The following is a 115343-nucleotide window of genomic DNA, read 5'->3' as shown; positions in this document are numbered from 1 at the left end:
CCAGCATCTTGTAATTGGTCACCTCAATAACCTGATCCCACAAGTAAGGCAGCAACGAAAGCGTCAGATAGCCGTGTGCAATGGTACCACCAAAGGCACCTTCATTTTTGGCCCGCTCCGGGTCCGTATGAATCCATTGATGATCGAGCGTTGCATCCGCAAATTGATCGATCTGCTCCTGCGTAACAGTATGATAATCTGAAACACCCAACTTCTGCCCCAGGTAACTTTCAAATTCCTGATGGCTTTGAATTAACAGTTTACTCATTAGAAGGTTCCTTTATATTTTATGAATAAGATTATTTGCTTGAATCGTAGGCCCATTTCAAATAGACCGATCCCCAAGTAAAACCTGCGCCAAAAGCAGCCAGAATAATGTTATCGCCCTTTTTCAGCTGGCTTTCAAAATCATACAAACACAATGGAATCGTAGCGGCCGTGGTGTTTCCATACTTTTGAATGTTAATCATCACCTGCTTGGGACTAATCTTCATACGACGAGCCACTGCATCAATAATCCGCATATTGGCCTGATGAGGAACAAGCCAAGCCAGTTTTTCTGGCGTGATGTTATTCTTATCCATAATTTCAACTGCCACATCGGCCATGCGCGAAACAGCGTATTTAAACACCGTTTGTCCATCCTGGTGGACATAGTGCATCCGATTCTGAACAGTCTCCATCGATGCCGGCATCTTAGAACCTCCGGCTTTCATATGCAGGTAGTGACGTCCTTTCCCGTCGGTATGGTTGATGTGATCAATAATGCCCACATCTTCCGTGGTTGGCTCAAGCAAAACAGCGGCAGCGCCATCACCAAACAATGGGCAGGTCGTACGATCCGTGTAATCCGTAATTGCAGACATCATGTCGGCTCCTACGACAATTACTTTTTTATACTGACCACTTTCCACAAATTTCGACCCGGTAGTTAAAGCAAATACAAAGCCTGAACAGGCTGCATTAATATCAAAGCTCCAGGCGTTAACCAGCCGCGTTTTACGGCTAATTACGTTGGCCGCAGCGGGCAAGGGACGATCAGGAGTAATGGTGGCACAAATCACCAAATCAATTTCATCAGGATGCGTATTGGTTTTTCTTAACAGCTCTTTAACGGCTTCTGCCCCCATATCTGAAGTCGCTTTCCCTTTTTCTTTCAGAATACGTCTTTCCTTAATACCGATGCGTTGCATAATCCATTCATCGGTCGTATCAACCATGGTGCTTAGTTCTTCATTGTTAAGCCTATACTCAGGCAGAAAAGCACCAATGCCCGTAATCGCGGCACGAATATTTTGCATAATTTAATCTTTATATCAATCAAAAAAGCGCTTTCAATCCCTGACTGAAAGGCTACTGGAAATGGAGAAACAAAACGTTGTTAATTTGGTTGCGAAAGATAGGGTGAAAAATTCGAACAGCAAAGAAAAGCGGGCAAAAGAATAACCCTAAGTCATTTTAAAACAACTAATTAAATCGTTCGAAAAGTTTACAATGGGGTAAAAAAAAGATCAGAAGAGTGGCTCTTCTGATCATGATATGAAAGTTAAACAGTAACGTCTTTTTCGATTGCAAGCTTGCCTTTGTAGTATCCACATTCCGGACAAACGGTGTGGTATTTTACAGTCGAGCCGCAGTTAGAACACGTAGCCAATGTTGATGGCGTTGCTTTATAGTGTGTTCTTCTCTTATCCCTTCTGGATTTTGATGTTTTGTGTTTTGGATGTGCCATTTTAAAAAGTCTTTATTTGTTATTCTAATAATTTTTTCAACTCGTCCCATCGTGAATCTGTCTCAGGTTCTTCCTCTTGTTCAACGTCCTGCACAGACAATAGGTTCAGTTTTTCCAACATTTCCGGATTACAAAGGCTTTCTCCATTCGCATCATCCGGATGTACATGTTTTATTGGAATCGACAAAATGATAAAGTCATAAATCAGCTTCGCCACGTTGATGTGAGATTCATCCGGTGCAACCCAAACCACATCATCGCCTTCTTCAAATTTTTCTTCACCATACTTTACGAAAACCTTGTTTTGACTGTCAACCGGCTGGTCAAACAAGTCCAAACAGCGATCGCACTGTATTTTCACCGTTCCACGGACATGAAACCAAAGAACTATCAATGCACTTTGTTTCTCCAGCTCCAGCGTAATGTCAACATTCCCGTCATCGGCGATTCCTCCGTCGAAGTACTTAAAGAACGCTGATCCTACCTGATAGTCAAACCGATGCTTGCCTAATCCAAGTCCTTTAAGTGCAACGTTATATGCTTTCAAATTTGCCATTGCCTAGAAAAAAGTGTTGCAAAAGTATAAAAAATAAACAAACAGAGAAAATTATCTGATTTTTTTAACATCGATTCCCGGCTTTTCTACAAAATTCTTTTGCTCAACGAATTATGCAGCCCAAAAATGTTGAAAAATCAGGCGTTCGGCAACACAATCCGAAAGGTCGTTCCCCGGCCTATTTCGGAGTGTTTAAGGGCAATTTTACCTTGATGGTAATTTTCAATAATTCGTCGGGCCAATGAAAGTCCCAACCCCCAGCCCCGCTTCTTGGTCGTGTACCCGGGTTCAAAAACCGTTTTATACTGCGATTTGGGAATACCTTTTCCATTGTCCGAAATATCCAGAATCGTCTGTTTACTATTTTTCGATAGCTGCAAGCGAATAATACCATCCGATTCAATGGCGTCAACCGCATTTTTACACAAGTTCTCGATCACCCAACTAAAAAGAGCCGCATTGTGAGGCACATCATAGCTCTGCTCGTTATCCACCTCCAGTTGAAAGCGAACTTTCTGAGAGGATCGGTTCTGCAGGTAACTGACCGTCGTTTGCAGCACATGCTTCAAATCAGCCACCACCAACTCCGGCGCTGAGCCAATCTTGGAGAAACGCTCGGTAATCTTTTCCAGCCGGGAAACATCTTTTTCAATCTCAGCGATTAGCTCCTGATCAATCTGTTTCATTTTCAAAAGCTCGACCCAAGCCATCAAGGATGAAATGGGCGTTCCCAACTGGTGCGCCGTTTCCTTCGACATTCCTACCCAAACCTGGTTCTGCTCAGCTTTACGCGAAGAGCTAAAGGCAAAGTAGGAAACAATGATGAATAGCATAATGACTCCGAACTGAGCCAGGGGAAAGTAACGCAAGTTCTGAAGCAAGTTGGAATCCCGATAGTATAAATATTGCTTCATTTCCTCGGAAAGAACGACCTCGATGGGAGCCTTTTGCCCTTTCATCTTTTCCAGTTCATGCTGCAACACAATAGCTTTTCGCTTTTCGGTATAACTGATATTCCGATCGCCTAAAATGGTGCCCGCTTCATCGGTATAAATAATAGGAATAGTGGTATTATCCTCCATGATATCCTGCAAAAAAGTCAGGTCTTGATTGCTGCCATTTCCAACATCCACCAGTCTTTTCATGGCTTCCGCCCACAGTTCAACACTCTTGCGCTCCTGCTTGGACATTTGTCCGATCAACCAGTTGGTATAAATAAGAGAACTGGCGCCAATAAGCATTGCAATTAGTAAAAGAAGTAGTTTCCAGCGCCGTTTTTTGAAATAGAGTTCCAATGGTATTCAGTTTTGATTTCCTTTCTAAACGAATCATCTGACTATAAAGTATAACCGTCCCCTCTTTTCTTCGTCAATCCAGACTCACCTCAGACTACGAGCACCTGCCTCCTAACGAACTAAAACCAACACAGACACTCCTTGCCTTATTGCTCAAGCAAGTCGATACAAGCCTGGTAGATTCCCTTCTGATCGAAGCCACAATCATGCTGCAGCTCTTCCGGCGTACCATGTTCAATAAACTGATCAGGTACTCCCAAGCGAACCAGTTGCGCCTGATAATGATGGTCATTCATAAATTCAAGCACAGTCGAGCCAAAACCGCCCTGAATCACCCCATCTTCGACCGTAATCACACGGGTGTATTTTTGAAAGATCTGGTGAAGCAATTCTTCATCCAACGGCTTAACAAAACGCATATCGTAATGCGCCACCGAAAAATCTTTGTTATTCAGCGACTTTACTGCCCTTGAGGCGTTAACTCCAGTTGTACCAATGGTTAGCACCGCCAAATCTTCGCCTTCAGTCAGCAATCGTCCTTTACCAATTTCAACAAGCTCAAAAGGCTGCTTCCAATCAACTTTGCATCCACAACCGCGAGGATAACGAATGGAAAAAGGCCCCATATTATCCTGCTGAGCCGTATACATCAGGTTGCGCAATTCAATTTCATCCATCGGTGCAGAAACAGTCATGTTCGGGATACTCCGCATATAAGTCAGGTCGAACACTCCATGGTGTGTGGCCCCGTCGGCTCCAACCAAACCGCCACGATCCAGGCAGAAAACCACATTCAGCTTCTGAATGGCCACATCGTGAATAATCTGATCATAGGCCCGCTGCATAAAAGAGGAGTAAATATTGCAAAAAGGAATCAAGCCCTGAATAGCCATTCCGGCCGAAAAGGTAACGGCATGCGGTTCAGCAATACCAACGTCAAATGCCCGGTCCGGCATTTTTTCCATCATAATATTCAGAGAGCAGCCCGTTGGCATGGCAGGTGTCACTCCTACTATTTTGGGATTATTTTCAGCCAGCTCCACCAAGGTGTTGCCAAATACATTCTGAAATTTGGGAGGCTTGTTCAAATCGCACTCGCAGCCAATGATTTCTCCCGTTTCTTTATTGAATTTACCAGGAGCATGATAAACCGTCTGATTCATCTCAGCCAGCTTAAACCCTTTCCCCTTCTTGGTTATTACATGAAGTAACTTGGGCCCGGGAATATCGCGAAGGTCACGCAAAACATTGCTCAGGTATTCTACATCGTGTCCATCAACCGGTCCAAAATAACGAATACCTAAACTTTCAAAGAGGTTTGATTCCTTCAGAAGATAGGACTTTAAGGCGCCCTCCATTTTTTGAACCAACCGCCGGGCTTTAGGCCCAAAACCATTGAGTTTTCCAAGGACTTCCCATATTTCGTTCTTCAGCTTATTATAAGATTTCGACTTGGAGATATTTAACAGGTAATTACTTACTCCGCCAACATTCGGATCAATGGCCATTTGATTATCATTCAACACAATCAGCACATCTGAATTATTGAAACCTGCATTGTTTAGCCCTTCAAAAGCCATACCTCCGGTCATTGAGCCATCACCAATAACAGCCACAACTTTCCGGTTCTTCTCCTTCTTAACTGAAGCAGCCTGAGCCATGCCCAAGGCAGCAGAAATCGAGGTACTGGCATGCCCTACACCAAAAGCATCGTATTCACTTTCCGAAGGTTTCGGGAAACCACTCAGGCCATTGTATTTCCGGTTGGTATGAAACTGGGTTCTGCGCCCCGTGAGTATTTTATGTCCGTAAGCTTGATGACCCACATCCCAAATCAGCTGGTCATAGGGGGTATTATAAGCGTAATGCAAGGCTACGGTAAGCTCTACCACTCCAAGACTTGCCCCCAAATGCCCCGGATTGTTAGATACCTCATCAATGATAAACTGCCTAAGCTCGTCGCAAAGCGTGATTAAGTCCTCCTGCTTTAACTGACGAAGATCGGCGGGCGTATTTATTGTTTCAAGTATGCTTCCCACAGGTTCTTCCATCTCAAAAAATTAGGGCTCAAATATACAACTTCTATTAGTTACAGGCTGAATGATTAAGCGATTAAAATCATCCGGCCGAAAGACTAACGAGCCGCCGAGCCGATTAGTATCAGATCCGCATCGCTTTACGATGGCGTCCATCAAAAGTAGCTATTTCTTCAAAGCCAACCCGCTTCATCAGGTTAAGTGCCGACTCATAATGACGAGCAATCTGATCAGCGCCGTGTGCATCAGACGACAAGGTCATTGGAATATGATGATGATAACAGCGCGTCACAATCTCCGGGCTTGGCGTAAATTCGGCACACGGACGATCAAGTCCTCCCGTATTCAGCTCAACAACCAGGTCGTGTTCCTTAATCACACTTAAGGTGTCCTCAATCAATTCCGATTGGTCGGACTCCGGATAAATCTGAAACTTTTTAATAATATCCAAATGTCCGATTGTATCAAACAAACCCGATTTTGCCGCTTGCTGAATTAAGTCGTAGTAAATATGATAAAGCTCGTCGTTGGACCACTTTCCATACAACGATTTGTCCGTATCAAAATTCCAGTCACCGATGAAGTGAACCGAGCCAATTACATAATCAAGGGGGAGCTGGCTGATGATCTCCTGAATCTCAGCTTCCCGCCCGGGGAAGTAGTCCATTTCAATTCCATAGCGGACTTTAATTTGAGAACGATACTTCTCACGAAGCTCCAGAATCTGCTCGGTCATCACCGGAATATCTACCGGACTAACGGCCCAATCAACTGCTTTAAGTCCCACATGATCGCTAAAGCCAATCTCGTCCAGCCCAATAGCAATAGCCCTTTCAATCATCTCCTCATAGGTGTTCTTTCCGTCAGAGAGGACGGTATGCATATGATAATCAACTAATCCTACCATGGTGTTTATTTAATCTTTTGTTTTAACTGAAACCACATCGCACCACGTATCGGCACTGATGCTAATTTGAATCTAAAATTAATGAAAGGGCGGGAATATAAAAATGTGTTTGAAAGATTGGCTCAGCTTGTATTCATCCACACAACAAATGAGCCATGACCGACAATGATGTAACCTTTTAAAGACCGAACAATCCCAAAAAAAAGGACAAAAAAAAGGCAGCTTCAACAAGCTGCCTCAAAGCCATGAAAACAATTAAACAATGTTCAGAAAACAGAAAACTAGAAACAATTATATCGTTAAAATCTCTTGATTTTTCTCTTCAAGCAGGCCATCAACTTCTTTACCAAAGCGATCGGTCATTTCTTGCACATCGGATTCTGCATTCTTCTGCAGATCCTCAGACAAGCCATCTTTCAATAGTTTCTTCAACCCTTCGTTGGCTTCCTTTCGTGCGCTACGAATACTGATACGTGCCTTTTCGCCCTCCTGACTAACTTGCTTCGTCAGGTTTCGACGACGCTCTTCGGTTAGAGGAGGAACACTGATACGAATCATCTCACCATTATTTTCTGGATTGAAACCCAGGTTGGCGTTCATAATCGCTTTTTCAATCGGAGCAATCATTGGTTTTTCCCAAGGCTGGACAGCAATGGTACGAGCATCAGGTGTACTGACATTTGAAACCTGATTCAGCGGAGTCATACTCCCGTAGTAATCAACTAATACTCCATCCAACATCCTTGTAGAAGCCTTTCCGGCACGAATATGAACTAATTCATCTTCCAGGTGCCTGATGGCTGACTCCATCTTCTCTTTACAAACTTCGAGTATCAATTCTAATTCTTCTTCCATATTCAATTTAAAATGGTCAGTATCGTTGTGCTGTGAGCAAATATAGAAAAAATTAAAGAATTTTGAAATTCCTTAACTTTTTTAATCAATTTTAGTATAAAAATTTCGTTCAGACGTGTACCAACGTCCCAATATTCGCGCCAGACAAGACTTTCAGCAGGTTGCCTTTCTCGTCCATATTAAACACAACGATGGGTAAATTATTTTCTTTACACATGGTTGTTGCCGTCAAATCCATCACTTTCAAACCCCGGTTGTAAATCTCATCAAAAGATATTTTATCAAACTTAGTGGCCGAAGCATCCTTTTCCGGATCGGCAGTATAAATACCATCTACACGCGTTCCCTTTAACATGGCATCCGCTTCAATTTCTATTCCGCGTAATGATGAGCCCGTGTCTGTCGTAAAGTAAGGGTTTCCGGTTCCGGCGGAGAAAATGGCAACTTCGCCCTTTTCCAAGGTCTCAATGGCTTTGTCTTTGGAGTAAAACTCGCCAACCGGCTCCATGCGAATCGCAGTTAGCACCCGCGACTTCACCCCATGGGCGGTCAAGGCCGAATTCAAAGCCAGGCTGTTGATCACCGTAGCCATCATGCCCATCTGATCACCCTTTACCCGGTCAAATCCTTTGGCAGCACCGCTAAGTCCTCTGAAAATATTGCCGCCGCCAATCACGATTCCGATTTGGACACCCAAAGCAACCGCTTCTTTAATTTGGATAGCATAATCACTCAGCCTTTCCTGATCAATACCATAAGCTTGTTCTCCCATCAGAGATTCACCGCTTAATTTTAACAGAACGCGTTTGTATGTGGTCATTTTTTTCTTTTTCCTGCAAAGGTAGAAATATTCTAAAAATTCCGATAAATCAATTCTATCTCCAAATTTCAATAATTGAGCGAATCAAATTCCCAATTCATAATATAATTGCTAATTTTACGGCCGCTGATTTTCAAGAGATATGGAACAATTAAATGTGATTTTATTTTTGGTAGGATTTTTTAGAACATTATTTGTCTTCGTGGTCATTTACTATCTGATCAAGTTGCTTACAAAGTATGTTCTCCCCTTATTTATAAGTCAGCCAAAACAACATCGGGATTTCAGGGAACCCCGCCCCTCAAAACCAGAAGGCGAAGTAACCATTGAGAAAAACCAATACAACAATGGACGCATTCCCAAAGACGAAGGCGAGTATGTTGATTTTGAAGAAGTCGATTAATTTCAAACGGATATTTTAATAACGATTATTATGGCTCAGGAAGATATTTTCAAGAAGCTGATTGCGCATTGTAAAGAGTATGGGTTTGTATTTCAGTCAAGCGAAATTTACGATGGGCTTGGAGCGGTGTATGATTACGGTCAGAATGGCGTAGAACTTAAAAACAACATCAAAAAATATTGGTGGGACAGCATGGTGATGCTGCACGAAAATGTAGTTGGCCTGGACTCGGCCATCTTTATGCACCCCACTATCTGGAAAGCTTCAGGTCACGTAGATGCCTTTAACGATCCGTTGATTGACAACAAGGACTCGAAGAAGCGTTACCGTGCCGATGTTTTAATTGAAGAGCAACTGGCTAAGTTCGAAGAAAAAATGAACAAGGAAGTTGCCAAAGCTCAAAAACGTTTTGGCGATGCGTTTGACGAAAAACAATTCCGCGAAACCAACCCACGTGTGCTGGCCAACCAGCAGAAATGGAATGAGCTGCATGCCCGTTTTGCAAAAGCCCTTAACGACAATGACCTGGCTGAGCTCAAACAAATCATTGTTGACCAGGAGATCGCCTGCCCGATCAGCGGCACACGCAACTGGACCGATGTCCGTCAATTCAACCTGATGTTTGGAACCGAAATGGGCTCGACAGCCGACGGTGCCTTAAAAGTGTACCTGCGCCCTGAAACAGCCCAGGGAATCTTTGTAAACTACCTGAACGTTCAAAAGACCGGACGCATGAAAATTCCGTTTGGAATTGCGCAGATTGGTAAAGCATTCCGGAACGAGATTGTGGCCCGCCAGTTTATTTTCCGCATGCGCGAATTCGAACAAATGGAGATGCAATTCTTCGTTCGCCCAGGATCAGAGCTTGACTGGTTTGAAAAGTGGAAGGAAACCCGCATGAAATGGCACCGCGCATTGGGCTTTGGCGATGACAACTACCGCTTTCACGAGCACGAAAAGCTGGCTCACTACGCCAATGCTGCTGTGGATGTAGAATACAAATTCCCCTTTGGTTTCAAAGAAGTAGAGGGAATTCACTCCCGCACCGACTTTGACCTGTCTCAACACCAGGAATTCTCCGGTAAGAAAATTCAATATTACGATCCGGAATTAGGAGAGTCCTACGTTCCTTATGTCGTAGAAACTTCTATCGGGCTTGACCGCATGTTCCTGCAAATCATGTCAGCCTCTTATTTTGAGGAAGAGCTGGAATCCGCAAATGGCAAAAAAGATACCCGTGTAGTCTTGAAACTGCCTGCACCGCTTGCGCCTGTAAAACTGGCTGTAATGCCTTTGGTGAAGAAAGACGGACTGCCTGAAAAGGCCCGCGAAATTATTGATGACCTGAAGTTTGACTTCAACTGTCAGTATGACGAGAAAGACTCCATCGGAAAACGCTACCGTCGTCAGGACGCTGTAGGAACCCCATTTTGCGCTACGGTAGACCACCAAAGCCTGGAGGATCAAACGGTCACTATTCGCTACCGCGACACAATGAAACAAGAGCGCGTAGCAATCAGCGAACTAAAAGAAATCATTGCTTCGCAGGTGAATTTTAAAGCGCTTTTTGCTAAGTTAAGCTAAGCAATAACACATACTACCATTAAAGGCCGTTTCGAGAGATCCGGCCTTTTTTTGTTCATACAATGAGGCACCAAGGAAAACGAAGAAGGAGGACCGGTGACAAACAGCAGTTAGCTGGCAAATGGAGCCCCCGTATCCCCTACCCTCACTGGATCTTTGGCGTTTTTTGCTTTAAGGGTAGGATCATCATCTTCCATAAGATAGCCATTATCTTATGGAAGATGATGGCTATCTGACGGGGTAGCGTCTTGATCTTCTATAAGAGAAGCTTCCTCTGATGGAAGATAGCCTCCATCGGGCGGGGTAGCATGATCCTCTGATGGAAGATGGTCTTAATCTTATGCCAGAGAGAGGCTATCGGGCGGGGTAGCATCATGATCTTCTGTAAGATTGTTCTCATCTTATAAAAGATGGTCGTTGTCGGGCGGGGTAGCATCATTCTCTGACGCAAGATGGCTGCTCTCGTCGAAGCCTCCTAACGAAGAAACCCAATAAACTTTATTTCCCATTCAACCTTATTCAGGCATTGATACAGAGCATGCAAAAGAAAAAACAAGTTAGAATGCACACTTGCGCCAGTGGTTAGACTTCCTTCCACTCTCGAAGGGAAGGTGCCCCGGGAACCGGGTCGGATGGCTTAAGAGAAGCAAGAGCCAAAGTTAAAGGAGAAAGAAAGTAGTCAGTCGTGAGCATCTGGAAGTCCATGCCCCTGCCCCTATGTACTCAGAAACTTTTCCTCAAACACAAGGCATAAAAAAAGGGCTAACCATTTTGGTTAGCCCTGCTATGTATAGAGATATAAGCTCTTATTCTGCTAGTGTTGTACGAACAAACTCAGTAACCGTCAACCCTTTATCAGCTGATTGCAGGTATTCTTTTACTGTTTGTTTGTTGTCTTTCACAAAGGCTTGATTCAACAATGTGTTTTCTTTGAAGAATTTATTCAAAGCACCTTGAGCGATTTTGTCAAGCATTGCTTCTGGCTTGCCTTCCTGACGGAATTTTTCCTTGGCAATTTCCAATTCTTTCTCAACAACCTCAGGAGCAACATTATCTTTATCAACAGCTACCGGGCTCATTGCAGCCACTTGCATCGCTACATCCTTCAGAATTTGCACATCAGCTACTCCTTGGTTGAAACCAACCAACGTGGCTAATTTATTTCCTGGGTGAATGTAAGGAACAACAGCTTCGGCTTCCACTTTAGCGTAGAAAGACAATTCAATTTTCTCACCAATCACACCAGATTGCTCTGCAACGTGTGATTCAATTGTACGTCCATCAACTTCCAGTGCTTTCAATGCTTCCAAGTCAGCTGCTTTGTTAGCAATTGCCGCATCCAAAAAGGATTTGGTTTTATTAACAAAGTCTTCATTTTTGGCCACGAAGTCTGTTTCACAGTTCAAAACAACGATTGCTCCGAATTTATTATCATCACTAACACCAGCAAGCGCAACACCTTCTGAAGCTTCGCGGTCAGAACGCTTGTTTGCTACCAGTTTACCTTTTTCGCGGATTATCTGAACGGCGGCATCAAAATCACCGTTTGCATCGGCAAGGGCGTTTTTACAGTCCATCATGCCGGCGCCTGTTGCTTTACGCAACTTCATTACATCTGCAGCAGTAATTGCCATAATTGTTTGTGTTTTTAGTTGTTAAAAGAGCAATTATTCTTCGTTGTTTTTCTCTACTTCAACATCTCCTTCAGCCTTAGCTTCTGCTTTCACTTCAGCTTTAGCAGCTGATTTTTTGCTTCTGGCTTTTTTGGGTTTGTCTTCGTCACCTTCGTTTTCACGCTCTACTTTGCGCTCGTTCAAACCTTCGCCAATAGCATCGCACATCAGGCGAACAATCAAACGAACCGATTGAGAAGCATCATCGTTAGCAGGAATGACAAAATCCAATCCCTCTGGATTTGAATTGGTATCAACCATTGCGAATACAGGAATACCCAATTTCTGAGCTTCGCGAACAGCGATCTTTTCTTTCAATACGTCAACAACAAACAAGGCTGCTGGAAGACGCGTTAAGTCGGCGATACTTCCCAGAACTTTTTCCAGTTTAGCACGCTGACGTGTAATTTGCAACTTTTCGCGTTTTGACAAGTTATCCCAACTTCCGTCATTCGCCATTTTGTCGATAGCGATCATTTTTTTCACCGCTTTACGGATGGTTGGGAAGTTGGTTAGCATACCCCCTGGCCAACGCTCAACTACGTAAGGCATATTCACACCCCCTACGGCATCGGCAACGATTTCTTTAGCTTGTTTTTTCGTTGCAACGAATAAAATTTTGCGTCCCGATTTGGCAATTTGTTTCAAGGCGGCAGCGGCCTCATCGATTTTCACAACAGTTTTCTGTAAATCGATGATGTGAATTCCGTTTTTCTCCATGAAAATGTATGGAGCCATGTTTGGATTCCACTTTCTTTTCAGGTGACCAAAGTGTACACCTGCATCCAATAATTCTTGAAAATTTGTTCTTGGCATCTTTTTACTTTTTTAAATAATTTGTTGAAAAGCAACCGCTGAGTAGCTCCTAACCAAAAGTTGGAAGTCTCAGTGATTTCAGATCCACAGTCATATTTAGATTGATAATCGTTCTTAACGTTTTGAGAATTGGAAACGTTTCCGTGCTTTTGGTTGACCTGGTTTTTTACGTTCCACTTCACGTGGGTCACGCGTCAAAAAGCCGGCTTGTTTCAATACTGGTCTTGCTTCCGGATCGATTTCGATCAAAGCTCTGGAGATTGCTAAACGCAAAGCCTCAGCTTGTCCTTTAATACCACCTCCGTCAAGATTTACTTTTACATCATATTGATCAGCTACACCAACAAGGTTTAAGGGTTGCATAACAATATACTGCAGTGTTCCATTGGGGAAATACTCTTTCAAATCCCTTTTATTAATGGTAACATTTCCTTTGCCCTCGCTGATGTAAACACGAGCAACAGCAGATTTTCTACGTCCTAGGGTATTTACGACTTCCATTGTTATAGTTTAATCTTGTTTAAATCAATTACTTTTGGATTTTGAGCCTCTTGTTTGTGCTCAGCACCAACGTATACTTTCATGTTGCCATAAACCTTGCGGCCCAAACGATTTTTGGGTAGCATACCTTTTACAGCTTTCTCCACTAAACGTTCCGGATATTTAGCTAAAATATCGGCTGGAGTTTGCTTGCGCTGTCCACCTGGGTATCCAGTGTGGCGCAGGTAAATTTTATCACTCAGTTTGTTACCTGTTAAACGCACTTTTTCAGCGTTGATAACAACTACATTGTCCCCACAGTCAGCGTGAGGTGTAAAGTTAGGTTTGTGTTTGCCTCTCAGAATCTTGGCTACTGCTGTGGCCAAACGACCAAGCACCATGTCTGTTGCGTCAATCACAACCCATTCCTTATTTGCCGTGGCACTGTTGGCCGAAACGGTCTTGTAAGATAAAGTATCCACTTGCCTTTAATTTTTTAAATTAACACTAAAAGTTGCAAAAACTTACAATCCAATTGGTTGAGAGGCTTCCGACTTATCAACATCGGGCATGTTAATAAGATTTCTACCAACAACATTATCAATCATTTATAAGAACTGCAAGTACGGACAATAATCGGGACTGCAAAAGTATTTCTTTTTTCTGAAAAACCAAACAGAAAAGTGCAGCTAAAATAAAATTAACCCAAAGATTTACAAGCAAGAAGCTGCAAATACCCTCCTGCACTCAAATAGCCGATAGCAAGGGATATCCGGAATAACAGCCACCTTTTACCTGTGCTCAGGGCCTGCGGGGGAAATATTAATTTCCGGCACCTGTTTAAAACGCCACGGCTTACTCACCCAAGGCTCCCCGGCATACTGAATTCCGATACGCGGCAAAGCGGTTACGGTTACTTCATGAGGGGCATCTTCCACCCACAACCGCGCGGAAGTATCCAGGTCCTCCCCATAAAATGACCGGTCAAGTTGCAACTCACGCCCCACCCTTCCCGGCCCATCAAATCCTTCCAGCCCACGAATCAGCACGGCCGAGCCCTGTCCTTCCTGATCGGTGACCACATTCAACAGCCAATACAGGCCGTATATCAAATACACATACACCAGCCCACCCGGCTGAAACATCACTTCAGTTCGCCGGGTACGTCCCTTGCTGGTGTGACACGCTAAATCTTCCTGCCCACAATAGGCCTCGGTTTCCGTAATTCGGTACCGGCAAACCGCTCCATCACCAAACGCGCGAACAAGGGTTTTACCCACCAGCTCGCGGGCTACCTGAGGGGTGTCACGCTGAAAAAAACCGGCCGGGAGCCTTTTTGAAGTTGCATCCATACCACAAAGATAGCCTTTTAAAAAAGCGGTATCTTCTTCTTTAACGAAGACAAACACAGGCGCACGAAGTTTGCTATCGTCAAAATTCAACTTGAAAGTGTAATGCCAATTAAGATTATTTAACTAATTAGCTGAAAATGACAACCGCTTTTAAACAAAGCTTTATTATTTTTGTCGTCTGCATTAAAAACAGTTCACCATGAAACAAAACAGGAAAACAAAAATAGGATTAACCCTTACCGCCGTCCTTCTCTCTGGACTACTGGTATTCACAAGCTTCAACCGCGATGAAAAGTTATTCCTAATCGACAAGAATCTGGATATTTTTTACACCCTGGTTCGCGAACTCAACCTGTTCTATGTTGACGACATCAACCCGACGGACCTGGTCAAAACCAGCATTGACGACATGCTTGAATCGCTCGATCCGTACACCACTTATATTCCCGAATCAGAAATGGAAGATTTCAAGTTTATGACCACGGGAGAATATGCCGGCATTGGAGCCGTCATAAGCAAGCACGACAAACAGGTTGTTATTGCTGAGCCTTACGAAGGGTTTCCAGCCCAAAAGGCGGGCCTAAAAGCCGGTGACATTCTGCTGGAAGTAGCGGGAAAGGAAACCCAGAACCTGTCGGTTGAAGATGTAAGCAACCTGCTTAAGGGCCCTGCCAATAAAGTGGTTTCAATTAAGATTGAACGCCCGGGACAAAAGAAAAAGCTGGACATTGACATCGTCCGTGAAAAAATACAGATTGATGCGGTTCCCTACTATGGCATGCTCGACGACGAAACAGCCTACATTCGCCTTTCCAACTTCACCCAGAACTGTGCCAATGAAGTCAAAAAAGCCTTTGTAGAACTGAAAGAGCAGCATCAGGCCCAATCACTGATTCTTGATTTGCGCTCCAACCCGGGCGGCCTGCTCATGGAATCAGTTAAAATTGTCAACCTTTTTGTTCCGAAAGGATCGGAAGTGGTCAGCACCAAGGGCAAAGTCAAACAATGGGATAAAGTGTATCATGCTACCGAAAACCCCATCGATACGGTAATGCCTATTGCGGTGCTGGTAAACCGGGGGTCTGCCTCAGCATCTGAGATTGTGTCGGGCGCCCTTCAGGACCTGGACCGCGCGGTAATCATTGGCAACCGCACCTTCGGAAAAGGCTTGGTACAAACCACACGCGACCTGAGCTACAACGCCAAACTGAAAGTTACCACAGCTAAATATTACATTCCCAGCGGGCGGTGCATTCAGGCACTCGACTATTCACATCGCAACGAGGATGGCAGCGTAGGCGTTGTTCCGGACTCGCTGATCAGTGAATTCACCACCAAAAAGGGACGTAAGGTATACGACGGCGGCGGCATTGTTCCGGACATTAAAATTGACCTGGACCGAATCAGCAGCCTATCCATCAACCTTATGCGCGACTTCCTTTTCTTCGACTATGCCACCAAATTTGCCAGCGAACACGAGTCAATCGCCACTCCCGAAGAATTTGAGTTGACCAACGAGATTTTCAACGATTTTAAAGCTTTTGTGAAAGCGCGCAAATTCTCCTACCAATCGGAAACGGAAGAGGCGTTCAACGAGCTGCTAAAAACAGCCAAAGAAGAAAAATACTATGAGATCGCCCAAGCTGAATTTGAACAGCTGAAAATCAAGATTGGCCATGAGCTGGACAAAGACCTGGAGGCCTTTAAGGAGGAGCTGAAAGAAATCCTGACTGATGAAATTGTAACGCGTTATTACTACCAAAAGGGAGCCATCAAATCGGCTATCAAAGAAGACAAAGGCATTGATAAAGCCAAAGAAACCCTAAAGAGCCCGGCAGCGTTCAGCAACATCTTTAGCAAAGGGAAAATCATTTCGATGAATACCAACCCAAGGCCTGTTTATCCTGGAGAATATGCGCTGACCGCGGGAGTCTATGAGGCTTAGCTAACGCTAGGCTTTAGACCTTATATTTTAGACAATAGAAAGTTAGAAGGGAGTAGGGAGAACGTACGAAGTCACAAGCCCACGAACGCACGAGCCGACAACTGAAACTGAAAACAAACAACCGACCATAGAGGATGAGAGGGAGAGAAGATGAGAGAGGAAGAACGCACGAGCGCACGAAGGAACGCAGGCACAATGTCAAATGAAAATGGCGAAAATCGAGCATCCAAGGAATGCCTCCTATTGACAACCAATGACTAATAATGACAAGTTCTCAATTTCAACCACAGAGGGACACAGAGGCTTACACGGAGGAAAGCAAAACGTACGAGCCGGGACAACTGACAACTGAAAACCAAAAACACTCTTCTTAACTGCAAAGGCGCCAAGAGAACGCGAAGAAAGAATACACGAACGCACGAAGGCACGAACTCAAGACCCCTCGAACGTTGTAAAATCCCTCAATCCGACGATCTGAGTATCTGAAAATCTAAACATCTGACAACAGAAAATAGACATTAGATAATAGACACTAGATAGGCAGTAGGCAGAACGCACGAATGCGCTTTGTCTTTTGCTCTCCGAACCATACCCTTTCCCCGCCTGACAAGGAGGGGTGGACCCGGTACTCCGGGGACGGGGTGGTTAAAACCAGCAAGCAGAACGCACGAACTTGAAGCATCCGTCAATCCCTCAATCCGTCAATCTGAGAATCTGAACATCTGACAACAGACATTAGACAATAGACGTTAGACAGGCAGTAGGCAGTAGGCAGAACGTACGAACGCATGAACTTATGTACCTATGCCCTCACGAACTTGAAGCATCCATCAATCCGAAAATCTGAGTATCCGAAAATCTGACAACGGTGTTGCTCTATGCCCATGCGCTCTGCTCTTCGCCCTATGTACTTATGCACTCATATACTTCCCTGCTATTTTTTTATTGCTTTCTCATCGCCATAAACTTCATTTTGAGGGATGAACTCCGGAACCAGCTCACGCATGCGTTTGACCAATTCCCCGCAGGATTCATACTGACAGGCCCGCACAAGCCCACTAATGGCTAAAGCAACCTTGGCAAACTCATGCTGACGAACTTTCGCCGCCATAATTTTGGGATGGTGGGTCGCGATCGTGTTTTCTTCATCGGCCAGCAGCTCTTCATACAATTTCTCGCCCGGCCGCAAGCCCGAGAAGGTGATGTCGATATCCTTTCCAGGCTTCAGCCCGGTCAGCGAAATCATCTTCACTGCCAGGTCATAAATCTTCACCGGCTCACCCATGTCGAACACATAGATCTCGCCTCCACGCCCCATAAAGCCGGCCTCGAGCACCAGCTGACAAGCCTCAGGAATGGTCATGAAGTAGCGGATAATGTCGGGGTGAGTCACTGTTACCGGGCCTCCCGATTCAATCTGCTTGCGAAAGAGCGGCACCACCGAGCCGTTCGAGCCCAGCACATTCCCAAAACGGGTAGTAATAAACTGCGTATCGCACTGCCTCGACTGGGTCAGCGCCTGGATATAGATCTCACAAATCCGTTTCGACGTTCCCATCACATTGGTTGGGTTCACCGCCTTATCGGTCGACACCATCACAAATTTCTTCACCCCAAACTCTACCGACAGGTTGGCCACCAAACGAGTCCCTCCAATATTGACCTGAATGGCCTCGGTTGGATGCTCCTCCATCAGGGGCACATGCTTATAAGCCGATGCATGAAACACATACTGAGGGTGGAAACGCTCAAACACCTGACGCATCCGGCTTGGATTGGTTACACTGGCCACCACCACCTCAAAGGGAACCCCGGGAAACCGATGCTGAAGTTCGTTTTGCAAGTCGTACAAGGCCGACTCTGCCTGGTCAAGCAAGATTACCCGCTCCAGCTCAAAGCCCATCAGTTGGCGAACAATCTCCGAACCGATCGAGCCAGCCGCCCCGGTAACCAGCACCACCTTGCCTTTCAGTCCGGTAGCTACCGTTTGCTGATCGAGCCAGATGGGGTCGCGCCCCAACAGATCCTCAATGCGAACCTCCCGGATCTGTTTCAGGCTCAGCTTCCCGTTAATCCAATCATCCACCGGAGGAACCTCCCTGATGTTCACCTTATACTTCAGGCAACGGTCGAGCACCTCCTTCTTACGCGCTTTGGTAATCTGGCTTCGGTTTATGGCAAAGATGATTTCCTCAACCTCCCCTTTCTTAATCAGCTTTTTAAACGCTTTCTTCTCCGAATAAATCAGCTTACCCCCCAGCAGCTTGCCTTGCAGCGCTTGGTGATCATCGATAAAGCCAACCACCTCCGAGCGTGACAAACGATCACTCTCAAAAATCCGCTGCGCTACCTTCCCCATCTCGCCAGCCCCAAAGATCAACACCTTTTTGAAGTTCTTGCGCGGATGCACATACACTTCATAGAGCGCACGAACCAACATGCGGCCCCCCATCAGCGTAACCGAAATAAGCAAGGCATGAATCAGAATGACTGAATAAGGCAACACCATATTCGGGAAAACCGGAAAATACCGCATGCCTGCTACTACCACAAAGGTTAATACCGTTGCCAAAAGGACCGCCCCGGCCAGGCGCGAAGCATCCTGGATAGACGAGTGGCGGATAACACCCCGATAGGAGCCCGTCCCGATAAAAGCCAGCGCATAGATAGGTAGAATAATCAGCAACTGCTGACCCAAAAGGCCTGATGAATCGATCAGGCTCGAATCAAAATTAAACCGCAGCAGGTAGGCAGGCATCAAGGCCAGCATCGTCATAAACAGGTCAGTAATCAGCACCAGCTTGCGGGGCAAGTTGCGCTTGTGAATTTGTGATCGGATATACGTATTCATCTGTTTAGTTATTAGAAGTTGTGTTTATTGTTTAACCGCTACGCGGTAATTGAGAAACATGTTAATTTCTTGCTACAATACCCAAACCGCTATGCGGTAGGGTCGTTCGTACGTTCTATTGTCGGATGTTCAGATTCTCGGATACTCAGACACTCACTACTCACTTTAACCTTGCCTTCCGTCATTGCGAGGACGTAGGACGAAGCAATCTGTTGTCAGATGCTCGGATGTCAGTCCTATGAAATACGCACTTCGTGCATTTCACAGGATAAATTGTCAGTTTTAGGTCTCGCGACTCACTACTACCTTCAATCCCAAACTCCTTCTAACCTTCCCTTTAACCTTGTCTTCCGTCATTGCGAATGGAGCGTAGCGGAATGAAGCAATCTGTTGGCAGACGTTTAGATTCTCAGATATTCGGATTCTCGGATTGTCAGTCACTCACTACTCACTTTAACCTTGTTCCTTCTCCCTTTAACCTTTATCCTTGTTCCTTCTCCCTTCTCCCTTCTAATCTTCCTTTAACCTTCCCGCTTACACCCCTTGGTGCACGGCACAAAATTCAAGAATGGTCTTCACCACCCGTTCCACATCGGCATCGGTTAATACCGGGCCCGAAGGCAGGCAAAGGCCCAGCTCAAACAGTTGCTCCGATACCCCCCGCTCATAGACGGGAGCTCCGGCAAATACCGGTTGCAGGTGCATGGGTTTCCACAGCGGACGCGATTCAATCTGTTGAGCGTCCAGCACCAGCCGCAAGTCTTCGCGCGAAAAACCCGCTTGCTCCGGATCAATCGTCAGGCAGCTCAGCCAAAAGTTCGAGTCAAAAGCCTCAGAAGGCCGATCCATCACCTGCAAGCCGGGAATACCCGTAAGCCATTGCTGATACTGTTTGTGAATGGCCTGACGCCGGGCAATGTTATCCTTCAAGATAAACATCTGACCACGCCCTACACCCGCACAAATATTGCTCATGCGGTAGTTATAGCCAATTTGCGAATGCTCGTAGTGCGCAGCCTGATCGCGTGCCTGGGTGGCATAAAACTTGGCCTTTTCGGCTTGCGCCTTGGTGCGGCAAATCAGTGCGCCGCCGCCCGAAGTGGTGATCATCTTGTTGCCATTGAATGACAGTACGCCCAGATCACCCAAGGTGCCACAAGCCTGCCCGTTCAAGGTCGAGCCCAAGGCTTCGGCAGCATCTTCCAGCACGGGAATGTTGTAGCGCGAGGCTACTTCCATAATCTCCTCCATCTGCGTTGGCATACCATACAGGTGTACCGGGATAATCGCCTTGGGATACTTGCCCGTCTTAGCCTTCCGATCGCAGATAGCCGCTTCCAACAAGGCCGGATCCATGTTCCAGGTGTCGGCCTCACTATCCACAAACACCGGCTTAGCCCCCAGGTAACTGATGGGGTTGGCCGAAGCGGCAAAGGTAAACGACTGGCAAATAACCTCATCACCCGCTTCCACGCCCAGTAAGAGCAGCCCCAGGTGCAAGGCCGCCGTGCCCGAGCTCAAAGCCACCACCTGCCGGTCTTCCCCTAAGAAGCTTTCCAAATCTTTTTCAAAGCCATCCACATTGGGGCCTAAAGGAACCACCCAATTGGTGTCAAAAGCTTCCTGTACAAATGCTTGTTCGTGACCCCCCATGCGGGCCAATGATAACCAAATTCTTTCTTTCATGTATCTATTGTGTTTTTTTGTTATTCTATTTTGTGATTGCTTGCTTCAACCCGTCATTGCGATCCCGAGCCATCGGGAGAAGCAATCAGTCAGTCATTATAACTCGCCGTCATTGCGAATGAAGCGAAGCGGAATGAAGCAATCTGTAAGCTGTCTTACTCCGTTGTGACAAACACGTCATTGCCACTTGTCAACAGTTTGCTTCGTCGGCTCCGTTGCACTGCGCCTCCTCGCAATGACGAGGGTGTTGTTCGCAACAGATTGCCGCGTCCTCCTTTCGTCGTCCTCGCAATGACGCTACTCAATTGCTCCGGTCAAGTCTTTCCACTCTGGGTTAAAGCGGTTAATCATATCGAGCTTCTTTTGTCTGTTCCCGGCTTTGATTTGCTTTTCTCTTGCAATGGCTTCTTCAATCCGGGTGAAACCTTCGAAATACACCAGTTTGCTTACATTGTATTTACTGGTAAACGCATTTTTATAAAAATCCGTGCGATGCTCATACATGCGTTTCGACAAGTTACTCGTTACGCCGGTGTATAATACCGTATGGTTCTTGTTTGTCATGATGTAGATATAACCACCTCGTTCCATTGGTGTGTTGTTGTTTCGGTTTGTTGTCCGTGTCAGCTTCAACCCGTCATTGCGATCCCGAGCAATCGGGAGAAGCAATCTGTAAGCTCGCAGAGGGATTGCTTCGGTAGCCTTCATTTCATTACGGCTACCTCGCAATGACGGAGGGTGTTGTTCGCAACAGATTGCTTCAGTCGTTTCCGCTGCGCTCCAACTCCTTCGCAATGACGCTATTCGCTTGCTTCAACCCGTCATTGCGAGGACGAAGGACGACGCAATCTGTCTGCTATTATAACTCGCCGTCATCACGAGCGCAGCGAAGTGATCTGTCAGCTTCATGATTGTCCGCCAGCTGGCGGATCGTCCTCGCCATGACGCTACTCAAAAACCTGCTACCCGCGCACCCGTGCCGGATTGCCAACCACGGTGGCGTTATCGGGGACATCGCGGATAACGACCAGCTCAACGGACTATTCAACGGGGATTAAAATATCGCACTTGGCAAATGTCTGATTGTAGCTCTTTCGAAACCATGCTTGTTGCATCGGTTGCCCATTTAGCATCGCATAAATGGCAGCAGGGAAATTAGCACCCGACATTTGAGAAAACGGGTAACCACCTCCAAAGCGAGGGTTCATTTCCAGAAGATAGTACTGGCCGTTGCTTTCGAAAATATCACAATCCAGGTTAGCTACGTGCTTTAAATTTTCACCAATTCGTTTACCAATTGACTCGATTGTTTCATTGGCTCGTAAAACCGCTTTGTCGGTTTCCCCGGCGCGCATAACCAATTTTTCCTTGACGTAAACGGCAAGATGATTGCCCTCCAAATCATTGAAAATATCCAATCCATATTCGGTCCCGTCTATTTTCTCCTGAATGAGTATGGCGTTTGCAGCATCCGTTTTACTAACTTCAGCCAGCATCGAGCGAAATAGCTTTCTTTCCAGCAGGGTGTAAGTGAGTTTTAGCTCTTCCAGGTCCTCGGGAAATTCAATTCCAATGGAAGCGCTTCCCCAGCGTGGTTTAACCACCAAAGGAAACGTGAGTACTCCATCATCAAGAGCAGTCAAGGCGCTTTTTAAATTGAGAAAGGTTTTGGGTGTTTCAACGCCGATCTGCCGGGCGAATTCAACCGTTTTCCATTTATCAAAGCAAATGTCTGTTACCTGGTTATTGCTGACAATAAGCTTTACCCCACGTTTTTTAAATTGAGCTTCGTGTTCAGAAAGTATTGGTAACTCCAAATCATTTAAAGAAATGATTGCACCAATTGTTTCTTGTTGACAAATCTTAATCAATTCGTCGACATAATTGGCAGCATAAACCGGAGGTACGACATATTTTTTGTCCACCAAAGCCATTGCCGGAGCCGACGATTGCATATCGGCACCCACAATCAAACTGCCCTCTGGTTTTACTTGTTGAAAATAGTCGATCAGGTAGTGCCGCCTTCCGGCACAGGTAAATAGTATATTCATGAATTTATATTATTTAACACATTACATTCAATAAACCGCCGGTGTGCCAGAATAAAACGTTTCCGCTCAATTTTTTTCTTTTAATGAGATCGAGCATACCATAGTAGGCTTTCCCCGTATAGGTCGTATCTAAAATAATCCCTGAATCTCTGGCTACAGTCATTGTAAAATCGTTCAATTCTGCCGGATGTAAGCCATAGCCCCCAAATAAATAGTCATCGTAAAACAAGATTTTTGATGCGTCAAACTCCGGATTAATAAAATGAGTGGCCTCCAAAACCGCACCTATTCCCCGCTCTTGGTTCCTGGCCACAGAGATTCCATGTACTTTGGTTTGGTTCCAGCCAATCGCCTCTAGACCCAATAAAATGCCTGCCTGAGTTGACCCCGTTCCTGAGGCCAAAAAAATATGATCGGGTTGCTTGTTCAAACCCAATTCAGCGCTAAATTCTTTTACTGCCTCCACATAGGCTTCAACGCCTGCTTTGTTGTGTCCTCCCCCATACAAATAATAAGGGGAATACCCATCTTGGCTAAGATTTTCCATGGCCAGATCCATCGCCAAGCCAATGTCTTGTGGTTCTACAAACTGAATGGCTGCCCCGCACATACGCATAATCAGAGCATTCCCCTTTTGATTGTAAAACGCTTCTTTATTTCCGTGTAATATTAAGTGGCACTTCCATCCGTGCTGAGCACATGCTAAGGCAACAACCCGGCAATGATTCGATTGAATACCTCCAGTGGTGACAATCGCATTGCAGTTTCTAGATTCAACTTCCTTCAAAACTGATAGCATCTTGCGACCTTTATTTCCTCCACCAAGAAAGGGGTAGAGATCATCACGCACGATTAATAGATCATCCGGCTGATTTTTTATCCAACTATAATTCATATTCCAAAATATCTTTCTTCCATGGCTGGTTTTCCCACTCGCTTCTTAACAGCCCATAAAAGCGACGGTTAAGTAACATCCCATCTTTACATTTGTGCTCGCGTAATATCCCTTCTAACTTAAAGCCAGCTTTCTCATATATACTATAGGCTGCAACATTGTCATCATTAGTATATAGGTAAATCTTGTTCAACTTAATCTCCAGGAAAGCATAATTATACATCCAATTGGCTATTCGTTTTCCCAGCCCCCTGCCATGTAGTAGAGGTGCGATCATAATATAGAATTCGGCATGCTTATGCCCCCGATCAATCTGGGTAAATCCTCCCATCCCTACAATTGCGCCCTGTTCATCCGCAAACGTGAAGTCAACTCGGGTTCGATTATCCTTATCCTTATACCATCTAGCTGTTTTTTCAATCGTTGCAGGTAATTCAAAAAACATCGTTTGATTTACTTTGGGATTATTGATCCACTCAACGCGGTCATTTATATCGGATGAAGCAAAACACCTAGCTTTCAATTTCATACTTTCTGTATTTGTCTAAAGTTGTAAAAAGCTCCCCAGGGATAACGACAATATCTTTCCTACTAAGGACATTCTTCACCGTTTTCAAGATGATATTGATATCCTTCTGAAAGGAAAGACTTTCAACATACTGAGCGTCCAACTCCAGCCTGTCATCCCAGTTAATTGTGTTTCGACCATTCACTTGCGCCCATCCTGTTATTCCTGGTCTTACTGTATGCCGTAGCCTTTCTCGTTCGGTATAATAAGGCAGGTATTGCACCAACAACGGGCGCGGACCAATCAAGCTCATATCGCCTTTCAATACATTGAGCAACTGCGGCAGTTCGTCGAGCGATGTTTTCCGAACCAGCTGCCCCACCCGTGTCAAGCGCTCGGCATCGGGCAACAAGTTACCATCCGCATCGGTTTTATCGTTCATGGTTTTAAACTTCACAATGCGAAACAGTTGGCCTCCTTTACCGGGCCGTGTTTGAAAGAAAAACGGTTGACCCCCATTGGCCAAAGCCAATAACAGGGTTAGCACCAGCAACACTGGCGATAATACCAGCAAAGCCGTCAGGCTCAGCAGAAAATCCAATAAGGGTTTAAAAAAGTCTTTGTACATGTCACTTAAAATGATTCATAATGATTTGATACGATTTGTCGACGGTATAATTCTCTAAAAGAAACTGATAGCCATTATTTCCCATACGACGGATTAATCCCTTATCTGTAGCCAGTTGTTCCAACTGACTATTAAATTGTTCCAATTCGCCTGACACACTCCAAAACCCATAATTGTTATCCGCTGCCATTTTTCCAATATCGGTATTGTGATCGGTAGCTGCCAAAACCGGCATTTTATTTTCAAGATATGAAAGCAGTCGCGAAGGGTAATTGGGAATGGTAAAACGAGGGTCGAGAAAGATCATCCCCACATCGCAGGCCCCAACCAGCAGGTCGTATTCCTTTTTAGGCAGCCCCTTCAGTAACAGCGCATTTCCCGGATTATTATCCTTAAACCATTTCTGCATTTTAGGAAATTCAGTCCCGGAACCAATAATGATAAAAAAACGATCATTCTTCTGTTGGTTCGATTTTATAACCTGAAGTAGAAAATCGAGTCCTTGCGGTTTCCCCAGGTTCCCCCCATAAATAAATAGGGTCGACTCCCCTGGAATACCAAATTTTTCACAAATAGCCTGGCGGTCTCTTTCTTTCTCCGCCGAGTGAACCAGTTCCAAACTGTTGGGACACACTTCTACTTTGGCTGCTGGGATTTCCGGATGATGCTTCAATAAAAACGCAACATTAGCAGGAGACATGCATCCAATAAAATCGGACAGCCGGTAGAGCTCTTTTTCCTTTCGTTGGAAAAATCGATGAATAAGCCCACCGGCCTTCATCATACTCAAATCGACAGCATTCTGAGGGAAAATATCTTTGAGTAGCAGATAGCTTTTGGCCTGATCCCGATTTTGAATATACCGGATCACTTTTCCAAAGGTGATCGGCGGTGTGGAATACATAACCAGATCCATTTTTTCCGGAAGATATTTTTGAATCGCCTTCTGATACTGCCTTTCAATCAGCAATGTGCCCAGCCCTTTTTCCAGTACATTGGTCTTCTGTATATTTAGTGTCTTTACGCGCAGTATTTGGAGGCCTTCCTCAACATGCAGGCTTGATTTTTCCTGAAACCGACGTTCCACCGGAGAAACAATAAAAACAGCGTGTCCCTGCTTCCGAAAATACCGCATTAAATCCGTGTAAATTCCCCGATCCTCCAAACTCTGAATACGGCTTAGCGTGAGAAAAAGAATATTCATTTGGCTACTTCATTCAGTCAATTATTCACTCCAGACCACCCGCTTAATGTAATCGGTATAACTCAGGATGATCCGCACCACTTTATCCGAAACATTGGGCATACTATAGTCGGCTACAGGCCGGAAGTTACGTGTTTCTCCAGTTTGCTGAAGCTCAAGTTGCACCAATCCTTGCATGACCCGTTCCGGATTTAAGCCTACCATCATCACCGATGCTTCTTCCATCGCTTCAGGGCGCTCATGAGCCTCCCGAATATTTAAGGCTCGAAAATTCAAGATCGAAGATTCTTCCGAGATGGTACCACTATCAGACAACACTGCTTTTGCGTTGACCTGAAGCGCCAGGTAATCGCTTAAACCTAATGGCTTAAGCAGCTGAACCAGGGGATTAAACTGAACCGATTTGGCTTCAATCATCTTACGGGTTCGGGGATGGCAGGAAACAATAATCGGACAATTAAACCGCTCTGCAATTTGATTCAGAATAGTAACCAGATTGAAAAAGTTCTTTTCCGAGGAGATATTCTCTTCCCGATGCGCCGAAACCACAAAATAGTGCCCTTTAGTAAGTTTCAATGTCTTTAAAATACCGGACTGCTCCACCTTCGGCAAATACTGGTTAAGCACTTCAAACATCGGACTTCCGGTTTTAATCACCCGATCGGGGCTTAAGCCTTCGGCGAGCAAGTATTCCCGAGCAATGGAACTATAGGTCAGGTTAATATCAGAGATGTGATCAACAATCTTTCGATTGGTTTCTTCCGGTACCCGCTGATCGAAACAACGATTTCCTGCTTCCATGTGGAAAATAGGAATGTGACGTTTTTTCGCTGCGATGGCGCACAAACAGGAGTTGGTATCGCCTAAAACCAGGAAAGCATCCGGATTGACCTGCTCCAACACCGGATCAATATTGATCAGAATTTGACCAGCTGTTGCTGTCGCGTTCTTGCCGGCAGCATTCAGAAAGTGGTCTGGCTTGCGAAGCCCCAGGTCTTCAAAAAAGATTTCATTCAATTCGTAATCGTAATTCTGCCCCGTGTGCACCAGGATGTGCTCCACCGCTTCGGAAGCATCCAGCTTTTTCAACACACAGGCCAACCTGATAATCTCGGGGCGGGTACCCACGACGGTCAGCACTTTTAACTTCTTCATGTTGCTATAATTTAAGGGCACCGCATGAAACGGACTTGCCTGCAGTGCCATTCTATTCAATCATTAAACTTTTTCGAAATAGGTATCCCCATCGGTTGGATCGTACCATTCATTAATCCAGAACTGGGTATAAAGTTCATCATCTCCTATGTTTGTGATGTTGTGGGTGTACCAGATGGGCATATCCACATAGGCCGGTTCACTCCCATCCAGTTCAAAATTCAACACCTCATCGGTTCCAATTTTACGCAATTGAATCTGTGCTCTTCCTTTTATCACCGTAAAGCGTTCAATTTTGCGCGTGTGGTAATGATTGCCCCGGGTAATGCCCGGAACGGTTGTTGAAAAAGACACCTGACCACCTACCCCCAGTTTGATGGTCTCAACAAACACCCCTCGCGGATCGGCATGTTGAACCAATTTAACCGGGAAATGGCTGGCTTGATCCAGGTAGCACCGAAAGGTATTAAACAGATTAATGTCGTTGCTATTCTTAAGCTCTGGGATAAACCCTTGGTCGGCGTACAAGGTCTTGAATCTACTCAACAAGTTTAGAATGGATGAAACATTACTTTCCAGATCATAGGGTACTTCATCGCGTTCCACAACCGGTGAGGCTAAGCCCCGGACACTTCTGATTTTCGCCAACAGATGCTGACATAAATTCCCCACATAAATCAGTCGAACGGCACTGTCCTGCTGCACCTCGGGTGTTTCGCCATGCGTTAACTGATGGCAAAAAGTAGCTATAAACGAGTTGTAAAAAGGCTGACCGAACGGTCCAAAAACATTGGGAACCACCATGCCCGTAAATGACGCCTTGTTGGCTTTAACCCATTGCTCCAACAACTGACGGCCTTCGCGCTTCGACTGTCCGTATTCATTATCACGTTCTTCCTGGGTAGACGAGGAAAACAAAACATGAGGGCTGACTTGCTCTGCTTCCATTGCCGCAATCAACTGTTTCACCAGGCGGAGGTTTGTATTATAAATCACCTGCGGATCCGAATGACGATTCATGGCCGCCAGATGAACCACCACATCACACTGCCCTACGAAGGTGCGCAGTTGATCTGGCTGTTCGAAAAATGCATCTTCAAAAGGTATGCGTTCAAACTCATCGGGGTATAAGCCCAAGGTATGGTAGAGATGGGTGCCAACAAAGCCGGCCTGCCCGGTAATTCCTATTTTTAGCATGATATTTTGTTTTATTCCATTATTTAATTGGTTGGGGGAATGGGTGATTGGGAGAATGGGTGAGATTTAAATGGTCCATTTATTGGCAGAATGGATCATATTAACCAACATCCCTAACACATGCTCGTAATCCTGATTAAATTTTTCACAACATTCGGGACTGATGTTACCACAATTACGCGCGAAATCCAACCAGGTTTGTGTTTCGGCAGCTTCGCCTTCCGCATCAGATAACTTGGCAACAAAAGCTCTCTCGTACCGACGTTTCCGAAACGCTTCTGCAATATTGGCTGCAACCGACCGGGAGGATCTGCGGATCTGATCTGTCAGTGAATATCTTTCTTCGGCAGGGAAATTTCGGGTGAGTTTATAAATATCCATCGCCAACCGATAAGCCAACTGGTAAACATCCAACTCCTTGTGTGATAAAATCCGCTTCATAACAATCACTATTTATTCATTTTCACTCCCCATCTCCCCATCTCCTACACTTCCATTGCCAAATCCTCCCGGATCATATCCAATTTAAGCAGTAGTTTTTTCATGCCTTCCACATCCAGGCGTTGGGTGTTATGCGAATGGTAGTCCTCCATCTTGGAGATCTTCTCTTCTCCTTCCACAAAGTATTTGTCGTAATTCAGATCACGCACATCAGCCGGAATCCGGAAGTAATTGCCCATGTCTTCATGCTTAGCCATCTCTTCGCGCGTGACCAGGGTCTCATAAAGCTTTTCGCCATGCCGGGTACCAATCACACGTACGGCCGTTTGGGTTTCATACAGGTCAATGAGGGCTTTGGCCAACACCTCCAGCGTTGCTGCTGGCGCTTTCTGAACAAACAGATCGCCATTCTCGCCATTTAGAAAAGCATAGACCACCAAATCAACAGCGTCATCCAAAGTCATCATAAACCGGGTCATGTTGGGGTCGGTAACCGTCAAATCCTTTCCCGCTTTCAACTGGTCTACCCATAAGGGAATAACAGATCCGCGGCTGGCCATAACATTCCCATAGCGTGTACAGCAAATGGTGGTGGGCGACTGGTCGCCCAAGGCACGCCCTTTGGCGGTGGACACTTTTTCCATCATAGCCTTACTAATGCCCATGGCGTTAATCGGATACGCCGCTTTATCGGTACTCAGCACCACCACATTTTTCACCCCATGCTGGACCGCCGAATCCAACACATTCTCGGTGCCAAACACATTGGTGCGCACAGCCTGCATCGGGAAAAACTCGCAAGAGGGAACTTGTTTTAGTGCGGCAGCATGAAACACATAGTCAACCCCCAGCATGGCCGTATCAACACTGCGCTTATCGCGCACATCGCCAATATAAAATTTGACTTTGGGGTTGTTTAAGCGATGACGCATATCATCTTGCTTCTTCTCATCGCGCGAGAAAATCCGGATTTCTTTAATCTCGGTATCCAGAAACCGATTCAGCACAGCATTCCCAAACGAACCCGTACCTCCGGTGATTAGGAGTGTTTTGTTCTTAAACATGGAGCAATATTTTATAGAATTTCTACAAATTCTGGTTTCTCTTTTTCTTTCAGGACCCACGCATACAAATCAATCATTTTTGCTGAAACGGCCTGTATACTATAGTTTTTTTCAATCAAACGGCTTCCATTTAAACCCATGCGTTGCCTTTCTTTATCGCCTAAAAGCATGGCCTCCGTTAACGTTTTGGTCAGCGGCTCGGCACCAATATCAATCCACCATCCTGCTTGGCCGGTGTTCAGTTCTTCCCAGGGGGTGCCTTTGGTGGTAATCACAGGAACTCCACATGCTAAGGCCTCAGCTACAACGACTCCGAAATTTTCACTATAAGTTGGTAGAACAAATAGATCAGCCCGGTGATAAGCCGCTAGCTTAGCTGCACCATATTGAGGTCCTGTAATGTGAATTTGCTTTGATAACCCACTCTCCTCGATCTGTTTTTGCAATGAAGCTACATAAGCTTCATCTCCATTACCTGCAATTTCTAATTGCCATTGGCTTCGGTAGCTCGGTTCAAGCATTTGCCAAGCTTTCACTAAAAAGGATAAGCCCTTTTGAGAATGTACCCGTGATAAAAATAAGACGGTTCTTTTATCACTCGTTCTTTTAAATGTTGAAACTGGAAATTCTTGTAAATCGACCCCATTGGGAATAATAGCTATTGGATTTTTCAGCTTGAGATTTCTAAAATAGGCGGCTTCGATTTTAGAGGTAGCCTGAATACAGTCGGCTGCTTGTAAGTCCTTCTGCTGATAAAGAACCATTGCCAGTCTTTTTTTCCACTTCTTCACATTTAAAGCCCATGGATGCAATGTTCCCCGTGGAGAAATAATATATGGAAGATTATTCTTTCGTGCTGACTGAGCCATCTGATGCAGGGGAATGCTCCAAAGACTATGACTATGAAACAATTCAATCGAATCTTTAATCAGAACTTCATGTAATGCCTGCTTAAATGATTGCTTGTTTACAAATTGAAGCTGCAAATTTGGATGAGGACTATGCTTCAAATACGGATGATCGGTAGCCTTTGCCAAAACGGTGACGTCATGTCCTTGCTCAGCCTGCTTTACCGCCAAATCACACACACTCTTGGGAGGTCCTCCCGCTGACAAATCCAGCGTAGATATCGTATGAAGTATTTTCATGATGCTGATTCATTTTGTAACACACTGAACAATTGTGCTGCACCCCGCTCCGGGCTAATACTTTCAGCCAACTTCTCACTATTCCGGCCAAACTGAACGAGCTGCTCAGTATCCATCTGAATCACCTGCTCCAGAGCATGCTTTATACTACCTACCTTCGGTTGCACCTGAAATCCATTGTAGCCGCTAACAACAAAGTGAGGAACCGCCCCACAAACATCAGTAGCGATAATGGGCAAACCCGCAGCCGCAGCTTCATGGATCACCAAGGCCCAAGGTTCAAATACCGATGGCAACACAAAACAACCTGCCTTTTCCATTTCCTTTATCAATTCCTTCTGACTCATAAAATGTTTAACGATAACCCCCTGGCAATCGGTGAACTGCTTTTTCAATACCCCATCACCAACCAAAGTTAATGTCCAGCCGTTCTTGTTGGAAATTTGCTGCCAGGCTTCTAACAATAAGTCAAGCCCCTTTACAGGAACAAACCGACCTATGAACAAAAAATTCTTAGGATAATTGGTTTGTTTTTGCTCCACCGAAACCTGCCGAAACAATCTAACATCACAACTAAGTGAGTTATAGACAATTTGGCTCTTAGCAAAACCTAATTTTCGTGCATACTCGTATTGGTAGAGACCGGCTACCCATAGATGTGAAAAAGCCTTTTTCACATGCCAGGGACTCAACATACAATTAATTCTTTGCCGCCATGTGCCGCGCCATTGTGTGTCGGAATACGATACTACCGGGATCTTTAACCTAGACCGAATCTCTTTTGCAACCCACACATAATCCTTAACAGCCCAACCAGCAACAACCAATCCCTCAGGATTAATTGCCAGAATCTTGGACAATAATTCAGCCCGTGAGAAATTTCTTAGCTCATAGGTGTAGAGTTGATCAATCCCTTGAGGTATAGTATGCGGATCTTTAAAATTAAAGGCGTGTATCTCTGTTCCCGGGATCTTGAGAACCGAACGTATCGATACCAGTTGATGTGGCATGTAGTTGATAACCAAAAAGACGAATTTCATGAAGTAAGTATTTTTTAAAGTTCCAGGAACTCAAATTAATTTCAAGGACTCCCATCAATAACCAAAAATAAAAGAATAAACCCGAACCCGCCGATAACACATAGCCTTCGGCCAACATATGAATAGTAAAGAAAAGCAATAATGCACCAAGTAATGCGGAGGTTTTCTTATCCGTTTTATCCTTGTAAACAAATATCAGATAGCCAGATAGAAGTAGAATCAACGGAATAAAACCGAATAAACCTGTCATAGATAATACCGCCAACCAAGATGATCCCGGCTCAACTCCTCCTGATTCTGTATCAAACTTAGTGTTAATCGCTGTATTAACTGAAGCAAAGCCCACTCCAACCAGAGGAGAGTTTCTGAACTCGATGACTCTCGTTTCCCATAGCGAGCTCCGAGCAGTCAATAATCCTCCTTGCTCTTCCGCATAGGCCATTTTACCCATGATTCGTTCTGTGTATCCTTCCCAGGCCGGAAAACTGAAAATAGCTAATGTCAAAATAAGGATTAGGGTTTGCGCCAATCGGCTTAATTGGCCTTGATTCACTTTATAAAAATAAAACAATCCTCCTGCAATACCTGCAACCAAAGCAGCACGCGAACCAGCAGCTAAGCAGGCTAAAAACGACATTGCCGCCATGCCCCAATACAGCCACCGTCTTTGAATAATCTTAGCTCGATGAGCCCAATTTATAGAGACTAACATAGCGATAGCAGCCATCGGGCTCAGCATCATCGAATGATTAAACAGGCCCGCATAACCTCCGCGGCCTACCATCGCCGGCAAGCCAACAGCAATCCCCAAAAAGGAAAGCACCACCATGCCAACAATCAAAACATTCAGGATTTGAAACAATTTTAAGCGAAATGGGCGTAGTAAGGTATTAGTAACGAGTGGTCCCACTAATCCCATCACCAATATAAAAGCGATCAATCGCTCGTATGGGCGAAAGAAAGCTGGTATTTCATTGAATAGAATGCTGGCAAAAGCAGCAATAACCAACCAAACTGTCAAAGAATTTAGTCGGAGCTTTTTCCCGGAAACCAGCAATCCAATGAAAACAGCAATAAGAATTGCATAATAGGCGTTGCCCAGATTGAATTCCAATAAGGAAATCTGAATGATTATTGCGATGGCAGGAACAATGCCTAATATTCTTTTGACCAGTTTCAAAATTTTAAAAATTGAAGATTAAATCGATTCCCATATTTCTTTTTCTTTATTCCATTCCTTAATAGGTTCTGCAGGAATACCTGCTGCAATTGTGTAAGATGGAATATCATTACTAACTAGACTACCTGCAGCAATTACAACTTTTTTACCAATTTTAACACCAGGTAAAATAGAACTATTGGCACCTATCCAAGTACCATCACCAATTTCAATATTTTTGCTAACCCCCTTACCTGCTATGTGTTTGGACTCAGGTTCAATTTCATGACTGCCAGTTCCAATATACACCCTAGGTGCAATGTCAACGCAGCTTCCAATATTAACTTTAGATGGATTACTGCAAATAATCATTGCTTCGTGTCCAATAAAAGTATCTTCACCAATTGTTAATTCTCCATTTCCATAGATTCTTATGTTGGAGTAAATTCTTGCAGTACTGCTTATATTTATGCCACATTTATTTAGTAAAACATTTTTCAATCTGAAACATCGAGAGACTGGAAGAATTTTCAGAAAAAACGATAAGAAATAAAGAGAAATTGGATTCATTAATTTTGTTTTGATTTTAATTTATAATTATAAATAACAGACATAATTACTAGAAAGAATACTCCAGCGGTTAAGTGACTAAATACAAGCAATATTGCTCCATTGTATGAAGTGTTGTATTTAAGAAGAAAATATATAATTGTGATAACGCCTAAATCTCTAAACAACCTGATTATAAACATCATCCAATTTTCACCTTTCGACATAAATGCTTGAGCGTATACGTTGCTTAAGCTTGAAAATATGGTAGAAAAAACCGCAATACTTATAACTTCTTTCAACCCATTAAATGTTTCTCCATAAAAACTGGCTATAAAGTCGGAAAATAGAAAGACAATTAGAAAGGGAATAAATGTCATAACAAAATTAAACAACAGTGTAATCTTCATTACGCGGCTATGCCTGTGTTCATTATTATTTGCTTCTGCCAAATGAGACAGAATTACATTACGTAAGATCCCCGGTATAAATAGGATGATGGCATTCCATTGCATGGCAGCACTATATAACCCCAGTTCACCGTAAGTAGAAAGCTTGATTAAAATTAGGCTTGTGAGCCAAGAAGTCAAAGAATAGAATGCTTCTTGCAAAGCCACCGGAAAGGAAAAGTTTAGGATTTCTCTAAGCAAGGGCTTTTCCATATCAACCGTATTTTCTTGAGTTGGCAGGTTGCGGTTCACCAAGCGGTAATTTAACCACCAATTCAAAATTTGGGTGAGCAGCAGTGCTGCCAATGCTCCGTTTAATTGCCAAAAGTAGGTGAGCGCCAAACTTAACACAAAGGTTGTAATCCCTACAATGGTATTCACGCGGGCCATCCCTTTAAAATCACCAAAGCCAGCCAGCACGCCTATTTGAGTCGTTGTCACCGCGTTAAAAACAATCCACACGGCCACCAATCGCAAAGGATTGGATAAATGGGATGCTTCCAACACCGTGTCGGCGACATAGGCTGCACCAAAAAATAAACCAACCGCCATAGTACCACTGACTAGCAGGGTAATATTTCGAGCATACCGGAGTATTGCTCTTAAAAACTCAGGATGGCTATTTTTATACTCAGCTACATATTTAGTGGCGGTATAGCCCAATCCAAAGGTGGAGAAAATAGCAATCGACATCAGGGTATTTCGAATGATACCATATTCTCCAAAAGTATCCTTTCCTAAGAAGCGAGCCACAATAATCCCCGCTGCAAGGGCTAAACCTTTGGCAATGATATTTCCAAATAGAGCCCAAAAGGAATCCGTAACCAAGCGGCTATTCAGAGCTCTGGTTTTAAGTTCAAGTATATTAATCATTAATGTTGAGAAGAATATTACAATGGGTGAACATTGGTAATTTGCGAGGCATTAACCAATTCTAGTTTTATAATTTATATACCTTACCCCCAGCCTGTTCCACCATATTTCGCATATCCACAATCAATTTTGCATGCTGCTGAATGAAGGCCACATCGAAAGCACTGTGGTTGGTGGTGAGAACTACGCAGTCGGCTTGGGCTAAATGATCAGCCGTGAGGGAAATGGAATCCAGTGACGCACCATGGTGCATCTGTACCGAAGGTATATGGGGGTCGTGGTACTCTACCTGTCCTCCTTTGTGGGCAACGGTTTCCATGATTTCCAAAGCCGGCGATTCGCGCGCATCGTCAATATCGGGTTTATAGGCCACGCCCAGGAAGAGGATGCGGCTTCCGTTCACCGCTTTTTGGTGGCGGTTCAGGGCCGTGGCAATTTTAATGTACATGTAGTGGGGCATCCGCATGTTAATGTGTCCTGCGGTATGAATCATGCTTAAATCGAACTGGTATTGCTTGGCAATGTGCTCGAGGTAAAAGGGGTCGAGCGGAATGCAGTGCCCGCCAATGCCGGGGCCGGGATAAAAAGCCTGAAAGCCAAAGGGCTTGGTCTTGGCAGCTTCAATCACTTCCCAAATGTTGATATCCATTTTGCCTGCCAGCAGCGCCAGCTCATTTATCAGGCTGATATTCACCAGCCGGTAGGTGTTTTCCAGAATCTTCACCATCTCGGCTACGCGTGGCGAGCTTACGGGGTGTATGTGGTCGATGGCCTTGGTGTAGATGGCCTGCCCAATTTCGAGTCCATCGGGCGTCATGGCTCCCAACACCTTGGGCGTATTGCGCGTGTGAAAGCTTTTGTTACCCGGATCCACCCGCTCGGGCGAGTAGGCCAGCCAAAAATCTTCGCCATGCTTCAAGCCGCTTTCACGCTCAATAATGGGCAGCATCAGATCTTCGGTGGTGGTTGGGTAGGTTGTACTTTCCAAACTGATGAAGGTAGCGGGTTTCATGTGTTGCCCAATCTCGGTGCAGGCACTTTCAATATAACTCATATCGGGCTTCTTGAACCGGTCGAGCGGTGTGGGCACACAAATGAGCAAAGCATCGCATTCGTTGATCCGGCTAAAGTCAGTCGTGGCGCAAAGGCTCACGTTTTCCACCACCTCGCGCAACACCGCATCACGAATGTCTTTGATGTAATTATCGCCCCGGTTAATTTGGTCCACCTTATCGGGGTTCTTGTCAAAGCCAATGACTTTAATGCCTGCTTCGGCAAAATTAACGGCCAGCGGCAAGCCCACATAGCCCAGGCCAATCACTCCGATCACCTCGTTGTTGGCGGCTACCTTCTCTAATAGTTGTTTGGTGTAATTCATTGTTGTTGTTTGGTCTTTGGTATTGTTGTAGTGCCCGTTTTTCAAGTCAGTGGCGCAAAACTACTTATTTTCTTCTCTTTGGGGGTATTTGTTGAGAGTTATCGGTTTTCAGTTATCAGTTGTCAGTTTTCCGACTCGCTACTCCTTTAAGCTTGCTGTCCCCGTTATTGCGAGCGTAGCAAAGCTAGCTGTAGGCTTTCTATTCTGACAGATTGCCGCGTCTCTCCCTCTGGTCGTTCCTCGCAATGACGGATTTTTACAACGTTCATGCCTTCGTGTGTTCATGCGTTCGGCCTTCGTGCCTTCGTGTCTTCGTGCCTACGTGCGTTCGTGGGTTCTGCTTGCTGGTTTTAACCACCCCGTCCCCGGAGTACCGGGTCCACCCCTCCTTGTCAGGCGGGGAAAGGGCATGGTTCGGAGAGCAAAAGACAAAGCGCCTTCGTGCCTTCTCCCTTCTCCCTTCTCCCTTCTCTCTTCTGCCTTTCTATTGTCTATTGTCTGTTATCTAATGTCTATCGTCTCCTTGGTTCTTCCTACCGATTGCTTCGTCCTCGCCATGACGCGTTGCGCTTGCCTTCTCCCTACTCCCTTCTGCCTTTCTTCCTTTAACCTTGTTTCCTTCCAACCTTCTATCCTTCTAATCTTCCAATCTTCCCAGGCTTGGCAGCGGGTCTCACATATGCGGCAGGGTTAGTTTCTTTCTGGGCAGTGCTACTCGCTAATTGGGCAGCGGTTTTAAGGGTTACGGCAGTCTATTTTTCTAATGCGGCAGCCTTTGTTTCTGCTACGGCATTAAAATTTACCAGCCGGGCGGTTTGTTTTACCCTTACGGCAGTTGGTTTCTTGCTTTTCTTGTTTGTTTTGTTGGTTGAGTACGCTTATTGGGTGTAAAAACAAGCCCGTTCAGTGAAAAAGACAGGGAATTAGCTTGCTGTCCGGGCTTGTCTTAGCTTAATCGTGTTTAACGCTTGCCCCGGATTTCCTCAGCCCGATGCTGTGGTCCGGCAGCGTGGCGTTTCACTTATTCATCGGGCACCAAATTTTCTTTGGCTTCGCTGTCGGCGGTTTTAGGTCCGCTTGTGCGTCGAACTTGTTTCAACAGGCTTTGAAAGGTGTATTCTTTCAACTTGCCATCATCGGTCTCAGTATACAGAATTTTGCCAATGCTCAGAATCTCCATCAGCTGGGCATACAGCTCGTTCATTACGCCTACATTGGCCAGAATCAGACTTCGACGGTTCGACAAAATTTCATACTGCTGTTGGTTTAGCCGATTCAATTCGTCGCCGGCAGTGGCAAAAAACTGTTTGAGGTCTTCACTAAGTCCTAAAGGTTCGAGTACACTGCCATAAGTTCCTAAATTGGTATTCACCACCTGAAGGGCATCGATCAGTTTCTCGGTGTCTTTTGCCTTTAGGCCCTGGCGTAAAGCCTTGACGCCAAAATCGGACGGAGACATGGGCAATTGTTTTCGGGCGAGCTTCAGGTAGCCCTCCAGGCGCCGCAGCGGATCAAGAATATCCTGCATCAGGCCATACAAGCTGGCGGTAATGCTTTTTAGCTGGGCTGTTTCATTTTCAGGAGCCATCAGCTCGCGGCAGGCTTCAATCTGCTGCGTAAACCGGGAGGCATAAGCGGCATCGAATTTCGGGGAAAACGCCTCAAATTCGGCTTGGTCGCGCTGAAAACTGAAAGCAACATATTGGGCGATGACGGGTAATTCTTCGTCCTTACATTTGTAATTTCTCGGATTCTTCGGTTTAGCCATAATCTAAAATTTTAGAATTAATAATTATAAATGGTTCCCTGTCTTTGACTATCCGGAAAACGGTTAGCTCCCGCTACGCCCTCATCCTCATCGCTATCACTGCCTTACGCTTTCAGCATTTGTATTCCCTCTCAAGTGTTCTATTTAACCGTATTATCAAAATTAAATTGTTTTTTATTAATAAACTCTATAATATGCTGTGGAGTATATTTTTTATTCAATAGCGATTTAGCCCCTATTCTTCAATTGTTTACCATGGAAAGTTTCAAGTTCCGTCATTGGCAGCGTTGCGAAGCTAGCTGCAGGCTTTCTATTCGGCCAGATTGCCGCGTCTCTCCCTTGGGTTGTTCCTCGCAATGACGGATTTATACAACGTTCGTGCGTTCGTGCAATCTGATTTTCTATTGTCTATTGTCTATTGTCTAATATCTATTGTCTTTTTGATTCCCACTACTGCTTTGTTCCTTTAAACGTGGTGCTTGGTCCTTCCGTCCGCTGCTACTTTGGTGCTTTTATCTGCTGTTGTTCGCGGCCGGGGGTGCTTTTCGCTTGCTATCCCGGGGTGCCGCTCGCTGTGCTCGCTCTGCCCCGGGCTGAATTGATTGAAGCCTTTCAGGCTATTTCAGTTGAGAGTTTTCAGTTATCAGTTGTCGGCTCGTGCGTTCTCCCTCTCTCATCTTCTCTCCCTCTCACTCTCTAAGTTGTCGGTTGTCAGTCCCATGAAATCTTCACCCTGTTAAATTTTCACTGTGCTATTTCACTGGGTGAACTGCGTGAATTTCACAGGATAAATTATCGGTTTTCAGTTCGTGCCGTCGTGCGTTCGTGCCTTCGTACCCTCGTGCGTTCGTGCTTCCCTTCCTACTCCGCATAATAGCCTTTTCCATAGGCATATTTATACGAATAGCTGTAGCCATAGCCACTCAGTTTGATATCATTAATGACCAGGGCTGCATTGGGCATGGTTCCTTTTTTGGTCATTTCATTGATGAATTTCAGCTGGTCTTTATCGCTCACGCCATAGCGCAGGATAAAAAGGTTCAGGTCGCTCAGCTGGCTGGTGATCAGCCCGTCGGTCACCATCGATACCGGTGCATTGTCAAAGATGATGTAGTCGAATTCGCTTTTGGCCCAGTCGATCAGTTCCTGGAGGCGCTTTCGCTCCAAGAGTTCGGCCGGGTTGGGAGGCACGGGGCCTGAAGGAATAATGAACAGGTTATCGATTAGGCTTTCTTTAACGATTTCCTTGGCTGAGGTTTGCCCAACCAGGTAGTTGCTAAGGCCAAGCTGGTTGTCTACTTGAAAGATTTGATGCAGGCGGGGTTTCCGCATGTCCGCACCAATCAGTAAGGTCTTTTTCTCATTCATAGCCAGAATGGAGGCCAGGTTGGTGGAAGTAAAGGTTTTTCCTTCGCCCGGGCTGATGGAGTGAATACCGATGACTTTTTCACCGGGCTCCTTGAATTTGTATTGCAGGTTGGTACGGATGGTCCGGTACGACTCGGAGATGGGTGCCGTAGGATGTTCCATCACCACCAACTCCGACTTTTCACGGCTATGCAACACATTGCCAACGATGGTGAGTGACGTGAGTTTCTCCACATCTTCCTGCAGGTGAATTTTGCTGTTCAGCTGATCCGACAGCAGGATAACCACTACCGGCAGCAGGAAGCCCAGGAAGGCGCCAAAGAGCAGCAGGATCAGGATGGATCGTCCGGTAGGAATGATGCGCTCCATGCGGGCAGGATCGATAATCTGAATATCAACAACAGCTGCCGCTAATGCAATTTCAATCTCCGCTCTTTTTTGAAGCAGGAAGGTATAGATTTCGCTGGTGAGTTGGTACTGCCGTTGAATGTTGATGAGTTGCTGCTCCTGTCCCGGCAGGTTGTTCAAGTCGCTGTTGATGCGGTTTTGCCGGGTCTCCAGACTTGCAATGCTGATTTGGGCGTTGTCAATCAGGTTAAGCAGGTTCTCACGCAGCTGCTCGTTCACCTGACGGATTTCCTTATTGAGCAGCACCAGGGTGGGGTTACTCTCGTAAGCACTAAACGACAGGATCTCGCGCCGGCTATAGAGGTCGCCCAGCTTGAGCACCAAGGCATTCAGCGAGGGATCTTCAATGCCTACCACCGAGGGGGTTGACATCTGGTTGATATTTTCACCTTTCTCCAGGTAGCTGAGCAGGTTGCGGAAATATTCGAGCTGGATTTGCTGTTGCGACTTCTGCCGTTCAATCTCACCCAGCTGCTCCATCACCATGGTTCCTTGTGCGCTGAGGTCGATGATCTGGTTGCGCGAGCGAAACTCGGTAAAGGTGGTTCCGGCCACATGCAGCGAGTCGGAAATACCCGACAACTGTTTGTCAATAAACTCCAGCGAGCGCTTTTGCGTTTGGGTTTGTTGCTCCAGTTTCAGATCGAGGTATACCCGAATCAGCTCATTCAGGTAATGAATGTTACGCAAGGGCTCGCTCCCCTCCAGGGTCAGTCGGATTACCTCGCCCTGCTTATCGGCTTGGCTCACCTGAATCTGTTTCAGGTAATTAAACGTTTGCTTATTGCTGTTTTGAAAAACAAAGCGATATTCTTTATCGTCAAGCGCTCCCACCCCTTCTTTTAAATGAAGGGTGAAGTTGAAATACTCATTCCGGAAAGCCTGCCCCAAAGTGATGGTCTCCGAGAAGTTCACCTCCACTTCCTGGTTGTTGATCAAACCGGTACCATCGGCTTCCAACTGGTAGCGCCCGTCCCCTTTGGGACTTAAGGTCAGGTAAACCCCTTCGGCATTCAGGCCATTGTTGATTTCCTGCACCTGGAAGGGCTCTTGCGTATACAGGCCTTTCCAGATTAGAAAGTCTTTTTCGTACCAGGCCGTACGCCAGTTCAGGTTATCCACCACGCGGTGGTTCAGCGTATAGGATTTCAGCAGCTCAATCTCATTGTTAATGGTCACCTTCCCAAGCCCCGGCATGTCATTCTCAAACAAACTACCCAGGTTCAGGGCATTTTTATCTTCCGGAACAATGATGCTGGAATCGATTTTGTAAGTCTGGGGAGTAAACTTACCATACAGGTAACCACCGCCAGCCCCCAGAAAGGTGATCAGAATCAGCCAGTACCACTTTTGCAGCAACAGAAAAAACAGGCGTTTGTAGTTAATCACCTTTTCGTCGTTCAGTTGTTGCGGCAGGTCATTTAAATCGATAATCATGTTGGGTATGCTTGAGGTAATGTTAAGTTGTTGTTTTGTTTCTTTTTTTTTTGAATGGCGCAGACCAAAGCTTGTCAGTCCCTCTTCCTCTTTCGTTCTTTCTTATTGGCAACAGGGAGTTGTTACAGCAGAAATCCGAAGACGGCTAACAGGATGCTGAACGATGAAAACATCAACGAATAAGCCTGACTGTTCAGCTGAAAGTTCTTGTGCTTGTCGGGTTCTACAAATACATAGTCGTTGGGATATAAATAGAAGGCTTCCGACATCCAGGATTCCTTATTGGACAAGTCAAGCTTGATCACCTTTTTACCACTTTCCATGGGGCGAATAATGGTGACCTTCTTGATGTCGGCAAAATCGGTGTTCCCATTGGCCATGCCTAAGGCACTCAGCAGGGTGAAATTGTTGTTGTAGTTATAATAGACCCCGGGATTCTTTACTTCCCCCAGCACGGTCACCATGTAATTCAGCAGCTTCACTTTCACAATGGCATCTTTCAGGTACTTGTCGGCCTGCGCCTGAACAATGGCTTCAATTTCCGACTGCGGATTTCCTGCCACCGGAATCAGCCCTAAAATAGGAAGTCGCAGGTTGCCATCCTTGTCCACCTCAAAACCATAGAGGTAGGCACCTTGTGGCGTGGTGAACTTTTGAAAGGAATTGTAGCTCTGCGTGCTCATGCCTGCTTCAGGGTTGAACAAGGCATTCACCTCGGCATTCATCGACTTAATACTGACATAGAGGATATCGCCGGGTTTTACCTGGTATTCAGTAATGGAATCGGGCAAAGCTTCCAAGATCTCGTGGTTCGCGGTATCCTGCATATATACAAGCTCCTGGCTGTTGCGGCAGGAGAATAGACCAATACTTAAAAGAAGACTGAGTCCGATTACAAATTGACGGTAATTCATTTGTTTGTCTGTTATTTTCTGGGTGATGTAATGCCGGTTGTTGACAATAACGGTCGCAAAGATATCATTTTTACAGCATAAGCGACAGCCGATTACCACCACCAACTTTTGGATTTTTGTTTCTCCTTTTTCGGGGCTTCCTCGGGGTGAATCAGATGGTAAATCTCGGTCCAACTGGGCATGCCACCAATGTTGCGGTCATCAATATACACATCGGCTAAAATCTTCCGGCTGATGTTATCCGACATCTTTTCTTCGGGATAATTCTTATTCACTGCATAAAACGTTAGTCCCCGCTCTTTGCAAAAATCAACGGCCTCATCAAGTTGCTGCCCACTGCGGTAGGTCCACAAAATCAACCGATGTCCCTTTTCCTGCAGCGTTTTTAAGGTATGCGTAGCAAATGGAAGTTCGTTTCCTATGGCCGGAAACTTATGCTCAACGATGGTGCCATCAAAATCAACGGCAATGGTTAAGGGCTTTCTCATACTAATTCTATATAGGTTAAGGTTTGCTGGCAGGCTTGCCTGCTTATAAGCTATGTGTTTTCCGTTTCGGAAAAAAACAGTAAATATCGAATCATCCAAACAAAAGGGGGAAAAAATAGGGAGGGTATCTAAACAATATCCGCTTTCTCTTGTTTTTTTGGTTCAAACTAAGATAAGCAGAACGTTTTTGGGAGGCTTTCTGAACTTGTAATCCTTGCAATCAAGGTTCTGAAACTATGTTCACAACATTGTTTTATACACTAACTCAAGCTCCGGCTTTCGTGCCGTTTTTTCACAGCTCCGCCTCCTCAGTCCCATTTCCGAGTAACGCCGCAATTTATTATATTAAGAGCTGACAAACAGCCCTTTCACAAAGAGCCAAAAGTAAAGAAAATGCAACAGGAGTAGTAAGAAAACAGGCATGACTTCATGAATGAAGCATTTTAGGCCCTGAACTGGCCATTTCAACTCATGAACGACACTTTTGGGCTATTGTAGCCAATCAAAAAAACAGTGAAAAAATGGTGAATTTCCCTCCCAGGAAGGGCTCATTCTGCCTGAAACGACAAAAAATAAGAACCAAAGTTTAGAATTATCGACTGTAATCAGGAATAAAATCAGCACACCTCTGGTTGCTGTCTAAACATAAATGAAAAGATAAAAGGAGCGACTCTATCAATAATAACAAGAGCACCTATTGCCTCCTATGGCTTCTCTTTGTGGGCATTTTAAAATCAAACCTGTCCCCTGAAAAAACAAAGCCCTTGCAATCAACCAGATCACAAGGGCTTTGAGTTTTCAAAAGTAGTCCCGACGGGAATAATTTTAGTCCTCTTTCATGAGAATAGATAATACACAACAAACATCAATCCCCTATGTTAACTGGCAATTCAACCAATGCCGTATTCCTGAAATTATAAAAAATATTACTTGAGTGCACATTTATAGGGTGCAATTCTGTTTATTTGCACCCTATTCATTTTAATAACCTAACACAAGCAATATGCCAAATGTATATTTTAAGGTTAGAACAAAGAAAGATGATCCTAAACAAATGGTTTCAATACGGATTCGATTCAAATCCGGGAAAACTGATCAAATTTCAAAGACAGGGGAAAAAGTCTCCCTACAATATTGGGATCTAAGTTCTCAGAAATTAAAGAGAACAAGCTTTAAGGGAAAAGATAATTTGAAACTTCGGCTAAAGAATCTTGAGAATCACGTATTGGAAGAAGCCGCAAAGACAAGAACTTATCCAACCGGCTGGTTAAATGATGTTGTCGACAAATATCTATTCCCTGAGAAGCACAAAAATAATAGCTCTACCACCATGTCTCAATGGATTCAAGAGTGGATTGACAAATCGGAGAACGAATACCGAACTATCCGCGCTTACCATTCCACTCTAAAAAGCCTAAAAGAATTCAACCCTGACTTAACATGGAATGATCTGGATATCGATTTTTACTACAAGTTTATTAAATATTTAACAGGAAAAGGGTTCGCAAAGAATACGATTGCTTCAAGAATTAAAAATCTCAAGGTCTTCTGTCGAGCAGCACTAGAACGAAATATTCATAACAACACAAGTTATCAGAGCTTCAAAAAGCAAACAGAAGAATCTTATAATATATACTTAAGTGAGGAGGAGCTAAATATCATATCTAAACTAAACTTATCCTCAAAACCATACTTAGACAAAGCTAGAGATATATTCCTTATAGGCTGTTGGACTGGCTGTAGATTTAGCGACCTGGATAAAGTAAATCACGACAATATTAAAGGCAACTTTATTCATCTCGAACAACAGAAAACGCAAAAACGTGTAGTAATCCCACTTCATCCCGTAATACGTTCGATTATTGAAAAATACGATGGAGAGCTTCCAAAAATGATTAGCAATCAAAAATTCAATGATTATATTAAAGAAGTCTGCAAAACAGCTAATTTTTCAGAAAAAATATCAAAAAGTCTAACTAAAGGTGGCCGAAGAGAAACTGAAGTTAAAGAGAAATGGGAAATGGTCACTAGCCATACCGCCAGAAGATCATTCGCAACCAACCTTTATAAGTCTGGCTTCCCATCCATCAGCATAATGGCCATCACTGGACATAAAACAGAGAAAGCATTCTATAGCTACATCAAAGTAAATGAAGAAGAGCATGCCGAGATGCTTTTAAAGCACTGGGAATCGCAACACAATTAATCTAAAATGACTAGAATATCAAACGAATTTCTCAATCAGATTTTGAGCTTTAGAAGACGAACTATTGGGTTTGAGAGAATACAAAATAAGGCCTTTGAAGATATGGATCAAAAAATGTTTGAGGAGGCAGGTTGTTTTTTTGATACATTTCTGGAGCAAAGTCAAACCATCTCGGAGTTATCAGACCAGGCTGCACATACTAAGTGGAATCCTGTTGTTACTGAAATAATCTACAGATCCTATTATACCAAAGTTTATAAAAAGCTGAGACCCAAAATAAAGAAGCAATACTTGGAAGCGAAAAGTTTCTACAATTCAGATATATGTCATCGAGAAACCAGAATCAGATATCTAATCGGCCAAGAAATTCAGCTACTACATTTAGTCTTGGAAATCGATCCAATAAAATACCTTATCAATGGCTTCTTTTATTTAATCAATGAACTTTTCCCAATGAAAAATAAAAAAGAAAAATGCATTATGGTTAGCCTAATAATGCATGATCTTGAGATCTTCGACCAAGCTCCATTTTTAACTTTAGATGAAGCTAATGAAATTGCAAAAGCAAATATGAATAAACCTGAAGATAATAGACGCTTAAACATATACAACACGGAAGGTTCGACTATTATTTATAATCGCATCAAAAAATATATTGAAAAAGATTTCGTATTAATCCCCTAATTATCAAGAAGGGAACTTTTTGAAAAAAACTTTACCCTCTTTTAATAAAACAGTCTTTATTTGTTTCGCGGTCTCAATACAAATAATTAAGTATGGTGTATGACTTTACTAACCTTGTAAAGATTCCTGGAGCTCTCAGGTTTGAAGTAAGAGCTCAAGATCTAATGGAGATTATCGACAAGGTTGCCAAATCGACCGCGGAGAATGTGGTAAAACAAAAACTGGAGCAAACAGAGTATCTTTCACGAAAAGATGCTATGGCATTGTTGAAAGTTAAAACAAATCTTACAATGCAACGATGGGAGGCGAAGGGTTTTCTCACTCCACATCGAATAAGTAATCGTATTTATTACCGAAAAAAAGAAATTTACTCCGCATTAGAGAGCTTTGAAAGATAGCGATAAGCACGTAGAGTCGTCAGAAGGAACGACTATATGCTTTCAAAATAATTCCTGGAAGTCATTATCGGAGTTGTTTTAAATCAGTCTCTAAATTTGAAGACTTGAATTTCAAAGATCTAGCCATTTTCAAAACTTTTACTATTAATCAAGTGTAGGATACCTGCTTCGATACTAATAATAGATACTTAATATCTATCATATTTCTAGGTATTCTATACTCAAAATTCATCATTATGGTCAATACAGAGCATTTTAAACTTGAACACTTCTTTATAAAATCTGAATACTATGTATATCGACTAAGTTCGAATGGAAGAAATACCTTTGCATTATTAGACGAAGTTAGTCCTCTAACTTTAATTAAAGTTTACAATATTCCAAAAGAAAATTTCCATCAGATTCCTGTTTACGCAGGTTTTACAATAGAACCGGACAACACTCCTAATACCTATAACCGTTCAATCGACTTAGGAGATGGTGTGAGAAATTTTAATCTATACGACTTACCGTCTCATCCAGAGGGGCAACATACTGTAACAGATAATAAATCTACAAATTGGCCAACAATCTTAAAGTTTTTAAAGCATATTGCTCCATACTCAAAACCTTTCCCCTTCTCAAAACACACCTATACCGAATTAATCCTAGAATATCTAGCTATTGCCTGGAAGTATCCCAAACAACGTCTACCGATTCTAGTACTTTTATCAAAAGAGCGAAGTACTGGCAAAACAACATTTCTCAGATTAATTGAATTAATGTTTCAAAACAATGCTCAATTAGTTTCATCCTCAGACCTTGAATCTCAATTCAATCTGACATGGGGAACTAAAAATTTTGTTTTAGTAGATGAAGCTTGCATCAACAAAAGACTCCAAGTAGCCATACGTAATGAAGCAACTAGTTCTAGTCGAATCATCAATGCTAAATTTAAAAATCACTTGAGTGTTCCAAACTATACTAAGTTCGTAATGGCATCAAATGAGATTGCAGACTTTGCTGAAGTCGATATAGAAGAGAACAGGTATTTCGTATTAGAAGTTGCTCCTCTTGCCCCTAACAGTGAGGATCCATTCTTGTTAGATAAGATTGAAGCAGAATTACCTAATTTTTTGGACTATCTTATGAATCATCACCAATTCTTCTGGAATAATTCAACACGGTTTTGGTTTCCTTATGAGGCTTATAAGACTCCTGCCCTAAACAAAATTGTAAAGGGGGAAAGGTACTTCGAAGTTATGGACATAACAACAACTACTTTCTTAGGACTTCTAAATGATCTGTGGTTTTCTTATTCAAATGACAACGATATCCAGTTTGCTATTTCTCCTGCTAGAGATTACCTAGGACTAGATAGGACTGATGAATTTGTATTAAAACAGGTATTAAAAGATCTAGGGTTTCATTGCACCAACAATAAAACTCGATTTAACTGCGCTTTTGCAAAAAAACAGATTCACTCTAGACAATACTCTTGCTCCTTAGGAAATCTTCGAAAAAAATTGAACTGGAAACCCAAGAAACAGATTTGCTGATGATGCATCTAAATAGATCCTTCTAAAATTGTTCCAATGTTCCAATCTTTTCATTTTCCATTCTAAAATAGAATGCTTGAGATAATATTCAAGATTCTAATATCAGAATTTAGAATATCTCAAATAGACTGGAACATTGGAACATTCGAACGTTGATTATTCCAAATGGATCAAATTAGAGATTATATCCATCTATAACTACCCTGTAATTTATTCTCGGTTAAGGTCAAATAATCTCATCAAAATTTAACGGGAACCAAGACAGCATTTTAAATCACAACTAGGTAATAAGAAAGGCTCCATCGCCTAACAATCCGCTACCTTGCTTGCCAACAGAACAAAACCCAATCAATATCTTTTTAATGCATAACTGGATAACAACTTAAATGAGCCTCGCCAGCTAACTCCTTACTATGAATCAGTTGTCATCTAAAATTATTCTAAATTCTTCCATCAGCTCATTTACCTTTTCAGGCATCTGTTTTGCCAAATCATTCTGCTGCGCAACATCGTCTGTAATATTATACAGCTGTGTATCATATCCAAAACCAGTTTCATTATCGACCCCCCAACGCACTTTTTTGGTGCCTTCGTACGCAGGTATCAGTATCCAGTCGCCTTTCCTGAATGCTGTTCGATGATAGAGCCCTTCGATAACAACACTTTCTCTTCCTTTTTGCGAGTGGCCAAGCAGCACATCCAGCATATCTTCGCTATCGGTTTGTGGGACGGTTTGCCCAGTTAATTTGCTTAAGGATGCCACCAGGTCAACCTGAGAAATAATTGCATCCGACACTCCCGGTTTAATTTTGTCTTTCCACATCACCATAAAAGGAACCCTTGTACCGGCATCATATAAACTATATTTACCTCCCCTGAGAGGACCGGCGGGTGTATGATCACCTACTTTCTCTGCCGATTCGTCCAAATAACCGTCATCGAGGACCGGCCCATTGTCACTCGAGAATACAATAAGGGTGTTTTCCATTAGCCCTTCCTGCTCCAGCGTTTTCAGAAATTCACCAACACACCAATCTGCTTCTGCAATAACATCGCCACGCGGTCCCATTCCTGTTGTGCCCACAAATCGGGGATGTGGCACCCTCGGCACATGCGGCTGGTGCAGGGCATAAAACAGGAAGAATGGATTGTCACTTCTTTGTTTTACAAATTGCTGCGCCCTTACAAGAAATGTATCTGCCATATTTTCATCTATCCATTGCGCAGACTTCCCTCCTTTCTGATAGCCAATTCTGGAAATACCATTATTAATGCTCATGTCGTGTCCGTGGCTATACATTACTTTTAAAAGTTCAGGATTGGCTTTTCCGGTTGGTTCGCCTTCAAAGTTTTTCTTGTAACTAACCTTTAATGAATCGGTTTTATCTAATCCAACCACATCACCATTCTCAACATACACATTGGGCACACGGTCGTTGGTAGCAGCCATCACGTATGAATAATCAAAACCTATGGCATTGGGATTTAATTTTATTGTCTCATTCCAATCCACATAGCCGTCGCCCATTCCTAAATGCCATTTCCCTACTACGGCTGTTCTGTAGCCAGCATTCTTCAATATTTTTGGCAATGTAGGCTGCTCAGTATCTATCAAAAAAGGTGCGTCTCCTGAAAGCACCTGAGCTTTGGCATTACGCCATGGGTATTGCCCGGTGAGCAATGAATAACGGCTTGGTGTACAGGTTGCAGAAGTGGCATATCCATTTCCGAACCGAATACCCTCGGTAGCTATCCGATCTATATTGGGCGTATTAAGTTTTCCTACCCCATAAGCACTTATATCACCATATCCTAAGTCATCGGCATATATAATGACAACGTTAGGATGCTTAACGCCTTGTTCAATATCTGTTTCGGTACCATTACCCTTCAATAATTGATATCCCACCAAAAAAACACAGGAACATATCACAATCAATAATATCCGCAGATTTTTTTTCTCTTTCATAATCTTTTAAATAGCTATTCTGACCTATGTTTCCAACTAATTAACCTGTTAAAAACTTGTTGAAACCATGGATCGTCACGATGCTTCAACCAGTACACCATTGGCTCAAAAATTCCTTACTACAGGGTCATTTTTATCCACTGCCGCTATATTAATGCTACTCCCATTGTAGAACAAATTCAAACGCATAGTTATTTGCTTTCAGCCAATACTTTTCATGGGTTTTAGATCCCCAACTGTCGTCACCACCAACTCCCATCTGCTTATAATCAATATTCAAAGTAATGTTGCCATCTCGTTTCAAATAAACAGGATGGGTCGCTGCCTCCAGTGTTTCCATACTATAAGGCCATGCCGAAAAATGAATTAATTCTTTGGCAACCACCTTCAATCCGTTCTTCCCTGAATCGGTCAGTGTTACCCAACGAACATCGGCGTGATTACCATTTTCCTGAGGGCGAACATAATCGTGAATAAATTCATCTACTTTTCCCGAATGGATAGCCACTTCCCCGCATGTTTTGCGGTCCCAATAGGTTTCCCATGGGCCACGACCAAAGAAACTAACATTGTTGTATTTGTCATCAATGGCTAGTTGAACTCCGAATCGAGGCATTTCAGGGATTTCTTCACCTTCTAAACTTACCGATGTATGCACTCTCAATGCTCCATCTCCAGTTATGGTATACTTATTCACTAACTGGCTATTCTTTCCAATCTCCAGCTTATTTTTAACCTCCACAATAACTTGTGTGCTGCTCACCTGCTTCACATCTATTGTTTGAACTTCCATTTGAGGCTGCTTCCACACTCCCAGGCGCTTAGGCATTTTATTGCCTCGATCGTTGTCGGTTGGCACACGCCAGAAATTCACTTTCACAGGCGCGGTAAGCAGCTCGGTCTTTCTTTGCCTGTACGACACCAACTGGCCACTTTTAGGATCTACTTCAACCGAGAATTCCTTGTTGAACACACGAATCGCCTCTTCGCTTTGCGAGACCTGAACAGCAGGTAATGCCGCAAGATCTTGTTCTTCCATGGCCGGTACCTCAAAAGGGATAGCGTACTGGTCCCAGGCTGTTACATGCCCTTTCTTCGCCCATAAAGCATCTTCGCGCAAAGCAGCTGTTACTTTCAGGTAATACTCGGCACCCGGCTTCAATTGCGGCCTTTCAAACGGGATGCGGATACGCATCTTTTGACGAGGTGCCACGTTGTAATGAGGCAATTGTCCTTGCTGCAGCAATTTTCCATTCTCGGTAAGCTCCCAGCTAAATACCAAATGTTCTGTTCCTATAAAGAAGTGCTTATTAAACAAATCCACTTCCCCGATCAACAGGTTCACTGGTTCAACCTTTTGATATTGATAAACCTTTTTCACCTCATATAAAGCAGGGTTTGGTGTTCGGTCTGGTCGTACAATTCCGTTACAGCAGAAATTACCATCGTTAGGGTAATCTTTGTAATCACCACCGTATTTGAAATACACGTTTCCGTTATCATCTGTTGCCTGAAGCCCCTGATCTACAAAATCCCAAATACAACCACCCTGCAGGTATTTATACCCTTCAATTACATCCCAGTAATCCTGGAAATTACCTAAACTGTTGCCCATAGCGTGTGCATATTCAGAGAAAATCCAGGGCTGTGTGCGTGTTTGCGACGCCGCATAATCAAAGGTACCCCATCTCCATGAGCCTGGGTACACAGAACCACTCTTACCTGTGGCATAATTAACCAATTCCCACGGATGAGAATATTGCGGACAGATAATATCGGTATAACTGCGTGTGCCGGCGCGCTCGTATTGCACCAGACGCTCCGGATCGCGCTGACGGATGTAATCGCGCGCCACTTCAAAGCTGGTACCATCTCCGGCTTCATTTCCTAATGACCAGATGATAATGGAAGGATGGTTTTTATCGCGCTCTACCATCCGACGAATCCGATCGACATGAGCCTCGCGCCACTCCAGTTGGTTGGCCAGTGTTTTAGCTGGTTCATAACCCACTCCGTGCGATTCCACATTGGCTTCATCAATAACATACAAGCCGTACTTATTACATAACTCATAAAAGTAGGGATCATTGGGATAGTGTGCCATCCGCACCGTGTTGATGTTATTTTGCTTCATGATTAACACATCCTGTAACATACGCTCTTTGGATACATTACGTCCCGTAACAGGGTCGTGCTCATGACGGTTCACTCCTTTTATATAGACAGGCTGTCCATTAACCAGCAATTCACCTTCTTCCACCTTTACATCACGGAAACCAAAATCGGTGGATACCCGTTCAAGCACATTGCCCTGATCATCTTTTAGCGTCAGAATAGCTTTGTACAAGTATGGATCTTCGGCACTCCACTGACGCGGATTCAAAACCTTTTGTTTTAAATGAACAACACTTTCGTTACCGGGAAAAATCATCACCGTCAGGTGTTCTGCTAAAGGCGATTGTTTGTAGTAATTGCCATTGGCATCCACCAGGTCAAGCTGCAAATGCGTGCGGTACTGAGCTTTTTCTCCATAATTGTGAATGTAAGCCGTAACATTCAATTCTGCGTTTTTATAATCCGCGTCGAAAGTGCTTCGGGCAAAAAAGTCACGGATATGCAATTTTGGTGCAGCCATCAGGTAAACATCCCTAAAAATTCCACTGAACCTGAAGAAATCCTGATCTTCCAGGTAGGAACCATCACTCCAGCGGTATACTTCCGCCGCCAAAAGGTTTTTACCCGGCTTCACATAGTCGGTCACATTGAACTCTGCTGAAGTCATACTTCCCTGACTATATCCTACTTTCTTACCATTAATCCATAAATAGAATGCACTTTTCACACCATTAAAATGGATGAACAGCTCGCGTCCATCCCAGCTCTCATCAACCATGAACTGGTGTCTGTAAGAGCCAACCGGATTGCGCATTTCGAATGAAGTGTAGGCGCTATCCGGCTCCGACATAACGTAGGGAGGATTGTTTTTAAACGGATAAGTTGCATTGGTATAAATCGGCTTTCCATAGCCGTGCAACTGCCAGTTAGACGGTACCGGAATGGTGTTCCATTTAAAATCATCAAAACTGGTCTGATAAAAGTCAACAGGTCGTTCGTCCGGGTGCTTAACCCAGTTGAATTTCCAGTTTCCATTCAACAGCTGTATCCATTGTGAATTTTCTGCTTGCCCACTCAGGGCCTGTTCCCATGTATCAAAAGGATAGAGCGTGGCGTGCGGTTGTTCCTTATTGATCCCGATCACCGCAGGGTTTTCCCAGTCGTGCTGTTGCGCTTCGGTTTGGCCTATCGAAAAACAAAGCACGACTAATAGAGCCGCTAGGTTTCGAAAGGCCATCATTAATTTATTCTCACTATTATTTTTCATACACATGGTTCGCTAATTATTATTTCGCCAAGAATTCTTGGCGGATGGGAGTGAAACAGATTAATTATTGTTCTAATTCCCTAAACCGTTTGAGTGCTTCAAGGAAATAGTAATCAGCATAATTGAGAGGTACATCAATTTCGGCTCCATGAGGAATGCTTCCTACTGAGTGTTTTAATAAAAAGAAATTGTTTTCTCCTAACTTTGCTCTGTAGACCGACGAGGCCAATGATTCCATTATCTTTTTCGCTTTTACAAGATAAAGCTCCCTGTTTTCAGAGAAACCGCTAAGTTCGTACAAGGCAGACGCCGTTATAGCAGCGGCTGAAGCATCGCGCAACTCATTAGGAACATTCGGTGCATTGTAATCCCAAAACGGCACTAAGTCATCCGGTAAACTTGGTGAGCTAAAAATGAAATTAGCTATTTCTTCGGCCACCTTAAGATACCTGGGATCCTTTGTTTCGCGATAACACACTGTGTAGCCGTACAAGCCCCAGGCTTGCCCTCTGGCCCAGGCCGAATCATCGGAATACCCCTGCGCGGTATTTTTCTGACGCACATCCCCGGTAATAGTGTCATAGTCAACAACATGCCACGAGCTAAAATCCTCCCTGAACTGGTTTATTAAAGTAGTGTTAGCATGCTGTACTGCAATGTTATAAAAAGTGGAATCACCACTCAGGCGCGTGGCATTAAACAACAGTTCGAGGTTCATCATGTTGTCTATAATGACCGGACATTCCCAACCACGCTGCGACATCCATCCGTTTGTGGTATTCCACGATTGTATAACGCCTGCTCCGGGTCTGAATCGGGTTGATAACGACTTAGCTGCCTGGACAATCACGTTGGCATACTTCTCTTTTTTGTTTAATCGGTATGCATTGCCATAACTACATCCGATCATGAAACCCACATCGTGATGCCACTTCAGGTATTGCACACTCTCCAACGATTCAGTTAATTCAGTCCCGTAATCGATCCATTTCTGCTCGCCAGTTAGTTCATACATATACCACATCGTACCAGGAAAAAAGCCACTTGTCCAACATTGCGGATTCACATAGCGGGTAGTCCCATCCTCATTAATTGTTCTTGGATTCAACACCTTATTGGTTTTACGAATTGCATCCAATTGCAATCCGATTTGACCAGATGCAAATTCTATATTCTCTTCTATAAAAGTTTGATTTGCATTTTCCTTCTTACATCCGAAAAAGACTCCTATGGAAATCAAAATAAAAAAAAGCTGTCCCAAAAATCTCATAACACTATTTATAATTATCAATTTCTATTTTTCGCACTTTTCACGACTTTAAACTTAGCAAACCGTCTTTGTGGTTTCTTTCACCATCGTTGCACATCGCTTCAATGCCGTACTTTAGAACGGTCGAACCTATTTCAGAGGCAATACCATATTCCACGATTTTGTAGAACGATTAAAGCCTCCCGGACCATCCATTGTGGCAAAGAACAAGTGCGTAAGTCTTCCCTGCTCAATTAATCCAAAAGGCCTTTCCAGTTGTCCCATTTTAACGGCCTGTCCATCGCTCCAGTTGATGACACGTTCATAGGCCAGAGGCTGATCATCTACCATCCAGTTGATTGCATCAACAGAGTGTGCCATTACACCCGCATGATGATGTCCTGTGATTTCACCGTACTGGTCTTTGGCAATCATATGATACCCATTTTCATCTTTCCAAATGAAAGGATCTTCTATAACACCAAATTTGTCTTTACTAAATACAGGTTCGTCAGAAACCACCTTTAGCGGGCTGTTAATGTCGGGAGCCATGGCCATACCAATGAACATTCTGCTTTGGAAAGGATACTTATCACCATAAGCTCTCGATTTAAACATCAGCACCACACTTCCATCCTCGTTAATCCAAGGCGATGGATTTGAAGTTAGGAAGCTGTAAAAAGAATCGGGTTTTGTGTTTAAAGCAGGTGCATCACGACGCTCCCAGGGTCCATATGGACTTTTAGAGGTAGCAATGCCAATGCGTTTATTGGAACGCGCGACAATCGGATAAGCAGTACCCAGTTTCAATGTATCCGGATTGGTAACATCATCAAAGGGGTGAGTTGATCCGGTGTAAAACATGACGTATAAATCCTTGTAGCGCAATACCCTTGGATTATGGGCAGAGCGCCCGTCCCAATATTGCGCACCCCGGGCACCAAGAGCCACATCGCTAAACTCAAAGGGGCCTTCGGAATTGTCAGAAGTAGCGTGTACAATTTCTGAATCAGTCATCCAGCCTGGATGAAAAGGCAATTTTTTGGGCCAACGGCTAGCATACATGTGATACAAGCCATCGTCGCCTTTCACTACTGAACTCCCCCAAACCCAGTAATCTTCCATCTCAAAACCACCTCCCACAGGAGCCTCGCCAATGCGATCGTACACCAGGTTTGTCCATTCCGGCATTTCGGTTTCTTCATTGGTTTTCGTCCCTGAACATCCCGTCAATAAGAACATGGCGCTAAGGACGAGGATACCAATAGTTGTGATTCTCTCAATTTTCATTGTAACAGTATTAAAAAGCAGTCTGGTACACCAAACCACTTATCCGTTAGATTTACTAAATCTAATTCTGAAACCAATCACCGGTACTTCTTCAATTGGATTATCTGATACCTCAAGTATTAATCCCTCCTTTGATTGTTTCCACTTTATCTTTTTTGATGTTCCCAGCATTTCAACATCTTCAATTTCACTGACTTTACCGGCTACCAGAGCTTTAATGCATACTTCAGAGCTTACAGGGCTGCACACATAGGCATACACATTATTTCCCTTTGATGTAAAGCGAACTTCCGGAAAAATCTGCTTCGATGTTGCATCATTTACAGCATCTTTCATAGTGTTTTTATCATCGTGCTTTTGAAGCGTATGCTCGCTGATTTTATTATCAAGTCGCTCATTAGCCACATGCCACGGCTGTGTACCATAAACTCCTTCTGCATTGAGCTTCATCCATTCACCAATCTTTTCTAAGCTGATAAGCGTCTGCTCCGTCATATCGCCTTTAGCTGTAGGCCCATTATTAAGCAAGAAATTACCTCCTTTACTCACTATTTCGAGCAGCTGACGTACCATTAGCTCCGGGCTTTTGTAAGCTGTATCATACTCTACAAACCCCCAGTTGCGACTCATTGTAATACATGATTCCCAAAGGCTGGTATCTCCTTTTTGTACAATGTTTTGTTCGTGAACGTTGTAATCGCCTTTCCCGTTTCCGATGCGGCTATTGATAATGCATTCGGGCTGAATCGTTAATATAAAATTACGCAGCTCTTCGCTTTCGGCTTCACTGATTAATCCGGGCGTATCGAACCATAAAACGTCAACTTTTCCGTATTGGGTGAGCAGTTCTCGTACTTGAGGTTTAACTTTTCGTTCAAAATACTTGTTAAACACCTTTTTATCCTCATCAGGATAGTCCCAGGTATTACTTCTCCCTCCCTTAACCGGCCAGTTGGTCGGCACATCCGGATCTTGCCAGTCGCGCCCCAGGGAATAATAAAACCCAAGCCTGATGCCATGTTTATGACAAGCAGCAGCCAATTCTTTCATTGGATCTTTTGCATATGGCGTGCAATCTACAATGTCATAATCACTCGAAGGTGAATTATAAAGGGCAAAACCATCATGATGCTTGGCGGTAATAACCAGGTATTTCATCCCGGCATTTTTTGCGGTCAACACCCACTCTTCGGCATTGTAGTTAACCGGGTTAAAGTCGTCAGCAATAGTGGCATACTCTTTCCAGGGAATACGTTCGTAAAGCATAAAATGCTCAAACCCTGTTGCCTTCCTATCTTTCCAATATCCGGCTGTTTTTGAATATAAGCCCCAGTGAATAAACATGCCAAACTTGGCATCCTCCCACCATGTCAGCTTATTACTTATTTCACTCTTATTTTCTTTTGTTCCGCCATCTGTACCCGCATTTACCCAAAAACAAGAACTAAGCACGAAGATGGCCAATGTAATAATCCGTTTCATATAATAGCTGTTTTATAATCCAACAACCGAATTCGAACTGACAACTCGCATCCAGTTTAAAAATTAGAAATGCAGAATTAATCACCTTAGTGTTTCTCTTCACTCACCCCATTGATTTCTGAGATACGCTCCGGACGAAGCGGATCAAACAGGCTAATATTCTGCCCCTCGAAAAATGTAATTAACCAGCCAAGGCGACTATTAAAGCCCTCATAATCTTTGTTTCGTTCCTTGGTCCAGGCTGCTTCAGCCAGTGCCGACAAACGTGGGAATATCATGAACTCAAGTCGTTCGACAGTATGCATGGTTTCCGTCCATACATTGGCCTGAATTCCTTTAACAAAGTCACTTTTATAAAACTGACCACCTGTCATTTCCTCATTGGGGAAAGCATATACGTCTTCAATAGGACAAAATCCCCCCCATCGTCTTCCGTCCTGGTGCGAATCATGCTGCACAAAATCAAAATAAAGCGGTCTGCGAGGACACATAATTGTTGCGTACTCCTTATCAACCGCCGTCTGTAACATTTGTGGCTTATCGTGTCGCCACCACATTACCCAGGTATGCTCGTTTCTTAAACCCGCATTCGTCACTTCGTCCCATCCCATTACTGTTTTCCCAATGCATTTAACCGAATCGGCCATCCGGTTTAAAAAGTAATGCTCTACATCAACCAGGTCTTTCAAGCCCTCTCTTTTCATCAGATCCTGTACTTCAGGAAAACTTGCCCACTGTTGATTACCATAGTGCACTTCATCACCTCCGATATGGATAAATTCAGAAGGGAATAAAACAGCCACTTCCTTAAGGATATTGGTCAGAAACTGGTATGTTCCTTCTTTGCCCGGGTGAAAGGTGAAATCAGGGTTTCTTTCTGAACCACCTCCGCCAAATTCGGGATATGCTCTAACAGCAGCCGTTGCATGACCGGGCATATCTATTTCAGGGATAATTTCGATAAAACGTTCGGCTGCATACTCAATTATTTCTTTAATCTCGTTTTGGGTATAAAACCTGACGGGTGCATTCTTATCCCATTTGGTTCCGGCACCACCCACTTCGGTTAACAAAGGATATTGTTTTATTTCGATACGCCATGCGGGCTCATCTGTCAGGTGCCAGTGAAACTTGTTTAGTTTTTGCAGCGCCATCATGTCCAGTATCTTTTTCACTTCTTCCATACCAAAGAAATGACGAGACTCATCGAGCATAAAACCGCGCCACTCATAGCGTGGACTATCATCTACCACACCACAGGGAATGGATGTATTACCCTTTTGCTGCGCATTAATAAGCAACTGAAGGAGTGACTGCAGCCCGTAAAACGTTCCTTCCGAAGCGTTTGCTTCAATAACAATTTCGTCCGGTTCAATTACCAAACGATAAGCTTCTTTGGCTGTTACTTCGCTTGATCTGACCAGCTTAACCCGCGCGTTTTGTTTCTTTTGACGCACATTGATATTGGCATAGCTCTTGGCCTGTGTCGTAAATACCCTGACTATATCATCGAACCCATCTGCATCTGTTGACACGGTTAACCGATTGGTAAAATCGAAGTGCCCCTTTTTAGCCTCATAATGATTGGGATAAGGAACTATTATTGTGCTATTCTCTTGCGCAAAACCAATTACTACTGCCAAAAAAATAAGCGAAACCATCAGCAAAATACGCTTCTTCATTCTTTTAATTATTTAAATTTCTATTCATACAGGAAACATAGCGACATTGGTTTACCCACCTACCATAATCGCCATAGCACTGCTAGTTTGCAGGCTGAAGACTATTCATCCAATAATTAAAAGTCCGCCCGTATTTATTCATCGATGTTATCTTCAGCACATATTCGGCACATTTAGTGTCAATATACCGGAGCTCATCCAAAACGTATACTGTTCCCATTGGGTTATAAGGCTTGTTGTAATCGTTGCGGTCCTTATCCGGAGCCCACTCGGTATTCACAAACTCCAGGTGAACATAATTCTCGGTATCCATCATATATGGTTCCCAGAACTTCACACAACTTTCGATGGAACTTCCTTTTTTGTTCTGCAACTGATAAAGCGCTGTGGCAGCTGCTTTATCTTTGTACATGCCAGCTGCCTTTAATATACGCGCATAAAAAAGCAGGTTGTATGAATGATAAGCAAACGCATCGCGGTTAACAAAGTCATGAGAAACACCATTTTCCAGAATATTGAGCTCAATGTGACTTTTCAAGTTATCCACAGAGGTATTATAGAGTGTTTCATCGTCTAATATCTGAGAAAAATAAAACAGGAAATTGATTCGTATCGTATTCCAGTTGTTTTCGAGCAGGTTGCCGGTAAAGCTCAATTGCTTATAATAGTCAGCCCGCTTACGTATCCAGCCATCAATTGCGACACGATCCTGCTCACCAATGTGTTGTCTTATTACCGAGTAAGCTTCATACAAAGGAGTTATTAACGATTCACGCGGAGTATGCTCGGTGGGCTCATTAATACTCGCCCATGCTTTTATTAAAGCGGTTGCTTTTTGAAGGTATAAACCGGCTTGTTCACTTTTTTTATCCATGAACATCCAATCAACTGCAATGGCGTAAATATTTTGGGCATTTTCCTTTGCAGTTGCCTGGTTTTCCTGGGTTAATTGTTGTACGGCGTATGGTTCACTTGTCATGGCGGCATTGGCCACTTCTGTAATCCATTTGTTAAACGCGCTCCTCGCTGCACCTGATTCTTCCAGCTCTTTCACCGCGGCATTGTACATCTCCAAATCAGCCACTAAGTTTGACAAGTAAGGCATTACTGCATTGACAATGATGGTATACTTATTATTTGTCACACCATCCTGCGCGGTAACGGTAAATTCAACAGGAGATGAAAAATCCTGTGGACCTTGCGGTGAATAGGTAGCCTTGGCAGACACCTCCAATTCAGGCGTCAAACGGGTTAAATCAGCACCGGCAGGCATTGTTACATATATTGTACTTCCATCTTTTACAATTTCAACAGCCTCGCTAAGCTGAAAAGATACCAGGTTGCACAACTCGCTGTTTGAGATAGTAAAACTCACTGAACTATTGGCAATTGATGTTATCTCTGAACCAGCGATCAGTTGGACCTCTCCTTTAGTCATCTGCGCATCACCCAGCTGAAATTTTTTTGCCAGAACAGTTTGCCCTTTCTGAAAGGTTATCGTCTTTTCAAAATCATTGAAATAATTCGAAATATCTACACCATCACCATCGCTAATGGCAATAGAAATTGGGATATCCAATTTTGCGGGTGTACCATACACCGAGCTAAACACTACTTCGAGACTATCTCCGGAAACAAGACTCTTTTCTTCCAGAGCCATTTTTAAAGGAATCGCAGCAATCGGCTTGTCCTTTTCCAAAATCTCATCTTGACCACATGCAGCGATAAAGCAAGCTGCGATAACTACTACCCATACAAGATATTTCATAATTTCTCTACTTAAAAAAACAACTACACTAGTTATTTCTATTAACAATATTGACTAGCTAACGAATAAACCATCTTATAATCAGTTCGATTCTTATCTGCCCCCATTGAGGATTCACAAACTCCAGATCAATGCTTTCTCATTTATTCTATAAAGTATTCAATAACAAGCTATCCATAACCTTTTCCCGACCAACACAATATTCATGAGTATTTGATCGAATCATAAAGAAATAAGAGTTGGTATCCCTCAAAATACCAACCCTTATAGATAAACATTCTACTTATTACGAACAATTCTAAATCCAATCGACATATGGTTTGGATTAACGCCAAACGCCTTACCGCGTTCCCACAATTCCATCTCACCATCTGTTGGACGAGTCCAATAGGCTCCTCCGCGAGTCACTTTATCAGTACCCGCTTCAGGCCCCATAGGATCTGTAGTTGGGTTTGCTGGATGCTCACCGCCAGACCAATCCCAACACCATTCTCTCACATTACCCAACATATCGTAAATACCTAGCTCGTTGGCTTTAAAGTTTGCACCAGGATGTGGTTCTCCCCAGTTATTATAAACTTTTGTCGCATTAGCTTGTACCCATCCAAGCTCTGTTGCCACATCACCACCTGGATAAATGTATCCAAGAGATTGGTTTCCTCCACGTGCTATGAATTCCCATTCTGCTTCAGTTGGCAAACGGTAACCTTTACCGTTAGGATCATTGATGGTTACAGTTGCTGAAGAAATACGACCAGTTGCCTCAGTCACTACATCTGATATTGTATAATATGGTTCTAAGCCATGCTCAATACTCAGCTTATTAGTAAAGTCACAAGCATCAAACCATGACAAGCAAGTCATAGGAATAGTTGGTCCGGCAGGTTTCCATCTCCAGCCTTGAACACTGGCTCTGTCTTCGCCTAATAAATTACCATACTCTCCCCACGTAATCTCTAAAGTACTTACAAATAGATCTTTAGAAATAGTAGCTTCAAACATAGAGGCTCCTCCGGCTCCCATCGTAAAGGTGCCTCCTTCAACAAATACCATTAGCGGCGTAACTGCTTTTTCAACAATGTTTACGCTATATTCCTGCGTTGTCACTCCATCTTCAGCGGTTACCGTATAAGTGTCTCCCACTTTTTCATATGTGGCTCCATAGGCAACTGTCAGTGAACCGGTCAACTCAGCAGCATTGGTTCCTGTTGGCACATTTACATTGATTACCCGGTTAGCCTGATCGATAACAGCAGGGTAATTACCAAGTATGAATGATTCGATAACAGCTTTATCATTTTTAGCATACTTAACAGAAACGGTGTATCCCTTTTTAGTTTCACCATCTTGCGCTGTAATGGTATACTCAACCGGAGATGAAAAATCCTGCTTACCTTCCGGTGAATATGTTGCATCGAGCGATACTTCCAACACTGGCTCCAAAGCTGTCAGATCAGCACCGTATACCATGTATACCAAAACAGTGCGATCTTCCTGGTTAATCTCGGCCTCTCTGCCATCAAGAAGAAAAGAGTTCAGGTTACACGATGGATTATTGGTAATCGTTAAAGGAATCTTTTCGCTAGTAATAGTGTTCGTTTCACAACTGGCACCCAGCTCCACATTAATTTTAGCCATTTTAAGTTTACTGACTGAATAGTTTTTAGTAAGTGATTTCTCACCTCTTGGAAAAACAACCGTTTCAATAAACCCCAGAAAGTGCTGAGAAGCATCTTCTCCGTTTGCATTGCTTACCGACAGTGTAATTTCAATGTCTTTACCGGCAACAGCGTCTTCCTCAACATCGAAAACAATACTTAGGCTGTCACCCGAAACCAGTACATCATTCTTCACTGTCATTTTTAAGGCAACATCTTCCTTTTCCTGACTATTATGCAATATATCTTCTTTGTTACATCCGTAGATAAAAGCCACTGCAGCAATGGTCAATATCCATATATAGCTTAATTTTTTCTTCATAATTAAACTTTTTAAAATTTTGTAATACAGATACAGAGATAGCTCTGCACCTGTAATTTTTACCAATTTTTACCTGGTTTCAAATTTGGATTAATATTCAACTCACTTTGATTTATCGGATAGAAGTAATATTTATCCTCCCATAGACGAGTGCTATTATCTACTTCTTTTGTGTAGATAAATGAACCATCAACTGCTTTCTCAATCTTCATTGTTTTTATCGCAACGGTAGCATCTCCAATCATCCAGCGTCGAACATCCCAGAAACGGTGATCTTCAAAAGCCAACTCTACCATGCGCTCTTTTCGATACTGAGCGGTAAAATCCTCCAGAGATAAAGCATTTGAAATAACATCGATGGTTAAGCCTTTGCGTGTGCGCACCTTATTAATCGCATCAACAGCTGAAAGCGGCAAGTCAGCATCAGTACCTGACACACCATTGATTTGGCTGGCTGCTTCTGCATAATTCAAATACACTTCCCCTAAACGAAACAGGATCCAAACCATTTTATGCTGTGTGGTACCAACCGGATTAAGGTTGGTGTTTTTCATCGCATATTTTTTCAGGTAATAGCCGGTTGGAGTGGCACCTTTGTTTGGCAAACCATCTTTTCCGCCAAAGAAAATATCCATGGTTTCGTTATAGGCCCATTCCGACTGATTGACCACCACGGTTTGTTGCAGACGCTGATCGCGATTAGCATATGGATTGGCCGGATCGTAAGTAAAGCCAGATTGCATGTCGTAAGCATCGACCAGGTTCTGTGTCGGACAATTACCTGTTTTTCCACCTTCTACTGAAATCGGAAAATTTTCTCGCTCAAACGAGTTTGTTGCACCTTTCATGATATTAGCTATAACTTCAGGGCATTTTGCATGTGTATCGCCTTCTGAGTTCCACAAATCCGAGTACTCGATAGAAGACAAGCTAACACCGTTGGCTTCCATTGTGTTAATGATGGATAACGAAGCCAAGCCAGACGAACGTAACAGATCCAGGTCATAAGTACCATTGTTGTGTAAGGGGCTGGCTGCATATAACAGTACGCGTGCTTCCAAGGCCTTTGCAAACAACCTTGTAACACGACCGGTTTGTTTACTATACTCATTAACATCATAGGTATCGGGCAGATAATCAGAACAAGTATGACTCTCGCTGGCAATCCATTCCAACACTTTTTTGGCATCAGTTTGCGACACACTATTAACTTCCTCCTTGTTAAGCACATCAGTAACCAAAGGCACATTGCCATAGCGTTTAACCAATTCGAAGTAAAAGTAAGCACGCAGGGCTCTTACTTCCCATTTCAGATTTTTAAAGTTGGTATACAATCTTTCATAATCCTCATTGTACAGATACTCTTCAAACTCCTTATCTGCCGCTTTTTCAAGAAAGTTGTTACACACAAAGATGCCCTGGTAAAAATGGCCCCATTGATCATCGACCGTATTAAAAGACGACCAACTGCCATTATAGTATTTATGAATATAACTTGCAGGCCAGGCATACTGCGATTCATCGCAACCAGAAGAACGCATGGCCGATCCAAAATTATCCTGTAAATAAGTGTAACAGTTTAAACCTGCGGAGGTGGCTCGCTGCAGATTACTAAATGCCAACTCTTCATTGAGAGTATCTGTTTCGCTATACTCCAGGAAGTCGTTGCAGGCAGTAAACGTCAACATCACTGCACTAAGCAGTAATACTATTTTGTGTTTATATTTATTTTTCATACTTCAGTCTATTAGAAATTGATCTTCACTCCAAGATTAACAGAACTATACACTGGGAAATTAAGCCCAAAGGCCTCAGCATCACCAACTCTCATTTTATCGATCGAAAACAGGTTATAGCCCCTGGCAAAGACTGTGGCGTTGCCCAGCTTTACACGTTCAACCCATTGTTTTGGCAGTGTATAGTAAATCTCGGCTGTCCTAAGTTTTAGATAGGATAAATCTTGCAACCAAATAGTTGAGGCCACATTATTGTTTTCATTTAGCGCGTTTGTTAAACGTGGGTACAATGCATCCTGATTTGTCTCAGTCCAGCGATTATCGTAATAATGCTGCGATATATTCTTATTATTAACCAACGGACGGTAAATACCATCTGCTTGCATGATGGCACTGTGGTTAGCGGTTCCCTGGAACAGAAGATTGATACCTAGCTTACGATACTCAACATTCAAATCCAATGAAAAATACATTTCGGGTACAATTGAATTATTGCCAATAGCAATTCTATCGTATTGGTCGATAATGCCATTATCATCCTGATCCTTGTATTTTATATCTCCGGGCTGCACTTCTGAGAAAGTTTGAACAGGACTATTATCAATATCAGCCTGATCTTTGAAAAAACCTATCGATTCGTAACCAAAGATCTGACCAACCGGATGTCCGGTAGCCCTGTTAAAATCATTCTTCCATACTTGCTCGTTGTTATTAATTATTTCACTTCTTGTAAAAGTGAAATGTCCCATCGCCGAATATTTAAGGTCACCTTTTGCGCCTGTATATCCTAATCCTAACTCAACGCCTTTGTAAGCATATTCTGCACTGTTCGTCATGCCCGGGGCAATACCAATGACTGATGAAACAATATTCTTGCTTTCAATCAATTGGTCATACTTCTTAATGTCAAACACATCAACACTCACATTCATACCACCGAAGAATGTACCTTCAGCACCAACATTGACACTTCGGGTTTTAGGATAAGTAAGATTAACCACTGGTAAGCTACCGGGCTCAATAGTACCCACTCCCTGGAAGTTTCCAAATAAATAGCTTTTACCTGTTTGATAGTATACTTTGTACAGATCAAAGTTCATGTTATCACTTCCGGTAATACCCCAGGAAGCATTTACTTTCAGGTAATCAATGGACTCGCTGTTTTTAGCAAAGTCTTCTTGCGAAACAACCCATCCGGCAGAAATGGCAGGGAAATAGCCCCACTTTCTACGGGGGTTCAACACGTTAGAAGAGCCAACTGAGAATGTAGCATCCAGCAAATATTTATTATCATAGCCATACGAAGCATACAAGACATTATTTACCCGGTTAAACATTTTGTGCTGCCCGTAACCGGAATAACTCGATATCTCAAAGATATATCCACCACCTACGGTTGACTTGTTAAACATGCGTTTGTAATCGAGCTGTCCCTGACCGGTAAGTTTTCTCCACTGATCGATGGTGCCTGCATTCCACTCCTGAAAGTTGGTCATGCGCTCTCCAATCAGGTTATATTCAAGATCAGTTGGGTTACCATCATTATCAAATACAGGCGTAATTGTCTCTGTTTGGTAAGTTCTATACTTTTTCTCTCTAATAACAGAATAAGAGTCCATACCAAACCTGGCACTAGCATTCAGACCTTTGGTAATCGCATCAAGGTTTTGCTTAATATTTATATTGGCATAAAGAGTACGCGTATGAAACCTTGTAAAACCGGCTGTCGATAATTCAGCAACCGGATTGGTTTTCCAGGTTGTGCTGGCTCCCCAATTACCATTTTCGGTTTTAATTGGAAATGCTCCGGCAGGTGTATTATAAATACTTTTCATCAGGTCCGATTCACTTAGCATTCCCCGGCTGTTCTCCTGTAGCTTACCCAGCATGTTAATTGTCAACAGTGTATTTCTTGATATGTTGACATCTACATTGGTGCGTACATTCAGGTTTGAATATTTGAACTGGTTCGGGATTGAAGGATCAGGCGCGTCGAGCTTAATAAAACTTTCATCAGTATCATAGGCAACCGCCCCATAGAAACGAGTTATGCCATTACCGCCTCTAACTTGTACATTGTAGGAGTTAGAGTGAGCTACATCCTTAAATAGCTCATTGGCCCAGTTTACATTGCTATAAATTCCGGGCTGACTTCCATCTCTGTAGGCATTAAGCTGATACTGGTTGAATTCAGGTGCTAACCCATCATTGGCTAATGCTTCGTTCATGGCACTCGCATAGGTGAAAGCATCAACCATTGGAATAGTTGACTTGGCAAACTTAACCCCATGGTCGTATTTAAGATCAATCTCCATGGTATTGTATTTACCTTTTTTGGTATTTACCAACAAAACACCATTTGCTCCACGCATGCCATAAATAGCTTGCGATGCTGCGTCTTTTAACAAGGTTACTGACTCAATTTCCTCCACGGTCAGTCCATCAAGATCACGTTCGAAACCATCCACCAAGACCAAAGGATGTCCTAAACCGCGATAGTTCAATCTAGCCTGGTTTTCGGCAACCGTTCCACTTTTCTGTAACACACTAAGCCCCAACAACTCGCCAAACAATGCATTGGACGCATTCACTTTTGAGTCGTTCTTCTCCAGATCTTCTGCAAATACAGTATGAGCAGATGCTGCAGTGTTTTTTGTTGCGTTAATTAAATCATAACCACGGTTCACCGGGCTCGTTTCCAAGCCCATAGCAATCACAAGGCTATCCGATAATATTACTGACTTAGAAAAATTATCAGCTGAATTAATAACTGCTTCAGAATTTTCTGTGGCAGCAATAGTATACTCACCATTCCTGTCAGTAGTCGCTTTAACATCAGGATACTGCACCAAATAAATCAATGCTCCTGAAACTGGTTTTCCTTTTGCATCCAACACACGGCCCGTCAGTTCGTCTGCATTGGCATACTTTTGAACTGCAAATACAAGGAAAAGCCCAATAATAAATTTAAAATATCTTGTCTTCATAAATTCAACTTTTTACTGCTTACCAGCCTGGGTTTTGAGTTAAACCATAGCTCTTATTTAATTCAGTTGTTGGGAAAGCTGACAAATACCATTTAGGCTCCCACATCGACCCGTGTGCATCTTTATTGATAGCAGTTTCGGCATCACCAGGATAAATTTTAATAATTTGTTCTTTACCAGACTCGCCATCCTGAACAAAGCGCTTTCTTATCTGGAATTCATTAAATACAAATGAGACATTATCATCTACTATTGTACCGTCATATTTTTTATATCTCCATATTAATAAGCCAGACAAACGCTTTTTGAAGTCTTCGGCACAACGCCAGCGGATTAAATCGTAGAAACGTACATCCTCAAGCGCTAATTCACATTTTCTTTCTCTCAAGATTTCTTTTAATAAAAACTCATCAGCTGGTGCCGCCACACTGAAATCAGGATGTGTTACATCAATGGCACTTCGTGTTGGATTGGCTTCCAACAAGCCCTTAAGTCCAACGCGGGCACGCACTGCATCCACCCATGGATAAGCTTCACCTGAACGGCCAACCATTGTCAGTGCCTCTGCATAGCTTAGATAAATCTCAGCTATTCGTAATTCAGGCCAATGGATTGTACGACCATCATATTCTCCAGCAAAGTCAAGCGTGAACTTATAATTTGTAAAGCCTGATGCCGCCAACCCTTTGTCCGTCTTAACCTGCGATCCATCTTCTTTATCGCCACGGTGAGATCCCCCCATATACCCTTCAAACAATCTCCCGTTATGGTAGGTCTTACCGGTTATGTTACTTACTTCATACAGGCGAGGGTCGCGATCAGCGAAAGGATCAACATATGTACCATTGTCCAAGGCCATCTGCTGTTCCGCGTTGGTCCTTTTCCATGGCATATCTGCTTCCAGGAAAGGTGTTCCATCTGCTTTTGGATAGGCATTCAATCCGGTTAATGTCGGTAACATACCATTCCAACGTACCCATATGGTTGGGAAATAATAATAATCCCATTTAGAAGGTGATTTATCAGCTCTTCGCACTGAGATAAGCATTCCGGGGTTACTTCTGTTGTAATAGCCTTCGCGATAGCCTTCACGATATGATTGCAGATCAGTACCTGTAGGCTGATTCAGGTAGTATGTACCTGTGTTTGGCGCAATACCTCCATTAAGTGTAAAGAAATCTTCGCAAGCCTTCACCACATCTTGCCAGCGACTGGCATCATAACTACCATAGGTTGTTTGCAAGTTGCTAACCGATTCGTTTCCAGATGTATTCCAAGTATCTGAAGAATTAAACAACGGACTAGCAGCAAACAGCAACACCCTTACCTTTAATCCCTTTGCTCCAGCAGCTGTAAATCTGCCCGCCCATGCTCCTATCTCATCATTACTCAACTGCCAGGGAAGAGCACTTGCCGCTTCATCACACAAATTGGTAATAAAACTTACAGTTTCCTCTACGGTAGCACGTTCAATATTAGTATCATCAGCAGGCTGATATGCCTTTTTCAACAATGGTAGACCTCCAAAATGACGAAACATATTCGCATAATGGCTTGCGATTATCATCTTGGCCTCTCCAACTAGCCTTTCTTTCTCTCCTTGCTCGAAATTTGGTACTTTATCAACATTTTCAATAAAAGTATAGGCATAACGTATTCCTTTCCATCTCTCGGGTTTTGTATAATATCCTTTTGAGTCATTATATTCCCTTGATGGATTCATTTGACCAGAATAATAAACCGATGTTCCACGCGACTGATTCAAAAAACTCTCGTAATCATCTCCTAAAGAGTTTAATCCTTCCAGATTATGAAAATAGGTAGTCCTATCGGTTAAGCCATAATACAGTGTAGCATATGCATTCCATAGCACACCTTTAGCACTAACCGCATCACTAAATACGGTATCAATCGAAATATCTCCACTGGGTTTTTTTACCAGAAAGTCATCTCCTACTTCAAATTCATCAACACACGATGTTGCAAACAAGCCGGCAACAATGGCACCAACAAACAGCAATCTATATATTATTGTTTTCATTTTACAAACATTTTTATCTGTTAATTACTACCTAGAAACTAAGGTTAACCCCAAGGTTGTATACAGCCATTACCGGATAAGCAGGATTTAGTGCTGTTGTGCGAGATTCCGGATCCAGTACTTTCAATTTATCAAATGTCAACACATTTTGTCCGGCAACGAAAACGTTAAACTTACTAATCCCCAGACCCTTTATAAACTGAGACTGAATATCATAACCTATACGGAAGTTCTTCAATCTGATATAGCTGGCATCTCGAATCCAAAGATCAGAGACCATGCTATTATTTGGCAATGAACTCATTGAAGCACGTGGCAACGTAGCTGTCTCTGCTGTCTCTGGTGTCCATCGGTTATCAAACTGCTCTTGCATTAATGAGCGGTTACCTGTAGGTCCTAATGGCTCGCGGTAGGCACCTGCCAACACACGTGAAACACCGGTAGCACCATTCCATTGCATGGAAAAGGATAAGTTTTTCCACTCAAAACCCATATTTAAACCTGCTGTAAAGCGTGGGTTGTTTGTGTTACCAATAGCAACCATATCATTGCTATCAATAGCGCCATCACCATTAATATCCTCATACACACAGTCTCCTTCTGCTATAGAAGGCTGCACTTCTTTAGCATCTACTCCGTTGTTATTAAGCATACCTTCCTGGTAGAATCCAATAAATTTATATCCGAATGGTTGACCCTCCTCATATCCTGTGCGCAAGGTCCAAGGATTTTCAGGATTTGGTACCTCGTCCATAAAGGTAACAATGCGCTTAGCATATGAACCATTAAAAGATACATTGTAAGAAACCTCATTAACACGTGATTTCCAACCGATATTAAATTCCCATCCGGTGATCTCTCTTGACCCCATGTTGACCTCTGGTGGTGTAAAGGCTACAAAAGTTGGGTAAGTCTGACGAGCAATTAAGATATCATCGCGTTCTTCATTAAAGTAATCTAAATAAATAGATAATTTACTGTCTAAGAATCGCATATCTACCCCGTAATTCTGCTTATGAGCCGTTTCCCATGTAGTAAATTCATCATGAATTTTACCTTCATTGTAACCACCATACCACGTTCCCCCTGATACATCTCCAAATCGATAGCCACCAGATGAAGTCCATGAATTAGGAACGTATCCAAATCGATATCTGTAATCATTGTATCGCCGGTCTTTACCAACAATACCATATGAAGCACGTAGTTTCAGGTAATTAATAATATTATTATCTTTCAGAAAGTCTTCTTCAGTTACAGCCCAACCAACAGAGACAGAAGGGAACGTTCCATAACGGCGATCGCTATGAAAGTTCTCAGAACCATTATACCCCACACTTAAATCGACCATGTAACGGGTGTCGTAATCATAGGTGATACGTCCTACCAAACCCACATAACCAGCCGGCAAATCCTGATTAACTGCATTTGCAGGATAATAAATACGCCTGGCATTATACATAGCTAAGGCCGATAGATTATGCCCACCAAAGCTTCGTTTAAAGTTTAGGGCTGCTTCGGTATAAAAATCACGCCCTTTACCAACACCAGTGTTGAACTCAGTTTGTCCATCATCACCATCTTTAATCAGAATTACTTGTTCGCCTTCCTCTTCAGTATATGGTACATCTTGCAGCCATGGAATGTCTTTTCGCAACCAAGGTGTGTACCTGGGGCGTTGCGTCTTAAAGGTCTTCCATTGCTCATACGCACTATTATAAGAACCTTTAACACTTAACTCCAACCCCTTAGTGACAAAGTCGAGCTTCTGCCTCAGATTAAAGTCCAAGTTTAAAGCATTTTTAGATTTAGACGTGGTTCCCCGCCCCGTAAAATCCATGGCGCTGCTGGCAAGTGGTACATACACCTCTGTGTTGCCCAAAATAACTTTACCATCCACTATTCCGGCACCACCAAGAGGATTCGCTTCTTTAAATGAGCGGAAAAATTCACCATCTTTGTAAGCATTGGGTTCGTTGCGATTTTCTAGACGGGCACCAATGTTTACCGACATGGTAGTACTCGATGTAATCTCAAAATCGAGGTTGCTTCTTAAATTGTAACGTCGGTAGGTAAAGTTTCCGTTAGATTCAAGCTCATCATTTCCATTAAAAATACCATTCTGGCTAAGCATTCCCATAGAAGTAAAATATTTAACTCTTTTTGAGCCTCCACTTACATTCATATTATGCTGATGCTGAATTGCATAATCATCAAAAAACATCTCCTGCCAATCTGTATCGGGATATAATAATGCATTTCTGTTAGGATCATCATATTGAGCCAATGTTTCCTCAGAATAGGTAGGTGACTGCCCATCATTTGAGTTGGCTTCATTCACATAAGTCATAAAGTCTTTGGCATTCACATATTTACCTAAGCTGGTTGGTACCTGTGCCCCAACTGACGAGTTTACATGAATTTTAGCAGACCCTTCCTGCCCTCGTCGGGTGGTTATTAAAATCACCCCGTTGGCTCCTCGCACTCCAAACACAGCTGTTGAAGATGCATCTTTTAATACAGTTACATTGGCAATTTCGTTCGGATCAATTTGAGAGAATGATCTTTCAACACCATCTACTAACACTAAAGGATTCGCTTCACCACGGATATAAATTTGCGCGGCATCTGAACCTGGCTGACCTGAATACTGTACAGCTGACACTCCCGTCATGTTACCGGCCAGCATATTGCTAACCGAAGCAACAGGCATTCTTCCCAACTCTTCAGTATCCATTGATGAGATAGCTCCCGTGATAGTCACTTTCTTTTGAGTACCATACGCGATAACAGCTACTTCGTCAAGCGCTGTTACTGAACTAACCAGGACACAATTGATAACCACCTGATCACCAATTACAACCTCCTTAGTTTCCATTCCGATAAATGAGAATACTAAGATACCACCATTCTCCGGAATCTGAAGCTGATAGCTACCGTCTGTTTGTGTTACCGTACCAGTAGTCGTGCCCTTTAAAAACACGGTTACACCTGGCAGTGTTAGCCCTTGCCCATCTTTAACTACACCTGTCATTATTCGGCTAGGCTCTTGAAAAACCGTTCTATCAGTCTCACGTCCTGATTCCTTAAAACCATCACCGCTAGAATAATTAGCTATTACTGATGTATGGAATAAACTCCATCCCAAAAACAGTAAGCTAAACTTCAATTTATTGGAGACAAACTTTTTTAGTTGAGTCCAATAAACAACTTTGTTTTTTTTCATAAATGGTTGATTAGAATTACACTATTATAAAAAAAGAAAACCAAGCACCACTGTGCTTTCCTACAGTTTCCATTCTTTAAATTCAAACTTACATGAAGTACTCCTATGATTTTTGCACTTTTAAGTTTAGTTCTGAGACACATGCTGCACATTTTCACTATTGTTTCGCAAATGCAACATCCTCGACGGCAGCATTTAACTTTTTTTAGAATTTTAAAGTTTCAAAAAGATTCTTCTTGTTGCCATTAAGTTTTTCGGTGCTCACCGGAAAAATGGAGAATAATACCAACTTTAGAAACGCCACTCGAGAACACATTGGCACAGATATAGATAATGAAAGAAAAGCGCGCTCATTTAAGTTATTCAATAGCTTATGGATGTTGTACAAAGGTATCACAATAGCTTTTCATAAAAGCCGCACTACGGCGTTAGGATTTATCATACAGACGACATTCAGCATATCCATCTAAAGCTATGTCATTAATTCAATCTGAATCTCACAATTCAAATCGAACTCATGTTATTTATTTCCATAGTGATAAATACATGTACCTTGCCTGAAGCCCCAATAGACTTGACAAAATATACTAACAAGAAAACACCGATAATGAAAAATCCACACGATCAATGATCGTGTGGATTAGAAGTAATTCTATGTTTTTTGCAGTTATCTCGTTAAAATAAACCGCTTATTCAATGTTTCAACTATAAAAACACCACTTCTTTAGTTTCGCCGGCTTTCATATCAACCAGCACCTCCTTTGATTGATACACCAAAGAAACCTGTCCATCATTGAAAGCTTTTACCTGTACATTTGTGAGTTGACCTTCCGACCAGGCCATACCTATTTCATAATTCCCCCTTGCTTTGAGCCCACTCACAGCACCCTCTTGCCATTGTTGTGGTAATGCGGGCAATAAGCGAATGATACCTGGCTCATGCGACTGCAACAACATTTCGGCTATTCCGGCCGTAATACCAAGGTTACCATCTATTTGGAAAATACGCGGTGGGTGCAAGTCAAACAGGTTATTGGTCATTTGCTCTTTTAGCAGTGCATTGATATGCTTATACGATTCATCACCATCAAACAGACGCGCATAAAAATTCACCATCCAGGCACGGCTCCAACCTGTTTGACCACCACCAAATGACAACCGCCTCTCTAAGGTTTTGCGAGCAGCAGCAAATAGTTCGGGTTTTGAAGGATTGATTTGAGTGGATGGGTGCAAGCCATATAGATGCGAGATGTGTCTATGCCCGGGCTGAGCTTCGTCATAATCCTGAATCCATTCCATGATGGTGCCATTGGCACCAATGTTAATCTCAGGCAGCTTAAGCAGTACTGACTTTATCTCAACTGTGAGGTTAGATTGACCAAGCAACCGCTCAGCTTCCAAACAACTGCTCAATACATCACGAATAATCTGAATATCTACAGAAGAAGCGACTGTGTTGGACAACACCTTACCCGTTTTAGGATCGATGTATTCATTTTCAGGCGAATAAGACGGAGCTGTTACTAACAGACCGTTTTCGTCCTCTTGAAGAAAGTCCATGATGAAACGGGCTGAACCATTTAGCATTGGGTAAACCGTTTCGCGTAAATACTGTTCATCGCGGGTAAACTGATAATGCCTCCACAGTGTCTGTGTCATCCAAGCTCCTGCCAAAGGAAAGCTATATCCGACACTTATCTGATAAAAAGCATTTGAAGCAGAAGGCGTAGTTCTTCCGAATACATTACTGGTTGCATGAAACATCCAACCTTCAGAACCGATAAACTCCCTGGCCGTTTCCTTTCCTTTAGCCGCCAGTTGGGTTAAGTATTCAGATAACGGTCTGACAGTTTCAGGGAGATTACAAATATCGGCTGGCCAGTAGTTCATTTGCAAATTAATGTTCATATGGTAATCCGACTCCCAAGCCGCCCACATATCCTTATTCCAAATACCCTGAAGATTAGCCGGCAAGTTGGCTTTGCCTCCCGAACTGGTTATTAACATGTATCGTCCGTATTGAAATAATAATTGCTGCAAATACACATCGTCGTCCCCAGCTTTTAAAGCATCCAGGCGCTTGTCTGTAGGAATGGTATCCACTACCATCTTAGCCAGATCCAGGTTCACGCGCTTATATAATTCCGAATGAACTTTCACATGGGCCTCTTTCAATTCGGCATACGTGAATGTCTCAGCCTTTTCAATGTCCTCTACAACTTTTTTTGAGGCATCAATGGATTCTTCAAAATTAAGCACGGCCAAATTGTAATTAGTGGCGGCACCAAACAGGATGGTAAATGACGAAGTCTCTTTTATCTGACAAGCCTCATCGTTACGAACAATTTCAGAACCATCAGCAATTATTTTGGCACGGCCTGCAAATTTCATGTGGTAGCCACCTTTTCCGGATCCTCCAACATTATCATCATAACCGTCAGGATCATCAAAGATCTGACCTTGAATAACAATACCGTCCACTACAGCTTTTGTTCGCACATCTTTTTTACGGCTAAACGCCACTTCGGCATTTACTTTCTGACCGTCCAAACTTTTAAAATGATAAACCAACACATCGTGCTCCATCGATACAAAGGTTTCTCTACGGAAGCGTTTTCCCTCTATCTCATATTCTACAGTAGCAACGCCTGTGCTTAAGTCAATTTCACGGCGATAATTCTGCCCATCTGAGTGGTCAAAGCCTATATACAGGTCACCAAATGGCTCGTATGACCTAAAGCCAGTTGGATTAGTAACCAGATACTTACTCGCATATTCATATGCTTGTTCAAACTTTCCGTCCAAGTTTAGTTTCTGAAAGTGCTTATAGTGTTTCTGTACATCCTCCGGATAGGGCTGTTCAGGGCATCCGGCCCACAAACTTTCCTCATTTAGCTGCAAATGCTCGCGATTTATACCCCCATGCACCATAGCACCTATGCGTCCATTACCAATTGGCAAGGCCTCAAACCACTCTTTTGCCGGCTGCTTGTACCAGAGCTTTTCAGTAAAATCCTGTGGTTGCTCACAAGCCAATAATGCCAATACACCCAAGGCAAACAGTAAAACTCTCCTCTTCATCTATTTAATTATTAATCTGCAAATTAATGTAAATCTTATCTATTAATTCTTTTCCCGCTTTGGCGATTATTTCGTTCATGCCAGGCTCTAAGGTCACCTCGAAATAGAAACGTGCATAATCACCGGTGGCTTTACCTACTTTCTTTCCATTTATCCATAGCTCCACTCGCTTTTGATTGGAATACACTTTAATGGTTTGTGCTGCTTTTGTCCGATTAGCAATGCGTCGTTCGGCCACGTAAACCATTGGTTCGGTCTGGTTCCAATTAGCTTTATAAAAGAAGAAAGCGTCTTTTCTATCTTTCCGGTCAAAAGTCACCAAGCCTTTGTCATTCTTCCCCGGAACTTCCCCTTCGGTGCGATGCGCTCCTCCAAAATCAAACAGATTCCAAATGAATGTTCCCCATAGGAAAGGACGTTGATCGATAGCTACCCAATGGCCTTCATGAAAATGCGTTTGCCAGTTTTCCGGGTGCCAGAAACTATTGGGAGCAGGCTGAATTAGTTCTTCCTGCTGGTGATACAAGCTTGCTCCGGCACCATACTCACTCACTCCAATAGGTGTTGAAGGCATTTGCTTGTGTTGATTATCGGCCCAGGTTCCAATAGAAGAGGGGTTTCCGCCGTACCAGCCATAATACTTGTTCCAGGCAATAATGTCTGTAATTGTATTTAAAGCACCTCCCTGATTACTTGCAGCCACAGTTATTCGCGACGAATCCTCGGAATGAGAGAGTGCATGCAGCTCCTTAATGTACTCAACAGGATTATCTCCTTGTTCCTTCAGCTCATTAAACAAACCCCACATAACAATCGAAGGATGGTTGATTTGCTGACGTATCATTTCCAGCAGTTGCTGCTTACCATTTTCTTTAAAAGAAGCCTGATTTACAAATCCTTTATCGCGATACCCTCCCGGACCGACAAAAGGAATTTCACTCCAAACGACAAAACCTTTCTCATCCAACAACCGGTACACTTGCGGATCTTGCGGATAATGAGACAAGCGCACAGCATTGGCCCCGATCTCTTCCATAATGGCGATGTCTTCGGCATGGTGCAAGTAGGATACGGCATTCCCCAGCTCTGGTCTGTCCTGATGCCGACACACACCTTTTAGCTGTAAATGCTCACCATTCAAAAAGAAGCCCTTATCAGGATCAACATGGAAAAAACGCAAACCCAATGGTTGAACAACCTCATCCACAACGTTTCCCTGCTTAATCAACTGCGTTCGCACGGTATACAAATAGGGATCTTTACGCCCATTCCATAAGCGCGGTGCCTGCATCTCGAAAGGAATAACTACTTCGCCAGTTTGGTTCTTACCTGGAGATACAGAAACAGACTTGTTGAGTATGATCTTACCGCTATGATCTTCAACGAACAAACGTACGACAGACTCTGAATACCCCAATGTTTTAACGACTGCATTTACCCGGGCTTTGCTTGATGACACTTCCTGCTGATGAAGGTAAACTCCTTTAGAGCCATAGTCCAGCAACGATATTAGATCGGTATCGGTTATATACAGTTCTACATCGCGGTATATACCACCATACATATTAAAATCGCCTACCAAAGGCATGATATCAAGTTGCGGCGCATTATTGACACGAATCCAAAGCGTATTGTCCTCTCCATAATTGACTAAATCAGTTATTTCAAATGCAAAGGCCGTGTAACCACCACGATGCTCGCCTACATGTTTACCGTTGATAAACACATTAGCCACCGTATTGACCCCGAGAAAACGAACAAACAATCGCTTTCCTTTCCAGCTTTTTTCCACTTTAAGTGTCCGCTCGTAATTACCTAGTCCCCGATAATAATCAACATTGCCTCCCAATGCATCTTTGGTATTCCATGTGTGAGGCAGATTTATCTCGGTAAATACATTTTTTCGCACTTCATATCCATAAGTGAAACGCCACTTGTCATTAATTACCATCTGCTCTCGTTGTCCTGATGCTATTGCTATAAAACCAACAATTAACAACAGTAATAAAAAAGATTTCTTCATATCTATTGTGTTTATTCTTCTCTTACAGGGTCCTAAATAAAGACAAGGATTTCTTGCTTACATTTAATTGTCATCTCTACAACTTCTTTATTTTGCTCTTCTTTCATCTTCAAATTGATCAACATAACACCATCTGAATAGTTACGCAATAATCGTGGGTCTAGGTCTCTGCCTTCAACGCTATCAAATTGATTTGAATCAGAATAAGAATGCTCCTACATTATATCAGCTATTAATCCTCCACTCCATGTCAGCCCCCCTTCTAACGTTCTTCCTTTCAAATATAAATACAACATTAAGCTAACTTCTGCCACACATATTGCATATTCTTTCATGCATTATTCGCTAATGAGATAAATGCAGTTACCTTGCAACATATATATTAGTTCTTGTAGTTTAATTCATCTATTTTTGAGGCAAACATTTGCATATGAAAATCGTACTCATAATATTTCTGCTTTGTTTTTTTGGGCACGAAATGAATGGCAGTAACACTGATTTTACATTTCATCGCATATCACCACTTGGTGGATTTTCATCCGAATCGGTTAATGCAATTATTCAAGATCAAAATGATTTTATTTGGGTAGGAACCAATCATGGGCTACTCAAATACAGTATGCGGGATAAAAACAAGTTCAGCAACGAAGAACAGAAAAGTGACTGTCTTAAAAATGGTGCTATTAATTCCCTAGCCATTGACCTTGACGGACGAATATGGGTAGCTATCAGTGATAAAATATGCGTAATGGACAAAGCTACTCAGCTTTTTAGTCAATTTCACTACAATGATAAAGATGGCATAGTTAAAAACAAATATATACATCACATAGCGAGCGATCATCAAGGAAATATATGGATAGCAGATCAGGCTGGCATCGGTCGGCTTAATGCTGACAGTGGTTACCTAGAACGTCTGTCCATTGATAACAATGAAAGACCTGTATACTTCTATTTTGATTTACACAACAATATATGGATTGGCACTCAAGAAGGAAGTGTTTATAAAGCAGAATTTACAGACCTAAAACCAGAGTTATTTATCACTGCCCAAGGGAATAAGATAACTTCCATATATAGAGACAATAATCACATTTGGATAGGCTATATAAAAAATGGTCTCATCTCCTATTCAATGGATGGCACCCAAACAAAGAAGTTTGATTTTAATAAAGCGATGGGGGTTAATTATGATAGCTGGGATATTCGTAAAGTCATCAAGGATCGAAGTGGTGCATTCTGGATAGCAACCTACTATGGGCTGTTTATCCAGCAACCAGGACAGCAGCTATTATGGATTGACAGTGACAAGAATGAAGGACTGCCCAACTCCTCTATCTTTGAACTGTTTGAAGACAAACAAAATGGAATCTGGATCGGAACATGGGCCGGTGGCATTAGTTATTATCACTATGCCAATAATCAGTTTATCAACTATTCACATTCTAAAGATCCATCATCTATCAGTAATAATATGGTCAGTTGTTTTGCTCAGGATAGCAATGGAAAAATATTTGTTGGAACCGAAAGGGGAGGGCTCAACAGCTTTGATAAGCAACAAGGCACCTTTACAACAGTACCTCTCTCCAACGACCAAAATACCTACAATATTAAATACCAATGTTTTGATAGCTTCGACGGGCACTGGGTAGCAACAAAAGCAAACGGACTTTGGCATAAACCAGCGGGCTACAGCTCTTATACGCATTTTGATGCCGGTCCGGAAGATGGGAAGCATATTTCTTTCAATGAAGTTTATTCGCTTTTCCCGGTTGATTCAGGAGTATGGATAGGTACACACGGGGGAGGTCTCAACTTCTACCATCACAAAACCAAGAAAATTTCTTTTCAATCGTCAATATTCCCCAACGAAATACCAAACAACTCGCCGTTCATTAAATCCATCATTGTGGATTCCAACTCAAATATCTGGATAGGAACCGTGAGCGATATCAGGTGCATTCCGCTTAAACCTAATACTCCTATTAAAAAAAATGCACAAGCCGGGTTAAACAGATTAATCTACTCCATTACAGAACTCAAGAACGGAACAATCTGGATAGGAACTAAAACGGATCTCATTATTTATAATCCAAAAGATGACAAGTTTACCAGTTTCAATGCCAACAATCTATTAAACAACAATGCCGTTTATGGCGTTTTAGAAGACTTCAATCAACACATCTGGATTACAACCAATAATGGTCTGGTATTGTATAAACCAGAACACCAAACCGCAAGGCATTTTAAGACCTCAGACGGAATACAAGGCCTTTGGTTTAATCCACAATCGATATTTAAAGACCAAGATAACTTATTGTACTTTGGAGGCACTAATGGTTTCACTACTGTAAATACAGATAACATAAAAATTAATACCCGACCACCAAAGGTAATTATAAGCGATGCCATCATTAATAATGAGAAGCACTGCAATCTTTTCTATACCAACATGGACTCCGTTACCAATCAACTACGTCTTAAACCAAATGAAACCACCCTCCGCTTTAAATTCACTTCGGACAATTACTTATTACCCGAAAAAAACCGCTTCCAGTACCGGCTGGTCAATTTCTATGATGAGTGGATTGAAGCAGGCCAGGAGGCTTCAGCCATGTTCACCAACCTGAAATGGGGCTCATACATATTTGAAGTAAAAAGCTGTAATAATGATGGCATATGGTGCTTGGAGCCTGCACGTATACACATAACCATAACCAAACCGCTTTATGCAACAAACACAGCCTATATTACTTATTTACTACTTGTTGGCTCCATCCTGTTTTTCTTAATAAGAATATTAAAGGCACGGACAAAACTGAGAAATGACATCATTATACAGAAAATACAACACCAACAGGAAGAGGATATCAATGAACTGAAGCTAAGCTTTTTTACCAACGTATCGCATGAATTCAAGACCCCTCTGTCACTTATTTCAGGGCCTACCAAATCATTAATCGAAGCTGATAACTTAACAGATTCTCAGAGAGAGATGGTAGATATTATTCAGCGCAACTCAAAGCGGTTACTTATACTGATTAATCAAATCATCGACTTTCGTAAATTGGAAGAAGGAAAAGAGAAATTAAACCTTTTGACCGATGATGTCATTGGTTTTCTTAAAGAGCGAAGCTTGCATTTTTCTTTTGACATCCAATCGAAGTCCATTTCTTTTACGGAAAGCTACCCGGATAAACACATTAAAATGGAGTTTGATCCTGAAAAGCTAGATTACATTATTTTTAATTTGCTTTCGAACTCCTTTAAGTTCACAACCAACAACAAAAAAATTAGTCTTTCATTAAAAAAAGGTAAACACCAACCTCCAAAGGATGAGTATCAAAACCACACCAGTTTTGGCGAACTCCACACCGACGAAACTATATCTATTTTAATAGAAGATGAAGGTCCGGGAATAGATGCGCAAGACCTCAGGAAAGTATTCGACCGCTTTGAACAAGGCAAAGACTTACGCAAAAACAGTTCAGGCATTGGCCTTTCATTGTGTCGCGACTTTACGCTTATGCACAAAGGCTGCCTGCATGCATACAGCACACCGGGCAAAGGCAGCTGTTTTGTCGTTCAGCTACCGCTAAAGCAAGAGGGTGAAAACATATATTTTGAATCCTATAGCACAACTATTTCTCAGGATTTAGTAATTCATGAAGCTAAAGAAAAAAGTCAAAAATCAAATGCTATGGTTCTGATTGTGGAAGATAATCCGGACTTAAGAACATATATAAGCTCCGTACTAAAGCCACAGTACCAGACAAAAACAGCAGAAAATGGGAAAATTGCACTGGATATACTTCAATCAACAGCAGTGGATATAATTGTTTCGGATGTTATGATGCCTGAAATAGACGGATTCAAACTTTGCGCTAAAATAAAAAGCGACATGGCCACTTCTCATATACCGGTCATTCTCTTAACAGCCCTTTCATCAACAGAGAATCAGATTACAGGAATGCAATTGGGTGCTGATTCCTTTCTACCAAAACCGTTTGACGACGAGCTGTTACTAACTCAAATAAGCAACCTACTGGGACAGCGTGCTAAGCTTCGCAAATATTTTGGTCCTAAAATACCGGCTACTGAATCATCCGAGATGAATGGACTCGATAATTACTTCCTAAAAAAACTAAACAATATCATTGAAGAACACCTAAATAACGAAAAATTCGATATTGAGCTACTGACAAGTCTGATTGGCATTAGTCGCTCCCAACTGCATCGTAAGCTTAAAAATCTGACCGGCTATTCAACTTCTGAATACATTCGTATATATCGCTTGGAAAAAGCCATTAATTTACTTAAAACAAATCAATACAACATTGATGAAGCAGCTCATATAGTTGGGTTCTCTACTCACTCTTATTTTACCAGAAGTTTCAGAAAGCATTACAACCAAACACCCAAAGAGTACATAGCCAAACTAAACCAGATAGAAGATGATAGCTAGTCAATTCTCAAAACAAAACAAACCATTGATTGTCAGCAGGATTAATGAATGAAAATTCGTGATTTCAAGGTGTTAAATTGCAAGATTATTAGTATATCAGGGAAAAACCTTGCAGAAATTATGAAAGGGAGATTGCCTAATCAAGATCAAAAAAATTTATTCCGTCCCATACTCAAAGACATCATTAATCCTAAGCACGAACTGACAATATTTTGAAGAAAGCTTCAGTCCACTCTACTCTCATACAGGGCAGCCTAGGTGCCTATACGAACGATGGTTGGCTTACTTTTGTTAAAAAGGATTTACAACTCAGGAGATGAAACAGTCATGGCGCAATGGGTTCAGAATCGTTACTTACAATACTTTTGTGGGGAAGCAAAGTTTTAGTAGGAAGCACCGTGTGATCCATCTGACATGGTTCACTTCCGCAAACGCATTGCATGACAAGGGGCAGAAAAAATATTAGAGGCTTCCATTCGAACCAAAAGAGATGAGATTAAAGGCAGCAATGATGCACTGATTAAAACAAATAACAAACAATCAATCCCTCACGTAAGAATATCATATTTACTATTGCATTTGTCCCATTTAATAATGCCCCTCATGAGAGAGAAATGGACAGAGAGAAGACTTCATGATAAAGCGTTAATGTACCAACATCGAAATGACTTCAAAAAAGGCTCACCTAAAGCATATGATCGTGCACGGAAGTTGAAGTTACTGGATCAGATTTGCGGTCATATGGAAAAACAGAGAAAATCCTGGTCCGAAGAGAAAATCCAAAAAGAAGCTAACAAATACAATAGGCGTATTGATTTCCAAAAACAATCTTCAAAAGCCTATGATGCTGCAAGACATCACGGAATACTGGACAAGGTTTGTTGTCACATGATTCCGGAGCGAATTCAATGGAATACAGAACTAGCAAGAAACGAGGCCTTAAAATATGAATCAAAAGTCGAGTTTAAGAAAAATAGCTTGCAGGCATACCGTTATGCATGCAAAAATGGAATCATGAGAATGATTACTTCTCACATGAAGAACAAACGTAAAGAATGGAATGCAATTACTATCTCTAAAGAAGCATTAAAATACCGAACTTTAGGCGAATTTCAATCCAGCAATAGATCAGCCTATCAAGCAGCAAGAAATAAAAACATATTAGAAGAGGTCTGCTCACACATGAAAAAAGTTGCCAACCTAAAAGAGAGAAGTATCTATGTAATCTTCTTTCCTATTAAAAACTCATTCTACGTAGGTCTCACTTACAATTTTTCAAAACGGATCGCAATGCATAAAAACAACAGCTCAAACCAAGCAGTTCGAGAGCTAATGGCCCGGCATACTCCTTTCAAAGCAATTGAAATAATTAAAAATGTTCCAATGAACAAAGCAGGAAAACTTGAAGAGAAGTATCGAAAAGAATTCATAAATGAAGGCTACATTTGTTTAAACAAGAACAAAACAGGAGCATTGGGAGGTGCTAGAAGATTCTGGACGCCTAAAAAGATAGCTAAAGAAGCACAAAAATATACTATAAGAACTCAGTTTCGCGATGGTAGTCCAGGAGCATATAATGCAGCCTTGGACCTCAAAATTATTGATGATGTATGCTCACACATGATGACATTTATGAATAAATGGGATGAATCGTCCATCTTAAATAGAGCTCGAAGATTCACATCTACAAAAGAGTTAATAAGTAAAGAGTGGAATATTTACGTTGCAGCACAAAGAAGATCCATGCTGTCAAAAATTAAAGAACTGTATGGTGAATAATTCTCACACATAACTCAAATAAATCTAAAAAGTTAGTGTCCTGATCGTCCCTAGTAGCTTATAGTGAAATTAGTATCGACCTATATTCCTGCAGCTCCAGGTTTAGTTCGACTTTTCGGTTGAATTGTTTGCAGCGTTTTATTTCCTGTTCGAGTTTGGTGATTTTTTGTTGGAGCTGTTTGATCTGCTGCACGTTTTCGATCAGGGCTGATATGTCTGAGGAGTCGGATTGGGTCTTACCTGAAAGCTGAAAACATAGGTCATTGAAAATGAAGTCGAGGCTTTGCCGGAGATTCAGCTGGTAGGGATTTTCTGCTTTATCAAACCAAGCGGAGGTGAAGGTCCAATCGATAACTGCCGTGTTTTCGTTCGTAGGATGAGGATGTTTCTTTGCCAACGAAATCATTGCTTCCTCACCGTGAGTAACTAAAAAAATGATTGGATACGGAATTGACCGATCGATAATTTGTATCAGATCAGCGATCTGATCTTTTTCCTTTAGGCAGATACTAAAGATCTGTATTTCCTCAACCTCAATCCCTTCCAGGTTAATAGTAGTAGCAGATAGTTTATTTTCCCATTTGATTTTTGCCACCTTATCGATAAACATTCGCTTTTGCTTAGAAGAGGTATAATTATCGAAAGCGTTTTTCGGAATTACCTTGTTTACGATAGTTGTTTGAGGCAATTGGAACATCAGCTTGCTATTTAACGATTATAAATGAAATCAGCTTAAAATCCTCAATTCCTTTGATGGTGTTCTGCAAAGCTGTTGTTCCTCCAGCTTTAAACAAGGAAAGTACATCCCGCTCCTCTTCCGTTTGAAGGACTGTGCTAATTGACTTACGAAGCAGACCTGAGTATTTATCCATATTCCGATAATCGCTCGTTTCTGCACTGAGCTCTTCGCACAGTTGATTCAAAGGATCTTTTTTACCTTTGCATAACATGCGGAATTTATCCAGAATTTTCTTCGCATCAACATGATTGTTTATTAGCTCGCCCTCGTTATTCAGATAAACCAAATAATATGGATGCAAGCGGTTCATTTTATTAATATTGACTTGGGTATTTACATTTTTGAGGACAAAGATCACCCCCTGCGGCAGGAACTCGTTTGTTCCTGTTATGGCATGCAGTCCTTCCGGAATATTCTTGAGGTAGCCATACTCCTTAATCATATTTGCTAAATCGACCCGGAAGTCATTCAATCCCAAATCTGTGATGCTTACTCCTTCCCGTAAATCCTCCAAATCCACTACTTCCTCTTTCAGGCGTTGGAGCTGAATTTTTCGATACTCCAGGTCTTTCTCCTCTGCATTCAGAATGTTATCATCACCGGTACCTGCCATATTTGCTATTAACATGCGATTTTCGACCCGCTGTTTCAGGTTGATGTAGGTATCCAATGTCACATCGGGCCAAAAGTTGACCATTGTAATCGACTCATTAATGGAGCCAATCCGATCAATACGCCCAAAGCGCTGAATGATCCGCACCGGGTTCCAGTGAATATCATAGTTAATTAAGTAATCACAATCCTGTAAGTTTTGACCTTCCGAGATACAATCAGTAGCTATTAGCAGGTCAATGTCTGCATTCAGGCTGGCATGTGCCAGTGCCTTATTTTTTGACACCGGAGAGAAACAGGTTAGAAGCGAATTGAGGTCGTAGGGAATATTTTTAATGGTACAGGTTCGCTTTGAGCCTGTTATTAAAGCTGTATTAATCCCAAAATCTTTCCTGAGTTGCTCTTTCAATGATGCATAGAGGTAGTTTGCTGTATCGGCAAAGGCGGTAAAGATGATTATCTTCCGATTGCCGGAATTAACCGGTGTTTCAATTTTCTCAGCGATATTCTTTTTTAAGCGAATCAGTTTCAAGTCTTCTTTGGGCGTGATATCTTTTACTCCATCCAAAAGCTGTTCGAGAATAATTCTATCCTCATTCAAATCTTCCTCCCAACGTGCAATATCCATATCGCCGATATGGACTTTCACTTTCTTCCCAATAATGTTTTCTTCGTCACCCCAGTCTGGTTCCCAGTCTAAATCATCAGTCGTTGAGTCGAATTGCGCGGAGGTAAAGTCACCGTCAGCATTGTTTGTAATTACCTTCAGGGCATCGTAAATCTGACTGAGAATATTTTCGATTGTCAAACGAAAGGCCATCACAGAACTTTCGATCCGTTTTAGCAAGTTCATTCGCATGAGCAATTGCAGGGACTTTTCACGATCGACCTGCGTAAAGCGACCTGATTTGACCTCCTTGTCATACAACTCGGCATACAATTGGACCTTACTATCCAAAATGTAACTCAAAGGTGAATACACTGAAAGATTGAGTAATGAAAGTTGTTCTGCTATTGTCTTAAAGTCTAACTCATTCGACTCGATCAATGGACATTGAATTGAGACGGGTTTGTTCCGTTGAGGAAATTTTCCTATTGCCGAGGTATCGTAATAGGTTGTAATGTGTTTCCGCGATCGTGCAATGGTTAAGCTGTCAAGAATTTGGAAAAAGTCAAAGTCGAGCATTTCCAACAGGGTTTCTGTTGATCGTCGTTGCAATTCCAATTTTGACCAGCTATTAAAGGCTTTTTGTGCACTTCGGAAGACTGATTCGATTCCTTTCTCTGTATCCAGTTTTTTGTCCATCAGTTCCGGCATTCCTTCATAGGCTAGTGCCAACTGGTTTTTCAGATCATTAAACCTGTTATTGACGGGCGTAGCAGACAGCATCAGCACTTTTGTATCAATCCCTTCCTGAATAATTTTACGGAGTAACTTCTGATAGCGATTTTCTTTTCCTACAGTGGTGTTGTTGTTTCTGAAGTTGTGAGACTCGTCGATGACCACCAGACCATAATTTCCCCAGTTGACATTCTCGAGTTTGCGCCCATTACTAAAGCCGCGCTCACGGGACAGATCAGTATGGAATAGTACATCGTAATTGAATTTATCTTTGGCCAATATATTTCCTTTGTCGTTGTGTCGATAAGTATTCCAGTTATCCTCCAGTTTTTTTGGACATAGCACCAGGACATCTTTGTTTCGCTTCTCGTAATATTTGATAATACCAAGCGCAGTAAATGTTTTTCCAAGACCGACGCTATCAGCCACAATGCAGCCGTTGTATTTTTCGAGTTTGTTGATAGCCCCAATTACTGCATCCTGCTGGAAATTGTAGAGCATCCGCCATACTTCGGTATCTTTAAAGCCAATTTCTTCGTTGGGTAAATTTTCGAGTGAAAGGTCACTCAGAAACTCATTGAAGATGTTGTACAGGGTCACAAAGTAGATGAATTCAGGGCTATTCTCTTTGTACGCGTTTCTAAAGTACTCCTGAACCTTGGCAGTAACGTCGTGCAAGCTTTCTTTGTCCGACCACACCTGGTTAAACCAATCAAGGTATGCTCTACTTTCCGGAAAATCCACCTTCTGGATGAGTGTAGGAAAGCCTTTCTTATGCGTAACGCCCAGATCAGAAGTAGTGAAGCCGTTGATATTTGAAAAAGCTTTACCGTCAGCATCTGCCTGATTAATATGGAGCATTCCATTTAAGGGCTGATTGGAATGGATATTTGACTTGAAGGTCACTTTATTTTTCACCCAATCGCTACACTCTTTCGCAATGGCTCTCTGGTTCAGCTCATTTTTTAATCGCAATTCGAACTCACCACCACACAGGTGTTGCTCGTTGTAAATGTGCGGGATATAAAACTCACGGACTTCCTTTTGAAACTTTTCCTCAATGAAGGTGGGAGAGGTAAAAATGAAACGCATCTCCTCAACGCTTTTTAGTTCTTTTACCAGCGCTTCAAAAGCGTAAATCGAAAATGTTGAGGCAGCAATTGAAAGCTTACTTCCTTTTTTGATTTCGACTTTCAGGTCGTCAACTAGCCTTGAGTTTATATTATCGATGAGTTTCATTGCATTCTGTTTAAGCGATTACCAAACCAATCTTCAGATTCAATTTTTTCTGAAACTCTTCAGGAATATCATCCCAATGTTCCACTAAAATATCAACCAATTGGGTTCCATTAATCAACCCAATACGTGGGAAGCCTTGCTCGTTTGCAATTTTCTTAGCTGCATCCTGGTAGTCTGCAGTTGTAATGAAGGCCCCCTGCCCATTTGAAGGAATATTTTGACGAAGTTCTTTTACGGTATTGGCCTTAATCTTTGCTCCCAACTTATAGCGTTTAGCCTGAACAAAAATCTTCATTTTTGCCATGCCAGAGATATTTAGCTCACCAATAGCATCAACACCTCCATCTCCGACTTTCCCTTTGTGCTCACTGCCTTCAAAGCCTAAAGCTGTGAGCAGGTGAGTTATCAAAATTTCAAATTCCGTTGCATCAAGCTCAAGTATTCTGTTGAGCACAGTTGTATAGTAATCGTATTCCGCTTTTTGTTCTGATTTTGAAAGTAACTCAGAGTGACCGATTGTCGAAAAGAAGTTCTTTTTATGACTGATGGAAAACACAGTTAACGATGAACGAATTGTATTTTGGAATGGTACTGAAAACTGAGAGCGTTGAATAGGCTCCTTTGTCCATTTTACCTTTTTACGATGCTTGTAAGGACAAGCATCTACCATCATGTCTGCAAAATAGTACGGATTCTGCTCCACCACCCCATAGTAAATGTATTCAGTATCTTTTGCCGGGGTAATAACATAATCCCCTGGTTGAATATCCAATAAGAAACGGGCTATCTGTCCGACTTGCTGTCCAATAACTACGTTGCTCTTGTCTTTCGGGTATTCTTGTTTATATAAGGGGTACAAATCTTCTCTTTTCTTTATTCCCGAAAGATTATTATTTGGGAGCCAACCAATAGAAACATAGCCCCCACTAATGAATTGTTCGGTATAAGTTCCAAATTCTGCCCTAACGCAATATAATTCAACCATTCCTTTATACTTTCGTTTCTTTACTTCGCTATTTAACCTGTACTATTTCGAGCATTTTTTCGTAGCTGCTCAATTTATGGTATTTCACCAATCCATCACTAATTTCATCGAAATGCTTGGTGGCACAGTGAATTTTTAGAGCCTCAATACCTTTCAAATCCATATCTTTTTCGGAACCTTTGGTTTCGGCCACAAAATAGATATGGCGGACTTTTTCTTTATCAAATACGATTGCCCAATCGGGTGAGTAGTTGGCCACTGGCGTTGTAATATGAAAGCTCTTCGGGAGCTTCGCATAAACCGTTACCTCCTCGCTGTTCTCCAGTGCTTCGGCAAACTTCTGCTCTACCTGGGAATCGGTAATCAGGTAGTCGTAAATGTGTCGTTTCAGCATTTCAGACTGACGCAAGGCTGATTTATCGTTTGTAAAAATGGTATGGGCATCGTGCCGCCCTTCTGTTTTGTGATACACGATATTGTTGATGATCAAACTGGCTTTTACCTCGTTGATCAGGCCGGCAGATTTGGCGATAAACTCCTCCGGATTTTTGCGTACCAAGTAGAATTGCTGTTCCTTGATTCCCTTCAGAATTGCTACCACCGAACGACGGGTCAGATTGGTTTTATTGACAATTTCGCCGACGATATCGTAAGCCGTATTCGTGTAAATATCGGTATTGAGTTTTTTGGTTGCCCGGCGTGTTTCTTTGAAAGCTTCTTTATTTTCCAGTTCCTCCTTGGTTGTTTCCAGCAACTCACCACTTTTTACCTCATAAATTCGATCTGAAATATGCAGGTCTGCATTTATTTTATTGATGCTATCACTAATCAGTTTTTCTGAATTGAAATTAACCTCGTAGATCGTTTTCAAGTTGATCTTATTCCAGAGTTCCTGAAATTCCTTCTTATGGAAGTTCTGATTGACAGAAACCTTGACTGCGCCCCGCTCGTCCTCCGGTTTGAACGGTTCGCCAGAATAAACTGATTTCATTAATCGGGTGACATCAGTCTGGAAAGGTTGGAATTCTTCGGGCAGATCGATTTTCCCAGATTCGATTATTTGACGGCCAATAGCGGTGATCCGGTCATCCTCGTCGATAATATCGTTTTTGTATAAGATTTTATTCAGGCGATTCGCCTGTTCCTTCGTAATTCGAATCTCAACGCCTTTCTCATCTTTAACGACTTTGCCAACAAAGTAATCGACATTGGCTTTTTGCGGACGATCTTTCAGGGTTGAGGCTATTTCGGATTGTAAGCCTTTTGCAAAAGCTTCGTAGCTTTCGGATGCAACCACTGTGAGCTTGTTAATTTCGTGTACCTCATCTCCAATGCTGTCGTAGTCGAGGCGAATACCGTGTTTATTCACGCATAGACGCATTCCCCGTCCCACTTCCTGACGGCGACGATTTGTACTGCCACTTTCAGCGTGTTTGAGCGCACAAATTTGGAATACGTTCGGGTTATCCCATCCTTCCTTCAAAGCAGAGTGCGAGAAGATAAATCGTACCGGTTCCTCGAAGCTCATGAGCTGCTCTTTGTTTTTCATGATCAGGTCATAGGCAGAAGTGTCCTCGGAATCCTCTTTACCTCGTTTCACTTTAGGGTCAACCAAGCGGTTCTTTTTATCGATGGAGAAGTAGCCATTATGTACCTGACTGGCTTCGTCGCGATTTAAGTATTCCTGGTATGTTGGTGCGTAACCCCGGTGTATTTCCGAGGTACTGTGTTTCTGCAGGTAATCGTTGTATTCCTGATTGAACAGGTCGATAAATTCGTTACGGATCAAATTGTATTCTTCTTCAAAAATTTGGGCATATTCTCCCAACAGCTCATTACCGTCCCCATCGTACTTGCGGTATTTTTCGACTGAATCGATGAAGAAGAGTGACAGCACTTTAATTCCTTTTCCGTAGAGTTCTTTTTCCTTCTCCAAATGCGACAGGATCGTTTCCCTTATTTGAATCCGACGGAAAGCTTTTTCATCCAAATCGCCCATGGCCTCACCGCTATGAAGGTCTTCGCCATTAACAACAATTTTGTTGAAGTAGCCGTCAATTTCCTGAACCGTACAATTTTTGTACTGGGGCATTTCACCGGAAAGCTGGTAAATATTAGCTCCTTTACTCAGCTTTTCGCGCACTCGCTTTACGCCGGAGCCATTGCGTTTTTCGTACTCGATAACTGCGACGGGAGGCTTGTTACTGCTTAGGATGATTTGTTCCAGATATAAATATCCGGTGGTCCCTGTTGAACCTTTGAGGTTGATCCCTTTGACCTGAATTTTCTTGACCAGTTTATGGTTATAGGCATCAAGGGCATCGAGGCGAAATACTTTGTTGTATTCAATCTTGTGGGTGGCCGAGTAGCGCACCGTAAACAACGGATTAAAATGCTGCATCATTTCCAACGAGACCTTACCATCAACCGACTGTGGTTCGTCGATAATCAGGATTGGATTGGTTTGTGCCAGAATTTGGATGGGCGCCCGGGTTCCGAACTTATCTTGTTCTTTATGGATCAGCAAGGCATCTTTTCCTCGACGGGCGTACGCCTGAGTATTGATGATCATCACACTGATGCGGCTATCGGCTGCAAAATTTTCAATATCCTGTGGCCGGGCAGAATTGTAGATGAAGGGTTTTATTTTATGCCCATAACGCTCCTGAAAGTGATCCTGTGTAATTTCGAAGGATTTGTACACCCCCTCGCGAATGGCAACACTGGGAACAACGATGATAAATTTGCTCCAGCCATAATGTTTATGCAGCTCGTACATGGTACGAATATAGGTGTAGGTTTTACCAGTACCCGTTTCCATTTCAATGGTTAAGTGGTAACCGTTTTTATAGCCTGCAGGACGCTCCACTTTTGAACTTGCAATAATTTCATTTGTGTGCTGAACCTCTTGTATATTTTCCAGCAACTGTGATTCTGTAACGGCGAGTTGTCGGTTTCGGTAACCGATGTTCTCGAGTATTTCATTCTCCATTGCCAGAGCAGCTTGTGTATCACCAGCAGCCATCATTTTTTGGCGACGTTGTAGATCGCGTGTACGTTCAAGGGTGAAATGCTGGGTAGCCATCGGCTGTCCTTTGAAGCATTCGACTACCGCGCCTACTGCCTGTATCTGGAATTGTTGTTCTTTAAATTGTAGTTTCATCACTGTTGATTCAGTAAATTCAGTAATCGCATCCCCGCTTCTGTTGTTTGATATCTTTGATTGGGATTCGTTCTATCCTCGGGGAACTCCTTGATCACCCAACCAGCTTCCAGCAAGGGATCTAAGTATTTTTCGCGATTATAAGTCTGATTGGTTAAATTCATTCGGGCAAATAAATCTGCCCTTTTCATCTTATTAATTAAGAGCGTTAGCATCTCTACTACTCGCTCATGTATTTGCTCATTCAGAATAGCCATCACTTCGTTAGTAGCTCCGTTAGTAGCTCCGTTAGTAGCTCCGTTAGTAGTTCCGTTAGCATAAGCCATAACGTCTTCTATATCCTTAAATGAAAACATATTAGCTTGGCTAGCTACTTGTTTGCCGGATTGGACAACAAGTTCATTAAAAGGATGTACCGGAAGCGTTACCAACACATGCGTACTTTGCTCATTGGTCTCAAACAAAGGAGCTGGGGAACCATTTCTTTCCATCGCATCGTAAATGGTTGGAAAGCCGGTACCACGACCTTCTGTCAATTTTAGCTCTTTCAGGAAGTCACCAATCCGGCGGTTCCGGTATTCCCGGGCAACAATTCTTCGTTGTGTTTTCAGGATTTCGGCATTCACCGGTGGTACCGGTCCCGGGAAACTCAAAATTTCGATCTTATCCGGCCACACCTGCACTTCAATGGGCGAGCCCAGCTCGTAGCTTTTGTGGTAGACCGCATTTGACAAAGCTTCCTCTACTGCGTCGAAAGGGAAGTTAACAAAGCGATCTGCTTCCGCCCGATCTGGGTGTTTTACGACCCTTTCACCAATAATATTGGTTTTAAGAAAGGATAATGTATCGCGTAATTGCTGATGCAAAGGGCCTTTAAAATAATACTCCTTGAAATTTCTACCTGAACCATCCTGGTGCCAGACCAATTCAATCCAGCAACGCCTGAAAAATTTTTCCGGTTGTTTCGAGAAGAAAAGTAGCCCAACATTGACGGGACGGCAATCCTCAGTCGGCCCCCGGACGATGTGCATGGTTTTACACAGGTCGGGAAATGGCATTCGGGCACTCTCGTCGAACAAGTCACTTTTTATTTCCTGTAAAAACGAACGGATGGTACCCAGATCCAAATCATTCATCGCAGCCTGATTGTTCACGCGATCGTCAAAAGGGATTCGTGCGGCTAATTCGTTCAGTTGACGTAAGTGATCGCCTTTTGCCACCAGGCTTCTGGAACCAATGCGGACGTAATAATTTCGGGAAGTTGATTTCCCCAGGGAGTCCGGCGCCGAATAGGGCCGATTATCACCGGCAGGGCACCAGAGTACCAGAATATGTTTGTCGTCGATGACATACGGTTGAACGATTGGGAAATAGGCCGGTTGAACTTGATTCGCGAGTTGGATGATCTTTCCCTGAATGGCATCGAGCTGATTGGCCTGCAACCCATGCGGGGGCAACACCGGCTGCCCCTTCTGTTCGTCAACGCCTATGATGATATAGCCACCGCCCCAATTGTGAATATCGTTAGCAAAGGCACAGATGGAATGAATGACATCTTCCGGATTCCAACCTTGCTTGAACTCCAGGCGCTCCCATTCGACCGTCTGACCATGGATTAGATCGTGTATATTGATTGGTAAAGCCATATCTTATTTCCCTAGAATTTCATGTTTAAGAATCTCCCCTATTTGCACCCTCTTTTTATCAGCAAGATGTGCCCCCGACGGATGTGGAATTCCGAATGCTTTAATATCGTCTAATTTGCCTTTCAAAAGCAACCTCCGGGAATCGCGCAACAAACAGCTATCACCGTTACTTGTAATCGGCAAATAGTCGAAACACCCGGCAGTACCGAGACACAATATATTCTTAGGTTTTACAATTCGGGTAATGAGACCAAGCGAAAATTCGGCACATTTTTTAAATGCTGTTGCTCCGTACCGACGATTTAACAAATCCTCGATATTCGGTGAGTTGAAATAGACAAAATTCATATACATGCTTTCCTCTAAAATCTGCTGCATCTCTTGTTGTGCAAAAGACTTCTGTAAATTTTTCCAAATTGTCCAGTTCTTATGTTCGTGGTAAAACGGATTTCCAGCTAATAGTACCTCTGGCGTCATTTGCTTTGCCTCTGTTAAATGCCATACCGGATTTTCATACTGATCAGCATAGGAAAATTGTTCTGCCGGGTTGATCCCAAGGATTAACAGCTCCGGTTGCTCTTTGGGCAACGATTGAAAAGCATAGAACGAAAGGTCCATATCGTATTCCGGGGTCATAGCCACCTCGTGACAATATGCAACTACATTCCGGCTCCACTCTAAAATATTCGCTTTAAATTCACTCATACCACTCCATTTCCTATTGTTCGTTTTAGATTACCCGCATCTCCGTATCGGGACTCAATTGCTTGAGTAATTGTTTCACGTTTTCTTTGGCGGTATCGTTAGCGAAGGAACTGTCGCGGAAAACAATGCGCAGGGGTTGCTCTTTGGCTACTTCTTTGGCAAAGGCTTCGTTGATACCGGCATCGAAACAACAGTAGAGGCTGTTGGCGGCTACTTTGTAGATGGTTTTACCGGCCAATTCCACTTCCTCGATTTTAAGTGAGAGCGGCAAGCCCCAATCGAGCATTACTTGTGTTACCAAATCCATGGCGGTGCGCCCGGGTTTGAGGTTATCGGCAAAGAGATCCATCATCCCTTGGTTGTAATCCTGCGGGCGGTAATAGACGTCCTGCATGTTGGAGGAGTCGAGGCGGAAGACACGGAAACCGAAATCCGGTTTTGAGTTTCGAGTTTCGAGTTTCGAGTTGTCAAAATCAAGTTTTCCGGATTCCTTTTGTTGCCTGTCTTCCAGCTCACTTTGTATTTTTTTACCAGCGCGGCGGATGCGTTCTTTGCCAATTTCGCAAATGGTTTTGTAGCCTGCTTTGTATGCCTCTGAATTAGCTTTAAAATCATTAGTTCCTACTGATAAATCTTCAGGTAACTGCACTAAAATGAATTTCCGATTAAGGCACTTATCAAATTCTTCTTTAAATAAAGCATGAGCGATCGTTGCAGAGCCTGAGAAAAAATCAAGAATAATATCATCTTTATTAGTAGAAAGTTGTATAATTCTTCGTAGTAACCTAGTTGGTTTCGGATTATCAAATATCACTTTATCATCAAACAGGGATTTTAGCTCTTGAGCTCCTTCCTGATTGTGTCCAACTGATTTATTATCCCACCATGTCCATGGTCTCTGACCTTTAGATTCAGATAGAAATTTTTTCAGTCTTGGTCGATTCGAACCTTCTTGGCCAAACCAAATTCGATTATCATCCCTAAGTTTATTGAACGTTTCTTCAGCTAAAGCCCAACAGCGACCATCAGGAGGTGGCATTTTTATCCCAGTTGGAGTAGTTATTGTATAAAACTGAGACTTTGGTGCCCTACCTGTTTGTCCTGTAAGATCAACAGAAGCCCACTCCCCACGAGGATCATTATCAGGATTGGTAAAACTATTTTTTCGAGTAGCGTCTAACGGCAAATAATTAAACTCTCCACTTTCGACAAAAGTGTTTCTGCCATAAACAACAATGTTATCATGAGCAGCACTGATATTCATCCTTGCATCAGGAGAAGTTTTCTTTTGCCACATAATGTTTGCTACAAAGTTCCCTTCCCCAAACACCTCATCACAAAGTTTCCGTAGATTATGAACTTCATTATCATCAATCGAGATAAAAATGACACCATCATCCGTCAAAAGATTTCGAGCCAGCTTTAAACGTGGGTACATCATGCTTAACCAATCGGAATGGTAACGGCCGGAGGTCTCGAGGTTTGGTACCAGGCGGTTGCCTTGCTCGTCGGTCTGGCCGCTTTCGGCTTTAAACTCGTCGGAGTCCTGCGTAAAGTTGTCGCGATAAATAAAGTCGTTGCCCGTGTTGTAGGGCGGGTCGATGTAAATCATTTTGATTTTGCCGAGGTAGCTTTCCTGCAGGAGCTTGAGCACTTCGAGGTTATCGCCTTCGATGTAGAGGTTTTCGGTGTTTTCGAAATCGACCGATTCTTCGGGGACAGGGCGCAGGGTATTGGTCGTTGGCAGGTTGGCCGTAACAATAGCCTCGCGCTTACCGGGCCATTCGAGGCGGTAGCGCTCTTTGGTTCCTTCCACCACTTCGTGGTTCAGCTCCTGGCGCAGCAAGTCGAAATCGATGGCTTTTCCGCTGTCAGTTTCTGTGACACAATTGGGGAACAGGGCGGCTAATTTCTCTATATTTTGGTTCACTAGGTCGGGTGACTGCAGATCGAGTTTATCGGACATATCAAAGCTTTTCAAGTTGTTCTTTTTAATTTCCAAGTATGAAATTTAGAATAAAAAGTAAATTTAGGAAAAATTGAGTATTGGGAAACTCTTAGTTGAGAATAATAGAAGACAAACGAAGCTTATGACCAAACTTTGATTTAATAGGGGCAACCGATCAACAATCATTTATTTAAATCTCCTAATGTGGTCCAATTCTTATAGAAACAGCGAGTTTCTCAAACGGGAAAAGAGGTTGTGTTAAGAGGGAAGAAACGTGGGTTAAAATGACTGGGATTTTAGTCTTTTCAACAGTCTTCAGGAAATAGCAAGCAATACTATAATACGACATTGCACGGCACGGGTTTTTCAGCTGATTTTTTGAACACAAATTCTCCAAGTTTTCCACACCTATAACAGACTTAATTAGAAAACCTATAATTAATAACTTTATATGTTTTGAAAATTATTATATCATAATGGGTATCTCTCCCCTAACAAACGCTTCAAAAGAAAGATGCTAAAAATCAATACCTAAGCAACTATAATATTCAGCATTATACGATGGACGGCTATTGTAGACACTCCTAATCTATGTGTAATATCAGCCATTATATTATTCTAGTTTCTACTTCAATAGAAAACACAAATCATTTGTATTAAAAGCACGCCAACCTGCTATATTCAGAATATGAAATTTTACAACATGGGAAAACACCCCCCCCCGGTAATTTCATCTATAAATCCATTGTTTCTTGAGAAATATTTGAGCAAGACACAAGAAGAAATTTTTAATCATTAGTTTTATGCTACAATTCGAGACAACTTGTAGAACTATTGACTAAACCCAACCCACAAGAGGGTGCAATAGCGGGGGCAAAAAACAAAAGCCCACTGATAGTCAGTAGGCTTTGTAGTCCCGACGGAAGTAGGAACTACCTATTTCTTCAAATCACTAAACCCCCGCATAATCTCTTGCAAGTCAGCAAAAACAATACCTTCAGAGCTTTTTATTGTTTTTGGGAATTGATTTAAATTGGAATAAATTGGATGTGATTGCGATTTGGTTGCCTAAATGTTGCCTAAGCTGACACTGTTTTGTAAATTTATACATACCAATTTTTTACCTATGGCAACAATAAAATACTTCCTTCAAAGCAGAAAAGAGAACGCTACAATTTACGTAAGGTTTTCTATCGACCGCAGCAATGTTTTCAAGCGAAGAACAAATTACTTCATTGATCCCGGGAATTGGAGCACTTCTAAAGGTATGCCTATTCCCAGAGACAATGAGAAGCTAAAAGTCTTAAAACGCGATTTGGAGAAGCTTAGCACCCTGATTCAAGACAACTACAATGTCGATGTAAAAGAAGGGCCCATCGATGGCGATTGGCTCGAAAGACAGGTTAATGCCTTCCAGAATAAAGCTGAAGAAACAGAAACCGACCGCTTATTAGCAGCCTTTAACGATTACATTGCCTATCTGCCCTTCAAGCTATACTCCAAGAATGGCATCAAAGTAAAAGGGGTAGCCGAGAATACCATAAAGAAATACAAAGCTTTAAAGGTCAAAATTGAAGGCTTTCAGGCTCATAAAGGCAAGCAATTTAAGGTAAAGGATGTCGGGCTTGATTTCGTTGCCCAATTTGAAAAGTATTTAGCAGAGGAAGAAAAACTAAATACAAACTCTATTGGTCGCTATGTAAAGGCTTTGAAAACAGTCTGCTTGTATGCTAATAAGTACAAGTATGTTGAAACACATAAGCAGGTTAATGAGATACAAGGTTATGCAGAGAAAGTAACACCGATTTACCTTGATTTCGATGAAATTGAGCAAATAAAGAATGCAACCTTTAAGCGAGAAGCTTTAGATAATACCCGGGATTGGCTTATTATAGGTTGTTTCATTGGTCAGCGGGTTTCTGATTTACTTCGCCTCACTCGGTTAAACGTTCAAAATAGAAACGGTCTTGAAGTGATTGAATTAGAACAGCAAAAAACAGGTAAAAAGGTCGCTATTGCGATGCCTCCGCAGGTAAAAGAAATACTGGATAAGCGAAATGGTAACTTTCCTAGAGCGATTAGTGATGTGAAATTCAATCTCCACATCAAAGACGTAGCCAAAGAAGCCGGAATCACTAAGATTACTAAGGGTGGATGGAATGACAAGGAAACCAACCGTAAAATTCAGGGAGCTTACCCAAAATGGATGCTTTTATCCTCTCATGTTTGCCGCCGTTCTTTTGCTACCAATTTCTACGGCGATATTCCAACCTCTATTTTAAAGGATATAACGGCACACAGCACCGAGAAACAATTCCTCGAATACATTGGTAAAAGTTCACCTGATTACCTTGAACAACAGGCAGATTATTGGACAAAATTGGCAAAACAAAGAGAAGAGAATAAAACTAAGGTTCGAAAATTAGTCAACTAAGTACATATTCTTTAAATTTAGGAGGTCGCTATGGATTAATTGCCGACCATTTTAAAAAGCTAATTGATGTTCCTATGATATTAGATTACAACAGCCTAGGTGAATTGTCCTTTAACTCAGAAGCTGAATCCACTCTAAACGGATTCTTGCTTTTTGTAGATTTGTTAGAACTTACTTTAGAAAAAAAGAATCCAGACGTTCAGCATTTATGCTTCAAACTGATTTCCTGCTTTGAAAAACTTTTCACATTAAGCAACAAGGAACAATTTTACTGGGATTATTGCCCTTCGGTTGTTTATACAGAAACATATGGCAAAAGATTAGGTAAATTTCTTGAAGAGAATTTAGAACTTTCAGAATCTGATTTTTTAGAAATTGAAAAAGAAAAGATTCTAAAGAATATTAGACCAGATGGATTTTATCTTTCATATTCTGTAATTAATAAAGGAGCAAGTCTGCCATCCAAGCATTCTATGAATATTGACTTTTTAAATCACAGTCAATTCTCAAACATTAAAGCGGCTACCAAAAAGAAACTATCTTTCTTGTCTGAAAAACTTGGATATGAAATTATTAAGCCAGAAATTGAGTACTGTTATTTAGAAGATAAACTAAAAGACGGATTCAATAAAGCTCATAAAGATGAGCATATTGGCTTAACGCCTCCTGAAAAATTTGTGATGCTTCATGAACTTGGAATAATTGATTTTCTAAAAGGCAGAGTCACGGTTGGATGTAGCGAAAAGAGGCTTGCAGCATTAATAAGTAAATTCACAGATATAGATGCAGAAAACTTGAGAAAAATGATGAATGATACCAAAAATGGGAAACAGAATAATAAAATTAATGATACAGCCAGAGGAGAGTTTAATAGGATTTTATCTGAACTAAAGATTGACCCCGCCTTTTTTAAGCCTAAAGAATAACTTTTTACGCTATTCAATAAAATAGGGTAATACCCATAGTTTACCCTCAATTTACCCATATTATAGTTGCATCATGAACTAAAAAATTAAAGTTTATGGTACAACAAATTCAATTGATCCAAGTAACACCAGAAGAATTACAACAAGCTATTCTAAGCGGTGTAAAACAACAGTTAGAAAGTCTGGCTCAAAACTTTCAGCCCAAAGAACCAACCCAGTATTTAACCCGCAACGAAGTGGCTGACCTGCTAAAGGTCAATCTGTGCACAATTTCCATTTGGACAAAGAAACGCAAACTTCGCTCATATGGTATTGGCAGTCGTGTCTATTATAAGCGGCACGAAATAGAACAAAGCTTAATCCCGTTAAACGAATAGGTATGGAAGTGTCTAACCTATTGGGACGTGGGGTAAAGGACTCCATAGCTCTCCCGAATAGTATTAAACGTAAAACATCCGGGAAAATTTGCATTGCCTATATACCTGAGAAATTGGAATTAGAAGAAAAATTAGCACAGACACCTCCAACGTTTGATTCCTTTCTCGATCACTGGTATTATTTGCTTGGCTTATTAGTAGAGCTGCCTATTAAATCAAGAGATCTGGTAAATAGTGAAGGTTTTGTTGTGATTAATTCGGAAGCTATCAATAAACATATAAAAGGTGCTTCTAAGATTCTTGACTACTTATGGCTTAATGGTATTTTAGATCGGACAAATTATACCCCCGGAGAAAAGAGCAGGGGTTATAAATATTCTTCAAATTACAAAGGGCGATACAAAGAAGTGAAGTATAGGAATAATCCGTACAAGCCCAGAAAAAATAGGAATACTATTAAATATCACCCCTTAATTGAGTCCTTAGATGGTTTTAATTCATTGATAGAATTTGATGAGGAAAATGCTTTGCAGTGGATTGCAAAACAGCCTGAAAGGTATAGGAATAGAAAAGGGAAAATATGTACTTTCGATAGAGACCGAGAGCGGATTGTTGTTCGTCGGTATTCCGAGGGTATATTCGCGAAATGTAGCTTCCCCGATGATTTTGGAGATAAGAGACTTTATCCACAGTGGGCAATCTGTAGAGGTGGCTATCGCCATTTTCTCAAATTTCACGGGGAGAGTTTTTCTCAACTCGATTTTTCAGGTAGTCAGCTTTTTTTGTCAAGGGTTCTATTTGCTCCTGACTTTTATACTAATACTTCAACGGGCGATAAAGTCTGTTATTGGAATTTAAGCCAGAAGGTTAAGAACTCTACCCCTGAGCCCATAAATGAGTTGGTAAAAACGAACAACAGTAACAGTACACCCCCACCTCATTTCACACATACAACTTACACAGCCTCTTCATATATGTTTGGAAAAAGTTCTACAACAGCGATGAATACAGACGTTCGGAAGTATATTGAGCTAGTCGATAATAATCAATTTTATAAATTTATGGTCTCCGAGTTAAGGAAGCAGCAGGGCTATGAGGATATTAAAAAACCAAAAGCAAAGCGGCTGATTTTTACTGTTCTGAATAGTGATACAAGCAAGAAAAATTACTATCGCGATTATACAGTTCCGTATAAACTGTGGAAGACTTATTTCCCCACCGTGATCGAATATTTTGAATCATTAAAAACAAAAGATCACAGGAACCTTAATCGTACTCTGTCGAATATTGAAGCGATATTGGTTCTTGAGAGGATTGTACCTCGTTTTATAAAGGAGTTCCCCGGAATACCAATATTTCCAGTGCATGATTGCGTAATGTGTCCTAATTCTTATATGAAGCGTTTGGAGCTTATTGTAAAGGAGGAAACCGAGATATTCATCGGAACCAAACCTCCTTATAAAATCGAAGAGCTAAGACCCGAGAATGTTTGCAACCTAATACCAGTCAAATAAACTAAACCAAAAAACTATGGCAATAATATTTAACCCAGCTGCACTTATTACCACAGATACGCTGCTATTCCTCTTTGCTCTGCTTTTCATCCAGCAAGTGAGAACGGTTTATAAGAGAATCCTTGAATTTGCCAAACGCATACTTGGCAAATAGCAAAACAATAGCAGGGATGCTTTATAGATTAGCATCCCTGTTGTTTTCTTCTCCAGCCCCCACAGACTCTTTCTCCCAACCAAAACCATCCAAAAAACTTTTCCTCCCACAGCTTAATGACTGCCTTGAATAACAGCGTCGGATTCACCATCACAAGAAAAACATTCCTCAGCATTTTGAGCTAAAATATCTTTTGCAAAATTACTCCCAGTCAATCAGAAATCTACTTTTCATCCCTCTTCATTACGCCATCGGCTTGATCATACTTTCTATAAACGCCATTTCCTCAGCACTCAATTGGTACTTTTTGTACAACTGCTGGTCTATTTCAGGAATGGATTTTGTCCAATCAATGTCTGAGTTGCTGGTGAAATCTTGAACGGGAACAAACTTGTAAGTTTTTGCTGTTCCGTGCTGACTAGCTTTAGCTAAGCTGTGAAGGAATCTAGAAAATTTTGATGAAAAATACTTTGATAGATTAGCCGCAGAAGTTTCATTCAATTTTAGATTATGCCCAAGCATAATAAAAGTCTCCGTACAAATTGAACCTGGCATGCCAATAAATGTGTTTAAGTTGTCGTCATTCAATTCTGTACCAATATTATTGGCGTAGGGAGTAAATACTTTAAAAGCATTTATCAGAGAATCCTTAAAATTAAAATTACCTTTTTCAACGTAACCAACGGCCTTTGCTTTGCCATAGCAAATCAGTGGCTCTATTAAACCTTCTTTGGAAGTCTTGAAACTTTTGCTGTTGGAAAAAGCTCCATCAAGTCCAAAAGGCTTTCTTGCAGAAACGTGTTTTTCAAAGCTTTTAAATTCTGTGTGAACCTTTACTTTTTCTAAAATATCTAAAGCAATTTTATGCCTTATAAAAATATCTGTTTCTCCGCTCTTTAAAGAACGCATTATTGATGTTGGCTCTTCACCATCTCGGTGAGTAACTACTTTAGTTAGTTCTCCATTTTTACCATATCCTTTATCCCATAAGAAATAACAAATTCCACCTCGGATGTTGGTTTTTGGGAAAATCTGATCTGGATTCAAGTAATCGTGCAAAATAGCAAGCCTTTTGTCTTTTATCATAGACTCACGAAAATCATCAAGTCCTTTGCCGCCTGAATACCACCTTGTAGGCATAATCATAGATATATATTCAGGTTCAATTTTCTTGGCAATATCTACAAACTCGTTGTAAATAGGTTTTGCACTTGCTTGTGCACCACCGTCCATTTCCATATAAGGCGGATTGCCTACGATTGCGTTAAATTTCATGTTGTTGTTTTTATTTGCTTTCCAATAAGATTGTCCTTTTTTGATTTTTGCAATAAACTTTTCAGGACGTTGGGTAATTTGTCGCACCATGTCTTCAAAATAGTGCGTGTTTACATTGGCTGCTCTAAAACCTACCAAAGTGCGTTTGGTAATACTTTTTGCCATGGGAGTTTTGCAGAGTACAAACACATTTTCTGCTACGGTCTTATCCCACAATTCTTGTTGTTGCTCCACCGTAAGCGTGTTTGGTTCTTTATCGGGATATTGTTCCTTGATACGGTTTCGGAAAATGGAATACGCCACATACAAAGGATAAAGCCCCGATTTGGAATTGATTTCGAGAATATGTGCATCTGTGGCAAAAACCTCTTCGGTTACTTGACCTTGTGATGTAAAATTCGGATGTCCGATTGTTTTTTCACGGGCTTCATCCAAAAAGACATAACCGCCCAAACAGTCGCCTAAGTGCATATTCACTACACGCCAAGGCGTCAACACGGTTTCTTTGTCGGGGTTTCTGAAGGTGCCGAAAATATGGGTAATGCGCTCTATTCGTTCTTCAATCGTCACATGGTCGGTAGCACGAGCCAAAGCCCTGATGCGTTTTCCTGCAGCACGAAAAACATCCGGCTCGTAATACTTTTTGAATTTTTTAAAGGTGGCTTTATCTACGCCTTTAGGCATAAATTCTTCCCAAGATTGGTCATCCACCAAATCCGTAAAGTTGTCTATGGATATTTCTGTTTCTTCGTTTTTTACATCCGCACCGTAAATCAATAAAGGCATGCGAATAGAAATGCCACGAAGAATAGAAACTGCGGTATCACGCATTTTTTTCTGCTCATTGTACCGTTCCAAAAGTGCTTTGTCTTCGGGGCTGAGTTCTTTTTTCTTCTTCTTTTGGGCTTGTTCTATCTGCTCGTAATCTTCTTCTGTAAAACCCTGTTTGTTTACTTCTATGTCTTTGCTTTTGGGCATGGCTTTGGTGCTTCCAATCACTTTTTTAAGCCCATTGAATTCCTCTACTTCCACATCATCCAATTGCATCAATTGGTCTCTATTGTAAAGATGTGTGTCTTCAAAACCATTGTTTACCACCCGCTCGATATACACTTTCTTGAGTTGTTCGAGCATTCCATTCACATCATAATCAGTCATGCGTGAACCGTCAAAGGCGATTATGGGGCAGAAGTTCAAGAACTCACCCATAATTTTGCGGTCTTCGCCTGTGGTCTTTCCTGCCTTGGCTGAAACTTTAGCCGTTTCGGCAATGACTTTAAGTGTTCGGTCAGGCGCAAAGTCAAAAACAAAGCACTCTTCCTTTACTTTACCGTTAATAGTAGCTGGTGTTTGTACTCTAAAAATGGTTTGCATATATGCAGAAGCCGAAGTATTGTGTGAGCCTGAAAGCATAAAAACAGCCGTCCAAGCTTTTACAGAAACACCCGTAGTTAAACGTCCACAAGAAAGCGTAATGGTGTAGGTTTCATGCGGATTGTCGCTAATGGCTTTTTCTACTTTTTTAAGGGCTTCTTCATTGGCTTCCTCTTCATCACCATCACCCGCTACATTTACAATGTCAAATTGACTAAAGACAGGATGCGTTTTAAGCATGGCACTCAGTGCTTTGGCCTCTTTCACTCCTGGCACCATCCAAAGCGAATGCCTGAAATTATTACGATATTCTACTGTTGAATAGGGGTAATTGCTTTCAGTATCCGATTTACAAATAAGATTTAAGAATGAAAACACGTCTTTCTCGTGAAGAAAACTTCCCGTTTCATTCACTCTAAAAAACTCACGGAAATTAAATGCCACTTCTTCGTCAATATAGCCGTGTAGTAATTTACCAAGGTCGTAAGTGAAAATATTGAGTTTTGGCAGTGACGCATATGGGTTTGGGTCGCCAAAGTGAATTTTATCCCAATCTGCTTTGGCTTTTTGTTCCATTACATAATCCCAAGTATATATTTCTTCTTCTTGGTAATTGTCGAGCAAATTGAAAGGTGTTCCTGAAAGGTGTAACACCTTTGTGTTTTCCTTCTTAAGCTCTCTAAGCACATTTGTTCCTAGTTCAGTTTGTGTGCCTTCATGTGCTTCATCTACAATTACGAAATCCCAAGTTGTTCCAAAGATTTCATCATTTTTATTAAAGTTGCCACCTACCAATTCTGAACCTCTAAGGTCTTGCATGGATGCAAAATAGATGTACTTGGAATTTCCTTTTTTACATACTCTTTCTAGTGTGGCAAACTGATTACCTTGATTTTTTGAACCATACGAATACTGTGGCGTATCATAGAATATTTTTCCAAAGTCTTCAAACCAACCCTTATCAACAACAGGGCGATGTGTTAGAATAAGCGTTCTAGTGAATTCATGTTCCTTTACAACTTGCAAAGCAGAAAGGGTTTTTCCAAAACGCATTTTTGCGAACCAAAGCATTTCATTACTTTTTTTAAACTGCTTTATGGTCTTTTCAATGGCCTCTTTTTGTTCAGGTCTGAAAACAATTGGGTTTTGGCTTTTTGAAACTTCACTGGCATGAAGCGAATCTTTACCCTCTTTTACTGCGGTGATTGCTTTTTTAACAGTCTCCAAATCAGTTACAAACCACTCATTGGCTTTGTTTTCAATGTCAAATACTTTCTTTTTTAAACCTGATCTTGAAAGCACGTTTCTCACCTCATGATCAGAAAACGAATGTAGAACACCATTCTTTGGATAGACAGTAACTTCAGTGTAAAGTAGGTCATATGCAATTCCAGCCGTTTGAGTGTAACTATTTATCCGTTTTTTTGCAGCAGCATTAAGCTTTGAACTATTTGGTTCTAGTCCTAAAATATTCTCACTATCAGAAGTTGCTTCTCCAATTTTCAAACAACCGCTGTGCGCTGCATCATTGATGCGGAAAACATAGATTAACTTGAGTTTTAAAGATGATGTAAACTTCATTTTCCGCGATGATTTAATAGGTCAATGAACCTGATTTTTCTGCCCATTTTACCTGTTTTTGAATCTTTATTTGACCAATCCTTTATTAGAGCATATATACCGTTGTGTTTTTGGATATTACCTTTCTCGCAACCTTCGCAAAAAGTGTGTTTGGTCTCCGTTTCTCCAAAAAGATTTACGATTGTCTCCGTTTTATGGCCACAACTGTTTGGAATTACGCCTTTCAGTCCATCCATTTGCCATACATTCCAAGAAATAATGTAGGCTATATATTGAATTGATTTTAGCAATGGCTCTTTTTCAAATTTAACTGTGTAATTTTCAATAAAAGTGGCAAGCATGGCTTCTCTTGCGAGTAGTAAGCTATCGCCTTGCCATTCGAAAGCATAGGTGTTTTTGTAAGCCGTTTGAGCTGCTTTTAGCCATTCACCTGTAGAATCGACATTTTCGTTAATCACTCTCAACTTACGGTCTAAAATTCCAACTCTATTTTGAATAGGAATGAATTCTCCCGTTGTACTGTCATAGCGACTAGTGATATAAGGAGCTTCTCCACAAGCAATTTCTAACCGTGTATCTCTCACATAACCTTTCCAAGTTTTGCCTTTCGGAAAAGTGATTTTATCCGTGTTTATTTCCCAACCTTTGGTTCCGTCAGCCATCGTTCTTTCTTGATTGAAAACTCCTTCTTTTCCGAACCATGCATTGTCAATTAGGTTATTCTGCGCGTTGCATATCCAAGATGGGGTAAATACCTCTGCCATTTCTTTGGATCTGGTCTGTTGCAAAATCTTGTCTTTATGAATTCTAGGCATGATAATATTGCCGTTTTCTCCTGTAATTAATTCTGGTAAGATGTAAGCATCAGAATTGTATGGTGCTCCAAGATTTTCATAGTTGTTAGTAGCCCAAAAAATATTTTTTTGAGTTGTGTGGTCACGCAGTAGTTTATCGAGTACATCAGGGTACTGAGCGACTATTTCATTTTCTAGTATATCGATTCCAGTTCGCACCCGTTTAATTTTCTTTATTGGATATTAATAATTCCTTTTCATCAAATTCAAGCATATTTCTTATTCCATTTTCTTCAAGTATATCTTTGATTCTCTCCATTCCCGCATAAAGCTTTAGCCGCAAAAATAATCAAACATCGGCTTCTATCTCGTATTTTCAAAACCCCCTGTCCCTTCTTCTGTTTTTCTTTACAACGCAGGATTTTTATATTCCCAATCTAATGGAATATCCATTTGAAATTTACCCGTAAAGTCATTGTATAATTTCATTGCAATTGTGACTAACGTTTGCTTATCCAAAGCCCTGTGAATATATTGGTTTTATCTGGTTGTATCGTCCTTGGCAGAAACACTGGTGGCATGAGCTTAGTGTCCGCAAGCTGGTTCCTTCATTGGTTGTTGGTTTATAGGTTAACTAATTACTGTGCATAAAAATAGATATTTATTGTTTCAAAAACCAAGCTTACCAAAAACATTTACATTTGGCTCGGTTCACCTCTCACCATTCTACCCAAATAACACAGCTCTCCTCCCGCAGAACCCACGATCTCACTCTAAACAACGCAGCCATCCACTCAAAAAAATAAGCCCTGTGAAGAGTCATGCCGTTACCCTTCTACTCCTCTCCAAATCCCAGCCGAACAATCTCCCCGCAGCAAGTCGCCTATCGACACCACCAAAGCCAACCTTATGATGGCAAAGATTCACAATAACCCTAAATTACAAGGCCCTCGAATGCCATTAATTCTACCGGAAAACTACGCAGACATGGCTTAAACCGATAAAGTCTGATTCCGACAAACAACTAATAAAAGATTTGATAAAACCATACAGTCAAGACCAAATGGATTCCTATACAGTCGGCTCTCTAAGGGGAAAGAATGCTGTTGGGAATATCCCCGAAGCCAATGCAAAAGTAGTTTATCCTGAATTGGATTTTAGTCAACAAAGCTTGTTTTAATACCCGGTTTAAAGTGCCCTAATCCTTTAAAATAAGTATGCTCTGCTTCCCTCAGACCCCGAATTTTCCGGCAGATGATATAGGTGTCCACTCAAACAAAATAACGTCTCTAAAGTCGCAAAACACAAAGTCTGTAAAACAAATCAGAACACGTTACTCCTTGAGGCAAATCAATCAGAAACAAAAACTGGGCTCCGTCTGCCTATCACGTTTCTCAACCAGAATTGCCAACTCACGCCAGCCCTTCTGTTGTTTGTTTTCGTCACACTTTTTGTAAGGCTAACCCACCAATAGCACTTGGTCTTTTCGTCCCTCAAAGCCCAAAAGCTATTCCCTACACACAGAAACAAAAAGACGGTCACGCCAATGCGCCCCTGGTGTCCTTGCGCCAAAAACAAACAACCCATAGCAATAGTTACATAATCGCTTCTTATAGGAACAGCCGCACAAAGCCCCGCCAGTCCAAAGCCGTCCTATAAGTCAATTATGTAAAAATTGCCTCACCCCGCACACCCAACCAGCTTGCTTATCCGCTATCCGTCACGTACTGAAAACCTCATTGACCCCACCTCCCTTTCAGCGGTGCAGGGCATCATTGTTTAACGTCCTATGCCTGCGGTAGCTTCGCTTCTCTCCACTCCGGGCTACTCCGGCACTATACTGACGTATAACTGACCTTCGTGCCACTGCGTTGCATTCAGCTCAGCCACCTCAGCATCCCACACAAGATTGATGCCTCCACTGCGTTCCGGCTCCAACCTTGCCTTCCCAAACCTAATCTGCGGTTTGCCCTGCTTATTGTTCACCCCGTCTGTTCACCCCAGACCTTTTTCTCCTTGGCTTAATGGCCCGCTTAGGAAAGTTATGCCTCGGCTCTGAAATTGTCCAAAAGTGTTCGGCATAAACCCACATGCCACCCCACAATCTATTTATTCCGCTTCCTTTTGTCCATTTCATCCCCTCAGAATTCGGGTGCCTAAGCGTTCAATTAAGCCTACTCAGGCCATACAAGACTAAACACTTTCATCCTCAGCCTATAGCATAGAAGGGCAAGAATCAAAGTTATTTTTTATGATTAATTTTATATAGATGGTTTTGAGAAAGGTATTAAGCCATACCATCTCATTACCAAGTCCATTAAAGTAATTAAAACAGAAACAGTATGGCAGTAATCAATCAAGGAATCCTGGGTGGATTCTCCGGCAAGGTCGGAACAGTCATTGGTGGCAGTTGGAAAGGTATCGACTACATGCGTAGCAAACCTATAAGTGTAGCAAATCCCAGAACTCCTGCTCAGGTAGATCAGCGAACCAAGTTCGTAACGGTATTAAACTTCTTACAACCGCTCACTTCTATTCTTCGAACCGGGTTTAAGGACTATGCCGTTAAAATGAGTGCATTTAATGCCGCGATGTCTTACACCATTCAAAATGCCATTAGTGGTATTTATCCCGAGTATGGCATAACTTACGCTGACGCATTAGTATCCAGAGGCAGTTTAACAGGGGCACTCAATCCATCTGTTCTGGTAACAACCCCAGGGCTAATCGATTTCTCTTGGGTGGATAATTCCGGTACAGGAACAGCACTGGCAACAGACAAAGCGATGTTGGTAATTTACAATAGCGCTAAAAAGCAAGCCGTAACCATTAATGGTGGTAATACACGTGCCAGCGGAAGCCAGGAAGTCATGGTGCCTACTACTTTCACCGGTGATGAGTTGAACTGCTACATTGCATTTCAAAACGAAAACCAATCTGAAGTATCTAACAGTACTTACCTAGGTGAAGTCGTTGCTCTGTAGGTCTTAACCGTAGAGCTACTTTTAAACCGCTTTCAGCAATGAGGGCGGTTTTTTTTTAATTAAAAGCTATAGGACAGAGCACTTAAACATTTCTGCTCAATACATCCAACTTCAAATAAGATTCGTTTTAAGCCTCCCGTATTGGGGATAAATCAATTTTCTCTATGCCGGTAGGGGTAATCTACTTCTGAATATATGAACGCCCAAAATGCTGCAATACGGAGAGTAAACATATTGTTATATGATAGCCACCAATTGATTATTGGTTAGGTTTTCAAGCTTCCTGTCCGGAAATTATGATATCAAATATCCATGTTAGCCCGAAAGATAAGTTTTGCACTTTTTAGAGAATGGTTTCCAGTATGTTGCCTAAAACAAGAAAGAGAGCCGCCAATGTGCTCTCTTTCAATTGATTAAACATACACTCTGTAGTCCCGACGGGAATCGAACCCATATCTACAGTTTAGGAAACTGCTATTCTATCCGTTGAACTACGGGACCAGACTTTCTGAATGGCTTTTCTTTACGGACAGTGCTTAAAAAGCGCTACAAAAATAGAAAAAAGCAAACGGATTCAAAAAATAAAAGTTTCCTCGCCCGCAAACTGCCGAGGAGCAAAAATCCGATTTATTAACACTAATTTTACAAGTCATCTTTTCACAAAAGCCTAAGCCGGTGCTTTTTAATTACATTAATGGAGTTTCCTTCTTAGAAACGTTTTAAATTACCTATTTTTGAAGGGACTTTATTGTTGTTCACCCCTGTTAAGTCTACTTTTGTTGCACTTTTATGAGAATCATTAATTTTTAATAAAACTATTATCCTATGAGCAATTTTCTGACTACCTCAATTGGAAGAAAGTTCTTAATGAGCATTACAGGTCTGTTCCTGATGATGTTTATTATCGTTCACCTTGGCATCAACATGCTTTTAATTTTTGATGACAGTGGTGACCTTTTCAACCAAGGGGCTCACTTCATGGCGACTAACCCGGCGATTAAAATCATGGAACCGGTTCTTGCCTTGGGTTTTTTAGTACACATCATTTGGTCACTTGTTGTCACCATTCAGAACATGAAAGCTCGACCAATCGGATACAAACAGTTAAACAATTCAAAGTCGAGTACTTGGGCATCGCGTAACATGTTCATCCTGGGCTCTTTAATTTTTGTATTCCTGGTAATGCACATTATTCAGTTTTTCTGGAAGATTAAAATCACAGGCGACCCTCTGTTGGCACATGTTATGGTAGGCGGTGAAGAAATGGAAAACACTTATGCCCTGGTTGCTGGCTTGTTTAAAGAAAGTCTGATTTACAGCCTGATTTACGTTGTTGGAGGCGTGTTACTTGGACTACACCTGGCTCACGGCTTTTGGTCAGCCTTCCAAACCATTGGTTTTGCCAATACAATCTGGCTCAAAAGACTACAATTTGTAGGAACAATCTTTGCAATCATCATTGCCATCGGATTTTCCGTTATTCCTTTGTATTTCCAGATTAAGTTTTAATCGAAAAGAAAAGAAATTATGAGCATTCTAAATTCAAAAACACCCGAAGGGCCATTGGCTCAGAAGTGGACAAATTATAAAGATCACCAAAAGCTGGTGAATCCTTCCAATAAACGTAAACTGGATGTAATCATTGTAGGTACCGGATTGGCCGGAGCATCGGCAGCTGCCTCGCTGGGCGAAATGGGCTTCAATGTAAAAAACTTTACCATCCAGGATTCTCCTCGTCGTGCGCACTCGATTGCTGCACAGGGTGGAATTAACGCAGCCAAAAACTACCCCAACGACGGTGACTCAGTTTACCGTTTGTTTTACGATACAATTAAAGGTGGTGACTACCGTGCCCGCGAAGCTAACGTTTACCGTTTGGCCGAGGTGAGCAACGAAATCATTGACCAGTGTGTGGCTCAAGGTGTTCCTTTTGCACGCGAATACGGCGGCTTGCTGGACAACCGTTCGTTCGGTGGTGCTCAGGTTAGCCGGACATTTTATGCCCGTGGGCAAACTGGTCAGCAATTGCTGTTGGGAGCTTACCAGGCTTTAATGCGCCAGGTAAACAAAGGCACCGTACAAATGTACACCCGCAACGAGTTGGTAGAAATCGTCATTGTTGACGGTAAAGCTCGTGGAATTATTACCCGCGACCTGGTAACCGGAAAACTGGAACGCCACTTCGGACACGCCGTTGTACTGGCAACCGGAGGTTATGGAAATACCTTCTTTCTGTCAACCAACGCTATGGGATCCAACGGATCGGCTGCATTGAAAGCCTTCCACAAAGGTGCTATTTTTGCCAACCCTTGTATGGCTCAAATTCACCCGACTTGTATTCCTGTTCATGGCGAATTCCAAAGTAAACTGACTTTGATGTCGGAGTCGCTTCGGAATGATGGCCGTATTTGGGTACCTGCCAAGAAAGAAGATGCAGAAGCCATTCGCGCCGGAAAACTAAAACCAACAGAGATTGCAGAAGAAGATCGCGACTACTATTTGGAGCGTCGTTATCCTGCTTTCGGGAACCTGGTTCCTCGTGACGTAGCTTCACGCGCCGCCAAAGAGCGTTGCGATGCAGGCTTTGGTGTTGGTACCGGACTGGCTGTTTACCTGGATTTCAAATCAGCCATCGACCGCTTAGGTAAAGATGTGATTGAGGCCCGCTACGGTAACCTGTTCCAGATGTACGAAAAAATTGTAGACGACAATCCATACGAAACACCAATGATGATTTATCCGGCTATCCACTACACCATGGGTGGTATCTGGGTTGATTATGAATTGCAAACCAATATTCCGGGCTTGTTCGCAGCCGGAGAGGCCAACTTCTCTGATCACGGTGCAAACCGTTTGGGAGCATCGGCATTGATGCAAGGATTGGCTGATGGTTATTTCGTATTGCCATACACCATTCAGAACTACCTCGCTGACGATATTCGTACGCCACGAATGACGACCGAAGAGAAAGAGTTTGTGGAAGCTGAAAAAGCGGTAAAAGAGCGTTTCGAAAAACTGCTTAGCATTAAAGGTAACCGCTCAGTTGACAGCATTCACAAAGAGCTTGGATTGGTTATGTGGGACTTTGTTGGTATGGGCCGGAATGCTGAAGGTCTGAAAAAAGCCATCACACGCATTGCCGAAATCAAAAAAGAGTTCTGGACCAACGTACGCATTCCGGGATCGAAAGAAGGAATGAACATTGAATTGGAAAAAGCCAGCCGTTTGGCCGATTTCATCGAAATTGGTGCACTAATGGCACGTGACGCGTTGAACCGTGAAGAATCCTGCGGAGGTCACTTCCGCGAGGAATACCAGACACCGGAAGGTGAAGCCTTACGTCAGGATGACAAATTCGCTTACGTATCCTGCTGGGAATACAAAGGCGAAGATGCAGAGCCGATCATGCATAAGGAAGATCTGGTTTATGAATTCGTAGAAATGCTTCAACGTAATTACAAATAATGGCTTTTTAAAAGGAGATCAATCATGGAAAAAACAATAAATCTCACGCTTAAGGTTTGGCGTCAGAACGGTCCCAAAGAGAAAGGCCGCTTCGAAACCTACCAGGTATCAAATATTTCAACTGACAGCTCATTCCTCGAAATGATGGATATTTTGAACGAGCAGTTGGTCAACGAAAACAAAGAACCCATTGCCTTTGACCACGATTGCCGTGAAGGAATCTGCGGAATGTGTTCACTGTACATCAATGGACGTCCGCACGGACCGGATCAGGAAATTACAACATGTCAGTTGCACATGCGTAAGTTTAAAGATGGTGAGACCATTACCATCGAGCCTTGGCGCGCTGCAGCTTTCCCGGTTATCAAAGACTTGATTGTAGACCGTACGGCTTTTGACAAGATCATCAGTGCCGGTGGTTACGTATCCGTCAATACCGGAGGTGTTCCTGATGCCAACGCCATTCCAATTGCCCGTCCGGCTGCTGAAGAAGCGATGGATGCTGCGGCTTGTATTGGTTGTGGTGCTTGTGTTGCGGCTTGTAAAAACTCATCGGCTATGCTTTTTGTATCGGCCAAAGTGAGCCAGCTGGCTTTGTTGCCACAAGGAAAAATTGAAGCCAAACGTCGTGCCAAAGCCATGATCAGCACAATGGATGAACTGGGCTTTGGAGGTTGTACCAACACCGGAGCTTGTGAAGTAGAGTGCCCCAAAAGCATTTCGATCTCACACATCTCTCGCTTGAACCGCGAATACCTGAAAGCACGTTTTTCAGAATAGACTGATTATTGACTGGGGACTTTAAACGCTCCAATCAATTAAAATAAACTTAAAGAGGCTGTCCATTTCATTTTGGACAGCCTCTTTTTCTTTGGGCTAAACGGATGCCGTGTTGGCCCCGCCCCAGGATAACGGATGCATGGTGATTAAACGATAGTCATGAGTACCCAGAAGGCCGAGAGCACCACAGTTGTCGGTTGTCCGTTATCAGTTTTCCGTTCATGCCTTCTTCTCCCTAGCTTCTCTTGTCTAAAATCTAATGTCTATTATCTGTTATCGGATACTCAGATTGACGGATTTTTATAACGTTCATGGGTGTATAAGTACATGAGTTCTCCTTCTACCTACTGCCTTTTTCCTAAATATCTTGCTTTCCCGGGGGTGCGCTCGCTGTGCCCCGGGTTGAATTGATCAAAGCCTTTCAGGTTTTGGGGGTCATGCGTTTCCGGCTTTCTTCTGGCTGCTGCCTGCTTACTTTAACCTTCTTCCTTTCTCCTTTAGCCTTGTCTCTTGTCTAAAATCTAATGTCTATTGTCTGTTATCGGATGCTCAGATTGACGGATTGATGGAGACTTCGAAGAGAGCAGTCATCTTGAGAGTGTTCAACTAACTGTGTCATGTAAACAAAAATGAATGTTTTAAAATTTACATGATATGGGAAAAGAAAAGTTTGATTACGAGAAGTTCAAAAAAGAGGCGCTTGAAGGGCTTAAGTCCGGCAAAGGGATGAGTGGTCCGGATAATGTTTTATTGCCTTTATTTAAAGATTTTCTGGAAGGGGCCTTAGATGGCGAGCTGGATAATCATTTAAAGGATTCAGAAGAGTCGAATCGTCGTAACGGGCATAACCGCAAGACGCTCAAAACCGATCAGGGGAGTTTTGAGTTGGAAACTCCACGTGACCGTAACGGTGATTTTGAACCGGAGTTGATCCGCAAGCGCCAGACTGTTATTGGAGAAGCTTTTGAAAACCGCATCCTGTCGCTTTATGCCAAGGGGCTGAGTTATGCCGACATTCAGGGGCATTTGCTTGATCTGTATGGCATGGATGTTTCGGTGGGGAAATTAAGTGCCATTACCGACAAGGTTATTCCCTTGATTCAGCAATGGCAGGGACGTCGTTTAGAAGCCGTTTACGCCATTATTTGGCTGGATGCGATGCACTTTAAAGTTCGGGTGAATGGGCAGGTCATCAGCAAGGCGGTTTATATCATCTTGGGGCATACC

General features: G+C 42.4%; 77 protein-coding genes and 1 tRNA gene (1 of these 78 running past the window's edge). 18 read left to right on the top strand and 60 right to left on the bottom strand.

The genetic code is table 11. The features are described from left to right. The 9 genes from Q1A18_RS14380 to pyrH all read right to left on the bottom strand — a co-directional run. Window positions 1-268: the 5' portion of a MaoC family dehydratase gene (locus tag Q1A18_RS14380; RefSeq protein ID WP_299581869.1), read on the bottom strand. It extends 200 nt beyond the left edge of the window; only the first 268 of its 468 coding nucleotides appear in the window; it begins with the start codon at window positions 266-268; its stop codon lies off the left edge, out of view. Window positions 269-299: 31 nt separating this feature from the next. After that, window positions 300-1301 (bottom strand): beta-ketoacyl-ACP synthase III, encoded by a 1002-nt coding sequence (locus tag Q1A18_RS14375; protein ID WP_299581866.1) that lies wholly within the window; start codon window positions 1299-1301, stop codon window positions 300-302. Window positions 1302-1546: 245 nt separating this feature from the next. Next, window positions 1547-1732 carry a 50S ribosomal protein L32 gene (gene rpmF, locus Q1A18_RS14370; protein ID WP_299581863.1) on the bottom strand — a complete coding sequence of 62 codons (186 nt, stop codon included), beginning with the start codon at window positions 1730-1732 and terminating at the stop codon, window positions 1547-1549. Between the two features lie 19 nt (window positions 1733-1751). Next, the gene (locus Q1A18_RS14365; RefSeq protein ID WP_299581860.1) at window positions 1752-2288 is read right to left on the bottom strand and encodes a DUF177 domain-containing protein; all 537 of its coding nucleotides are present in this window, start codon (window positions 2286-2288) and stop codon (window positions 1752-1754) included. A 137-nt stretch (window positions 2289-2425) separates the two neighbouring features. Next, the gene (locus Q1A18_RS14360; RefSeq protein WP_299581857.1) at window positions 2426-3583 is read right to left on the bottom strand and encodes a HAMP domain-containing sensor histidine kinase; all 1158 of its coding nucleotides are present in this window, start codon (window positions 3581-3583) and stop codon (window positions 2426-2428) included. Window positions 3584-3729: 146 nt separating this feature from the next. After that, window positions 3730-5634, bottom strand: coding sequence for a 1-deoxy-D-xylulose-5-phosphate synthase (dxs, locus tag Q1A18_RS14355; RefSeq protein WP_299581854.1), 1905 nt, complete (start codon window positions 5632-5634; stop codon window positions 3730-3732). Window positions 5635-5743: 109 nt separating this feature from the next. Next, the gene (locus Q1A18_RS14350; RefSeq protein WP_299581851.1) at window positions 5744-6526 is read right to left on the bottom strand and encodes a histidinol-phosphatase; all 783 of its coding nucleotides are present in this window, start codon (window positions 6524-6526) and stop codon (window positions 5744-5746) included. A gap of 291 nt (window positions 6527-6817) precedes the next feature. Next, window positions 6818-7381, bottom strand: a complete 564-nt coding sequence (gene frr / locus Q1A18_RS14345; protein WP_299581848.1) for a ribosome recycling factor — start codon at window positions 7379-7381, stop codon at window positions 6818-6820. A 109-nt stretch (window positions 7382-7490) separates the two neighbouring features. After that, the gene (gene pyrH, locus Q1A18_RS14340; RefSeq protein WP_299581845.1) at window positions 7491-8201 is read right to left on the bottom strand and encodes a UMP kinase; all 711 of its coding nucleotides are present in this window, start codon (window positions 8199-8201) and stop codon (window positions 7491-7493) included. Window positions 8202-8343: 142 nt separating this feature from the next. Between pyrH and Q1A18_RS14335 the strand changes: the two genes are divergently transcribed. After that, complete coding sequence (locus tag Q1A18_RS14335; protein ID WP_299581842.1) at window positions 8344-8604, top strand: hypothetical protein; 261 nt, start codon at window positions 8344-8346, stop codon at window positions 8602-8604. A gap of 30 nt (window positions 8605-8634) precedes the next feature. Further along, window positions 8635-10188: a glycine--tRNA ligase gene (locus Q1A18_RS14330; RefSeq protein ID WP_299581839.1), complete on the top strand. Its 1554-nt coding sequence runs from the start codon at window positions 8635-8637 to the stop codon at window positions 10186-10188. Window positions 10189-10994: 806 nt separating this feature from the next. Here Q1A18_RS14330 and tsf read toward each other — a convergent pair. From tsf to Q1A18_RS14305, 5 genes are all read right to left on the bottom strand, one after another. Then, window positions 10995-11822 carry a translation elongation factor Ts gene (gene tsf / locus Q1A18_RS14325; protein ID WP_299581836.1) on the bottom strand — a complete coding sequence of 276 codons (828 nt, stop codon included), beginning with the start codon at window positions 11820-11822 and terminating at the stop codon, window positions 10995-10997. 33 nt (window positions 11823-11855) lie between these two features. Then, the gene (gene rpsB, locus Q1A18_RS14320; protein WP_299581833.1) at window positions 11856-12677 is read right to left on the bottom strand and encodes a 30S ribosomal protein S2; all 822 of its coding nucleotides are present in this window, start codon (window positions 12675-12677) and stop codon (window positions 11856-11858) included. Between the two features lie 114 nt (window positions 12678-12791). After that, window positions 12792-13178 (bottom strand): 30S ribosomal protein S9, encoded by a 387-nt coding sequence (gene rpsI, locus Q1A18_RS14315; protein WP_299581828.1) that lies wholly within the window; start codon window positions 13176-13178, stop codon window positions 12792-12794. Window positions 13179-13180: 2 nt separating this feature from the next. Then, window positions 13181-13639, bottom strand: coding sequence for a 50S ribosomal protein L13 (gene rplM, locus Q1A18_RS14310; protein ID WP_299581825.1), 459 nt, complete (start codon window positions 13637-13639; stop codon window positions 13181-13183). A gap of 309 nt (window positions 13640-13948) precedes the next feature. Beyond that, window positions 13949-14509 carry a DNA-3-methyladenine glycosylase gene (locus Q1A18_RS14305; RefSeq protein ID WP_299581822.1) on the bottom strand — a complete coding sequence of 187 codons (561 nt, stop codon included), beginning with the start codon at window positions 14507-14509 and terminating at the stop codon, window positions 13949-13951. 199 nt (window positions 14510-14708) lie between these two features. Here Q1A18_RS14305 and Q1A18_RS14300 point away from each other — a divergent pair, with 199 nt between their 5' ends. After that, window positions 14709-16454, top strand: a complete 1746-nt coding sequence (locus Q1A18_RS14300; protein ID WP_299581819.1) for a S41 family peptidase — start codon at window positions 14709-14711, stop codon at window positions 16452-16454. Between the two features lie 934 nt (window positions 16455-17388). Here Q1A18_RS14300 and Q1A18_RS14295 read toward each other — a convergent pair. From Q1A18_RS14295 to Q1A18_RS14190, 22 genes are all read right to left on the bottom strand, one after another. Next, window positions 17389-19305 (bottom strand): nucleoside-diphosphate sugar epimerase/dehydratase, encoded by a 1917-nt coding sequence (locus Q1A18_RS14295; protein WP_299581816.1) that lies wholly within the window; start codon window positions 19303-19305, stop codon window positions 17389-17391. A gap of 534 nt (window positions 19306-19839) precedes the next feature. Next, window positions 19840-20991, bottom strand: a complete 1152-nt coding sequence (locus Q1A18_RS14290) for an aminotransferase class I/II-fold pyridoxal phosphate-dependent enzyme (protein ID WP_299581813.1) — start codon at window positions 20989-20991, stop codon at window positions 19840-19842. Between the two features lie 297 nt (window positions 20992-21288). Then, window positions 21289-21582: a GIY-YIG nuclease family protein gene (locus tag Q1A18_RS14285; protein ID WP_299581810.1), complete on the bottom strand. Its 294-nt coding sequence runs from the start codon at window positions 21580-21582 to the stop codon at window positions 21289-21291. A gap of 449 nt (window positions 21583-22031) precedes the next feature. Further along, a complete protein-coding gene (locus Q1A18_RS14280; RefSeq protein ID WP_299581807.1) occupies window positions 22032-23042 on the bottom strand; it encodes an ATP-grasp domain-containing protein in 1011 nt (336 codons plus the stop codon). A 13-nt stretch (window positions 23043-23055) separates the two neighbouring features. Beyond that, a complete protein-coding gene (locus Q1A18_RS14275) occupies window positions 23056-23937 on the bottom strand; it encodes a pyridoxal-phosphate dependent enzyme (RefSeq protein ID WP_299581804.1) in 882 nt (293 codons plus the stop codon). After that, window positions 23927-24466 carry a GNAT family protein gene (locus Q1A18_RS14270; RefSeq protein ID WP_299581800.1) on the bottom strand — a complete coding sequence of 180 codons (540 nt, stop codon included), beginning with the start codon at window positions 24464-24466 and terminating at the stop codon, window positions 23927-23929. The genes Q1A18_RS14275 and Q1A18_RS14270 overlap by 11 nt, the downstream gene beginning before the upstream one ends. After that, entirely contained in the window at window positions 24450-25073 is a 624-nt protein-coding gene (locus tag Q1A18_RS14265) for a sugar transferase (RefSeq protein ID WP_299581797.1), read from the bottom strand. The genes Q1A18_RS14270 and Q1A18_RS14265 overlap by 17 nt, the downstream gene beginning before the upstream one ends. 1 nt (window position 25074) lies before the next feature. After that, window positions 25075-26277 (bottom strand): glycosyltransferase family 4 protein, encoded by a 1203-nt coding sequence (locus Q1A18_RS14260; RefSeq protein ID WP_299581794.1) that lies wholly within the window; start codon window positions 26275-26277, stop codon window positions 25075-25077. Between the two features lie 21 nt (window positions 26278-26298). Beyond that, a complete protein-coding gene (gene wecB, locus Q1A18_RS14255; protein ID WP_299581791.1) occupies window positions 26299-27432 on the bottom strand; it encodes a UDP-N-acetylglucosamine 2-epimerase (non-hydrolyzing) in 1134 nt (377 codons plus the stop codon). Window positions 27433-27495: 63 nt separating this feature from the next. Continuing rightward, entirely contained in the window at window positions 27496-28629 is a 1134-nt protein-coding gene (locus tag Q1A18_RS14250; protein WP_299581788.1) for an NAD-dependent epimerase/dehydratase family protein, read from the bottom strand. Between the two features lie 66 nt (window positions 28630-28695). After that, window positions 28696-29070: a four helix bundle protein gene (locus tag Q1A18_RS14245; RefSeq protein ID WP_299581785.1), complete on the bottom strand. Its 375-nt coding sequence runs from the start codon at window positions 29068-29070 to the stop codon at window positions 28696-28698. A 44-nt stretch (window positions 29071-29114) separates the two neighbouring features. Beyond that, window positions 29115-30134 carry a polysaccharide biosynthesis protein gene (locus Q1A18_RS14240; RefSeq protein ID WP_299581782.1) on the bottom strand — a complete coding sequence of 340 codons (1020 nt, stop codon included), beginning with the start codon at window positions 30132-30134 and terminating at the stop codon, window positions 29115-29117. A gap of 11 nt (window positions 30135-30145) precedes the next feature. Continuing rightward, window positions 30146-31282, bottom strand: a complete 1137-nt coding sequence (locus Q1A18_RS14235; protein WP_299581779.1) for a glycosyltransferase — start codon at window positions 31280-31282, stop codon at window positions 30146-30148. Next, window positions 31279-32322, bottom strand: a complete 1044-nt coding sequence (locus Q1A18_RS14230) for a glycosyltransferase (protein WP_299581776.1) — start codon at window positions 32320-32322, stop codon at window positions 31279-31281. Before Q1A18_RS14230 ends, Q1A18_RS14235 begins: the two co-directional genes overlap by 4 nt. Next, window positions 32225-33502 carry an O-antigen ligase family protein gene (locus Q1A18_RS14225; RefSeq protein ID WP_299581773.1) on the bottom strand — a complete coding sequence of 426 codons (1278 nt, stop codon included), beginning with the start codon at window positions 33500-33502 and terminating at the stop codon, window positions 32225-32227. Before Q1A18_RS14225 ends, Q1A18_RS14230 begins: the two co-directional genes overlap by 98 nt. An 18-nt stretch (window positions 33503-33520) precedes the next feature. Next, complete coding sequence (locus tag Q1A18_RS14220; RefSeq protein WP_299581770.1) at window positions 33521-34051, bottom strand: acyltransferase; 531 nt, start codon at window positions 34049-34051, stop codon at window positions 33521-33523. Next, window positions 34051-35352: an oligosaccharide flippase family protein gene (locus Q1A18_RS14215; protein ID WP_299581767.1), complete on the bottom strand. Its 1302-nt coding sequence runs from the start codon at window positions 35350-35352 to the stop codon at window positions 34051-34053. The genes Q1A18_RS14220 and Q1A18_RS14215 overlap by 1 nt, the downstream gene beginning before the upstream one ends. Before the next feature lie 67 nt (window positions 35353-35419). Beyond that, window positions 35420-36730: a nucleotide sugar dehydrogenase gene (locus Q1A18_RS14210; protein ID WP_299581764.1), complete on the bottom strand. Its 1311-nt coding sequence runs from the start codon at window positions 36728-36730 to the stop codon at window positions 35420-35422. Between the two features lie 1021 nt (window positions 36731-37751). After that, window positions 37752-38498, bottom strand: coding sequence for a hypothetical protein (locus tag Q1A18_RS14205; protein ID WP_299581759.1), 747 nt, complete (start codon window positions 38496-38498; stop codon window positions 37752-37754). An 861-nt stretch (window positions 38499-39359) separates the two neighbouring features. Next, a complete protein-coding gene (locus tag Q1A18_RS14200) occupies window positions 39360-41711 on the bottom strand; it encodes a polysaccharide biosynthesis tyrosine autokinase (RefSeq protein ID WP_299581756.1) in 2352 nt (783 codons plus the stop codon). Between the two features lie 122 nt (window positions 41712-41833). Continuing rightward, window positions 41834-42727 carry a polysaccharide biosynthesis/export family protein gene (locus Q1A18_RS14195; RefSeq protein ID WP_299581933.1) on the bottom strand — a complete coding sequence of 298 codons (894 nt, stop codon included), beginning with the start codon at window positions 42725-42727 and terminating at the stop codon, window positions 41834-41836. Next, window positions 42718-43113: a BT0820 family HAD-type phosphatase gene (locus Q1A18_RS14190; RefSeq protein ID WP_299581753.1), complete on the bottom strand. Its 396-nt coding sequence runs from the start codon at window positions 43111-43113 to the stop codon at window positions 42718-42720. The genes Q1A18_RS14195 and Q1A18_RS14190 overlap by 10 nt, the downstream gene beginning before the upstream one ends. A gap of 1003 nt (window positions 43114-44116) precedes the next feature. Between Q1A18_RS14190 and Q1A18_RS14185 the strand changes: the two genes are divergently transcribed. The 3 genes from Q1A18_RS14185 (at window position 44117) to Q1A18_RS14175 (ending at window position 47939) form a co-directional block, all read left to right on the top strand. Next, complete coding sequence (locus Q1A18_RS14185; RefSeq protein ID WP_299581750.1) at window positions 44117-45319, top strand: site-specific integrase; 1203 nt, start codon at window positions 44117-44119, stop codon at window positions 45317-45319. Between the two features lie 6 nt (window positions 45320-45325). Beyond that, a complete protein-coding gene (locus tag Q1A18_RS14180) occupies window positions 45326-46003 on the top strand; it encodes a hypothetical protein (RefSeq protein ID WP_299581747.1) in 678 nt (225 codons plus the stop codon). A 634-nt stretch (window positions 46004-46637) separates the two neighbouring features. Then, window positions 46638-47939, top strand: coding sequence for a primase-helicase family protein (locus tag Q1A18_RS14175; RefSeq protein WP_299581744.1), 1302 nt, complete (start codon window positions 46638-46640; stop codon window positions 47937-47939). 418 nt (window positions 47940-48357) lie between these two features. On the opposite strand, the gene Q1A18_RS14170 is transcribed toward Q1A18_RS14175, so the two are convergent. The 14 genes from Q1A18_RS14170 to Q1A18_RS14105 form a co-directional block, all read right to left on the bottom strand. Then, window positions 48358-49908 (bottom strand): arylsulfatase, encoded by a 1551-nt coding sequence (locus Q1A18_RS14170; RefSeq protein WP_299581741.1) that lies wholly within the window; start codon window positions 49906-49908, stop codon window positions 48358-48360. A gap of 157 nt (window positions 49909-50065) precedes the next feature. Beyond that, window positions 50066-53290, bottom strand: coding sequence for a glycoside hydrolase family 2 TIM barrel-domain containing protein (locus Q1A18_RS14165; RefSeq protein ID WP_299581738.1), 3225 nt, complete (start codon window positions 53288-53290; stop codon window positions 50066-50068). A 64-nt stretch (window positions 53291-53354) separates the two neighbouring features. Next, the gene (locus Q1A18_RS14160) at window positions 53355-54428 is read right to left on the bottom strand and encodes a glycoside hydrolase family 88 protein (protein WP_299581735.1); all 1074 of its coding nucleotides are present in this window, start codon (window positions 54426-54428) and stop codon (window positions 53355-53357) included. Between the two features lie 261 nt (window positions 54429-54689). Further along, entirely contained in the window at window positions 54690-55829 is a 1140-nt protein-coding gene (locus Q1A18_RS14155) for a glycoside hydrolase family protein (RefSeq protein ID WP_299581732.1), read from the bottom strand. 39 nt (window positions 55830-55868) lie between these two features. Beyond that, window positions 55869-57311, bottom strand: coding sequence for an alpha-L-fucosidase (locus Q1A18_RS14150; protein WP_299581729.1), 1443 nt, complete (start codon window positions 57309-57311; stop codon window positions 55869-55871). A gap of 86 nt (window positions 57312-57397) precedes the next feature. Beyond that, window positions 57398-58993, bottom strand: a complete 1596-nt coding sequence (locus Q1A18_RS14145; protein ID WP_299581726.1) for a beta-N-acetylhexosaminidase — start codon at window positions 58991-58993, stop codon at window positions 57398-57400. Between the two features lie 82 nt (window positions 58994-59075). Beyond that, window positions 59076-60761, bottom strand: a complete 1686-nt coding sequence (locus Q1A18_RS14140; RefSeq protein ID WP_299581724.1) for a DUF5018 domain-containing protein — start codon at window positions 60759-60761, stop codon at window positions 59076-59078. A gap of 279 nt (window positions 60762-61040) precedes the next feature. Continuing rightward, on the bottom strand, window positions 61041-62741 hold the full coding sequence (locus tag Q1A18_RS14135) for an SUMF1/EgtB/PvdO family nonheme iron enzyme (protein ID WP_299581720.1): 1701 nt from the start codon (window positions 62739-62741) through the stop codon (window positions 61041-61043). A gap of 59 nt (window positions 62742-62800) precedes the next feature. Further along, window positions 62801-64477 (bottom strand): RagB/SusD family nutrient uptake outer membrane protein, encoded by a 1677-nt coding sequence (locus Q1A18_RS14130; RefSeq protein ID WP_299581717.1) that lies wholly within the window; start codon window positions 64475-64477, stop codon window positions 62801-62803. A gap of 11 nt (window positions 64478-64488) precedes the next feature. Further along, entirely contained in the window at window positions 64489-67464 is a 2976-nt protein-coding gene (locus tag Q1A18_RS14125; RefSeq protein WP_299581714.1) for a SusC/RagA family TonB-linked outer membrane protein, read from the bottom strand. Between the two features lie 19 nt (window positions 67465-67483). Next, on the bottom strand, window positions 67484-69505 hold the full coding sequence (locus tag Q1A18_RS14120; protein WP_299581711.1) for a RagB/SusD family nutrient uptake outer membrane protein: 2022 nt from the start codon (window positions 69503-69505) through the stop codon (window positions 67484-67486). Between the two features lie 31 nt (window positions 69506-69536). Continuing rightward, entirely contained in the window at window positions 69537-72731 is a 3195-nt protein-coding gene (locus tag Q1A18_RS14115) for a TonB-dependent receptor (RefSeq protein ID WP_299581708.1), read from the bottom strand. Between the two features lie 705 nt (window positions 72732-73436). Next, entirely contained in the window at window positions 73437-75812 is a 2376-nt protein-coding gene (locus Q1A18_RS14110) for a glycoside hydrolase N-terminal domain-containing protein (RefSeq protein WP_299581706.1), read from the bottom strand. A 4-nt stretch (window positions 75813-75816) separates the two neighbouring features. Continuing rightward, the gene (locus Q1A18_RS14105; protein WP_299581703.1) at window positions 75817-77835 is read right to left on the bottom strand and encodes a glycoside hydrolase family 2 TIM barrel-domain containing protein; all 2019 of its coding nucleotides are present in this window, start codon (window positions 77833-77835) and stop codon (window positions 75817-75819) included. A gap of 430 nt (window positions 77836-78265) precedes the next feature. On the opposite strand from Q1A18_RS14105, the gene Q1A18_RS14100 reads away from it, so the two are divergent. The 3 genes from Q1A18_RS14100 to Q1A18_RS14095 all read left to right on the top strand — a co-directional run bounded on the left by Q1A18_RS14100 (window position 78266) and on the right by Q1A18_RS14095 (window position 84079). Further along, window positions 78266-82300 carry a two-component regulator propeller domain-containing protein gene (locus Q1A18_RS14100; RefSeq protein ID WP_299581700.1) on the top strand — a complete coding sequence of 1345 codons (4035 nt, stop codon included), beginning with the start codon at window positions 78266-78268 and terminating at the stop codon, window positions 82298-82300. Between the two features lie 258 nt (window positions 82301-82558). Beyond that, on the top strand, window positions 82559-82687 hold the full coding sequence (locus Q1A18_RS19130) for a transposase (RefSeq protein ID WP_363322893.1): 129 nt from the start codon (window positions 82559-82561) through the stop codon (window positions 82685-82687). A gap of 216 nt (window positions 82688-82903) precedes the next feature. Then, the gene (locus tag Q1A18_RS14095; RefSeq protein WP_299581697.1) at window positions 82904-84079 is read left to right on the top strand and encodes a GIY-YIG nuclease family protein; all 1176 of its coding nucleotides are present in this window, start codon (window positions 82904-82906) and stop codon (window positions 84077-84079) included. A gap of 58 nt (window positions 84080-84137) precedes the next feature. Here Q1A18_RS14095 and Q1A18_RS14090 read toward each other — a convergent pair whose 3' ends face one another. Genes Q1A18_RS14090 through Q1A18_RS14060 form a run of 7 tightly spaced genes read right to left on the bottom strand, consistent with a single transcriptional unit; the run spans window position 84138 to window position 96491 of the window. Then, a complete protein-coding gene (locus tag Q1A18_RS14090) occupies window positions 84138-84776 on the bottom strand; it encodes a DUF4391 domain-containing protein (RefSeq protein ID WP_299581695.1) in 639 nt (212 codons plus the stop codon). 7 nt (window positions 84777-84783) lie between these two features. Continuing rightward, on the bottom strand, window positions 84784-88011 hold the full coding sequence (locus Q1A18_RS14085; RefSeq protein WP_299581692.1) for a helicase-related protein: 3228 nt from the start codon (window positions 88009-88011) through the stop codon (window positions 84784-84786). Window positions 88012-88021: 10 nt separating this feature from the next. Beyond that, window positions 88022-88996 carry a restriction endonuclease gene (locus Q1A18_RS14080; RefSeq protein ID WP_299581689.1) on the bottom strand — a complete coding sequence of 325 codons (975 nt, stop codon included), beginning with the start codon at window positions 88994-88996 and terminating at the stop codon, window positions 88022-88024. A gap of 28 nt (window positions 88997-89024) precedes the next feature. Continuing rightward, on the bottom strand, window positions 89025-92159 hold the full coding sequence (locus Q1A18_RS14075) for a DEAD/DEAH box helicase family protein (RefSeq protein WP_299581686.1): 3135 nt from the start codon (window positions 92157-92159) through the stop codon (window positions 89025-89027). Beyond that, the gene (locus Q1A18_RS14070; protein WP_299581683.1) at window positions 92159-93805 is read right to left on the bottom strand and encodes an RNA-binding domain-containing protein; all 1647 of its coding nucleotides are present in this window, start codon (window positions 93803-93805) and stop codon (window positions 92159-92161) included. The genes Q1A18_RS14075 and Q1A18_RS14070 overlap by 1 nt, the downstream gene beginning before the upstream one ends. 3 nt (window positions 93806-93808) lie before the next feature. Next, window positions 93809-94510, bottom strand: a complete 702-nt coding sequence (locus tag Q1A18_RS14065; protein ID WP_299581680.1) for a hypothetical protein — start codon at window positions 94508-94510, stop codon at window positions 93809-93811. A 25-nt stretch (window positions 94511-94535) separates the two neighbouring features. Continuing rightward, window positions 94536-96491 (bottom strand): site-specific DNA-methyltransferase, encoded by a 1956-nt coding sequence (locus tag Q1A18_RS14060; protein ID WP_299581677.1) that lies wholly within the window; start codon window positions 96489-96491, stop codon window positions 94536-94538. A gap of 1093 nt (window positions 96492-97584) precedes the next feature. On the opposite strand from Q1A18_RS14060, the gene Q1A18_RS14055 reads away from it, so the two are divergent. The 4 genes from Q1A18_RS14055 to Q1A18_RS14040 all read left to right on the top strand — a co-directional run bounded on the left by Q1A18_RS14055 (window position 97585) and on the right by Q1A18_RS14040 (window position 101709). Next, a complete protein-coding gene (locus tag Q1A18_RS14055; protein WP_299581674.1) occupies window positions 97585-98892 on the top strand; it encodes a phage integrase SAM-like domain-containing protein in 1308 nt (435 codons plus the stop codon). Window positions 98893-98966: 74 nt separating this feature from the next. After that, complete coding sequence (locus Q1A18_RS14050; protein ID WP_299581671.1) at window positions 98967-99818, top strand: hypothetical protein; 852 nt, start codon at window positions 98967-98969, stop codon at window positions 99816-99818. A 95-nt stretch (window positions 99819-99913) separates the two neighbouring features. After that, complete coding sequence (locus Q1A18_RS14045; RefSeq protein ID WP_299581668.1) at window positions 99914-100195, top strand: helix-turn-helix domain-containing protein; 282 nt, start codon at window positions 99914-99916, stop codon at window positions 100193-100195. A 2-nt stretch (window positions 100196-100197) separates the two neighbouring features. Continuing rightward, window positions 100198-101709, top strand: coding sequence for a hypothetical protein (locus Q1A18_RS14040; RefSeq protein ID WP_299581665.1), 1512 nt, complete (start codon window positions 100198-100200; stop codon window positions 101707-101709). 397 nt (window positions 101710-102106) lie between these two features. Here the strand turns inward: Q1A18_RS14040 and Q1A18_RS14035 are convergent, their stop codons facing one another. Together Q1A18_RS14035 and Q1A18_RS14030 are read right to left on the bottom strand one after the other, a co-directional pair. Further along, on the bottom strand, window positions 102107-106093 hold the full coding sequence (locus tag Q1A18_RS14035; RefSeq protein ID WP_299581662.1) for an Eco57I restriction-modification methylase domain-containing protein: 3987 nt from the start codon (window positions 106091-106093) through the stop codon (window positions 102107-102109). Continuing rightward, entirely contained in the window at window positions 106090-107106 is a 1017-nt protein-coding gene (locus Q1A18_RS14030; RefSeq protein WP_299581659.1) for a hypothetical protein, read from the bottom strand. The genes Q1A18_RS14035 and Q1A18_RS14030 overlap by 4 nt, the downstream gene beginning before the upstream one ends. A 2123-nt stretch (window positions 107107-109229) precedes the next feature. Between Q1A18_RS14030 and Q1A18_RS14025 the strand changes: the two genes are divergently transcribed. Next, the gene (locus Q1A18_RS14025) at window positions 109230-109871 is read left to right on the top strand and encodes a DUF6266 family protein (protein ID WP_299581656.1); all 642 of its coding nucleotides are present in this window, start codon (window positions 109230-109232) and stop codon (window positions 109869-109871) included. 429 nt (window positions 109872-110300) lie between these two features. Here Q1A18_RS14025 and Q1A18_RS14020 read toward each other — a convergent pair. Then, window positions 110301-110372 (bottom strand) — tRNA-Arg (locus Q1A18_RS14020). Window positions 110373-110696: 324 nt separating this feature from the next. On the opposite strand from Q1A18_RS14020, the gene Q1A18_RS14015 reads away from it, so the two are divergent. From Q1A18_RS14015 to Q1A18_RS14000, 4 genes are all read left to right on the top strand, one after another. After that, complete coding sequence (locus tag Q1A18_RS14015) at window positions 110697-111380, top strand: succinate dehydrogenase cytochrome b subunit (protein WP_299581653.1); 684 nt, start codon at window positions 110697-110699, stop codon at window positions 111378-111380. An 18-nt stretch (window positions 111381-111398) separates the two neighbouring features. Next, window positions 111399-113336 (top strand): fumarate reductase/succinate dehydrogenase flavoprotein subunit, encoded by a 1938-nt coding sequence (locus tag Q1A18_RS14010; RefSeq protein WP_299581650.1) that lies wholly within the window; start codon window positions 111399-111401, stop codon window positions 113334-113336. Between the two features lie 24 nt (window positions 113337-113360). Then, complete coding sequence (locus Q1A18_RS14005) at window positions 113361-114116, top strand: succinate dehydrogenase/fumarate reductase iron-sulfur subunit (protein WP_299581647.1); 756 nt, start codon at window positions 113361-113363, stop codon at window positions 114114-114116. Between the two features lie 654 nt (window positions 114117-114770). Continuing rightward, window positions 114771-115343 (top strand): transposase (locus Q1A18_RS14000; protein WP_299581644.1); only part of this gene is annotated, 573 nt, incomplete at its 3' end.

This window comes from uncultured Sunxiuqinia sp., from assembly GCF_947495665.1.
Classification (GTDB): Bacteria; Bacteroidota; Bacteroidia; order Bacteroidales; family Prolixibacteraceae; genus Sunxiuqinia; species Sunxiuqinia rutila.
Note: the sequence above shows the minus strand (reverse complement) of the source record. Positions and strands in the feature narration are given on the sequence as shown.

What these genes read in the sequence shown, in the direction of transcription:
- Q1A18_RS14035 (WP_299581662.1), bottom strand. Translation starts at nt 106,093, where the DNA reads ATGAAGTTTACATCATCTTTAAAACTCAAGTTAATCTATGTTTTCCGC.
- Q1A18_RS14110 (WP_299581706.1), bottom strand. Translation starts at nt 75,812, where the DNA reads ATGAAGAGGAGAGTTTTACTGTTTGCCTTGGGTGTATTGGCATTATTG.
- Q1A18_RS14120 (WP_299581711.1), bottom strand. Translation starts at nt 69,505, where the DNA reads ATGAAAACAATAATATATAGATTGCTGTTTGTTGGTGCCATTGTTGCC.
- Q1A18_RS14075 (WP_299581686.1), bottom strand. Translation starts at nt 92,159, where the DNA reads ATGAAACTACAATTTAAAGAACAACAATTCCAGATACAGGCAGTAGGC.
- rpsI (WP_299581828.1), bottom strand. Translation starts at nt 13,178, where the DNA reads ATGGAAGTCGTAAATACCCTAGGACGTAGAAAATCTGCTGTTGCTCGT.
- Q1A18_RS14210 (WP_299581764.1), bottom strand. Translation starts at nt 36,730, where the DNA reads ATGAATTACACCAAACAACTATTAGAGAAGGTAGCCGCCAACAACGAG.
- Q1A18_RS14140 (WP_299581724.1), bottom strand. Translation starts at nt 60,761, where the DNA reads ATGAAATATCTTGTATGGGTAGTAGTTATCGCAGCTTGCTTTATCGCT.
- Q1A18_RS14280 (WP_299581807.1), bottom strand. Translation starts at nt 23,042, where the DNA reads ATGAATATACTATTTACCTGTGCCGGAAGGCGGCACTACCTGATCGAC.
- Q1A18_RS14135 (WP_299581720.1), bottom strand. Translation starts at nt 62,741, where the DNA reads ATGAAGAAAAAATTAAGCTATATATGGATATTGACCATTGCTGCAGTG.
- Q1A18_RS14050 (WP_299581671.1), top strand. Translation starts at nt 98,967, where the DNA reads ATGATATTAGATTACAACAGCCTAGGTGAATTGTCCTTTAACTCAGAA.
- Q1A18_RS14305 (WP_299581822.1), bottom strand. Translation starts at nt 14,509, where the DNA reads ATGGATGCAACTTCAAAAAGGCTCCCGGCCGGTTTTTTTCAGCGTGAC.
- Q1A18_RS14220 (WP_299581770.1), bottom strand. Translation starts at nt 34,051, where the DNA reads ATGAATCCAATTTCTCTTTATTTCTTATCGTTTTTTCTGAAAATTCTT.
- Q1A18_RS14025 (WP_299581656.1), top strand. Translation starts at nt 109,230, where the DNA reads ATGGCAGTAATCAATCAAGGAATCCTGGGTGGATTCTCCGGCAAGGTC.
- Q1A18_RS14130 (WP_299581717.1), bottom strand. Translation starts at nt 64,477, where the DNA reads ATGAAAAATAAATATAAACACAAAATAGTATTACTGCTTAGTGCAGTG.
- pyrH (WP_299581845.1), bottom strand. Translation starts at nt 8,201, where the DNA reads ATGACCACATACAAACGCGTTCTGTTAAAATTAAGCGGTGAATCTCTG.
- Q1A18_RS14165 (WP_299581738.1), bottom strand. Translation starts at nt 53,290, where the DNA reads ATGAAAAATAATAGTGAGAATAAATTAATGATGGCCTTTCGAAACCTA.
- Q1A18_RS14005 (WP_299581647.1), top strand. Translation starts at nt 113,361, where the DNA reads ATGGAAAAAACAATAAATCTCACGCTTAAGGTTTGGCGTCAGAACGGT.
- Q1A18_RS14045 (WP_299581668.1), top strand. Translation starts at nt 99,914, where the DNA reads ATGGTACAACAAATTCAATTGATCCAAGTAACACCAGAAGAATTACAA.
- Q1A18_RS14070 (WP_299581683.1), bottom strand. Translation starts at nt 93,805, where the DNA reads ATGGCTTTACCAATCAATATACACGATCTAATCCATGGTCAGACGGTC.
- Q1A18_RS14200 (WP_299581756.1), bottom strand. Translation starts at nt 41,711, where the DNA reads ATGATTATCGATTTAAATGACCTGCCGCAACAACTGAACGACGAAAAG.
- Q1A18_RS14245 (WP_299581785.1), bottom strand. Translation starts at nt 29,070, where the DNA reads ATGAAGCGGATTTTATCACACAAGGAGTTGGATGTTTACCAGTTGGCT.
- Q1A18_RS14290 (WP_299581813.1), bottom strand. Translation starts at nt 20,991, where the DNA reads ATGAAAGAAAGAATTTGGTTATCATTGGCCCGCATGGGGGGTCACGAA.
- Q1A18_RS14095 (WP_299581697.1), top strand. Translation starts at nt 82,904, where the DNA reads ATGAGAGAGAAATGGACAGAGAGAAGACTTCATGATAAAGCGTTAATG.
- Q1A18_RS14330 (WP_299581839.1), top strand. Translation starts at nt 8,635, where the DNA reads ATGGCTCAGGAAGATATTTTCAAGAAGCTGATTGCGCATTGTAAAGAG.
- Q1A18_RS14145 (WP_299581726.1), bottom strand. Translation starts at nt 58,993, where the DNA reads ATGAAGAAGCGTATTTTGCTGATGGTTTCGCTTATTTTTTTGGCAGTA.
- Q1A18_RS14365 (WP_299581860.1), bottom strand. Translation starts at nt 2,288, where the DNA reads ATGGCAAATTTGAAAGCATATAACGTTGCACTTAAAGGACTTGGATTA.
- Q1A18_RS14335 (WP_299581842.1), top strand. Translation starts at nt 8,344, where the DNA reads ATGGAACAATTAAATGTGATTTTATTTTTGGTAGGATTTTTTAGAACA.
- Q1A18_RS14180 (WP_299581747.1), top strand. Translation starts at nt 45,326, where the DNA reads ATGACTAGAATATCAAACGAATTTCTCAATCAGATTTTGAGCTTTAGA.
- Q1A18_RS14275 (WP_299581804.1), bottom strand. Translation starts at nt 23,937, where the DNA reads ATGAATTATAGTTGGATAAAAAATCAGCCGGATGATCTATTAATCGTG.
- tsf (WP_299581836.1), bottom strand. Translation starts at nt 11,822, where the DNA reads ATGGCAATTACTGCTGCAGATGTAATGAAGTTGCGTAAAGCAACAGGC.
- Q1A18_RS14185 (WP_299581750.1), top strand. Translation starts at nt 44,117, where the DNA reads ATGCCAAATGTATATTTTAAGGTTAGAACAAAGAAAGATGATCCTAAA.
- rpmF (WP_299581863.1), bottom strand. Translation starts at nt 1,732, where the DNA reads ATGGCACATCCAAAACACAAAACATCAAAATCCAGAAGGGATAAGAGA.
- Q1A18_RS14265 (WP_299581797.1), bottom strand. Translation starts at nt 25,073, where the DNA reads ATGTACAAAGACTTTTTTAAACCCTTATTGGATTTTCTGCTGAGCCTG.
- Q1A18_RS14285 (WP_299581810.1), bottom strand. Translation starts at nt 21,582, where the DNA reads ATGGAACGAGGTGGTTATATCTACATCATGACAAACAAGAACCATACG.
- Q1A18_RS14125 (WP_299581714.1), bottom strand. Translation starts at nt 67,464, where the DNA reads ATGAAGACAAGATATTTTAAATTTATTATTGGGCTTTTCCTTGTATTT.
- Q1A18_RS14270 (WP_299581800.1), bottom strand. Translation starts at nt 24,466, where the DNA reads ATGAAATTGAAAGCTAGGTGTTTTGCTTCATCCGATATAAATGACCGC.
- Q1A18_RS14300 (WP_299581819.1), top strand. Translation starts at nt 14,709, where the DNA reads ATGAAACAAAACAGGAAAACAAAAATAGGATTAACCCTTACCGCCGTC.
- Q1A18_RS14170 (WP_299581741.1), bottom strand. Translation starts at nt 49,908, where the DNA reads ATGAAAGAGAAAAAAAATCTGCGGATATTATTGATTGTGATATGTTCC.
- Q1A18_RS14010 (WP_299581650.1), top strand. Translation starts at nt 111,399, where the DNA reads ATGAGCATTCTAAATTCAAAAACACCCGAAGGGCCATTGGCTCAGAAG.
- Q1A18_RS14065 (WP_299581680.1), bottom strand. Translation starts at nt 94,510, where the DNA reads ATGAGTGAATTTAAAGCGAATATTTTAGAGTGGAGCCGGAATGTAGTT.
- Q1A18_RS14215 (WP_299581767.1), bottom strand. Translation starts at nt 35,352, where the DNA reads ATGATTAATATACTTGAACTTAAAACCAGAGCTCTGAATAGCCGCTTG.
- wecB (WP_299581791.1), bottom strand. Translation starts at nt 27,432, where the DNA reads ATGAAGAAGTTAAAAGTGCTGACCGTCGTGGGTACCCGCCCCGAGATT.
- Q1A18_RS14175 (WP_299581744.1), top strand. Translation starts at nt 46,638, where the DNA reads ATGGTCAATACAGAGCATTTTAAACTTGAACACTTCTTTATAAAATCT.
- Q1A18_RS14115 (WP_299581708.1), bottom strand. Translation starts at nt 72,731, where the DNA reads ATGAAAAAAAACAAAGTTGTTTATTGGACTCAACTAAAAAAGTTTGTC.
- Q1A18_RS14080 (WP_299581689.1), bottom strand. Translation starts at nt 88,996, where the DNA reads ATGGTTGAATTATATTGCGTTAGGGCAGAATTTGGAACTTATACCGAA.
- Q1A18_RS14240 (WP_299581782.1), bottom strand. Translation starts at nt 30,134, where the DNA reads ATGTTTAAGAACAAAACACTCCTAATCACCGGAGGTACGGGTTCGTTT.
- Q1A18_RS14105 (WP_299581703.1), bottom strand. Translation starts at nt 77,835, where the DNA reads ATGAAGAAATCTTTTTTATTACTGTTGTTAATTGTTGGTTTTATAGCA.
- Q1A18_RS14235 (WP_299581779.1), bottom strand. Translation starts at nt 31,282, where the DNA reads ATGAAAATACTTCATACGATATCTACGCTGGATTTGTCAGCGGGAGGA.
- Q1A18_RS14205 (WP_299581759.1), bottom strand. Translation starts at nt 38,498, where the DNA reads ATGGCTAAACCGAAGAATCCGAGAAATTACAAATGTAAGGACGAAGAA.
- Q1A18_RS14055 (WP_299581674.1), top strand. Translation starts at nt 97,585, where the DNA reads ATGGCAACAATAAAATACTTCCTTCAAAGCAGAAAAGAGAACGCTACA.
- Q1A18_RS14085 (WP_299581692.1), bottom strand. Translation starts at nt 88,011, where the DNA reads ATGAAACTCATCGATAATATAAACTCAAGGCTAGTTGACGACCTGAAA.
- Q1A18_RS14090 (WP_299581695.1), bottom strand. Translation starts at nt 84,776, where the DNA reads ATGTTCCAATTGCCTCAAACAACTATCGTAAACAAGGTAATTCCGAAA.
- Q1A18_RS14190 (WP_299581753.1), bottom strand. Translation starts at nt 43,113, where the DNA reads ATGAGAAAGCCCTTAACCATTGCCGTTGATTTTGATGGCACCATCGTT.
- Q1A18_RS14375 (WP_299581866.1), bottom strand. Translation starts at nt 1,301, where the DNA reads ATGCAAAATATTCGTGCCGCGATTACGGGCATTGGTGCTTTTCTGCCT.
- Q1A18_RS14260 (WP_299581794.1), bottom strand. Translation starts at nt 26,277, where the DNA reads ATGAATATTCTTTTTCTCACGCTAAGCCGTATTCAGAGTTTGGAGGAT.
- rpsB (WP_299581833.1), bottom strand. Translation starts at nt 12,677, where the DNA reads ATGCCAAGAACAAATTTTCAAGAATTATTGGATGCAGGTGTACACTTT.
- dxs (WP_299581854.1), bottom strand. Translation starts at nt 5,634, where the DNA reads ATGGAAGAACCTGTGGGAAGCATACTTGAAACAATAAATACGCCCGCC.
- frr (WP_299581848.1), bottom strand. Translation starts at nt 7,381, where the DNA reads ATGGAAGAAGAATTAGAATTGATACTCGAAGTTTGTAAAGAGAAGATG.
- Q1A18_RS14040 (WP_299581665.1), top strand. Translation starts at nt 100,198, where the DNA reads ATGGAAGTGTCTAACCTATTGGGACGTGGGGTAAAGGACTCCATAGCT.
- Q1A18_RS14230 (WP_299581776.1), bottom strand. Translation starts at nt 32,322, where the DNA reads ATGAAATTCGTCTTTTTGGTTATCAACTACATGCCACATCAACTGGTA.
- Q1A18_RS14295 (WP_299581816.1), bottom strand. Translation starts at nt 19,305, where the DNA reads ATGAATACGTATATCCGATCACAAATTCACAAGCGCAACTTGCCCCGC.
- Q1A18_RS14150 (WP_299581729.1), bottom strand. Translation starts at nt 57,311, where the DNA reads ATGAAACGGATTATTACATTGGCCATCTTCGTGCTTAGTTCTTGTTTT.
- Q1A18_RS14155 (WP_299581732.1), bottom strand. Translation starts at nt 55,829, where the DNA reads ATGAAAATTGAGAGAATCACAACTATTGGTATCCTCGTCCTTAGCGCC.
- Q1A18_RS14015 (WP_299581653.1), top strand. Translation starts at nt 110,697, where the DNA reads ATGAGCAATTTTCTGACTACCTCAATTGGAAGAAAGTTCTTAATGAGC.
- Q1A18_RS14250 (WP_299581788.1), bottom strand. Translation starts at nt 28,629, where the DNA reads ATGCTAAAAATAGGAATTACCGGGCAGGCCGGCTTTGTTGGCACCCAT.
- Q1A18_RS14100 (WP_299581700.1), top strand. Translation starts at nt 78,266, where the DNA reads ATGAAAATCGTACTCATAATATTTCTGCTTTGTTTTTTTGGGCACGAA.
- Q1A18_RS14350 (WP_299581851.1), bottom strand. Translation starts at nt 6,526, where the DNA reads ATGGTAGGATTAGTTGATTATCATATGCATACCGTCCTCTCTGACGGA.